97 protein-coding genes and 1 tRNA gene (1 of these 98 only partly in view) are annotated in these 101,875 nt (G+C 37.4%); 62 read left to right on the plus strand and 36 right to left on the minus strand.

The features are described from left to right. Nucleotides 1-1,842, plus strand: partial view of a tetratricopeptide repeat protein gene (locus tag ACM46_RS21610; protein ID WP_048508744.1) — the 3' portion only. Its footprint begins 639 nt before the window's first position; only the last 1,842 of its 2,481 coding nucleotides appear in the window; its start codon lies beyond the left edge, outside the window; its stop codon occupies nucleotides 1,840-1,842. Nucleotides 1,843-2,160: 318 nt separating this feature from the next. Next, the gene (locus ACM46_RS21615; protein WP_131707647.1) at nucleotides 2,161-3,300 is read left to right on the plus strand and encodes a hypothetical protein; all 1,140 of its coding nucleotides are present in this window, start codon (nucleotides 2,161-2,163) and stop codon (nucleotides 3,298-3,300) included. A gap of 14 nt (nucleotides 3,301-3,314) precedes the next feature. On the opposite strand, the gene ACM46_RS21620 is transcribed toward ACM46_RS21615, so the two are convergent. The 4 genes from ACM46_RS21620 to mce form a co-directional block, all read right to left on the minus strand. Next, nucleotides 3,315-4,796: a hypothetical protein gene (locus ACM46_RS21620; protein ID WP_048508746.1), complete on the minus strand. Its 1,482-nt coding sequence runs from the start codon at nucleotides 4,794-4,796 to the stop codon at nucleotides 3,315-3,317. A 25-nt stretch (nucleotides 4,797-4,821) separates the two neighbouring features. After that, on the minus strand, nucleotides 4,822-4,947 hold the full coding sequence (locus ACM46_RS23815; protein WP_117614459.1) for a DUF3871 family protein: 126 nt from the start codon (nucleotides 4,945-4,947) through the stop codon (nucleotides 4,822-4,824). A gap of 118 nt (nucleotides 4,948-5,065) precedes the next feature. Then, nucleotides 5,066-5,139 (minus strand) — tRNA-Ile (locus ACM46_RS21625). Between the two features lie 62 nt (nucleotides 5,140-5,201). Then, the gene (mce, locus tag ACM46_RS21630) at nucleotides 5,202-5,600 is read right to left on the minus strand and encodes a methylmalonyl-CoA epimerase (protein ID WP_048508747.1); all 399 of its coding nucleotides are present in this window, start codon (nucleotides 5,598-5,600) and stop codon (nucleotides 5,202-5,204) included. A gap of 93 nt (nucleotides 5,601-5,693) precedes the next feature. Here mce and rbfA point away from each other — a divergent pair, with 93 nt between their 5' ends. From rbfA to ACM46_RS21675, 9 genes are all read left to right on the plus strand, one after another. Continuing rightward, a complete protein-coding gene (gene rbfA, locus ACM46_RS21635; protein ID WP_048508748.1) occupies nucleotides 5,694-6,053 on the plus strand; it encodes a 30S ribosome-binding factor RbfA in 360 nt (119 codons plus the stop codon). Between the two features lie 4 nt (nucleotides 6,054-6,057). Beyond that, nucleotides 6,058-7,263: an ABC transporter permease gene (locus ACM46_RS21640; protein WP_048508749.1), complete on the plus strand. Its 1,206-nt coding sequence runs from the start codon at nucleotides 6,058-6,060 to the stop codon at nucleotides 7,261-7,263. Nucleotides 7,264-7,333: 70 nt separating this feature from the next. After that, complete coding sequence (locus tag ACM46_RS21645; RefSeq protein ID WP_048508750.1) at nucleotides 7,334-9,124, plus strand: endonuclease; 1,791 nt, start codon at nucleotides 7,334-7,336, stop codon at nucleotides 9,122-9,124. Nucleotides 9,125-9,185: 61 nt separating this feature from the next. Further along, a complete protein-coding gene (locus ACM46_RS21650) occupies nucleotides 9,186-9,923 on the plus strand; it encodes a shikimate dehydrogenase family protein (RefSeq protein ID WP_048508751.1) in 738 nt (245 codons plus the stop codon). Between the two features lie 75 nt (nucleotides 9,924-9,998). After that, nucleotides 9,999-11,804 (plus strand): DUF349 domain-containing protein, encoded by a 1,806-nt coding sequence (locus ACM46_RS21655; RefSeq protein WP_048508752.1) that lies wholly within the window; start codon nucleotides 9,999-10,001, stop codon nucleotides 11,802-11,804. Nucleotides 11,805-11,867: 63 nt separating this feature from the next. Further along, nucleotides 11,868-12,923 (plus strand): bifunctional diaminohydroxyphosphoribosylaminopyrimidine deaminase/5-amino-6-(5-phosphoribosylamino)uracil reductase RibD, encoded by a 1,056-nt coding sequence (gene ribD / locus ACM46_RS21660; protein WP_048508753.1) that lies wholly within the window; start codon nucleotides 11,868-11,870, stop codon nucleotides 12,921-12,923. 30 nt (nucleotides 12,924-12,953) lie between these two features. Next, complete coding sequence (locus ACM46_RS21665; RefSeq protein WP_048508754.1) at nucleotides 12,954-13,136, plus strand: bacteriocin-like protein; 183 nt, start codon at nucleotides 12,954-12,956, stop codon at nucleotides 13,134-13,136. A gap of 155 nt (nucleotides 13,137-13,291) precedes the next feature. After that, the gene (locus ACM46_RS21670) at nucleotides 13,292-14,212 is read left to right on the plus strand and encodes a hypothetical protein (RefSeq protein WP_048508755.1); all 921 of its coding nucleotides are present in this window, start codon (nucleotides 13,292-13,294) and stop codon (nucleotides 14,210-14,212) included. Nucleotides 14,213-14,224: 12 nt separating this feature from the next. Beyond that, nucleotides 14,225-14,827 carry an IMPACT family protein gene (locus ACM46_RS21675; RefSeq protein WP_048508756.1) on the plus strand — a complete coding sequence of 201 codons (603 nt, stop codon included), beginning with the start codon at nucleotides 14,225-14,227 and terminating at the stop codon, nucleotides 14,825-14,827. Here the strand turns inward: ACM46_RS21675 and ACM46_RS21680 are convergent. Further along, on the minus strand, nucleotides 14,824-15,534 hold the full coding sequence (locus ACM46_RS21680) for a zinc metallopeptidase (RefSeq protein WP_048508757.1): 711 nt from the start codon (nucleotides 15,532-15,534) through the stop codon (nucleotides 14,824-14,826). The genes ACM46_RS21675 and ACM46_RS21680 overlap by 4 nt on opposite strands. Before the next feature lie 105 nt (nucleotides 15,535-15,639). Between ACM46_RS21680 and ACM46_RS21685 the strand changes: the two genes are divergently transcribed. The 20 genes from ACM46_RS21685 (at nucleotide 15,640) to ACM46_RS21775 (ending at nucleotide 35,601) form a co-directional block, all read left to right on the plus strand. Next, nucleotides 15,640-16,773 carry a GNAT family N-acetyltransferase gene (locus tag ACM46_RS21685; RefSeq protein WP_048508758.1) on the plus strand — a complete coding sequence of 378 codons (1,134 nt, stop codon included), beginning with the start codon at nucleotides 15,640-15,642 and terminating at the stop codon, nucleotides 16,771-16,773. Between the two features lie 136 nt (nucleotides 16,774-16,909). Further along, nucleotides 16,910-17,086: a hypothetical protein gene (locus ACM46_RS23540; protein WP_173426511.1), complete on the plus strand. Its 177-nt coding sequence runs from the start codon at nucleotides 16,910-16,912 to the stop codon at nucleotides 17,084-17,086. Nucleotides 17,087-17,207: 121 nt separating this feature from the next. Next, complete coding sequence (locus ACM46_RS21690) at nucleotides 17,208-17,579, plus strand: NADH-quinone oxidoreductase subunit A (RefSeq protein WP_048508759.1); 372 nt, start codon at nucleotides 17,208-17,210, stop codon at nucleotides 17,577-17,579. A gap of 102 nt (nucleotides 17,580-17,681) precedes the next feature. Beyond that, a complete protein-coding gene (locus ACM46_RS21695; RefSeq protein WP_002983540.1) occupies nucleotides 17,682-18,242 on the plus strand; it encodes an NADH-quinone oxidoreductase subunit B in 561 nt (186 codons plus the stop codon). Between the two features lie 6 nt (nucleotides 18,243-18,248). Next, on the plus strand, nucleotides 18,249-18,743 hold the full coding sequence (locus ACM46_RS21700; protein ID WP_048508760.1) for an NADH-quinone oxidoreductase subunit C: 495 nt from the start codon (nucleotides 18,249-18,251) through the stop codon (nucleotides 18,741-18,743). A 74-nt stretch (nucleotides 18,744-18,817) separates the two neighbouring features. Next, a complete protein-coding gene (locus tag ACM46_RS21705) occupies nucleotides 18,818-20,041 on the plus strand; it encodes an NADH-quinone oxidoreductase subunit D (RefSeq protein WP_048508761.1) in 1,224 nt (407 codons plus the stop codon). 128 nt (nucleotides 20,042-20,169) lie between these two features. Beyond that, nucleotides 20,170-20,679 (plus strand): NADH-quinone oxidoreductase subunit NuoE family protein, encoded by a 510-nt coding sequence (locus ACM46_RS21710; protein WP_048508762.1) that lies wholly within the window; start codon nucleotides 20,170-20,172, stop codon nucleotides 20,677-20,679. 79 nt (nucleotides 20,680-20,758) lie between these two features. Then, nucleotides 20,759-22,117 (plus strand): NADH-quinone oxidoreductase subunit NuoF, encoded by a 1,359-nt coding sequence (gene nuoF / locus ACM46_RS21715; RefSeq protein WP_048508763.1) that lies wholly within the window; start codon nucleotides 20,759-20,761, stop codon nucleotides 22,115-22,117. Nucleotides 22,118-22,125: 8 nt separating this feature from the next. Beyond that, entirely contained in the window at nucleotides 22,126-23,022 is an 897-nt protein-coding gene (locus tag ACM46_RS21720) for a hypothetical protein (protein WP_048508764.1), read from the plus strand. 43 nt (nucleotides 23,023-23,065) lie between these two features. Next, nucleotides 23,066-24,064 carry an NADH-quinone oxidoreductase subunit G gene (locus ACM46_RS21725; protein WP_048508765.1) on the plus strand — a complete coding sequence of 333 codons (999 nt, stop codon included), beginning with the start codon at nucleotides 23,066-23,068 and terminating at the stop codon, nucleotides 24,062-24,064. Between the two features lie 95 nt (nucleotides 24,065-24,159). Next, nucleotides 24,160-25,224 (plus strand): NADH-quinone oxidoreductase subunit NuoH, encoded by a 1,065-nt coding sequence (gene nuoH, locus ACM46_RS21730; RefSeq protein ID WP_048508766.1) that lies wholly within the window; start codon nucleotides 24,160-24,162, stop codon nucleotides 25,222-25,224. Nucleotides 25,225-25,343: 119 nt separating this feature from the next. Then, a complete protein-coding gene (locus ACM46_RS21735; protein WP_034703566.1) occupies nucleotides 25,344-25,901 on the plus strand; it encodes a NuoI/complex I 23 kDa subunit family protein in 558 nt (185 codons plus the stop codon). Continuing rightward, nucleotides 25,901-26,398, plus strand: coding sequence for an NADH-quinone oxidoreductase subunit J family protein (locus ACM46_RS21740; protein ID WP_034703568.1), 498 nt, complete (start codon nucleotides 25,901-25,903; stop codon nucleotides 26,396-26,398). The genes ACM46_RS21735 and ACM46_RS21740 overlap by 1 nt, the downstream gene beginning before the upstream one ends. A gap of 4 nt (nucleotides 26,399-26,402) precedes the next feature. Then, a complete protein-coding gene (nuoK, locus tag ACM46_RS21745; RefSeq protein WP_034703571.1) occupies nucleotides 26,403-26,732 on the plus strand; it encodes an NADH-quinone oxidoreductase subunit NuoK in 330 nt (109 codons plus the stop codon). Between the two features lie 2 nt (nucleotides 26,733-26,734). Next, nucleotides 26,735-28,648 carry an NADH-quinone oxidoreductase subunit L gene (gene nuoL, locus ACM46_RS21750; RefSeq protein ID WP_048508767.1) on the plus strand — a complete coding sequence of 638 codons (1,914 nt, stop codon included), beginning with the start codon at nucleotides 26,735-26,737 and terminating at the stop codon, nucleotides 28,646-28,648. Next, complete coding sequence (locus ACM46_RS21755; RefSeq protein ID WP_048508768.1) at nucleotides 28,648-30,141, plus strand: complex I subunit 4 family protein; 1,494 nt, start codon at nucleotides 28,648-28,650, stop codon at nucleotides 30,139-30,141. The genes nuoL and ACM46_RS21755 overlap by 1 nt, the downstream gene beginning before the upstream one ends. A 99-nt stretch (nucleotides 30,142-30,240) precedes the next feature. Then, nucleotides 30,241-31,620: an NADH-quinone oxidoreductase subunit N gene (locus ACM46_RS21760; protein WP_048508769.1), complete on the plus strand. Its 1,380-nt coding sequence runs from the start codon at nucleotides 30,241-30,243 to the stop codon at nucleotides 31,618-31,620. A 338-nt stretch (nucleotides 31,621-31,958) separates the two neighbouring features. Next, nucleotides 31,959-32,210, plus strand: coding sequence for a hypothetical protein (locus tag ACM46_RS21765; protein ID WP_048508770.1), 252 nt, complete (start codon nucleotides 31,959-31,961; stop codon nucleotides 32,208-32,210). Nucleotides 32,211-32,337: 127 nt separating this feature from the next. After that, nucleotides 32,338-34,638, plus strand: coding sequence for a GAF domain-containing protein (locus tag ACM46_RS21770; RefSeq protein WP_048508771.1), 2,301 nt, complete (start codon nucleotides 32,338-32,340; stop codon nucleotides 34,636-34,638). Between the two features lie 162 nt (nucleotides 34,639-34,800). Then, nucleotides 34,801-35,601: a sulfite exporter TauE/SafE family protein gene (locus ACM46_RS21775; RefSeq protein ID WP_048508772.1), complete on the plus strand. Its 801-nt coding sequence runs from the start codon at nucleotides 34,801-34,803 to the stop codon at nucleotides 35,599-35,601. A 35-nt stretch (nucleotides 35,602-35,636) separates the two neighbouring features. On the opposite strand, the gene ACM46_RS21780 is transcribed toward ACM46_RS21775, so the two are convergent. Together ACM46_RS21780 and ACM46_RS21785 are read right to left on the minus strand one after the other, a co-directional pair. Beyond that, nucleotides 35,637-36,560, minus strand: coding sequence for a bestrophin family protein (locus ACM46_RS21780; RefSeq protein WP_083997498.1), 924 nt, complete (start codon nucleotides 36,558-36,560; stop codon nucleotides 35,637-35,639). Between the two features lie 17 nt (nucleotides 36,561-36,577). Beyond that, nucleotides 36,578-37,759: a Pycsar system effector family protein gene (locus ACM46_RS21785; protein ID WP_048508773.1), complete on the minus strand. Its 1,182-nt coding sequence runs from the start codon at nucleotides 37,757-37,759 to the stop codon at nucleotides 36,578-36,580. A gap of 26 nt (nucleotides 37,760-37,785) precedes the next feature. Between ACM46_RS21785 and ACM46_RS21790 the strand changes: the two genes are divergently transcribed. Both ACM46_RS21790 and ACM46_RS21795 read left to right on the plus strand, forming a co-directional pair. Beyond that, nucleotides 37,786-41,502: a bifunctional metallophosphoesterase/BamA family protein gene (locus ACM46_RS21790; RefSeq protein ID WP_048508774.1), complete on the plus strand. Its 3,717-nt coding sequence runs from the start codon at nucleotides 37,786-37,788 to the stop codon at nucleotides 41,500-41,502. 287 nt (nucleotides 41,503-41,789) lie between these two features. Beyond that, nucleotides 41,790-42,509, plus strand: a complete 720-nt coding sequence (locus ACM46_RS21795; protein WP_048508775.1) for a hypothetical protein — start codon at nucleotides 41,790-41,792, stop codon at nucleotides 42,507-42,509. Nucleotides 42,510-42,538: 29 nt separating this feature from the next. Here ACM46_RS21795 and ACM46_RS21800 read toward each other — a convergent pair whose 3' ends face one another. The 6 genes from ACM46_RS21800 to ruvX form a co-directional block, all read right to left on the minus strand. Beyond that, nucleotides 42,539-43,423, minus strand: coding sequence for a hypothetical protein (locus ACM46_RS21800; RefSeq protein WP_048508776.1), 885 nt, complete (start codon nucleotides 43,421-43,423; stop codon nucleotides 42,539-42,541). 2 nt (nucleotides 43,424-43,425) lie between these two features. Continuing rightward, entirely contained in the window at nucleotides 43,426-44,508 is a 1,083-nt protein-coding gene (locus ACM46_RS21805; RefSeq protein WP_048508777.1) for an FUSC family protein, read from the minus strand. Continuing rightward, nucleotides 44,509-45,276: a nucleoside triphosphate pyrophosphohydrolase gene (mazG, locus tag ACM46_RS21810; protein ID WP_048508778.1), complete on the minus strand. Its 768-nt coding sequence runs from the start codon at nucleotides 45,274-45,276 to the stop codon at nucleotides 44,509-44,511. A gap of 242 nt (nucleotides 45,277-45,518) precedes the next feature. Beyond that, on the minus strand, nucleotides 45,519-46,076 hold the full coding sequence (locus ACM46_RS21815) for a DUF5606 family protein (protein WP_048508779.1): 558 nt from the start codon (nucleotides 46,074-46,076) through the stop codon (nucleotides 45,519-45,521). A gap of 78 nt (nucleotides 46,077-46,154) precedes the next feature. Next, nucleotides 46,155-46,727: a peptide deformylase gene (def, locus tag ACM46_RS21820; RefSeq protein ID WP_048508780.1), complete on the minus strand. Its 573-nt coding sequence runs from the start codon at nucleotides 46,725-46,727 to the stop codon at nucleotides 46,155-46,157. Further along, nucleotides 46,724-47,140: a Holliday junction resolvase RuvX gene (ruvX, locus tag ACM46_RS21825; RefSeq protein WP_048508781.1), complete on the minus strand. Its 417-nt coding sequence runs from the start codon at nucleotides 47,138-47,140 to the stop codon at nucleotides 46,724-46,726. Before ruvX ends, def begins: the two co-directional genes overlap by 4 nt. A gap of 115 nt (nucleotides 47,141-47,255) precedes the next feature. Between ruvX and ACM46_RS21830 the strand changes: the two genes are divergently transcribed. The 3 genes from ACM46_RS21830 to ACM46_RS21840 all read left to right on the plus strand — a co-directional run bounded on the left by ACM46_RS21830 (nucleotide 47,256) and on the right by ACM46_RS21840 (nucleotide 49,851). Next, on the plus strand, nucleotides 47,256-47,732 hold the full coding sequence (locus ACM46_RS21830) for a SixA phosphatase family protein (RefSeq protein WP_048508840.1): 477 nt from the start codon (nucleotides 47,256-47,258) through the stop codon (nucleotides 47,730-47,732). Then, nucleotides 47,713-48,597 carry an archaemetzincin gene (locus tag ACM46_RS21835; protein ID WP_048508782.1) on the plus strand — a complete coding sequence of 295 codons (885 nt, stop codon included), beginning with the start codon at nucleotides 47,713-47,715 and terminating at the stop codon, nucleotides 48,595-48,597. The genes ACM46_RS21830 and ACM46_RS21835 overlap by 20 nt, the downstream gene beginning before the upstream one ends. 201 nt (nucleotides 48,598-48,798) lie before the next feature. Further along, nucleotides 48,799-49,851 carry a T9SS type A sorting domain-containing protein gene (locus tag ACM46_RS21840; RefSeq protein WP_048508783.1) on the plus strand — a complete coding sequence of 351 codons (1,053 nt, stop codon included), beginning with the start codon at nucleotides 48,799-48,801 and terminating at the stop codon, nucleotides 49,849-49,851. 109 nt (nucleotides 49,852-49,960) lie between these two features. On the opposite strand, the gene ACM46_RS21845 is transcribed toward ACM46_RS21840, so the two are convergent. Beyond that, a complete protein-coding gene (locus ACM46_RS21845) occupies nucleotides 49,961-51,505 on the minus strand; it encodes a serine hydrolase (RefSeq protein ID WP_048508784.1) in 1,545 nt (514 codons plus the stop codon). 96 nt (nucleotides 51,506-51,601) lie between these two features. Here ACM46_RS21845 and ACM46_RS21850 point away from each other — a divergent pair, with 96 nt between their 5' ends. The 5 genes from ACM46_RS21850 (at nucleotide 51,602) to ACM46_RS21870 (ending at nucleotide 54,493) form a co-directional block, all read left to right on the plus strand. Then, nucleotides 51,602-52,024 (plus strand): hypothetical protein, encoded by a 423-nt coding sequence (locus tag ACM46_RS21850; protein ID WP_048508785.1) that lies wholly within the window; start codon nucleotides 51,602-51,604, stop codon nucleotides 52,022-52,024. A 34-nt stretch (nucleotides 52,025-52,058) separates the two neighbouring features. Beyond that, a complete protein-coding gene (locus tag ACM46_RS21855; RefSeq protein WP_048508786.1) occupies nucleotides 52,059-52,556 on the plus strand; it encodes a metallophosphoesterase family protein in 498 nt (165 codons plus the stop codon). Nucleotides 52,557-52,606: 50 nt separating this feature from the next. Further along, entirely contained in the window at nucleotides 52,607-53,101 is a 495-nt protein-coding gene (locus ACM46_RS21860) for a Smr/MutS family protein (protein WP_048508787.1), read from the plus strand. Nucleotides 53,102-53,119: 18 nt separating this feature from the next. Continuing rightward, the gene (locus ACM46_RS21865; RefSeq protein WP_048508788.1) at nucleotides 53,120-53,836 is read left to right on the plus strand and encodes a DUF3822 family protein; all 717 of its coding nucleotides are present in this window, start codon (nucleotides 53,120-53,122) and stop codon (nucleotides 53,834-53,836) included. An 84-nt stretch (nucleotides 53,837-53,920) separates the two neighbouring features. Continuing rightward, on the plus strand, nucleotides 53,921-54,493 hold the full coding sequence (locus ACM46_RS21870; protein WP_048508789.1) for an RsmD family RNA methyltransferase: 573 nt from the start codon (nucleotides 53,921-53,923) through the stop codon (nucleotides 54,491-54,493). Here ACM46_RS21870 and ACM46_RS21875 read toward each other — a convergent pair. After that, nucleotides 54,490-54,840 (minus strand): winged helix-turn-helix transcriptional regulator, encoded by a 351-nt coding sequence (locus ACM46_RS21875; RefSeq protein ID WP_048508790.1) that lies wholly within the window; start codon nucleotides 54,838-54,840, stop codon nucleotides 54,490-54,492. The genes ACM46_RS21870 and ACM46_RS21875 overlap by 4 nt on opposite strands. 85 nt (nucleotides 54,841-54,925) lie before the next feature. Between ACM46_RS21875 and ACM46_RS21880 the strand changes: the two genes are divergently transcribed. Continuing rightward, on the plus strand, nucleotides 54,926-55,525 hold the full coding sequence (locus ACM46_RS21880; RefSeq protein ID WP_048508791.1) for a nitroreductase family protein: 600 nt from the start codon (nucleotides 54,926-54,928) through the stop codon (nucleotides 55,523-55,525). A 58-nt stretch (nucleotides 55,526-55,583) separates the two neighbouring features. Here the strand turns inward: ACM46_RS21880 and murI are convergent, their stop codons facing one another. From murI to ACM46_RS21910, 6 genes are all read right to left on the minus strand, one after another. Beyond that, on the minus strand, nucleotides 55,584-56,414 hold the full coding sequence (gene murI, locus ACM46_RS21885) for a glutamate racemase (RefSeq protein ID WP_048502928.1): 831 nt from the start codon (nucleotides 56,412-56,414) through the stop codon (nucleotides 55,584-55,586). Between the two features lie 42 nt (nucleotides 56,415-56,456). Beyond that, nucleotides 56,457-58,046 carry a DUF4139 domain-containing protein gene (locus ACM46_RS21890; RefSeq protein WP_048508792.1) on the minus strand — a complete coding sequence of 530 codons (1,590 nt, stop codon included), beginning with the start codon at nucleotides 58,044-58,046 and terminating at the stop codon, nucleotides 56,457-56,459. A gap of 50 nt (nucleotides 58,047-58,096) precedes the next feature. After that, a complete protein-coding gene (hemW, locus tag ACM46_RS21895) occupies nucleotides 58,097-59,221 on the minus strand; it encodes a radical SAM family heme chaperone HemW (RefSeq protein WP_083997499.1) in 1,125 nt (374 codons plus the stop codon). Nucleotides 59,222-59,272: 51 nt separating this feature from the next. After that, entirely contained in the window at nucleotides 59,273-60,223 is a 951-nt protein-coding gene (locus ACM46_RS21900) for a PorP/SprF family type IX secretion system membrane protein (RefSeq protein ID WP_048508793.1), read from the minus strand. Between the two features lie 51 nt (nucleotides 60,224-60,274). Further along, a complete protein-coding gene (locus ACM46_RS21905; RefSeq protein ID WP_048508794.1) occupies nucleotides 60,275-61,348 on the minus strand; it encodes an RluA family pseudouridine synthase in 1,074 nt (357 codons plus the stop codon). A gap of 73 nt (nucleotides 61,349-61,421) precedes the next feature. Continuing rightward, the gene (locus tag ACM46_RS21910; RefSeq protein WP_048508795.1) at nucleotides 61,422-62,519 is read right to left on the minus strand and encodes a PASTA domain-containing protein; all 1,098 of its coding nucleotides are present in this window, start codon (nucleotides 62,517-62,519) and stop codon (nucleotides 61,422-61,424) included. Nucleotides 62,520-62,673: 154 nt separating this feature from the next. On the opposite strand from ACM46_RS21910, the gene ACM46_RS21915 reads away from it, so the two are divergent. The 4 genes from ACM46_RS21915 to ACM46_RS21930 all read left to right on the plus strand — a co-directional run bounded on the left by ACM46_RS21915 (nucleotide 62,674) and on the right by ACM46_RS21930 (nucleotide 65,367). Beyond that, nucleotides 62,674-63,657, plus strand: a complete 984-nt coding sequence (locus ACM46_RS21915) for a D-alanine--D-alanine ligase (RefSeq protein ID WP_048508842.1) — start codon at nucleotides 62,674-62,676, stop codon at nucleotides 63,655-63,657. 171 nt (nucleotides 63,658-63,828) lie between these two features. Then, nucleotides 63,829-64,293: a pantetheine-phosphate adenylyltransferase gene (gene coaD, locus ACM46_RS21920; RefSeq protein ID WP_048508796.1), complete on the plus strand. Its 465-nt coding sequence runs from the start codon at nucleotides 63,829-63,831 to the stop codon at nucleotides 64,291-64,293. Between the two features lie 35 nt (nucleotides 64,294-64,328). Further along, entirely contained in the window at nucleotides 64,329-64,682 is a 354-nt protein-coding gene (locus ACM46_RS21925) for a four helix bundle protein (RefSeq protein ID WP_048508797.1), read from the plus strand. Between the two features lie 52 nt (nucleotides 64,683-64,734). Continuing rightward, nucleotides 64,735-65,367 (plus strand): trimeric intracellular cation channel family protein, encoded by a 633-nt coding sequence (locus tag ACM46_RS21930; RefSeq protein ID WP_048508798.1) that lies wholly within the window; start codon nucleotides 64,735-64,737, stop codon nucleotides 65,365-65,367. 223 nt (nucleotides 65,368-65,590) lie between these two features. Here ACM46_RS21930 and ACM46_RS21935 read toward each other — a convergent pair whose 3' ends face one another. Together ACM46_RS21935 and ACM46_RS21940 are read right to left on the minus strand one after the other, a co-directional pair. Further along, nucleotides 65,591-66,160 (minus strand): hypothetical protein, encoded by a 570-nt coding sequence (locus ACM46_RS21935; protein ID WP_048508799.1) that lies wholly within the window; start codon nucleotides 66,158-66,160, stop codon nucleotides 65,591-65,593. A gap of 75 nt (nucleotides 66,161-66,235) precedes the next feature. Then, nucleotides 66,236-66,730, minus strand: a complete 495-nt coding sequence (locus tag ACM46_RS21940) for a dihydrofolate reductase (protein WP_048508800.1) — start codon at nucleotides 66,728-66,730, stop codon at nucleotides 66,236-66,238. Between the two features lie 73 nt (nucleotides 66,731-66,803). Between ACM46_RS21940 and ACM46_RS21945 the strand changes: the two genes are divergently transcribed. From ACM46_RS21945 to ACM46_RS21965, 5 genes are all read left to right on the plus strand, one after another. Continuing rightward, nucleotides 66,804-67,409 (plus strand): LemA family protein, encoded by a 606-nt coding sequence (locus ACM46_RS21945; protein ID WP_048508801.1) that lies wholly within the window; start codon nucleotides 66,804-66,806, stop codon nucleotides 67,407-67,409. Then, nucleotides 67,409-67,837 (plus strand): TPM domain-containing protein, encoded by a 429-nt coding sequence (locus ACM46_RS21950; RefSeq protein WP_173426512.1) that lies wholly within the window; start codon nucleotides 67,409-67,411, stop codon nucleotides 67,835-67,837. Before ACM46_RS21945 ends, ACM46_RS21950 begins: the two co-directional genes overlap by 1 nt. Then, nucleotides 67,818-68,633, plus strand: coding sequence for a TPM domain-containing protein (locus tag ACM46_RS21955; protein WP_048508803.1), 816 nt, complete (start codon nucleotides 67,818-67,820; stop codon nucleotides 68,631-68,633). Before ACM46_RS21950 ends, ACM46_RS21955 begins: the two co-directional genes overlap by 20 nt. A 187-nt stretch (nucleotides 68,634-68,820) precedes the next feature. After that, the gene (locus ACM46_RS21960) at nucleotides 68,821-69,342 is read left to right on the plus strand and encodes an NAD(P)H-dependent oxidoreductase (RefSeq protein ID WP_048508804.1); all 522 of its coding nucleotides are present in this window, start codon (nucleotides 68,821-68,823) and stop codon (nucleotides 69,340-69,342) included. Nucleotides 69,343-69,345: 3 nt separating this feature from the next. Beyond that, complete coding sequence (locus ACM46_RS21965; RefSeq protein WP_048508805.1) at nucleotides 69,346-71,235, plus strand: monovalent cation:proton antiporter-2 (CPA2) family protein; 1,890 nt, start codon at nucleotides 69,346-69,348, stop codon at nucleotides 71,233-71,235. Between the two features lies 1 nt (nucleotide 71,236). Here the strand turns inward: ACM46_RS21965 and ACM46_RS21970 are convergent, their stop codons facing one another. After that, on the minus strand, nucleotides 71,237-72,079 hold the full coding sequence (locus tag ACM46_RS21970; RefSeq protein ID WP_048508806.1) for a head GIN domain-containing protein: 843 nt from the start codon (nucleotides 72,077-72,079) through the stop codon (nucleotides 71,237-71,239). Nucleotides 72,080-72,138: 59 nt separating this feature from the next. Between ACM46_RS21970 and ACM46_RS21975 the strand changes: the two genes are divergently transcribed. Together ACM46_RS21975 and ACM46_RS21980 are read left to right on the plus strand one after the other, a co-directional pair. Then, a complete protein-coding gene (locus ACM46_RS21975) occupies nucleotides 72,139-74,280 on the plus strand; it encodes a M3 family metallopeptidase (protein WP_048508807.1) in 2,142 nt (713 codons plus the stop codon). 254 nt (nucleotides 74,281-74,534) lie between these two features. Then, nucleotides 74,535-74,912 (plus strand): YchJ family protein, encoded by a 378-nt coding sequence (locus ACM46_RS21980; protein WP_048508808.1) that lies wholly within the window; start codon nucleotides 74,535-74,537, stop codon nucleotides 74,910-74,912. 35 nt (nucleotides 74,913-74,947) lie between these two features. On the opposite strand, the gene ACM46_RS21985 is transcribed toward ACM46_RS21980, so the two are convergent. Next, nucleotides 74,948-75,448 (minus strand): FKBP-type peptidyl-prolyl cis-trans isomerase, encoded by a 501-nt coding sequence (locus tag ACM46_RS21985; protein ID WP_048508809.1) that lies wholly within the window; start codon nucleotides 75,446-75,448, stop codon nucleotides 74,948-74,950. A gap of 115 nt (nucleotides 75,449-75,563) precedes the next feature. Continuing rightward, complete coding sequence (locus ACM46_RS21990) at nucleotides 75,564-75,815, minus strand: VF530 family protein (protein ID WP_048508810.1); 252 nt, start codon at nucleotides 75,813-75,815, stop codon at nucleotides 75,564-75,566. Nucleotides 75,816-75,935: 120 nt separating this feature from the next. Here ACM46_RS21990 and ACM46_RS23545 point away from each other — a divergent pair, with 120 nt between their 5' ends. Beyond that, the gene (locus ACM46_RS23545) at nucleotides 75,936-76,088 is read left to right on the plus strand and encodes a hypothetical protein (RefSeq protein WP_173426513.1); all 153 of its coding nucleotides are present in this window, start codon (nucleotides 75,936-75,938) and stop codon (nucleotides 76,086-76,088) included. 156 nt (nucleotides 76,089-76,244) lie between these two features. Here the strand turns inward: ACM46_RS23545 and ACM46_RS21995 are convergent, their stop codons facing one another. Both ACM46_RS21995 and ACM46_RS22000 read right to left on the minus strand, forming a co-directional pair. Next, nucleotides 76,245-77,270 carry an LLM class flavin-dependent oxidoreductase gene (locus ACM46_RS21995; RefSeq protein WP_048508811.1) on the minus strand — a complete coding sequence of 342 codons (1,026 nt, stop codon included), beginning with the start codon at nucleotides 77,268-77,270 and terminating at the stop codon, nucleotides 76,245-76,247. A 145-nt stretch (nucleotides 77,271-77,415) separates the two neighbouring features. Continuing rightward, a complete protein-coding gene (locus ACM46_RS22000; protein ID WP_048508812.1) occupies nucleotides 77,416-79,557 on the minus strand; it encodes a S9 family peptidase in 2,142 nt (713 codons plus the stop codon). Nucleotides 79,558-80,363: 806 nt separating this feature from the next. Between ACM46_RS22000 and ACM46_RS22005 the strand changes: the two genes are divergently transcribed. The 3 genes from ACM46_RS22005 (at nucleotide 80,364) to ACM46_RS22015 (ending at nucleotide 83,098) form a co-directional block, all read left to right on the plus strand. Next, entirely contained in the window at nucleotides 80,364-80,876 is a 513-nt protein-coding gene (locus ACM46_RS22005; protein ID WP_048508813.1) for a YceI family protein, read from the plus strand. Nucleotides 80,877-81,043: 167 nt separating this feature from the next. Continuing rightward, nucleotides 81,044-81,871: a 4,5-DOPA-extradiol-dioxygenase gene (gene ygiD / locus ACM46_RS22010; RefSeq protein WP_048508814.1), complete on the plus strand. Its 828-nt coding sequence runs from the start codon at nucleotides 81,044-81,046 to the stop codon at nucleotides 81,869-81,871. A gap of 57 nt (nucleotides 81,872-81,928) precedes the next feature. Continuing rightward, nucleotides 81,929-83,098: a carboxypeptidase-like regulatory domain-containing protein gene (locus ACM46_RS22015; protein ID WP_048508815.1), complete on the plus strand. Its 1,170-nt coding sequence runs from the start codon at nucleotides 81,929-81,931 to the stop codon at nucleotides 83,096-83,098. A 175-nt stretch (nucleotides 83,099-83,273) separates the two neighbouring features. Here ACM46_RS22015 and ACM46_RS22020 read toward each other — a convergent pair whose 3' ends face one another. The 4 genes from ACM46_RS22020 to hutH form a co-directional block, all read right to left on the minus strand. Then, nucleotides 83,274-84,770 carry a S8 family peptidase gene (locus tag ACM46_RS22020; protein ID WP_048508816.1) on the minus strand — a complete coding sequence of 499 codons (1,497 nt, stop codon included), beginning with the start codon at nucleotides 84,768-84,770 and terminating at the stop codon, nucleotides 83,274-83,276. Between the two features lie 117 nt (nucleotides 84,771-84,887). After that, nucleotides 84,888-85,334, minus strand: coding sequence for a GNAT family N-acetyltransferase (locus tag ACM46_RS22025; RefSeq protein ID WP_048508817.1), 447 nt, complete (start codon nucleotides 85,332-85,334; stop codon nucleotides 84,888-84,890). Nucleotides 85,335-85,422: 88 nt separating this feature from the next. Then, complete coding sequence (locus ACM46_RS22030; RefSeq protein WP_048508818.1) at nucleotides 85,423-85,884, minus strand: DUF2059 domain-containing protein; 462 nt, start codon at nucleotides 85,882-85,884, stop codon at nucleotides 85,423-85,425. Nucleotides 85,885-85,895: 11 nt separating this feature from the next. Next, entirely contained in the window at nucleotides 85,896-87,386 is a 1,491-nt protein-coding gene (gene hutH, locus ACM46_RS22035; RefSeq protein ID WP_048508819.1) for a histidine ammonia-lyase, read from the minus strand. Between the two features lie 137 nt (nucleotides 87,387-87,523). Between hutH and ACM46_RS22040 the strand changes: the two genes are divergently transcribed. Together ACM46_RS22040 and uvrC are read left to right on the plus strand one after the other, a co-directional pair. After that, nucleotides 87,524-88,285: a hypothetical protein gene (locus ACM46_RS22040; protein WP_048508820.1), complete on the plus strand. Its 762-nt coding sequence runs from the start codon at nucleotides 87,524-87,526 to the stop codon at nucleotides 88,283-88,285. Nucleotides 88,286-88,568: 283 nt separating this feature from the next. Continuing rightward, nucleotides 88,569-90,362: an excinuclease ABC subunit UvrC gene (gene uvrC, locus ACM46_RS22045; protein WP_048508821.1), complete on the plus strand. Its 1,794-nt coding sequence runs from the start codon at nucleotides 88,569-88,571 to the stop codon at nucleotides 90,360-90,362. Nucleotides 90,363-90,408: 46 nt separating this feature from the next. Here uvrC and ACM46_RS22050 read toward each other — a convergent pair whose 3' ends face one another. The 4 genes from ACM46_RS22050 to ACM46_RS22065 form a co-directional block, all read right to left on the minus strand. Next, nucleotides 90,409-93,288, minus strand: a complete 2,880-nt coding sequence (locus ACM46_RS22050) for a T9SS type A sorting domain-containing protein (protein WP_048508822.1) — start codon at nucleotides 93,286-93,288, stop codon at nucleotides 90,409-90,411. A 76-nt stretch (nucleotides 93,289-93,364) separates the two neighbouring features. Further along, a complete protein-coding gene (locus ACM46_RS22055) occupies nucleotides 93,365-94,120 on the minus strand; it encodes a hypothetical protein (protein WP_048508823.1) in 756 nt (251 codons plus the stop codon). A 24-nt stretch (nucleotides 94,121-94,144) separates the two neighbouring features. Further along, nucleotides 94,145-95,227: a putative type IX sorting system protein PorV2 gene (locus tag ACM46_RS22060; RefSeq protein WP_048508824.1), complete on the minus strand. Its 1,083-nt coding sequence runs from the start codon at nucleotides 95,225-95,227 to the stop codon at nucleotides 94,145-94,147. 12 nt (nucleotides 95,228-95,239) lie between these two features. After that, on the minus strand, nucleotides 95,240-96,127 hold the full coding sequence (locus ACM46_RS22065; RefSeq protein WP_048508825.1) for a DMT family transporter: 888 nt from the start codon (nucleotides 96,125-96,127) through the stop codon (nucleotides 95,240-95,242). A 393-nt stretch (nucleotides 96,128-96,520) separates the two neighbouring features. Between ACM46_RS22065 and ACM46_RS22070 the strand changes: the two genes are divergently transcribed. From ACM46_RS22070 to ACM46_RS22080, 3 genes are all read left to right on the plus strand, one after another. Continuing rightward, entirely contained in the window at nucleotides 96,521-98,149 is a 1,629-nt protein-coding gene (locus ACM46_RS22070) for an acyl-CoA carboxylase subunit beta (RefSeq protein WP_048508826.1), read from the plus strand. 127 nt (nucleotides 98,150-98,276) lie between these two features. Continuing rightward, the gene (locus ACM46_RS22075; RefSeq protein ID WP_048508827.1) at nucleotides 98,277-101,270 is read left to right on the plus strand and encodes a zinc-dependent metalloprotease; all 2,994 of its coding nucleotides are present in this window, start codon (nucleotides 98,277-98,279) and stop codon (nucleotides 101,268-101,270) included. 91 nt (nucleotides 101,271-101,361) lie between these two features. Beyond that, nucleotides 101,362-101,781, plus strand: coding sequence for a hypothetical protein (locus ACM46_RS22080; protein ID WP_048508828.1), 420 nt, complete (start codon nucleotides 101,362-101,364; stop codon nucleotides 101,779-101,781). The last annotated feature ends 94 nt before the right edge of the window (nucleotides 101,782-101,875 follow it).

Raw genomic sequence — 101,875 nt, forward strand, 5'->3', positions numbered from 1 at the left:
ATTGCTTTAAAAAATTACAAAGAAGATTCCCACTTTGTGTTAATTGGTTTAAATTATAGTTTGGGGAAAGTATATTATAGAAAAAAAGAATGGCTATCTGCCTACATTTTTTTTAAGAAATCTTTTGATATAATTATTGATAATAACCTAAACTCAGAATATAAAAACTATAATTTATGGGTCTGTGCCTTTGGAATTATTGCAAGTTTGGGACAATTAAAAAGAAATTCAGAAATAATTGATTTTATTAATTCTCTCCCATTTCTTCCAGAAAATCTGGATTATTTTGAATTTGAAATTGTATTTCGATTAAATAACACTTACACAGACACAACAGTTGAACTATATGAAAGAAAAAATATCTCTTTATTGACACAATTAAAAAATAAAAGTAAAGATTTAGAGTTCAAAACAAAAGTTTTATGGTTGCAATACATCCTATACTTTTGGGAACAAAAAAATCATAATCAACACAATACACTTCGTGAAATTCTTTCTAATGAAAATTACAACTATGACACCTTATATGAAAAATTAAGTGAAACATATAGCGAGCAAATTCAAATTAATAGTGATAACATTCAATTACTTTTGCATGACCTTGAAGAATATCCATATTTCAAAAGTAATTTCAATCCATATTCTTTAGCAACTATTATTGATACAATTTTTGAAAATAAAAAATATTCACAAATAATTAATTTAAAAAAAAATTTCAGTCAAATACAACTTGAAGAAGCTGATAAATGGTTTGAAATAGGTTTCTCTTATGATGAAATGGGGAAATTAAAAGATGCTGAAAAAGTCTATGAATATATTATTTCTCGAAATAAAAAGTCTGGTGCTACATTAAATAACCTCGCAAATATTTACAGCAAAAAAAGAGATATTACATATCTTGAAAAAGCAATTGATCTTTATGAACAGGCAATTAAAATAGGAGGAAGTAAAGACCTTTATGAAAGAAATCTAAAAAATACAAGAGATACTTTTGAAAATCTTTTAAGAGAAAAGAATGAAAAAGATTACATTGAAAACTCATTTAAGAAATCACTATTATTAATTAAAAATGAAGACTATTTTAGTTTAGAGTCATTACAGAGTTTTTTAAATAACATCAAAAAAGAAGAAGATTTTAAAGATGGTGAAATTCCTATTCAAAATGAATATTTTCCATCATTAATAAAGACTAATATTGGAAAAGCTTTAAAGTTAAAAGACATATGGATTTCTAAAAATTATATTTTATTAACTAACAAGTTTGATAATTATAATATTCCCTTTTACAAAATAAATCCTTATATAGAGGAAGAATTAATTAAACAAAAACAATTGATTTTTGAAAGTGAAATACCTATAAAGTGGATAGATGGGTTTAACAAATTAAATATATTAAGATTAGAAGAGATTGAATATTTCATTCTAAAAGAGAAGATTTCAAAATTTAATAAAAAGTACAAAGAGTTAATTAATCGAGATTTTGATGAATTAGTATTAAATTATTTAATAGGAAATATAAAATCTACTGTAGTACTTTCTGGCTCCTTTGTAGAACTAATACTAACATTCTATTTAGAGAGAAAGAAGATTAGAAATATTTCATATTTACAAAGTGGCAGAACCATAAATAGGAATATATATGATTCAACTCTCAATGACTTAATTTCATATATAGAACAGAACAACCATTTTGGAAAAGATTTTTTTCACTTAACAAATTTATCAAGGGTTTATAGAAATTTTATTCATCCAGGTTTAGAACTAAAAGAAAAAGATGAACTGAACAAAGGAAAATCAGATATATGTTTTATTAGTGCCTTGGAGATTTTAAAGAAAATCTAAACTATATTATGCAAAAGAAAGAAAGAAAGAAAGAAAGGAATTTTCTCGCAAAGTAGCTGTTACTTATATTTAGTATCTCTTCGGGGTAATTGCAATAATAACTATAAACAATAGATTTGCCGAACAATATAAATTTGTCGATTTCAACAAATTTGACAAAAAACAACATATTCAATCAACTAAGATGGCTTATGTTGGATTTTCTAGACCTACTCATCTATTATGTATTGCTGTTCAAAGAGATAGATATGAAAGTCACTTATCCGATATAGACACAAATAAATGGGGGATTATACATATAACATAAATAATAAATACATGTTTTCAGGAAGAATAGATGATAAATTAATTAATGAGTATAGATTACTGTTTTATCCGGTTAATATAGGAAACAGAAATTCTATTGTACCCAGTCACTTGGAGCATCAATATCTGATGTCAACGTTTAACATATCTAGAACTATAAAAGAATACTATTGTTCTCCTTGTATAGAAATGATTTCTGAACAAGAATATTTAGATTTTCAGAATCAAAATATTGTAGGTCATAGGAAGACATTTTTAAAACCATATATGTTTAATTTTAAAGGTGCCTATATCTTTAGAAATCAGTTTCATTTTTGGTTATTTCAAATCACTAAAATGGCACGAACATATAAAAATAAGAGTGTTGAAAATTTTGAAGATTTATTTCCAATTTTAGAAGAGTACAAAGTAGGTTTCGAAGAAGGATACAACAATTTTGAAAAGGATTGTATCGAGCGTTTTTTCACAATGTTTCCTGATAAAAATGATTTTATTCAAAAAACATTTGAATACGTAACCAAAAACATTCCTTTTACTAATAATTGGACTGATGGTTACCCCGGATTCACAATCAATATTCATGGCGAAATAACGAATATTAAAAGCTATGGTATCAAACAAGGCTACTTTTATAAAGCTTGGTCTATAATATTATCGAATGCTATTTTGTATGAAAAACTATTTGAAAATCTAATTGATACCGAGTTTAAGCAATTAACAAATGATGAAAAAAATAAATTAGATAATAATATTGAAAATATTGAATTGAAGATCAGAGAATTAATTGTATTAAAAATTGATGATAAAGTATATAAAGAAACTGTTTCCCAACATTTAAGAGATAAAGTTTCTGAAAGAATAATATCATATTTAAAAAAATATCCAGAACATGACGCATCTGAATATACAACAGTGTCTAAAAGACTTCACTTCTTCGATTTAATGGAATTGTGCGAATTAATAATTAATAAAAAAAACTGGACTGTATTTGAAGATACTTTTTTTATCAAAGATAACTTAACAGACAAGTTTAAAAAACTAGGAGAATTACGGAATTGCATTCGTCATTCAAGAGAAATAAATGAAGTCCTCTATTTAGAAGGAAAAGCTTCAATTATTTGGTTTCAAAAAATATTAGGGATAAAAAAATAGTGATTTTTTTCTATTTACTCCTGTAGTTCTGAAGGAGTTGGAAATGCATCCGAAAGTGTCTTATTTTCTGTTTCAAGATAAGATAGATTTGCTTTTGCATTACCATATTGTTTTAGTAATCCTAAAAACCATTTATGCTTTTCTATTCTATTATTATTAACTATATCATTTAATAAGTTTGGCAAGGTAACTTTCTTTTCCTTAAGATATTCAACTATTATATCCCAGTTATTAATACTAATTACAAATACATTTTCTAAAGGTAGAGGGTTATCTTTCCAATTATTCTTCTCACAAATAGACTTTATATCATCTGCTAATATACCAGCATAATCATCTAATGATGATAAATAAAAATCTTTATAACAAATAATAATACCATAAATAGGTTTATTTAAATTTTGGACCAACTTGGTGATGTTAAGCATTTGCTGCAAATAAGCTTTGAAAATTGAATCTTTGAAAGCACTGTACACTATTTCATTTTCTGGAATTATAGAAGATAATGGCTTTGGTTCTATCCCTTTACACTCAATCAACACCTGATTATCTACAATATAATCAACTATTTTTTCTCCCTTGCCATAAGTTTTTATCAAATCTTTTTCGGTAATATATTCTACATTACATTCTTTCAATCCCAATTCAACATATTTTTCAAATCTCTTTCCAAACTCTTCTGTAAATTTCTCATCATTAATTTTCAAATAATCGTATATAAAATAATTACAACAATAGTTGAATATACTTCTATGGACTATTTCGTATTTGTTTTCACTATTTATTATGAAAGGAAGCTGAGTAAAAAACGACATTTCAAATGATTGTAACGCTGTATGTTTTATTCCTGTTTTAAATTGATTAATTGATTTTTTAATATTTAATTTATTCAAGGTTAATAACATAAGGAAGTTACTGAACTCTTTTTGATAATTGAAAATATCCTTCATCATTTCAAAAATTTCTTCACCTATATATCCTGTATAAATAGTCCCTTTATTCATTCTGTTTGCTTGAGTAAACATCCAGACAATCTGCATGAAGAATATAAAATCGAAGAGTTTTAGCTCTGTTTTTTCATTGAAAGACTTTTCTATATCATACTTACTTTTCAGGGATGAACCAAATAATTTTAATTGTCTCGCAAAATCACTCCAGTGAACATCTTGCTGTAGATAAAATTGCTGATAACCTATAATTTGAAAAAATTTATCCCATTGATGATTTTTAACATAAGGATCAAGTGATTTTTTTTCAAATTTTTCAACATACTTTAGAAGAGTAATAAATTTCTCTCTTGAAAAAGTTTTTTTCCCGTTCTCATTTCCATGCAAGAATGTCAATTTTATTAATAGAAAATAATGCCATAAAGGATGGTTATGTTCTTCTCTTAAATCAAACTGTTTTAAGGTATAAAATAAATTATTAAGTAAATGTGCTCTATTGTAGCTTTTAATTTTCTTAATAATAAACTCTTGTGTAACAAATGGATTCATGATTTTCAAATTTATGAAAACTGTCTCATATTTCTATGCGAGCTGCATTTTCAACTAAAAACCAATGATAATCAGAATTACCATTAAGTGCTCTTCTAATACCTTTTGAAAACTCAAAAGCATTCAATTTTCTCTTTAGAAAAACATCTATTTAATTGCTCGTGCTTCCTTCTTTAAAAAGATATTACAGACATTTCAAATCAAAATTAATATATCACATCAATAAAACAAAAAAACCACCTACATCTCTGTAAGTGGCTGATTTATCGTGGTCCCACCTGGGCTCGAACCAGGGACCACCTGATTATGAGTCAGGTGCTCTAACCAACTGAGCTATAGGACCTCAAAACTTGGTTAAATTTTGTGATTGCAAAAATAGCAAAATTTCTTTCACTACAAAACTTTTTATTGCTTTTCTTGACAAAGTTCTACCAGCACTCCATTCGTGGATTTCGGGTGCAGGAAGACAACTAATTTGTTATCAGCACCTTCTTTCGGTTCTTCGGAGATAAACTGGAATCCTTCTTTTTTTAATCTTTCTACTTCTTCAAAGATATTTTCTACTCCAAATGCCAGATGATGGATCCCTTCACCCTTTTTATCGATGAATTTGGAGATGGGGCTTTCAGGATTACTGGCTTCCAGCAGCTCAATTTTACTTTCTCCCGTTCCGTAAAAAGAAGTAACGACCCCTTCCCTTTCCACACTTTCTTTTTTATAAGATTCTTTTCCTAATAATTTGGCGAAAAGCTCATCAGAAACACCTAAAGATTTCACGGCAATACCAATATGTTCTAGCTTCATAAATACTAATAAATATAATTAAATCGTAAATTTGATACCGGAGCGAATTTCAAAGGTATCAATTCAAACAAAAGTACTAAATTTGCATAAATTATGGAAAGTAACAGACAAAGAAAAGTAGCACAGATCATTCAGGAGGATTTCGCAGAGCTTTTCCGCAAACAGGCTTCAGAAAGCAAGCAAAGTATTTTGGTATCCGTTTCAGACGTAAAAGTGTCTGCAGATTTGGGTATCGCTAAAATTTATTTAAGCATATTTCCGCAGGAATTCCGTTCTGCGATCATGAAAGAAATTGAGGAAAATAAAGCTCAGTACAGAAATTTCATTGGCCAGAAAATGGCAAAACAGGTACGTATCATTCCGCAGCTTAACTTCTATCTGGACACCGCTCTTGATGACGTTGAAAAACTGGAAAGAGAATTAAGAGGCGAAGGCGACAACCCGGTTTTATAAGATCTTGAAGAATATTGCATTTTACATAGCATCCAGATACCTTTTGGCTAAAAAAGGCAGTACTGCCGTTACGTTTATTACGTGGCTTTCGGTAGGGGCTATGATGGTTGCTGTGACTGCAATGTTCGTCATCATTTCAGTATTTTCGGGACTTGAAGACCTGAATAAGGATCTTATTTCCAATCTTCATGCAGACCTTACCCTGAAAAGTGCTTCAGGAAAAACGGTAAAAGACCTGGACAAGGTAACCCATGTTTTAAACAACAACAAAGCGATCAGTAATTTTTCCCGCGTCATTGAGGAAAAAGTATATGTCAATTATAAAGGTAAAGGCGATATTGCCTATTTAAGAGGTGTAGATTCCGCTTATATCAAAGTAAACCCTATTGATAAGGACGTATTTTACGGAACCTATCCCAGCTTCAAATACTCCAATGAAGTATTGATGGAAACCAATCTGCACAACAGACTTTCCATTCCTATAGATTCCACCAGCAGCTATGCTACCATCTTCATGCCTAAACCAGGAACCGGTATCATCAACAAAGAAGAAGATATATACAATAAAAGAGACTTTCTGGTGACCGGAGTTTTTCCCGGAAAAGAACAGCTGGACAGTTATATCATTGCTCCCATTGAATTAACAGAAGAACTTTTGAATCTTCCAAAGAAATCCGCTTACGAGATTGTCATCAAACTCAAAAATCCGGAAAATGCGGATGCCGTGAAACAGAGCCTTCTTAACTCATTGGGGAAAAACATTGAAATAAAAACCAAAGAAGAAGAAAATGCAGCTTTCTGGAAGATGATCAATACAGAAAAAATGTTCATCTATCTGATCTTTGCACTGGTGATTTTCATTACCACATTCAACCTGGCGGGTGCTATTATTATTCTTCAACTCGACAAAAAAGAACAGTCAAGGTCTCTTATTTCATTAGGCTTCCCGATCAGCCATTTAAGAATGACCTATTTCTATACCGGACTTCTCATTGTGATTTCCGGAGTTATCTCAGGACTCATCCTGGGAACTATTCTCTGCTATTTCCAACTTTATACGGAATTTTTCAAGGCGAATGAAATCCTGCCGTTTCCTGTAAAAATTGTCGGAAAAAATTATCTTATCGTTGCACTCACCGCATCCGTGTTCGGAATCATGATATCATGGTTCTTCTCTAAAATCGGGAAAGACTATATTACTAAAAGTTAACATGCTTGATTTAAAATAAAATATCCTTCACTTTCAATTTTTTGTACCTTTACGGCCCAATTTTTTTGAAATGAAACGAATTTTATCTTTTTTTCTGCTGAGTTTTGCAATTTTTCTTGCATCAGCACAGGCACCTGCCGGTTATTATGACAGCGCTGCAGGGCTAACCCAGGCTCCTCTTAAAACAGCCCTTCGAAATATTATTAAAGAAGGCCACCAGGACAAAGGTTATGATGGTTTATGGACCGGATATGCCACAACAGACCGTGATTATTTTTATGAAAACGACGGAAAGATCTTGGATATCTATTCCGAAAACCCTAACGGACCGGATCCGTATACTTTCAATTTAGGAACCAACCAATGCGGACAATACTCTAATGAAGGAGATTGTTACAATAGAGAGCACATCGTTCCCCAAAGCCTTTTCAATCAAGGATTCCCAATGAAATCAGATATTCACTTCATCCGTCCAACAGACGGAAAAGTAAATGGGATGAGATCTAATTTCCCTTTTGGAAAAGTAGGAAATGCTTCTTATACTTCTGATAACGGATCTAAACTTGGAACCTCTTCCTCTCAGGGATATGGAGGAACTGTATTTGAACCTATTGATGCTTTTAAAGGGGATGTAGCAAGAATGATCTTCTATTTCGTAACAAGATATGAAAATGAACTTTCTTCTTTCAGTACAGGAAATATGCTGGGCGGATCTTCTTTTCCGGGACTTCAGACATGGGAACTGAATCAGCTTTTGGCATGGCACGCAATGGATCCTGTCTCTGCTGAGGAAATTGCCAGAAACAATGCATCTTATACTTATCAGGGAAACAGAAACCCTTTTATTGATAATCCGGCCTATGCTAACCAGATCTGGGGAACACCGGTTGTAGATACACAGGCACCTACAGCTCCTACCAATCTTGTAACTCAAAACCCTACTGCTAATACAGTTTCTTTAAGCTGGACCGCTGCTACAGACAATATCGGTGTTACCGCTTATGATGTATATGCTAACGGTGTATTCAAAATAACAGTTTCCGGAACTACGGCTACCGTTCAGGGACTGGCGCCATCTACAACCTATACTTTCTACGTTATTGCTAAAGATGCCGCAGGAAATTCCTCTCCGCAAAGTAACAGTGCGGATGGAACGACACTTGCCGGGCAACCTGGCGGAACAAGCTGTGGAACTGAGAATTTCCAGAATATTCCGGCTGCTGATTCAGGTTATTTAACAAGAACATGGACCAGTAACAATATCTCGTGGACGGCTACTTCTGCAAGAACGGATGAAACAATTAACGGAAAGGCAATCACCATAAGAAATGGTAACTTAACCAGTTCAACACTGACGGAAGGAATTCAGAATCTGGAAATAAAAACCCAGCTGAAATATGGAAGCTCAGCAGGAACTCTGAACGTATTAATCAATGATGTACAGGTGGGTACAATAGCCTATACGGCAGACAAAGCAGTATCTACACAAACCATTAATAACATCAATGTAAGCGGAAACGTAGTCATTAAAATTGTAAACCCTGTATCTTCCAGCGGAAACAGAGTGGCATTGGATGATCTTACCTGGACATGTTTCGGTTCATTAGGAACTTCAGATGTGAAAAAAGACAAAGCTGAATTCACCATCTACCCTAACCCGGTGAGAAATAACGAATTATTTGTGAAAGGAGAAAACTTAACCAAAATCTTAAAAGCTGAAATCTACGATCTTTCAGGAAAACTGATTGAAGTGATTGCAAATCCTTTCAAAAACTCCAATAAAATTAACCTAAAAGGACTTGTTAAAGGAAACTACATCCTGAAAACAGATAGTTTCTCTACTAAATTCATGGTAGATTAAACCTTAAAAAATATTTGATTACAAAGACCGATTTATTCGGTCTTTTTTTTATTTTTGATCTATGGATTCCAATAAAAAATTAGGCCTGATAGGAAAGAATATTTCCTATTCTTTTTCCAAAAAATTCTTTGAAGACAAGTTTCAGAAGCTTATGCTGAAAGACTTTACTTACGATATTTTTGATCTGAATGAAATAAATGAAGTAGAAAATCTTCTGGCTGATCCACAGCTTTTAGGATTCAATGTGACCATTCCATACAAGGAAAAAATCATTGATTATCTCGACAACCTTAGTGATGAAGCAGAAAAAATAGGTGCTGTAAACTGTGTCCTCATCAGAGACGGTAAAAAAACGGGGTACAATACGGATGCCTTCGGTTTTGAAAAAACGTTGCTTCTTCACAAAAAAAACCATCAGGATAAAGCGCTCATTCTTGGAAACGGAGGTGCTGCAAAAGCCGTAAAATATGTGATGGATAAACACGGAATTCCTTCGATCACCATATCAAGAAACTCTGAAATCAACTTTGAAAACATAGATGCAGAAACGGTTCGTGATCATAAAATTATTATTCAGTGTACACCGGTAGGAACATTCCCGAATGTGGAAGACTGTCTGAAGTTTCCTTTTGAAGGAATCACCCCGGAACACCTGATTATTGATCTTATTTACAACCCCAATTATACCCAGTTTATCATTAAAGCATCCGAAAAAGGAGCCAAAACCGTGAACGGATATTATATGCTTGAACAGCAAGCAGAAAAAGCTTGGGAAATTTGGAATTTTCAAAAAAAATAACCTAAATTAGTACCTTAATTGGCTTTACAGCTATATACAAAAGGATATTAACGCCACTCACATAAAAGATTTGCTATGACTACAGAAAACAATCTTTCTGAAAACGAAGAAAATAAAAATCCTAACGAAGTATCTCAGGAAGAAACCTCACAGGCCGACACTTCCCATCAGGAAATAGCTCATGATGATGAAGCAGAGCACCCGGAAGAGGATCATGCCGATGATATTTCTCTGGCTGACGCATTGAAAGAAATGGAGTCTATCATCAATATGGCCAATGCCGGTGAAAACTTCAAAAGATTCAATCAGCTAAAGGAAAAAGCAAATCATTACATCCATGATGAAGTGGAAGATAAAAAACATGAATATGTAGAAGGCGGAAACCCTCCTGAAAACTTCAGCTACGAACATCCTTTACAATCTAAATTTTCTGCTTTAATCAATATTTTCAGAGAAAAACACGATTCTTACCAGAAATCTCAGGATGAAGAGCAGAAGAAAAACCTGGATCACCGCCAGAATATCATAGAAAGACTTAAAAATCTTTATACCAACTCTGAACCGGGAACTAATCTTTTCAAATCCATCCGTGAAATCAAAGAAGAATGGTCCAAAGCCGGACAGGTGGCCAAATCTGAATTCAAGATCCTTAACAATAATTATTTCCATCACCTGAATCAGTTTTATCAGATGCTGGATCTGAATAAAGAATTTCTTGAGCAGGAATTCAGCCACAATTTAGAGAAAAGACAGCATATCATTGCCCGTGCTAAAGAGCTGGAAAGTGAGCCTGTCATTCAAAAAGCGCTGAACGAGCTTCAATATCTTCATAAACTCTGGAAAGAAGAAGCAGAGCCTGTTGCCGAGGAATTCCGTGAAAAAACATGGGAAGAATTCAAAGAAATTTCCAACAAAATACACGAAAGAAAATCTGAATTGTCTGCAGCTATCGAAGGAGAGCAGAATGATAATCTGGAAAAGAAAAACCAGATCATTGCAGAAATCAAAAAACTGGCTGAACCTTCCGAAACGCCTAACCACGGTTACTGGCAAAACTCAATTAAAAGAGTGGAAGATCTCCGTACCGAGTTTTTAAAAACAGGAAGCGTTCCAAGAAAACTTTCCAACCAAAACTGGAATGATTTCAAAACTACGCTAAGAGCTTTCAACACAACAAAAAACAACTATTATAAGTCACTGAAAGGTTCTCAGCAAGCCAATCTTGAAGAAAAGCTGAAACTGATCCAGACCGCTCAGGATAATATGAACAGTGAAGAATGGGACATTGCCGTTCCTCTGTTCAAAAAGCTTCAGGAAGACTGGAAAAAGATAGGACATGTTCCAAAAAGCATGACCAATAAAATCTGGGACGAATTCCGTGATGCATGTAATACGTTTTTCAACAATTACAGAGAGAAAAACAATGCCTCCAACGATAACTGGAAGGAAAATTACAAGCAGAAAAAAGAAATTCTTGAAGACCTTAAAACGGTTTCCAACGACGAAGGCAGTATTGAAAGAATTGAAGCGATAAAAACCGCTTGGAACAACATCGGAAAAGTGCCTAGAGACAAAATTGCCATCAATACGGAATTCAACAGAACTCTGAGAGAAAAGCTGAAGCTGAACAAAATCAATGAACTTGAATTGAAAGAAGAAGGACTGACAGAAAACCAGCTTACAGATAAAGCAAGAAAAATCAAGAGCCAGATTTCTGATCTTGAGGCTGAAATTGTGAAACTGGAAAACAACCTGGCATTCTTCAAGAACCCGTCAAGAGAAAATCCTCTCCTGAGAGATACTTTCAACACGATCGACGAGAAGAGAGCTCATCTGGAAACTTTAAAACAGAATCTTCACAACATCATTGCCGGAGATTAATTAAGTATAACAACACAAAAAGGCGGAGCAAAGAAATTTGTCTTCGCCTTTTCTTTTTATTTTATGAACAACGACGAACTTTATATCAAAAGATGCATCGAACTCGCCCAAAAAGCATTGGGTAAAACCTACCCCAATCCACTTGTAGGCAGTGTCATTGTGCATAACGGAAAAATTATAGGTGAAGGCTACCACCATAAAGCAGGAGAAAATCATGCAGAAATCAATGCTATTAATTCCGTAGAGAATAAAGATCTGATCCCTGAATCTACTATTTATGTTTCGCTGGAGCCCTGTGCCCATTATGGAAAAACGCCGCCCTGCGCTTTAAAAATTAAAGAACTGGGATTCAAAAAAGTAGTAATCGGAGCTATGGATTCCCACGATAAAGTCAACGGAAAAGGAAAAAAAATCATCCAGGATGCAGGAATAGAAGTGGTTTCCGGAGTATTGGAAGAAGAATGTATTCAGTTAAATAAAAGGTTTTTTACCTACCACGAAAAGAAAAGACCTTATATCATCCTGAAATGGGCAGAATCAGCAGACGGGTTCTTAGATAAGGATTTCAAGCCTACTGCTATTTCAAATTCATTGGCCAATCAGTTTGTCCATCAGTTACGGGCAGATGAACATGCTATTTTAGTAGGAACCCAAACGGCTTTAAATGATAATCCAAGTTTGACCGTAAGAAATGCTGAAGGTGTAAATCCTGTACGAATTCTCATAGATTTTGACTTAAAAGTTCCACAAGACTTTAAAATTTACAATGATGAAGCCAAAACGCTCGTCATCAATTCCATAAAAGAAGGAACGGAAAATAATATAAAATTTATCAGAGTTGGAAAAGAAAACTTCCTGCCCGATTTGATGCCTGCACTTTATAAGGAACAAATACAATCCGTCATTATCGAAGGGGGAAGCTATACCTTACAGCAGTTTATTTCAGCCGGAATCTGGGATGAAGCTATTGTTATTAAAAATGAAAATCTCAAACTTGAAAACGGGACAAAAGCTCCGGTATTCCAACAGAATATCAATGAAACAGAAAATCTTCGTGATAATACCATAAACAGATATGTTAATTTATCCCAAAATGGAGAATTATATTATCTGAAATGATTATATTAGTTTCGTTCAAAAAAAATTAACATGAAAAATCTAAAGAAAATTTCAAGAATCAATTTAAAAAGTATCAGCGGTGGCGCATTAGTATTTGTAAACTGTACGTTACCTACCGGAGAAGCGACCAGATGCAGAGACAAATGCCCTCAGGATTTCTGCGGCCCTACAAGTTACATGTGTCTGCTTCCGCTGGATTATTGCGGATCATAGAAAGAAAAACTTTTATAGAATTATAAAAAAATAGGAAGCTGTCAAATAATTTGGCGGCTTCTTTATTGATCGTTGTGTAACTTATCTCACATTTTATACTTTTGCAAACCATTATCACGTTAATAATCCATAATGATTAAAAACGTACACAAAACATGAAAACATTCCTTTTCTCAATAACAGCCCTTGTATTTTTGATCTCGTGTAGTTCAAAGAAGACCATTACTGGCGAGAATCAGGAAAAAACCGATATTCAGGAGGTCAATTACATTCCTTATTATCTGGAAGTTTATAAAGTTGACAGTTTAATGCTGGTAAAAAAAGACGAGGAAGCTTTTCAGAAACTGGATAGCCTATTCAGAATATATCAACCGAAGAATCAGGTTGCCTCTTCAGAAATCCTGAATTATGTACTGCTCGCTGAAAAACTGAAAAAAAATATAGACACCAAAAAATACATTCAAAGCCTCATAAAAGATTGGGGTATTCCGGTAAAAGAATTAAAAAAAGAAACCGCTTTAACCCAAACTCTGCAGAATATCTTCTCTGATACAGAACTTCTTTCACTTGAACAACAGCATATCAAAAATATCGACTGGGAATACAGGAAAATACTGAAAGAAATGTTCGTTGCAGATCAGAAAAGCAGATCAAAACAGGATGAGCCGCAGGTAGATGAAGACAATATAAAGAAAATGCTCCATCTTATTAAAACCAAGGGCTATCCGGACATTCCAACCGTGGGAAGAATAGATCTTGAAAGAATCATGCTTTCCGTTATGTACCTCCACTTTGCACGGGCGGACGAGTACAAAGAGTTCCGGGCACTTTTGTTTGAAAATTTAAAAAAAGGAAAAGCAACTCCTATTGAAATGAAACAATTCATGCTGGGAAAATACAACCTCGTGTATCAGCAGAACTATTTTGAACAAACAACCAGAGATACCATCCGTTTAAGAGGAATTACGACAAATTACCCAAAAGACACTTTCAATATAAGACGCCGAAATATAGGCCTTCCCTCTCTGGAATATGAAAAATGGAAGAACAACTTTATGAAGCAGCACAACAATTAATGTACCCGGAAAATGTTTGAATACAAGACCATAGAAAAACCCATACAGGATATTTTATTAAAAGAAAAAGGAAGCAAGTTCATTGGATTTGCATTTCCTGTCAATAATGAAAAAGAATTAAAAGAAGCCCTGGAACAAGTCAGAGCAGAGCATCCAAAAGCTACTCACCATTGCTATGCTTTCAGAATGGGGCTGGAAGGAGAAAATTACCGGGCCAATGATGATGGTGAGCCTTCCGGAAGTGCGGGACTTCCTATTTACAATCAGCTTTTAGCTCATGAAGTCACCAATGTTCTCGTTATTTCGGTTCGTTATTACGGAGGAACAAAACTCGGCGTTTCCGGTCTGGTAAAGGCTTATAAGGAATGTGCAAAAATCACCCTTGAAGAAGCCAACATCATTACTAAAGAACTGGAAACAGAAATTGAAATCCAGTTTAATTTCAACCAGCAAAATACCATCTTTACTCTGCTTTCTAAATTCGATGCTAAGGTTTTGAATTTTGATGCGGATGAAAACTGTATTTTGACCGCTTCTTTAAAACTGGCACAAAAAGAAAATATCTCAGATAAACTATCCGAGATGCAGTATGTTTCATTTGAATTTACAGATTAATCCCTTCTTCCGCCAAGAAGCAAGGAACCCCAATAAATAAGCTGAGCCAGCGATCCGAGTGCCGCTACAAGATAGGTTCTTGCCGCCCACTTCAGACTATCCTGTACCCCTACAAATTCTTCCTGAGTAACCGTTCCGGTGTCTTTCAGCCATTTCATAGCACGGTTGCTTGCATCATACTCCACAGGAAGTGTGACAAAAGCAAAAAGTGTAGTCATGGCAAACATTGCCACGCCTATAGCTAGAACAGTAGTATTTCCGTTCGGATCATCAATAGATCTTGTGGCTACCATAATTCCGATACCTGCCAAAAGGACAAACTGCATCAGATTAGAACTTATATTCACCACAGGAACCAGTTTCGAACGCAGGTTCAGCATGGAATATCCTACGGCATGTTGTACTGCGTGCCCGCACTCATGGGCTGCTACAGCTGCAGCGGCTGCATTTCTCTGCATATAAACCCCTTCAGAAAGATTCACTGTTTTATCTGCCGGATTGTAATGGTCAGTCAATTGGCCGGGAACCGAAATCACCTGTACATCATTGATCCCATTATCTCTAAGCATTTTCTCCGCCACTTCTTTTCCTGAAAGACCATTTCTGAGATGTACATTGGAATAGTATTCAAATTTCGACTTCAACCTTGATGAAACCCACCAGCTCACCAGCATTGAAATACCGATAATGATATAATAACCCGTCATTTTATATAGATTTTTGTGTTTGAAATTTAAGCATAATGATGTAAAAACTGTGCCAAAGTATTACATTTTATTATTTATATTTGTTCTCTAATTAGCCCTTACATTATGCCTGAAGTTTCAGTTATTGAAGTAAAAAGCCAAAGCGATTTAAAAAAATTCGTAAGGTTTCCGATGGATCTTTATAAAAACAATCCTTATTATGTCCCTTCCTTTATTAAAGACGAATTTAAAATATGGGATGAAAAAGAGAATCCAGCTTTAAAATATTCACAATCCAGACAGTTTCTGGCATTCAAAAACAATCAGGTAGTAGGGAGAATTGCAGTGATGATCAATCACAAAGAAGAAAAAGAATTGGGAATCAGAAAGGTACGTTTCGGATGGATAGATTTCATCGATGATAAAGAAGTTTCTAAAGCCCTTATTCAGAAAGCAATAGATTACGCCAAAGAAAACAACATAGACAAAATTGAAGGCCCTATGGGATTTACCAATCTCGATAAAGCCGGAATGCTGACTATGGGATTCGACAAACTGGCGACCATGATTGGAATCTATAATCACGCCTATTACCCTGAACACCTGGAAAGCCTGGGCATGATCAAAGAAAAAGAATGGGTAGAATATGAAATGAACTTCCCGAAAGTTCTGCCTGAAAAAGTGGAGAAATTCAGTGGGCTGATCGCTCAGAAATACAAGCTGAAAGTCCTTGATTTTAAGTCGAAGCAGGAAATTCTACCTTTTGTAGAACCAATGTTTAAACTCTTGGACGAAACCTATAAACATCTTTCCACCTACACCCCTATTTCGGACGAACAGATAAAGACCTACAAAGAGAAATATTTCCCTTTTATAGACAAAAATTATGTCATTTGTGTGGTAGACGAAAACAATGAACTGGTATCATTTGCTATCACCATGCCTTCTTACTCAAAGGCGTTGCAGAAGTCGAAAGGAAAACTCTTTCCTTTTGGATGGTGGCATTTTTTACAGGCAGGAAAGAAAAACGACAGAGCTAATTTTTACCTGATCGGAATTCATCCGGAATACCAGAGACGTGGTGTAACCGCTATTATATTCAAAGAAATTTTTGTGCGTTTTACGAGCATGGGAATTGATTTTGCAGAAACCAACCCGGAACTCGAAGAAAATAAAAGCGTCCAGCTTCTGTGGCAGGACTATAACCCTGTCAATCACAAGAGAAGAAGAACATATTCATTAATGATAAGTGATGAATGATGAATGATGAGTTATTAGTGACTTATTTCAAATCCAAAACTGATAACTCATATTTTGCACCCCAAAAACCCGCAACAAAAAAAACTCTTAATCCGAATCTCGCACCCCGCATCTCGTAACCCGTAACCCGAACCCCATGAAACCACATCTCATCGTTTTCGCCATCCTCATCGCAGCATTTATCGCCTACAACTTCTTTTTCAGGATAGAAGACGACAGAATGAATACAGTTGTTAACATAATGCTTGCCAGCATCCTTTTCGGATACATCTCCTTTATGGCCTATTCTCTCCTTAAAAAAATGAAGAAATAAATACTATTTTTATTGATTCTAAATTACCACTTTTCCCTATTTTCATCCCACTTTTAAGCTTATTAATTTCATGCTTTCTTGTTTATTCGCTAAATTTGCAAATTGAGATAATAATGCAAAAATGAATTTACCTGAAAGTTATATTCCGATCCTGATTCAAGCAGGTGTAGCCGTGGCATTCGTAGCCGTTTCCTTGCTTGGAGCGCATTTTCTAGGGCCAAAGCAGAAAAAAGGAAATTCTGTAAAAAATCAGAGCTGGGAATGTGGAGTTCCTGTAGAAGGAAACGCAAGAACACCGTTTTCCATCAAGTACTTCCTGACTGCAGTTCTGTTTGTGCTATTCGATATTGAAATCGTATTTTTTTACCCATACGCAGTTAATTTCAGAGAATTCGGAATTGAAGGATTCCTGGCCGTACTTACGTTCGTAGCCATCTTCTTCATGGCGTTTTTCTATGTCTGGAAACGCGGTGCATTGGATTGGGATAAATAAATTTTAACATTAAAAGATTTAATTTATTTAAATAATTTAAAAATGGGTAATCCTTAAGTTTTTGAATCTTTAAATACTTCAATCTTTAAATATTTACTAAAAATGTCAGATAAAAAACCAGTAATAAGAACAGATGCACCTGCTCCCGAAGGATATGAAGGAGAAGGATTTTTCGCAACGAAACTGAGCAGTGTAATCGGGATGGCCAGAAAATTTTCTCTTTGGCCGCTACCATTTGCTACCTCTTGTTGCGGTATCGAATTTATGGCTACCCTGAACCCTACGTATGATGCTTCCCGATTTGGAATGGAAAGAAACTCTTTCTCTCCGAGACAGGCAGATATGCTGATGGTTTGCGGAACGATATCTAAGAAATTAGGACCCGTTTTGAAAGAAGTTTACACACAGATGGCAGAACCTAAATGGGTAGTTGCTGTTGGTGCCTGTGCTTCCAGCGGTGGTATTTTTGACACCTACTCTGTTTTGCAGGGAATTGATAAAATTATTCCGGTAGACGTGTACGTTCCGGGATGCCCTCCAAGACCGGAGCAGATTATTGAAGGCGTAATGCAGGTTCAGGCTCTTGCGGAAAGCGAAAGCATCAGAAGAAGAGATATGCCTGAATATCAGAAATTATTAGATTCTTACAACATAAGCAACTAAGGGAAAATGACAAACGAATTTGTACTAGAAGCCATCACAAGAGAATTTCCGGATTCCGTTATTTCGAGTTCAGAGCCTTATGGAATGTTGACGGTTGAAGTAAAGAAAGACGATATCAAAAAGATTATTCACTATCTGAGAGATTCATCATTGGAGTTTAATTTCCTTACTGATATCTGCGGTATTCATTACCCTGAATTTCCGGAAAAGGAAATTGGAGTAGTATACCACCTGCACAATATGATGGCTAATTTCAGATTGCGTCTGAAAATTTTCATGTCCAGAGAAAATATTGAAGTAGATTCTTTGGTGGAATTATTTGCCGGAGCCAACTGGATGGAAAGAGAAACTTTTGATTTCTATGGAATTAAATTCAAAGGACATCCTGATCTGAGACCTATCCTGAATATGGAAGACCTCGGATACCACCCGATGCTGAAGGAATACCGTTTGGAAGATGGAACAAGAACAGATAAGGACGATAATATGTTCGGAAGATAAAAATAATGCAATAAGCAGTAAGCAATAAGCGGTAAGCTTAAAGCCTAAAGCCTATAGCCTAAAGCATTTAAATTATGAAAGATAACTCATTATCTAATATACTTAACCAATACGAAAGTAAGGAACAGATTGACGGGCAACTGTATACCCTCAATTTAGGACCTACCCACCCTGCTACCCACGGGATCTTCCAGAATATCTTAACGATGGACGGAGAGAGAATCCTTCACGCAGAGCAGACGGTAGGATATATCCACAGAGCATTTGAAAAAATCTCCGAAAGAAGAAATTATGCTCAGATCACTACCCTTACGGACCGTATGAACTACTGTTCTGCACCCATCAACAATTTGGGATGGCATATGACAGTAGAAAAGCTGATTGGCGTTGAAGTTCCAAAACGTGTAGATTATATGCGTGTTATATTGATGGAGCTGGCAAGAATCGGTGACCACCTGATCTGTAACGGAGTAACCGGGATGGACTCAGGAGCTATTACAGGACTTACCTATATGTTCATCGAAAGAGAACGTATTTATGATATGTATGAACAGATCTGCGGAGCGAGAATGACAACCAATATGGGAAGAATCGGAGGTTTTGAAAGAGATTTCACTCCTAAATTCCATGAGTTATTAAAAGACTTCTTAAAAACATTCCCGCCAAGATTTAAAGAGTTCTGTACCCTTTTGGAAAGAAACAGAATTTTCATGGACAGAACCATTGGTGCAGGAGCTATTTCCGCAGAAAGAGCTTTAAGCTATGGGTTTACAGGTCCGAATTTACGTGCAGCCGGAGTAGATTATGATGTAAGAGTGGCACAGCCTTATTCTTCTTACGAGGATTTCGACTTTATCATTCCGGTAGGAACTGCAGGAGATACGTACGACCGTTTCATGGTTCGTCAGCAGGAAATCTGGGAATCCCTTAAAATCATTAACCAGGCATACGACAACCTTCCTGAAGGGCCATTCCACGCGGATGTTCCTGATTTCTATCTTCCTGAAAAGGCAGATGTTTACAAGAAAATGGAAGCTTTGATCTACCATTTCAAAATCGTTATGGGAGAAACAGATGTGCCTAAAGGAGAAGTTTACCATGCTGTAGAAGGTGGAAACGGAGAACTAGGGTTCTACCTGGTGAGCGACGGAGGAAGAAGCCCTTACAGACTTCACTTCAGAAGACCATGTTTCATCTATTATCAGGCTTATCCTGAAATGATCACAGGTTCTGTAATTTCAGACGCCATTGTGACCATGTGTAGTATGAATATCATTGCGGGGGAATTAGACGCATAATATATTAGACAAAAAGATAAAAGAAGAAAGATAAAAGACTTTCTTCAACCCAATATAAATATGAATTTAGAATAACGGACTTCAGAATCTTTTTTCTTTGTTCTTTACTCTTTAATCTTAGATAAAAAATGAGCGAAACAATAGCTTTTAAACCGGAAAGTTTAGCACAGGTGCACAAGATTATCGCAAGATATCCTGAAGGAAGACAAAAGTCTGCCCTTCTTCCTGTACTTCACTTAGCACAGAAAGAATTCGGAGGATGGTTAGACGTTCCTGTGATGGATTATGTTGCTGAATTATTAAGTATCAAGCCAATTGAAGTATATGAAGTAGCTACTTTTTATACCATGTTCAATATGAAGCCGGTTGGTAAATATGTTTTGGAAGTATGCAGAACCGGACCTTGTATGGTTTGCGGAAGCGAAAAAATTCTTGATCATATCAGAACCAAACTGAACATTAAGGACGGAGAAACTACAGAAGACGGAATGTTCACATTAAAGCCTGCAGAATGCCTGGGAGCTTGTGGATACGCACCAATGCTTCAGTTAGGAAAATTCTTTCATGAAAATTTAACGATAGAAAAAGTAGACGAAATCCTTGATCTTTGCAGACAGGGACAGCTTGCTTTAGACTAAAATAAATTTTAACAAACTTAAAATAGCCATAAGCTAGAAGCCAAAAGCCAATAGCCTACAGCTAAAAGCATAATAAACAATGAGTAAAAAACTTTTACTTAAAGACGCCCATATAGAAGGCATCCGCTACTTTGAAACATACCGTAAACAGGGAGGTTACACCGCAGCTGAAAAAGCCTTGAAAATGACTACCGATGAAGTACTTGAAGAAGTAAAAGCTTCCGGACTTCGTGGACGTGGTGGAGCAGGATTCCCTACAGGGATGAAATGGAGCTTTCTGGCAAAACCGGAAGGAGTACCAAGACACTTGGTGGTAAATGCCGATGAATCTGAACCAGGAACTTTCAAAGACAGATATCTTATGGAATTCCTTCCTCATTTATTGATTGAAGGAATGCTTATATCCTCATACTGTTTAGGTTCAAATGTTTCCTATATCTACATCCGTGGAGAATATTCCTGGATTCCGGATATCCTGGAAGAAGCTATTGAAGAAGCAAAAGCAGCAGGATTTTTAGGTAAAAATATTCTGGGAACAGGGTACGATTTGGAAATCTATGTTCAGAGAGGAGGTGGAGCTTATATCTGTGGAGAAGAAACTGCATTGCTTGAATCCCTTGAAGGTAAAAGAGGAAATCCAAGACTAAAACCGCCATTCCCGGCTGTAAAAGGACTTTGGGAAAGACCAACCGTAGTAAACAACGTAGAATCTATCGCAGCTATCGTTCCGATTATTGATATAACAGGTGCTGAATATGCTAAAATAGGAGTAGGTAGATCTACAGGAACGAAATTGATTTCGGCTTGTGGAAACATCAACAAACCTGGAGTTTACGAAATTGATATGACCATCACTGTTGAAGAATTCATCTATTCTGATGAGTACTGCGGCGGTATTAAAGACGGAAAAAGATTAAAGGCCTGTATTCCCGGAGGAAGCTCAGTTCCAATCGTTCCGGCTAACCTATTGCTGAGAACAGTGAACGGAGAACCAAGATATATGAACTATGAATCATTGGCAGACGGTGGTTTCGCTACCGGAACCATGATGGGTTCAGGAGGTTTCATTGTTTTAGATGAAGACCAGTGTATCGTAGATCATACCATGACTTTAGCGAGATTTTATCATCACGAAAGTTGCGGGCAGTGCACGCCTTGCCGTGAAGGAACGGGATGGATGCACAAGATTCTGAAGAAGATAGAAAAAGGAGAAGGAAAAATGGAAGACATCGACCTTCTTTGGGATATACAGAGAAAAATTGAAGGAAATACCATTTGTCCATTAGGAGATGCAGCGGCCTGGCCTGTTGCAGCAGCAATCCGTCACTTTAGAGACGAATTCGAATGGCATGTGAAAAACCCTGAGTTATCTCAAACACAAAATTATGGATTGGCACATTATGCAGATCCTATTCCTGCTGTTGAAAAAAATGCATAGCTAAAAAGATGAAGAAGTTATTGGTTGTCGGATTAATGATGTCGAATTTTGTTTTTGGACAAAATGCTAAAAGTGACACATTAAAATATCCTTATGAAGATGGAAACGGTCCTACACTAGGCCCGGCTCCGGTTCAGAAAAAACAAAAGCCTGCCCCTTTAAGCAAGAAAGGACAAGTCTTTGTTTTCTTTGGTTGGAACAGAGGTGCTTTTAGCAACTCTGATATCCATTTTACAGGAAATGGTTATGATTTTCAACTGAATAATGTACAGGCAAGAGATAAGCCTACCAAGTTTGGAATCGTTTATTTCGATCCAAGCTGGTTTACCGTAACGCAGTACAACTTCAGGATTGGATATTTTATAAAAGATAATTTAGCCCTTGTTTTAGGGATAGATCATATGAAATATGTGATGAAACAGGACCAGACAGTTGATTTTTCAGGAACTATTTCAGATCCTAAATATGCAGGAATGGTACAGAACGGGCAGGTGAATTTAGCCGACACTCAGTTTCTTACTTTTGAGCATACGGACGGACTTAATTATGAAAACCTAGGTATTGAGAAATATAAAAATCTTATTCATAAGAAAAATATAGATTTAGTATGGTCTTACGGAGCAGGAATCGGGGTGATGTTTCCGAAAAGTAATATCAAGCTTTTCGGGAATGAAAGAAGCGACCGTTTTCATGTAGCAGGAATGGGAACCGATCTTAGAACCAGTCTTAACATGGTTTTCTGGAAAAACTGGATGATCAGAGCCGAGGCTAAAGCAGGATATATCAATATGTGGGATATTAAAACCACATTAAACAATAAACCTGATAAGGCCACACAGGATTTTGTTTTCGGGCAGGTTCTAGCAGGGATAGGATATACATTTAACACGAAGAAGTATAATTAAAATATAGCTTAACGCCCTAAAAGCATAAGCGAAAGCATAGAATATGAGCGAAGAGGTTAAAAAATTCAAAATAACTATAGACGGACAAACTACTGAAGTTTTGCCCGGAACTTCTATTCTGGAAGCTGCCAGACAAATTGGTGGAAAATCTGTACCTCCTGCAATGTGCTATTACAGCAAATTGGAAACCAGTGGAGGAAGATGCAGAACCTGTTTAGTGGAAGTTTCCAAAGGATCTGAAGCAGATCCGCGTCCTATGCCTAAATTAGTTGCTAGTTGCAGAACTAACGTAATGGACGGTATGGAAGTGAAAAACCTTTCTTCTGAAAAAGCTCAGGAAGGGAGAAAAGCCGTTACCGAATTCTTATTGGTAAACCACCCGCTGGATTGCCCTGTGTGCGACCAGGCCGGTGAATGTCACCTTCAGGATCTTGGATACGAGCACGGAAACCTTGAGACCAGAACAGAATTTGAAAGAAACACTTACGAAGCAGACGATCTTGGTCCGAATATCAAGCTGAATATGAACCGTTGCATCCTTTGCGCAAGATGTGTATTGGCAGCCAATCAGTTAACAGGTGAAAGAGAACATGGTATTCTTTTCAGAGGAGATCACGCAGAAATTTCTACTTATTTAAATAAAGCCTTAGATAATGACTTTATCGGAAATGTAATCGACGTTTGTCCGGTAGGAGCATTAACAGACAGAACTTCCCGTTTCGCAAGCAGAGTTTGGTTTACAAAACCGATGAACGCTTCTTGTAAATGTGATAAATGTTCAGGAAAAGCAGTTGTTTGGATGAAAGGTGACGAAATTGTAAGAGTTACTGCCAGAAAAGATCAGTGGGGTGAAGTAGAAGAATTCATCTGTGATACCTGTCGTTTCGAAAGAAAAGAGCTTTCTGACTGGAATATTGAAGGTCCTAGACATATCGACAGACACTCGGTAATTTCATTGAACCACTACGAAAAACCTAAGGACGAGCTAAGAGTATTAGACAATCCTATGGCGAAAGAAATCAGTGAAAAAGACGAAAAATAATTGATAATGAGTTGATGTGATGATGGGACGATACGGTGATTAATCTCCATCCTCTAACATCTAACTTCTAATATCTAACATCTATAAAAATAAAAATGGATTTATTAACATTTAAACTTATACTTGTACTAGCGCTTTTCCTGCTATCTCTTACGATAGCGGCCTACTCTACCTGGGCAGAAAGAAAAGTTGCCTCTATCATGCAGGATAGAATTGGTCCCAACAGAGCCGGACCTTTCGGATTACTGCAGCCACTGGCTGACGGTGGAAAGTTTTTCTTTAAGGAAGATTTTACGCCTGCCAATGCTGAAAAGTTTCTTTTCGTATTGGGACCGGCTTTGGTGATGTTTATTTCATTGATCACAGGAGCGGTGATTCCCTGGGGTAAAAGTTTAAATATTGCAGGTACTTCTTTTGATTTACAGGTTGCCAACATCGACGTTGGGGTACTTTTCATCATCGGAATGGCTTCAATTGGTGTATACGGAATCATGATCGGAGGTTGGGCTTCGAATAACAAATATTCATTATTAGGTGCTATCCGTGCTTCTTCACAGATGATCTCTTACGAACTGGCAATGGGATTAGCATTACTTTCTATCATTATGATGACGGGAAGTTTAGATTTAAAAGAAATTACAGAAAGCCAGACCGGTGGAAAACTATGGGGAATTATTCCCTGGGGTTCCGGAATGAACTGGAATATTTTCTACCAGCCGATTGCCTTCCTTGTATTCTTCGTAGCTGCTTTGGCTGAAACCAACAGACACCCTTTCGATTTACCTGAGTGTGAATCTGAACTGGTAACAGGATATTCTACAGAATATTCTTCAATGAAATTAGGATTGTATATGTTCGGGGAATATGTGAACATGTTTATCTCCAATGCTTTCATGGTCGTTCTTTTCTTCGGTGGATACAACTATCCTGGAATTGAATGGGTTACTCAGAACTGGGGAGAAAACGTTGCAGGAATCCTGAGTATCGTAGCGTTTTTAACGAAAACGGTAATCGGAATTCTGATCTTTATGTGGATCAGATGGACGCTTCCAAGATTTAGATATGATCAACTGATGCACTTAGGATGGAAAACTCTGATCCCAATGGCATTAGTAAACCTATTGATTACAGGTGCTGTAATTTTAGCATTTGCCAACTAGAATAATTTGAAAATGAGATGATGTGATGATGTGATAATATGGTGATCCGGAAATACTTTTTTATTTTTCTGCTTCCATCTTCTAACATCTAACGTCTAACATCTAACATCTATAATTAAATGAAACTTACAAACAGATCAAAAGTTGTTTCCAATAAAGAAATGACCCTTGCTGAAAAAATCTATCTTCCTGCTATTTTTACCGGGATGGGGATTACATTTAAGCATGCTGTAAGAACCGTGATAAAAGGTGCTCCGGCAGTATATTCATATCCGGAAGTACAGAAACCAAGAACCACCATCTGGAGAGGTCAGCACGTTCTGAAAAGAGACGAAGAAGGAAGAGAAAGATGTACCGCATGTGGACTTTGTGCCGTGGCCTGCCCTGCAGAAGCCATTACAATGACTGCATCGGAAAGAACAAAAGAGGAAAAAGGACTTTACAGAGAAGAAAAATATGCATCCGTATACGAAATCAATATGCTGAGATGTATTTTCTGCGGAATGTGTGAAGAAGCCTGTCCTAAATCTGCCATTTATCTTACAGACAGATTGGTGGATGTAGAAACCAACAGAGGATCTTTCATCTATGGAAAAGATAAATTGGTTGAAAAAATAAATGAAAGGATTGATATTACAACAAGACAATCCGAGAAACAAAAAAATGCGGTAAAATAATGGATCAGTTTTTATTTTTCTTGGTGGCGTTTTTAGCAGTGGCTAGTGCAGTGTATTTTGTTTTTGCAAGAAACCCGCTCTATGCTATTTTGTCATTAATTGTTACGATGTTTTCAATTGCCGGAATGTACATTCTTCTGAATGCCCAATTTCTGGCAATCATTCAGATTATAGTGTACGCAGGAGCCATCATGGTATTATTCCTTTATATCCTGATGATGCTTAACCTTAATAAACAAGACGAAAGTAAGAAGAACAATACTTTAAAATTTGTTGGAGTTTTTACAGCCGGTCTTTTATTAATTGGGGTTTTAGGCGTATTCAGAGGCGTTCAGGACAATCACATTGTTGTTGAAAATGTAGACAAAGGGGTTGGACTTACAAAAAATCTGGGCAGACTTTTGTTTAATCAATATGTTTTACCGTTTGAGCTTGCATCCATCCTTATTTTGGCAGGTATTGTAGGTGCGGTATTAATCGGTAAAAAAGATTTATAAAATTATGGGAGAAGTAAATACATTTATACAAAGCGTCCCTCTGAATTATTTCATCATTCTTTCTTCAGTATTGTTCTGTTTGGGAGTGTTGGGAGTATTGCTGAGAAAAAACGCTATTGTTATTTTGGGCTGTGTAGAGCTTATGCTGAATTCTGTAAACCTTTTATTAGCTGCTTTTTCAGCCTATAAAGGAAACGGAGACGGACAGCTTTTAGTTTTCTTCATTATGGTGGTGGCTGCTGCAGAAGTAGCAGTAGGTCTGGCAATTATTGCTATGCTATATAGAAATACCCGTTCTGTGGATGTAAGTATATTTAATAAATTAAGAGGATAAGAATGGAAAATTTAATATACGCAATTGTACTTTTACCACTTTTAGGTTTTCTTATTAACGGTTTATTCGGGAAAAACCTTCCAAAAATTGTTGTTGGAAGCTTGGCTACAGCAATGGTTTTTGCCTCTTTCTGTATCGCAGTAAGCCTTTTCATGAAATTCGATTCCGAAAGCCAGCCTGTCATTGTAAAGGCTTTTGAATGGTTCAGAGTAAACGGAGTTCAGATCAATTTCGGATTCCAGATCGATCAGCTTTCATTAATGATGGTGATGATCATTACAGGTATCGGATCATTGATTCATTTATATTCTATCGGATACATGAGCCACGACAAAGGTTTCTATAAGTTCTTTACTTATCTGAATCTTTTCATCTTCTCTATGTTATTGTTAGTAATGGGAAGCAACTACCTGATCCTGTTCATCGGATGGGAAGGTGTAGGACTTTGTTCTTACCTGTTGATCGGATTCTGGTATACCAATGAAGAATACGGTAAAGCAGCAAGAAAAGCTTTCATTATGAACAGAATTGGTGACCTTGCCCTACTGATCGGTATCTTTATGATTGCCTCTCAGACCAATGCAGTGGATTACCTTACTGTAGCACAGAACTCTTCAAAATTTGAATTAGACGGAACCGTAATTATATTTATTACAGCCAGTTTATTTATCGGAGCTACCGGTAAATCTGCTCAGGTTCCTTTATATACATGGTTACCGGATGCAATGGCGGGACCAACTCCTGTATCAGCGTTGATCCACGCGGCAACGATGGTAACGGCTGGTATCTATTTGGTGGTAAGATCAAATTTCTTATTCACTTTGGCACCAACCGTTCAGGGAGGAATTTTATTCATCGGATTCTTAACCGCTGCTTTGGCTGGATTCTATGCACTTCGTCAGAACGACATCAAAAAAGTATTGGCCTACTCTACCGTTTCACAGCTTGGATTTATGTTCATTGCTTTAGGATTGGGAGCTTATACTACAGCGATGTTCCACGTAATGACGCACGCATTCTTCAAAGCATTATTATTCTTGGGAGCAGGTTCTGTAATCCACGCGATGAGCAACGAACAGGACATGCGTTTCATGGGAGGTCTGAAAAAATACATTCCAATTACTCACGCTACTTTCCTTATCGGAACATTAGCCATCTCAGGTTTCCCTCTATTATCAGGGATGATCTCTAAAGACGAAATTTTAGTAGCTGCTTTCGCTAAAAATCCAATCTACTGGGTGATCTTATTTGTTTTAGCAGCTATGACGGCCACTTATATGTTCAGACTGTATTACCTGACTTTCCACGGAGAATTCAGAGGTACGGAAGACCAGAAACACCACTTACACGAAAGCCCGTCTAATATGACCCTTCCGTTGATCGTACTGGCTATCCTTTCTGTACTTGGAGGTTTCATTAACCTTCCTCACTTCATCGGACATGGTCATTATGCAAAATTAATGGAATGGCTGAAACCTGTTCTTACCGAGCAAAGCTACAGCCAGATGGAAGCTACTCTTTCGGGAGTTCCGTTTGGTACTGAAATGATATTATTAGGAGCTACCGTATTAATGTTCTTCTCCGTATGGTTCATCGTAAAAAATACCTACGTGAAAAAGAAAAAGATGGCTCTTGCAGAAGAAAACTATACCGGATGGGAAAAGCTTTCTGCTAAAAAACTATATGTAGACGAACTTTACAATGCATTAATTGTAAAAACTGTTGAAGGATTAGGACGAGGAGGAAAGATGTTTGATAAAGGAATCTTAGACCGTTTTGTAGACTTTGTAGGCGAAGGTGCTGAAGACAGCGGAAAAGCTATGAAGCGTATCCAAAACGGAAATGTAGAGACTTATATTCTTATCATGTCTTTAGCTGTGGGAATTATACTGATTGTTAACTTTATATTACAATAATGTCTGGTTTATTATTAACATTATTACTATTACCTCTAGTAGGTTCGGGATTAGTTTTTGTCTGGAAAGATAAGTCCAGCAAATATTTGGCGCTGGGAATTGCATTGATTCAAATGCTTATCACGTTCTACATCGTAGCGGATTTTGATTTTAATCCAACGGTAGACAGTGTATTGCAGCACGAGATCAATTACCCTTGGTCACAGTTTATTAAAAGCTCACTTCATTTCGGAATAGACGGAATGAGCCTGCTGCTTTTGGTACTGACCAATATTTTAACGCCAATTATCATTTTATCTTCTTTTAACGAAAACGTAAGCTACAGAAATACGTTCTATGGTCTGATTCTGCTGATGCAGTTCGGTCTTGTAGGGGTGTTTACCTCTTTAGACGGACTGTTGTTCTACATTTTCTGGGAAGTAACCCTGATTCCGATCTGGTTTATTGCCGGACTTTGGGGCCAGGAAAACAAAAGATTTGAATTCACTACGAAATTCTTCGTTTATACATTCGTTGGGTCACTGTTTATGTTAGCCGGACTGATCTATGTGTACAACCACTCTGCATCATTCGCTTTAACAGATTTATACAACGCTCAGCTTAACGAAGTACAGCAGACGGTGGTATTCTGGTTTATTTTCTTTGCTTTTGCAGTGAAATTACCGGTATTCCCTTTCCATACATGGCAGCCGGATACGTATACCTACTCTCCTACTCAGGGATCTATGCTTTTATCAGGGATCATGCTGAAAATGGCAGTGTACGGGGTAATGCGTTATCTTCTTCCAATCACTCCGCTTCCTATTGCAGGAATTTCAGGACAGATCGTTATTATTCTGGCTATTGTAGGAATTGTTCACGGAGCATTAATTGCAATCATCCAGACCGATATGAAGAGAATCATTGCTTATTCTTCTTTCTCTCACGTAGGATTAATGGTAGCGGGGATCTTCGCTTCTGCCGTGATCACGTTAAGAGGAACCTTCAATGTGGAAGGAGCTGAAGGAGCATTGGTACAGACATTTGCACACGGTATCAACGTGGTGGGACTATTCTACTGCTGCGATATTTTATACAAGAGATTTAAATCAAGAGATATCAGACAAATGGGAGGTTTGGCAAAAGTAGCCCCTAAATTTGCGGTATTGTTCCTGATCATTATATTAGGTTCAATGGGAGTTCCATTGACGAACGGTTTCATCGGGGAATTTATTCTGCTAAAATCTGTTTATGATTTTAACGGATTGGCAGCAGTAATTGCCGGTCTTACAGTAATTCTTTGTGCAGTGTATTTATTGAGATTCTACGGAAAAGCAATGTTCGGTGAAGGAGACGAAGCCGTTTTAAGTACAGCAAAAGATTTATCCGCTGTGGAATTTTCTGTATTGGCGAGTTTAGCTGTATTTGTTATCCTGTTGGGTATATTCCCGCAGCCGGTAATTGATATGGTAGGCAGTTCAGTGAAGTTTATCTACACGTCAATGGCTAATTAGAAGATTAAAAGATTTAAAAATTAAAAAATTAAGAGATTAAGAAATGAGTCATCAGAAATCTTGCCTCATCTCTCAAGTCTCACATCTCAAATATAAATTATGAGTGTTTTAATTATTGTTTTCCTAACGGCAGTTGTTGCGTTATTTTCAGGAGTTTTTGAACAGGGAAAATTCGCAAGATACATTGGGATTTTAGGATTGATTATCGCTTTATACGTAAGCTTCTTACCGGAATGTGCTTTCTTCGAAAAGTACAGACATATGTATGAGTATACCGCAAATACTGCGCTTTTCACCAAAATATCTATTGTAACAACATTATTGTTATTCTTTTTGGGAGGTTTTGCATTCAGCAACCACAGAAGCCACCAGTCAGAATTATATGCATTGATGCTTTTTGCACTATGCGGAGGGATCGTTCTTTTCGGATTCCAGAATTTAGTTACTCTTTTCTTAGGAGTAGAAATTCTTTCCATTCCTTTATATGTAATGGCCGGAGCCAACAAAACTGATTTAAGATCAAACGAAGCTTCGATTAAATATTTCCTGATGGGTGCTTTTGCAACAGGTTTCTTACTGTTCGGAATTGCATTTATCTACGGAAGTGCGGGAAGCTTTGATCTCTATAAAATCCACGATTTCGGAATGGCCCACGCTACAGACGTCATGTTCATCTTAGGAGTCTTACTGATTCTTTGTGCATTGGCATTCAAAGTAGCTTTAGCCCCTTTCCATATGTGGAGCCCGGATGTGTACGCAGGTTCTCCTTCATTGATCACGGCATTTATGGCGAGTGTGGTAAAGATCTCAGGATTCTTTGCTTTATTCAGATTAATGACGATTGGTTTTGCAGGCGTTACCCACGAATGGATCAATGTATTGGGAGTATTCCTTATTATTACTCTTCTTCTGGCAAACGTTATGGGTCTTGCCCAGACCAATGCTAAAAGAATGCTGGCTTACTCTTCCGTATCTCACGCAGGATACATCGGATTGGTTTTCTTCGGAATGACGAGCCTTTCGACCTACAACCTGGCATTTTATCTGTTCGCTTATTCATTATCAACCGTGGGAGTTTTCATGTGTCTGATCTGGGTAGAGAAATTGAAAAGAGAAACTTCTTTCGGAGCTTTCAAAGGATTGGCTAAAACAGAGCCTTTATTGGCAACTGCTGCGGCAATCTCTATGCTTTCAATGGCTGGAGTTCCGTTAACAGCAGGTTTCATGGGTAAATTTGCTCTATTCTCCCAGGCGATGAATGGTGCCGCTTTCCTTGTACTGGTTGCTGTTTTAGGTTCTGCACTTTCTATTGCATTCTATTTAAGACTGATTATTGCGATGTTCTTCTTCAAAGAATCTACATTCAAATCTTCAGAAAAAGTAACCCTTACGTACAATATTGTTGCGGTATTTGTTATCGTATCCATTATTCTTCTGGGTGTTTTCCCTGACTTATTTGCAAGACAGTTCGGATTATAAAATCCGTTTCTACGATATTAAAAAAGCACAACTTTCCGGTTGTGCTTTTTTTGTGACCTCTCATAAAACCAGATGCACTGAATTTATGTAGAAAAAAGGTTGAAACTTACCTGAAATCCTTGTCAAGATTCAGAGCCTTGACAAGGATACTTAGCCCATTACAATCGTATTATTGAGAGTTTTTTCGTTGAGCTTATGAAAAAAATTTCACAATACTCATTCCAGCGAGAAAATCAATGCTAAAAAATCACTTTTACAATAAAATAAAAAGACATCCCAATTCAATTTCTATTTTAAATCTGCGGGAAAACAGCTACATTTGAATAACATTAATCACTATGAAAAAAATCTTTATCACCCTACTTACCGCTCTGCTCATCGCAACCCTGGTATTTTTCATCAATAAAGACCAAAAAGATACTCCGAACTACAGAATGTTCGTTCTCCCTTTCGCCCTTATATTCTCTATCCCTTTAATGAAATTTCTCTTTCCTGTAACCAGAGAATTAAAGATCGGAACTTCAGAATTTTATCCTAATCTTTTCCGCAAAACTGCAGAATTTTTTAGAAACAAAAGAAGTAGCCATTAATATTTTATTTATTTCTACTTATTGTTTAAGAAAAATAAACATAGTAATTATAACAGATTATTTTCACCAATTTCAGACCCATTTGGAAGTTCTGTTTTTTTCATAACTTTACTATAAATTTCAGCTCTTGACCGATTTTTACAAAAATGACTCCCCTTTTCAGGTATATATTTCATTCAAAAAATATTTGGATGTTTTAGAACATATCCGGTACAACGACCGTTTGGAATATCGTGTCAACTATGCTGAATCATTACTCGAAAGAACAAAAAATTTTCAGGAACTGAAAGAAGGTTTTCAGGATATTTCATTTATTGAAAAACATGAAGACCTCATCAGGCTGCTCCTTTCGGATCTCTTTCCTACCGGTCTTACTCACAATGAAATAAAAGCAGCGAGTATTCCGATGTCTAATGTTACTTTTAATTATACCCAGAGATTTACGGATATTCTTGAAGATGCCGGAAAAGATTTTGAAATAGAGCTGAGAAATATAGATGATGAAGAATTTTACGTATTCTGCTGTTGTATCATTATTCAGATTCACTTCAAAAAAGATATTAAAACCACAATTCCTCTGTATTATGATATCCCGAACCGGCAGGGAATCATGAAACACTACAAAATTACAATCAATTCAGATTTTACAGATATTTATCCTACTGAAGAGGCAAAAATCCCGTCTGAAGAGGTGGTTGATATGCTCCTTGAAAATCTGGACGACTTCAAGCTCTGGAAGAAATATTTCCCTTCAAAATCATGGATATTGAAGGGTTTTACCATTATTTCGCTGGTAGACTGTACATCCGAAGTTGCTTTATCTGACCTGAAATCCAGTATGATCGAGATCGACCCGGAAGATCTGAGTCCCAACGAAAATCTGGTTGAAATTTTCAAATCTTATTTTGATGTCCCGGAACTTAATTTCGGGCTGATGTTGTTTGATAAAAAAGATCAGAAGCTGGGAAGACTGCCTATTTACGAAAACGTTTTCACCCATCATGTACTCGACTTTTGGATCAATGCATTTGATGAAGAAACCCGAAAAAATACATTCACTAATATCAATCACAATTCCAAACCTATTGTGATCTCGAATGTAAACAACCTGGATGATAATATCAAAGCACTTCCTTCTTTCAGTATTTTAAAGGATAACCATATCAACAGTTTTATGGTCATTCCTATTATGAAGGATAATGAACTTTTGGCCATCATGGAATTTACGTCTCCTCAAGCCAATAGCTTCAATGGACTGAAGCTAAAAAAAATGGAGTTTTTCACCGATATGATCCTTTTCTCACTGAACAGATTCAGTTTTGAAAAAAATTATCAGATTGAAGCCATCATTCAAAGAGAATATACTTCCATCCATAATAGTGTGGTATGGAAATTCAGAAATGAGGCAGAGAAGTATTTCAATGCATGGCTGGGGAAAAAAATGTATACGCTGAAACAGATCTCTTTTAAAAATCTGACTCCGCTCTTCGGATTTTCCGATATCCGCTCTTCTTCCGACAAACGTTTCAATCTGATGCTGGAGGACCTCAACCAACAGCTGGAAAGTCTTCACGATATTTTCACCATGATCAATTCCGATTCAGAAAAATATCTGCTGGCCCTGGAACTTTTCGAAAATGAACTGAACAACGAGATCAAAGCTGATACAGAACAACGTCTTCAAAGATTTTTGAGAGAAGAAGTTCATCTGTATCTTCAGGGAAAGCTTGAGCTGAAAACAGATCCCGAAATAAAGGAAAAAATTAAAGACTATTTCTTGCAGGTCTTTGTTCAAACCGATTTATTTTATGCGAACAGAAAAAGTCTGGACGATTCCATCACTCTGGTCAACAGAAAACTGGCAGATATGCTGGATGAAGGTCAGGTAAAAGCCCAGCAGATTTTCCCTCACTACTATGAAAGATTCAAATCCGATGGTGTAGAGCATAATCTCTATATCGGACCTAATATCGCCCCGGATCTTAGCTACACACCAAAAGTAGTACATCAGTTAAGATACTGGCAGCTGAAAACGACCTGCCATATGGAACGGGAATTTCAGAATTTCAAGCGTGATCTTCCCATTCAGCTGGATATTGCTTCGCTGATCTTTGTTTATAATGAAAAAATTGACATCCGTTTCAGAATGGATGAGAAACGCTTTGATGTAGATGGTGCTTATAATTCTTATTATGAAATTGTAAAAAAACGTCTCGACAAAGCCCATATCAAAGATTCATCGGAAAGAATAACCTGTCCCGGGAAAGTGACCATTGTGTATTTCGGTATGGAAAACCAAAAGGAATACCTGGAATACATCAGTAAGCTTCAGAAAAAAGGAATTCTTCAGAATGATGTAGAATTTTTGAAAGTTGAGGATCTTCAGGGCATCACAGGACTGCTGGCATTGAGAATTTCATTGATGTAAATGATTACTTACACGTAGTTTTTTTATCAGTTCCGTCATTTCAAATGATTATATTTTTATTGGTTTATTTTAATCTCAATCATGCATCCGGAGGAGAAACTATTGTCTATCTTTGAACGTGAAATATAAACCAGATATTCATTCTCAAACTATTCCTTCTCTATGGATCTCCATTCGTTTTTTGCTGAGTATTCCCTTCTTTTTTTGATTTCTTTATCTTTAATTGCTTTTGTTTCCGGCTTTATTGATGCCGTGGTTGGTGGTGGCGGACTGATACAGATTCCTGCATTACTTATTGCTTTCCCCAATCTTCAGGTGGCTACTATTTTCGGAACCAACAAAATTGCGGCTTTATCAGGAACAACGGTTGCGGCCAGTCAATATACCAGGAAAATACGTTTTAATTATTCTTTGCTGCTTGTGGTTTCCATCTTTGCATTCATTGCTTCTTTATTAGGAGCTCAGGTGGTCAGCATTATCAGGACAGAAATTTTAAAGCCTGTTATTTTGGTGATTCTGATCGTAATGATGGTCTATATTTATAAAAAAAAGCAGTTGGGAACCGTTCAGACTAAAACATTAACGCCATTAAAACAAATGATTTTGGGATCCGTTATTGGTGCTGTAGTAGGTTTCTATGACGGAATATTCGGTCCCGGAACCGGAAGTTTTTTCATCTTAGGCTTTGTTTTTCTACTGGGTTTCGAATTTGTAATGGCATCAGCTTATGCCAAAGTGATTAACTGCCTGACCAACATATCTGCACTTACCGTTTTCATCAGACAGGGGCATTATATATTAGGAATTGGATTGATGATGGCTTTTTTTAATGTGGCAGGAAGTTTCATCGGAAGCCGTCTGGCACTAAAAAAAGGAAATGGTTTTGTCCGGAAGATCTTCCTTGTCGTAGTTTCTCTGATGATCGCCAGATATGGGTACGATGTTTTCACGGAATATTTCTAAATTTTCCGTTCACTCTTGCGATGTTTTTTGAAAATTTAATCTATAAAATAAGAATCCGGCTTTTTAAGCTCGCCCTGGGGAATTCCTGCCTGCTCGAAAATAGAGTATTCAATGGTTCTGCACATGCTGTTTAGCGCAAGATCATTTTCTTCTTCCCCAAACGGCTCTCCAATTTCCTGGATAATGGCATCCAGAGCGATAAACGTGTAGCTGATCAAAAGAACAATCAGAGGCATCATCCATCCCAGACTGTCTACCAGCCCGAAAGGCAGCCAGAAGCAGTACAGATATACCGTACGGTGAAGCAAAACGCTGTAGGCAAAAGGTAACGGTGTATTATAGATTCTCTCACATCCTCCGGAAATACCGGAAAACTGATTCAGTTGATGATCCATAGAAGTCATAACGATAGTATCCATATTTCCTTTTCGCTGTTGCTCATTCAGCCAGTCTGCGATGAAGCCCAGGATAATGCTTGGAATAAATTTTTTATCCTTCAGCTGCTCTGCCTGTTCCGGAGAAAGAAGCCTCGTTAAATGTTCCGTTCCCGTTTTATCTCTCAACTGATAATTCAGCGCCCAGCAGAATGCTGATATCATTTTGATGATCTTTTCCTTTTCTTCCTTAGCTTCCGGTGACGGATCATTAACTAACGATAAAATCTGTCTGGTAAAAGATCTGGTCTCAATCACCAGAGCTCCCCAGAGTTTCCGGCCTTCCCAAAAACGGTCATAGCTCGCGGAATTGCAGAATCCCATGAAAATAGCCAATGCAAGGCCAATCAGCGTAAAAATGGTAGGATTAAGATGAACTTTATAATCAAATATCTTTCCTTTAAAATAATAAATGGAAAGTGAAAACAGTAAAATAACACTCAGCTGCACCACAATTTTCTTCAGCACAGATCCTCTCCATATAAACAACATTTTCAGCCAATTGGTACGCTGTCTGACAATCATCTGTATCTATTTTTTAATTAAAGGGTAAGAAAAGCATACCCGAAAGAAAGCACGGAAAGAATAATTCCGGCCATAAATATTTTATACGTTACCGATAAGAGTTTATACTTTCTGTCCAGAACTTTTCCCAGGAAATACAGGTCTTTCACCATAGAATCGTAGATGTAATCCCTGTCTTTGATAAGGTCTTTCATGGCATCATGATAATCGTTGAAAAGCATCTGATGAAAGTTTCCAAAAAAGAGAAGGTTTACTTTCCTTTCCTGAATATCCTGTGCCGTAAAACTGGTTTTCGTGACATTCGGTTTTGTGGAGAGGATAGCAAAAATAATCGTCAGAACACTTGAAAGCAGCAATACAAAACTCGGAATGATCAGGTGCGCATTTTTAGGCGTATCCAGCTTGGGAACCAATACGGAAAGACAGACTGAAATAATGATTGCATTAACGGAAAGAAGAATATTCGCTTTACTGTCTGCAATATCGCTCAGGCGGGTATGATTATTCAGTGTTACTCTAAATAAAGTATCTACGCTTCGGTCAGATTTCGGATCCTTAGGCTCCTTTTTAATATCCTGGCTTTCTTTTTTATCTTCCTTTTTATCCTCTTCCTTCTCAAGCTTCTTTTCTATTTTTTTGATATTTTTCTTTTTCAGAGGTTCCCAGTTTTCCTTTGCGTAATCCGTATAATAATGGTGTTTGTTTTTGAGCATATCCAGATTTCCGGCATTCCATTCTTCATTGGAAAAACATCTCACATTGGTAAGCTCCCATTCTTTTCTGAGGGCATCCGAAATATCATTATAATCGTGGCTGGCAAAATGGCTGCAATCTGCATCTTTTACTATTTTCTCCAAAAGATTCTGGGGCTCGTACGTTATTTTGGTAGCCAAGATGAGCTTAGAAACATCTTCAATGTAATTTTCAGGGTAATTTTCCTGCTTCAGAAAGTCGCTCAGAATAGTCACTCCTTTTTCTTCATGGTTCTGGGCACATTCTATATAGCCGATATCATGGAACCACAGCGCAAGCAGAACCTTTTCCTGATCTTCCGGGGAAACAGGTGTATTCCGCATAATCTCTTCGGCCTTGTTTACCGTATAGGTCGTGTGAATAAAATTATGGTAAAAGTATACAGAAGATAACTTATCTTTGAATAAGATTTCGACATAATCTTTAGCTTTGTGTAAAATGCTCATCCCTGAATTTTTGTTAATGTAAATTTATGAATTTATCCTTTAAAACTCATTTAAAAAATACTTCTATTGCCTTTAGAGCTGTATTATCTGCAGGAGTTCTTTATTCCTGCGCAACATATAACGTAAAAAAGGGTAAAAACTTATTTGAAGTTAAAAATTCTGACATCAAGTCGGAGAATGATTTTAAAATTTTCCTGATCGGAGATGCGGGAAATTCAGAGGAACCCCAGGCACAGAGCACATTAAATTTACTGAAAAATAAACTGGATTCTGCAGACAGCAATTCTATGCTGATCTTCCTCGGGGACAATATTTATCCCAACGGATTACCGAAAGAATCAGACAAGGAGTACGCAGCAGCCAAACAGAAACTGGAAAACCAGCTCGCCATTACCAAAAACTTCAAAGGGAAAACACTTGTTATTCCTGGAAATCACGACTGGAATAATGGTCTGGACGGGCTAAAACTACAGGAAGATTTTGTAAAAAACTACCTCAACGACAAAAAAGCATTTCTTCCTAAAAACTCCTGCGGTATAGATGATATCAATTTATCGAAAGATATCAAACTTATCGTCATAGATTCCGAATGGGCTTTGGTTAACTGGGATCAATATCCGGGAGTAAATAAAAACTGCACCATCAAAACCCGCGAAGATTTCTTCACGGAGTTTAAAGATCTTGTGACTAAAAATCAGGATAAAAAAATCATTGTTGCCCTGCATCATCCTGTGATCAGCAGTGGAACCCATGCAGGATTTAATTCTGCAAAAGCTCACCTTTATCCGTTGAAAAGCAAAATTCCGGTTCCTATTGCGGCAAGCGTTATCAATGTACTGAGAAGTTCTTCCGGAGCCAGTCTCGAAGATATCAATAATCAACATTATGCTGATCTGGCCAACCGTCTGAAAAGCATCGTTCAGGATAAAGAAAACATTATTTTCGTATCAGGGCATGATCATAATCTTCAGTATCACGAAGATCGGAATATCAGACAGATCGTCAGTGGTGCAGGTTCAAAAATTGATCCGGCTACCATCGCAGAAAAAACAGATTTTTCCTACGGAGGAAGCGGTTTTGCTGTTCTGAATATAAGAAAAGACCAAAGTACAGATGTAGAATATTTCTCTACTCAGGATAATCAGCTGAAAAAGCTTTCCCACATTTCCGTCATTTCAAAACCTGATGTATTTGTGAATAACTATCCGAAGTCTTTTCCGGGAACTGTTACCTCAAGCGTTTATCCCGTGGAACTTACTAAAAAAGGAAGAGTTTACCGTTGGCTTTGGGGCGAACATTACAGAAAATATTATGGAATTCCTGTGGAAGCTCCTACCGCAGATCTTGCTTCCCTGAACGGAGGATTTACTCCCTTCAGAGAAGGCGGCGGAAACCAATCGAACAGTTTAAGACTGAAGGCCGCAGATGGTCAGGAATTCGTCATGCGCGGAGTAAAAAAGAGCGCCGTACGTTTTCTTAACAATATGGCTTTCAAAAAAAATACATTCGGAAACGAGCTGAACAATACATTTCCTGAAAAGTTTCTGCTTGATTTCTATACTACCAATCATCCGTTTACTCCTTTTACAGTGGGAAATATGGCTGATAAACTGAATATCTTCCATAGCAATCCCAAACTGTATTATATTCCGAGGCAATATGCTTTGGGAGAATACAATGAAAATTACGGGGACGAAATGTATATGATTGAAGAGCGTTTTTCTTCGGATCCAAAAACTCTGGCTTCACTTGATAACGCAAAAGATATTGTTTCAACAGATGACGTTCTGAAAAATTTCTCTAAAAACTATAAATATTCCGTAGACCGGGAGTCGTATATCAGAGCAAGGATTTTTGATATGCTGATCGGTGACTGGGACAGGCATTCAGACCAATGGAAATGGGCTGAATATCAGGACGGAGATAAAACTGTTTATAAACCGATTCCTAAAGACAGGGATCAGGCTTTCAGTAAATACGATGGAGCTGCCTTCAGGATTATTATGAATGTTCCTGCCATCCGCCACATGAAAACCTTCAAGGAAGAGATCAAGAATGTGAAGTGGATGAATATGGAACCGTATCCTCTGGATCTTGTCTTTTTAAAAGGAGCTACGCAGGAAGAATGGACTGCACAGGCGCAATATATCCAGGAACATCTCACCGATGCAGATATTGATGATGCATTTACAGACCTTCCCAAAGAAGTAAAGGATGAAACAATTGCAGATATTCAGAGAAAATTAAAAGCCAGAAAAACAAAACTTCAGGAATATGCTGCGCAGTATTATGATGTATTGCAGAAAAAGGTTCCTCTTGCCGGAACTGTGAATCCGGACAAATTTGTGATTACAAAAAACGGGCATTCCGTGAATGTAAAACAATATAAATTAGACAAGAACAAAGAAAATCCGGAGCTTGTTTTCGAGAAAACCTATGAGGATTCCAAAACGGAGGAGCTTTGGATTTATGGTCTTGAAGATGATGATATTTATGAAGTTTCCGGGGAAGGAAGACCTAAGATGAACATCAGACTGATTGGTGGCTACAATCATGACACCTACAATATTGCAGACGGAAAAAGTGTAAAAATTTATGATTTCAAGTCTCAGAAAAATACCTACAAGGGCCGTACTGCCACAAAAAATATTTCTGATGACTACGATATCAACACTTATAATTACAAACATCCGAAATATAATTTTTTTGCAGGTTACCCGAATATAGATTACAATCCGGATGATGGAGTGATCATAGGTTTCCTGGCTAATTACACGGTCAATAATTTCATCCGTGATCCTTATACGCAAAAGCATAGTCTTAAAGCTAATTTTTATACGGCAACCGGAGGGTTTAATGTTGCCTACAAAGGAATTTTCAAAAAGGCAATTTCCGGATGGGATTTCAATATTGATGCAGCTTATACCACACCACGGTTTGCAAAAAATTTCTTCGGATTGTCCAACGAAAGTGATTACGACAAAGAAGATACTGAAAGAGAATACAACAGGGCCAGAATCTCAAAATTCAATTTTGCTCCGTCTATCTCCAAAAAAAGCTGGCTGAATCTTCAGCATCAGTTCCAACTGACTTTTGAGGACAATAAGGTACAGCGCAAAGGAGACCGCTTTATAGATCAGTCTCCGGATGTAAGGCCTGAAGTGTTCAAAAGCCAGCAGTTTGCAGGAGCCAATTATACCTTCAGCTTCAAAAATTTAGATAACAACGCCTTCCCTACTCTGGGTCTTGAGTTATTATTAAATGCAGACTGGAAAGCTAATCTTGCCAATACGGAAAGAAATTTCTTCACTCTGAACGGAACTCTGACCATAGACCACAGAATTGACAAGAGAGGAAATTTTGTACTGGCTAATTCCAGTAACGCCATGTGGATCAGTAATAATAATTTTGAATTCTATCAGGCCGCGGCCATAGGAGGAAATAATGGAATGAGGGCGTTCAGAAATGACAGATTCTCCGGAAAATCATATTTCACCAACAATTCTGAAATCCGATGGGATTTCGGCAGGGTAAGAAATAATATTGTTCCTGCCAATATGGGAGTTCTTGTAGGTTATGATATCGGGCGTGTATGGAATGACAACGAAGACTCCAGGAAATGGCACCAGTCCGTAGGCGCAGGCTTCTGGATGAGTGTGGTGGAGACCTTCTCTGCCAGGCTGAATTATTTCTACGGCTCAGATGGAGGCAGAATTTCTGCAGGTGTGGGAATGACCTTTTAAACAGATTTATCCTTTTTATTATATCCATTAAATTCTACCTATCAACAGGTTGAAAATATCCTTTTATTCATTATCTTTAAGATAAAGTAAATTTAAAAATAAGGCCTATCTATTTGTAAATCAGCATAAATAAACAAAATACAATTAAAAAAATCAATTCATATTTTTCATTGCTTCCATCGAAAGCATTCATACACCAATATGTTTGTATATCTTTTAAAAATTTGATGTTTTAAAAAGGATTTATATTTGTTTTTTAAATTATTTCAACAAAAACAAACTATTGGATGAAAAAAACGCTATTATACATGGCATTCATTGCCATGTCCTCAAATGTCATTGCGCAAGTTGGGGTTGAAACACCAACACCACAAAGTACCTTACATGTCAATGGAAGTCTTCAGGTAGTCAAAGATTTTAATGTGGGCGGTAATGCCAAAACAAGAGGCAACTCGGGTAACCGGGGTGAAGTCTTAATGTCAAACGGAGCGGGAGCTGCACCAACCTGGGGTACTATCGAATCCCAAAACTTCTTAAAAGTTGTATTTGTCGGCAATAAAACCGATATCAATCCCAGCTCCGGCAGCTATACAGGAACCGGAAGTAACCCGGTAAGCACTCATGATAGTTATACACAGAACTATGTTTATAATGTGAGCAACAAAATAGACAATACCTATCTGAAGTACAATTCCACTACGGGATTATTTACTGTAATAAAACCAGGATACTACAATATTGTTCCTTATATCACCTACGATTTGAGCCTAAACGGAAACGGATACACAGCAGGAACAGCAAAATCTACTATTCAGAAGGTTTCACCGGCTACAACTACATTGGCTTCAATGTCTACAGGACATGGAGAACGTACACTGGCCGTGTATCATAATCTTTCTTCCATATCGTATTTTAATACTGATGATACTTTCAGAATACGCTGCGTGTATACTCAGAATTTCAGATTATCAGCAGGAAACATCCATATTTCCTATCTTACTCCGTAAGAATTTTATTGGTTTTAACCCTTTTACCATTATTTGGTTTGAGGGTTAAATTCAAATCTATATACATTTCCTCCTGTATCCTTATCTTTTTCATCAGCAATCAGTAAGGTTTTATCATCAAGGAAAACAACAGCTTCTTTTTGAGAATTGTGATTGAAAGGAATCTTTTCAATTCCTGCAGCATTGAAATTGTCCGCCGTAAACCCGGAAAGAATGTGAATATTTTTGTGGGTAAGCAGAACAATCTTATCCTGACTGCTGTTAATAGCTGCAGAAGTGATGGCTGCATCGCTGTACTTCCCTTCCAGCTTCAGTTTTCCTATTAATTTAGCTTCAAAATCTCCTTCTTTGTTAGGAACCTGAAATACCAGGAAAGTTCCGTCAAAGCCCTTGCTTCTGTTCTTGGTAAAAAGATAGAAATTACCATTCATCTCTACAAAAGCTTCACAGTCATACAACCAGTCTGACTTTTTAGGAGGAAATTCGGTTTGTCCTTCGTAATGAAACTTTGTTGTCTGGATAGCTTTGGTCGTTTTTTGAGCAGTATCTTTTAAATCCAGCTTTAAAATAGCCAGATTCTGTCTCATGTTGTCGTTATTTCCAAAATCTCCGAGATAAATGTTTCCCTGAGCATCTTTTGTAATATCTTCCCAGTCATTATTCTCAGCATTTTCCACCTGAACATCTGCTATGAGCTTGCCCTGCAGATCCAGACCATACACTACATTTTTATTTCCCTGATCTTCTATGGCCCAGATTGTCTTTTGATCCTGAGACAAGGCAATTCCTGAAACTTCCTTGAGCTTTTTAGGCAACGGGAATTCTACTTTCAGATCATCTGTTTTAGGAGAATCCTGAGCTTTTGGGTTACAGCTCCATAGTAAAAAAGCGGATATAGTAAGAATACGCAGCATAGCTATTTTTTTAATTTTTTAAACTGAACATACGAGTACCGTATATTTTTCTCTAAGTTATTAATAATCTGCTGATGATTGAGAAAAAAACCAGCCGAAAGACCTATCAAACTTCCAATAATTGTATCCAGAAGTCTTGCATGCATCAGGTTTTCCACTTGATGATGAACCAGGCTTCCGGTTTCCGTCAGAAGAATCGTGAGCGGTGTTATGAAGATCACGGCAAAGCCATAATTTCTTACAATAAGCAGCTCTATGATAAACTGAAGTACCGTAATGATGATGATCATCTCTATTTTCGCAGGATCAAACAACAGGATGAGCCATGCAAAACCTATTCCAATAAAGGTTCCAAGAATTCTGTGCATATTCCGCTGGCGGACATGTTCAAAATTGCGGCCTTGTATAATGGCTACAGCCGCGATGGAGATCCAGTAGGTATTTTCAAATTTCAGAAGATGACCGACAATCAGCGTCAACATCATAAAAAAACCAATGATGGTGCTTTCTACAAATTTGGTATATCTTCTTTTGTTAAATTGTCTTCTCCTCGGGATAGAAAACACCTCTCCTTTTTCTATGAAAACAGAATACAGAAAAGCAAATGTACAGGATAAGATGGCTCCCATAGCTACCAGTCCCACTCTTGTAGGAATCATTTCCAAATCAAACTGGTAGGTACTTGCCATAGCCGCCAGCATAATGAAGAAAAAATTTCCGGGCGGCGGAATTTTAAAGTAAGACGTAATAAAGTGAGCCAGAAAAGAAACAATTCCCAGAGACAGGCCCGCTGCATAAGCATTAAAACTGAAAAACAGACTTATGGTAAAGGAAAAAACCATTCCGAATGCACACACCGCAAGATGAACCATCCTCTGGGTAATGGGCGCTGATGTAAAATACAAAATCGTTAAAGCACCCAAACTGGATAAGCTTCCATAGTTGGGCTTTCCTAAAAAATAACCAATGAAGAGGCAACTTCCGATGCAAAGCGCCGCAAGAAAAGGAAAATGCCATTTTCGTTCTGTTTTTTTGAATTCCAGCAGATACTGAAATCTATGATGTACCGGTTTCTGTACTTTCATCTAGGACATTTGTTTTGCTTTCTCCCACAATACGTCCATTTCTTCCAAAGACATTTCAGCCAGTTTCAGCTCTGATTGTTCTGCAAGCTTTTCCATTTTCTGAAATCTGGAAATAAATTTCAGGTTGGTTCTTTCTAACGCAGAATCAGGATTTAGTCCGGATATCCTGGCATAATTGATCAGTGAAAAAAATACATCGCCCAGCTCCAGTTCTTTTTTATCAGGATCCGTTTCTGCATGAAATTCCTGAATCTCTTCATCTACTTTTTTCCAGGCATCTTCAGCATCATGGAATTCAAAACCGATTCCTTTTACTTTATCCTGAATTCTGTATGCTTTTACCAGGCTCGGAAGGCTTTTCGGAACTCCTCCTAAAATGGATTTATTTCCTTCTTTCAGTTTTAATTTCTCCCAGTTCTGCTTCACTTCTTCTTCATCTTTCACTTCCGTATCTCCGTAAATATGCGGATGGCGGAAAATCAGCTTCTCATTTAAAGAATTGATGACATCCGCAATATCGAAACTTTCTTTCTCCGAACCTATTTTGGCGTAAAAAACCAAATGAAGCAGCACATCCCCCAGCTCTTTTTTGATTTCCTGTAAATCTTCCTGCAGGATGGCATCCGAAAGTTCATAAGTTTCTTCAAGAGTCAGATGACGGAGCGACTGCAGGTTCTGTTTCTGATCCCACGGACATTTCTCACGCAGGTCGTCCATAATATCCAATAATCTTCCGAAAGCTTCTAATTTTTCCTGTTTGGTATTCATAATCTGAGAATTCAAAGTAGTGCAAATTTAGGGTAAATCTTTATTAATCCGGTTTTGATTTCACAGGCATTGTGTATTTGGTCTTTATTCTGTTTGTTTTTAGAAATCATCCTTGGAAGGTTTAAAACCCTTCCAAGGATATCAGCGCTAATTTCCAGGCTTTCCGGGTCATTTTAAATCAGCTATAAAAAAATCCCTGTCAGAAGTCTCTGACAGGGATTTATATTTTAAAGTCCGGAAAATTATCCTTTCTTAGTGTGTGTACTCTTTGGAGCTGCTTTCGCTGCAGAAGTAGCTTTTACTTTTGGAGCGGCAGGTTTTTCTGCTTTTGGAGCTGCTTTTTTAGGAGCCTCTTTCTCAATGCTTACTTCTTCCTGTGCAGGATCTAATGTTTCAGGTTCTGCTTTTACGAAGCTTTCAGGAGTAACGTATCCTGCTTTCTGAAGGATGTTGTACCACTGGGCCAGTTTCTTGATATCAGAAGCATATACTCTTTCAGTATCATAATTAGGAAGAGAAGCCGTCATAAAGTCTTTCAGCGTATCATCTGAAGATTTGTGAGAAATAGCTTCCTTATAATCATAATTTTTAGCAATATTTTCAAAAACTTCAAACAAAGGAACTTCTTTATCGAACGTGAACATGGCAATATTATCCAGTAAACTCACCTGGCTGGAGTTTCCGATACTAACTTTCTTTTTGCTAGTAACATCTTCAATGATAAAACCGTTTCTTAATTGAGAAACTAATTTAAAAAGTCCTGGTTTTCCAGAAATTGAAATTATTTTTTCTAACAGCATAATTTTATTTTTTGTAAATTCTGCAATCGGCACGGGGCTTTTTGCTTTGTATTATTTTGTTTTTTAATCCTTACTTAATTATTTTGGAAATCTCATTTTGTAATTGATGCTTACCTCACCCTGGGAGATCTTCGTCAGTTTACCTTTTACGAGTTTTTTCTTCAACACGCTCAGGTGGTCTGTAAACAGAACGCCTTCTATGTGATCGTACTCATGCTGAATTACGCGGGCTCTAATATCGGAAAAAGTTTCTGTATGTTTTACAAAATTTTCGTCATAATATTCAATAAGAATAGTTCCCTTTCTTTTTACATCTTCTCTTACATCCGGAATAGAAAGACATCCTTCATTGAATTTCCATTCTTCCCCTGATTCTTCAAGAATTCTGGCATTAATGAATACCTTTCTGAAGTCAGCCAGTTCGTCTTTGATATCCTCATAATCTTCGTCATCCGCAAGAGGGGTTACGTCAATTACAAACAGGCGAATGTCCAGCCCGATCTGCGGTGCAGCCAGCCCGATACCGTTTGCACTGTACATGGTTTCGAACATATTATCTATAAGTTCCTGTAAACCGGGATAATCTTTATCTATATCTTTCCCTACTTTTCTCAAAACAGGATCCCCAAAAGCTCTTATCGGTAAAATCATCTTATTCTTTGTTCTAAAAAATTCTGCAGTATGATAGTTGCACTTACTTTATCTATTAACCCCTTTTCCTGTCTCTTTTTCTTGCTTTTTCCGCTTTGGGAAATAAAAAAAGAAGCCATTTTGGAGGTAAATCTCTCGTCTAAACGGTGGACGGTGATATCTGCAAATTCTTTTTGAAATTCTTCAATAAATTTTAAAATATCGGTCTCCACTTCGGAAATATTTCCTTTCAAATCTATAGGAAGGCCTACTACCACATCATTAACCTTATTTTCGGTGAAATATTTCTTCAAAAATTCCATCAAAAAACGGGTTTCAACGGTATCCAACCCGCTGGCAATAATCTGCATATCGTCTGTTACAGCGATACCACATCGTGCCTTTCCATAATCTATTGCAAGGATCTGTCCCATAAGTGTGCAAATTTAGTAAAATTTAATGATTTTATTCATAACGCAGTTTTTTTATAAAAATCATGTTTTAATCCATTATTTTTTTTATAATTTTAATCTTCCAAAAAACGAAAATATGAAGAAACTCATCCTCGTAAGACATGCGAAAAGCGACTGGCCGGAAGAAACGGAGGATTTTGACAGACCTTTGGCAGACAAAGGATTGAAAGATGCTATGAACATGTCCCGATTTATGAAAAGCAATGATATTTCCATTGATTATTTTGTTTCCAGCCCGGCGGTACGTGCCCTGAATACATGCAAGATTTTTAATCAGGCCTATCAGCTTACTATATCAACGGAAGACAAACTCTACAATCCCTCAGAAAGAAATTTCGAATCTGTTATCTATGATCTGGATGACAGTGTAAGCTCTGTTGCTTTTTTTTCCCATAACAACGGAATTTCCAATTTTGCGAATTCTATCTCGGAAGATATTTTTCATTTTCCTACCTGCGGAGTGGCCGGTTTTGAAATAGACTGCAACTCGTGGTCCGAATTTGACGGAGCCAAAAAGAAACTTCTTTTCTTTTATGAACCCGGGAAAATTTAATTCCTCTATTTTTTATCTGTTTATTCTTCTACTCTTTTTTTCTTGTCATAAAAAGGAGAAATCCTATATTGAAACCATTTCCTTAAATGATGTTCAGCTTTCTAAAGCCCGTCCCGGCGACTGGAGATATGCCCACGATGAAAAAATCCAGACTTTTGAAGATTTTCAAAAACTGAAGAAGATAAAACCTGAACCCGGAAAGAATACGATCTATCTTCAGCCTGTCGGAGAATTCAATACACTTCAGAAAAAGGAAATAGAACTTACCAGGGAATATCTGAGCAAGTATTTCCAGCTGGAAGTGAAAATACTTCCGGTTTTACCTAATTCTGTATTCCCAAAATCAGCAAGAAGAATCTCTAAGTACGGCCAGGAACAGATTCTGGCAGGCTATGTTCTGGACAGCCTTCTGATTAAAAGAAAACCTGAAGACGCCCTTGTTCTCATGGGAATCACAGAAAAAGATCTTTTCCCAAAACCTGAATGGAATTATGTGTTCGGAATGGCATCTTATGAAACCGGTACGGGCGTAACTTCCTTATACCGTTTTTCCGATGGCAATCTTTCTGCATCTAATTTTAATGAAAGTCTGGAAAGACTGATTAAAATAAGTTCTCACGAAATCGGGCACATGTTCGGAATCAGCCACTGTCTGAATGCCAACTGCGTCATGAACGGAACCAATACCCTTCCCGAAACAGATTTTCATTTTGCAAGAGCATGCTCTCTTTGTCAACTGAAACTAAACGCCAGTCTGCGATATGATCACCAAAAACGTTTAACGGATCTGAAGCAGTTTTTTGAAAAACAGCATCTCAATTCTGAGCTCTCACGTGCCCAGCAGGATTTTAATCTGTTTAAATAGCTCGAAAAATATTCCCAATTCAATTTCATCAATTCATTTCAATAAAAGCTCCTAAAATACGAAGCTAAGCAGTATCTATTTCAACAGCTCTCTTTGGATATTTCACCAATTCTTTGTTTATGATTTTTATCAGAACCTGAATGATTTTATTTTTAATAAAGTACTTTTGTCAAACTTTTAATTATTCTAAATAAAAATAAAATGAAAAGACAACTTTATTTCTTTCTTTTTGTTTTTCTGTTAGCAGGAAACAAAATGTATTCGCAGGCAACAGCCAATGTATTGATTGATAATCTGAATACCCCAAATCCAATGGTGATAGACGGCAGCAACATGTACATTGGTGTTTATTATCTTGATAAAGTCATCAAAGTGAATATTGATGATCCAAGTATTCCTCCGGTGGATGTGGTAACAGGCGTAAACCGTCCTTATGGTCTGGCACTGAAAGATAATATCCTTTACATCTCAGAATTTGGAGGAGACCGACTTTCAAAGGTGGATCTTAGTGCTCCTCACCAAACCGCGGAAGTGGTTTTAACCGGAATAAGCAGCCCGCTAGGTCTTGAATTTCTCGGAAACGACTTGTATATGGCACTTGAAGGGGATAACAAAATCGCTAAAATAGATGTAACCCAGCCTACTCCTCAACTGATTGATGTAACACCTGCCCAATCTCCTTTCGAAATAGAGATTATCGGGAATGAAATCTTTTATACGGAACGATTTGCAAGCCAGATTTCAAAATTTGAGCTAAATACGTTCAACTCACCTACAGTAGTGGCGCAGGGATTAAGTTATCCATCGGGGCTTACGCATTATGGAAAAGAACTCTTTGTTTGTGAAGCCGGAGCTTCCAAAGTATCCAAAATTAATTATGCACAAGCTAACCCTACAGTATCAACAGGGCTTGTTTCAACCGGGTTTGACTATCCTTCAGGATTAACGGTAAAAGGCAGTATCATTTATGTGACAGACTTTTTCGCAGGTACACTTTTAAAAGCAGATTTATCCGCTTTATCCGTTTCAGATCACAAGAAGCGTGAAAATACCATGTCTCTTTATCCTAATCCGGCAAAAGAAACAATAACGGTTAAGAATGCTCCTGCAAAAGATTATAAGATATTCGGAATGATTGGAAACCTTGTGCTTTCAGGAAAAATGGAAAGAGACTCTATTAACGTAAGCCAGCTTACAAAAGGCGTTTACATCATCCAGATTGGTGATGTTATCCAGAAATTCATCAAAGAGTAACACCAAATTTTATATAAAAACAAAGAGCTTCAGCATGTGTTGAAGCTCTTTGTTTTAACTCTTAACTAAAGTATTATGGAAAGCAATTTTGCTTTTTTGCCATTTAGCCTTATATTTTTTTCAAGTTCAGATCATCAAAATCAAAGCTGAAATCGGTGACATCTGAAATCGGTTTTAATTCGGCGGACTCTGCTTTTCCGTTTTCATCATACTTAAAAATAATGTAGGCATCTGCATCATAGCTTCTGTCATCCCATTTCACAATAAACGAATTGTTGGAATAAGGAAGCAGCTCCCCTTTCAATCTTGGAGAGTTTTTACAGACAATTCTGTAGGTATTCCCCTGTTGTGAGATTTCAACATCTCCAAACCACTGGTCGTTATATTTCCCTGTGAATTGCTCAGCTTTTGGCTGAAGATTTTTATCTTTTTTAAATGCTTCAGATTTTGCGAAAGCCTCTTTTTTCTGTTTATCGAAATCGGCATTTACTTTGGACATTCTTTCTCCGTAGGTTTTCAGCCAGTTTCTATCCGCAACACCTAAATAAGAATCTTTTACCGTATTGGTTATTGTATTAAAAGCAGCTCCGGACTGCTGGTTGGTAAGTACTACAATGCCCAGCTTCAGATCCGGAATCAAAGTAAATTGCGTAACCGTTCCGATAAGACCTCCTGTGTGCTGAATCTGTTTATGTCCTTTCACATCGCTCAGGAACCATCCTAAACCATACCCGTAAAAGCTGGTGTCATAAGGATTCTTTAAAGCAACTCTATCCGGAATCTGCAAGCTCCATAACTGTTGTACATTTTTATCTGAAACGAGTTTCTTACCGTCTTTAGTGGTGAAATTATTTAAAAGACAGTCTGCCCATGCAGTCATATCTTTAATATTACTCATAATTCCTCCGGCAGCATTTCCTGTTTCATTCCAATCGTGAGGAACGGCAATGGCTTTTCCGTCTACAGGAGCATGAGCATCAATTTTATTGGCTACCACTTTAGCTCTGTTGTAGCTTCCAAAACTGGAAGTCATTCCTACAGGTTTCATAATTCTCTGCTCGATAAACTCGGCCCAGCTTAATCCTGAAATTCTGTGGATCACTTCTCCGGCTACGATAAACATGATATTGTTGTAATCCAGTTTTGTTCTGAAAGGATTTTCCGGCTTCAGATATCTTACATTGTGAACGATATCATTCACCGTCAGATTTCCGCCTTCAGGAAAAAACATCAGATCTCCCTGCCCTAACCCTAATCCGGCTCTGTGCGTCACAAGGTCTTTGATTGTAACATTTTGGGAAACATATGGATCGTACATCTGAAATTCAGGGATATATTTTGAAACTTTATCGTCCCAGTTCAGTTTTCCTTCGTCTGCTAAAATGGCCAAAGCAGTACAGGTGAATCCTTTGGAGTTGGAAGCAATTCCTACCAATGTATTGTCGTCCATCGGCTGTTTGGTGGTTAGAGAACGTTGTCCGAAACCTTTGGAATAGATCACTTTTCCATCTTTAATAATCCCAACGGACATTCCCGGAACATCAAAAGTTTTTAAAGTATTCTGGATAAGCTCATCCAATTTCTTTTCTTCAACCTGAGCATTGAAAAGCCCTACTGCTGCAAGAAAAAGTAAAAGAGAAAATTTCTGCTTCATTTTTTTTTAATTTTCTCAAATTTAGTAAATATTCGGTGACTCAAATTTTGCAGCTGAAAAAAATTATCTATTTTCCCAACATTCAATTTTATCTGAATGAAAAAATCAGCTTATCTATTTCTATTCATATTTTTTACAGCTACCCTTTTTAAAAGTCAGACTAAGGTTGATTCTTCATTTCTTATTAACACATGGAAACTGGTGAAAATAGACCAATTAACTTATATCTTTAAAAGTCAGGAAAATTTTGATCAAAAATGGGGTGGAATAAGGTTTAAGAAGAATGGAAAATTTGTATCCTCCAATGCTAAACCAGCATGTGGTACAACTATAATAGAGAAGCTTCAGTCTAATCAATTAAAGCTGTATCGTAATCGTGGAACATGGAAAATAGATTCTGACACTACCATTATCATAACAAGTCCTAAACTCCTAGCGCTCAAAGGTAAATTCATTATATCACAGCTTCCCGATAAAAGTCTGTCGTTAAAAAGATTCATTAAAATAGTCAAGAAATAAATCTTTCCTAACTTTGCACAAATTTCAGATCTTCATGACAAAAATCCTCCTTCTTTCCGATTCCCATTCTTATATAGATGACCGTATTTTGGAATATGCGCGTCAGGCTGATGAAATCTGGCACTGTGGAGATTTTGGAAGTATGGAAGTTATTGAAGAACTGGAAAAAATAAAACCGTTAAAAGGAGTTTACGGAAATATCGACAATGCAAAGATCCGGGCTGAATTTCCTGAAGTAAACCGTTTTTTCTGTGAGGATCTTGAAGTTTTAATGATCCATATCGGCGGGTATCCCGGAAAATATACACCGCTTACTCATAAGGAAATTTCTGAAAAAGCTCCGAAATTATTTATTTCAGGGCATTCCCACATTTTAAAAGCGATGTTTGATCAGAAAAACAATCTTCTGCACTTAAATCCGGGAGCCTGCGGAAAACAGGGCTGGCATAAAACAAGAACGATGATGCGCTTTGTGGTGGAAGGAGAGGAAATCAAGGATCTGGAAATCATTGAACTTGGACCGAAAAATTAATTTTAACAATCAATCTGAACAGATTCAATCATAAAAAAGGGAGACATTACATGAAAATCGGGGACAAAGTTTCTGTAGTAGATGAGGATTTAAGCGGAAGCATTACTTCTGTGAACGGTAATATTGTTGTTTTTAAAGATGAGTATGGATTTACCTACAAGTATCCGAAAGAGAAACTTGTTCCAAAAAATGCCGATCTTTATGAAAATATGAGGGTCGAGAGAAAAGCAGAGCCTAAAAAAGTGGTTTCCAAAAAACACCAGAAAAATCATATGGTTCTGGATCTTCACTTTCATCATTTGGTTAAAAATCCCAATGATTATGATAGTTTTGAAAGACTTTTCATTCAGAAAGCAAAACTGACAGAGGTTCTTGAGTTCTGTAGAAAGCATCATCTGAAAAGGCTTGAAATTGTACACGGAATCGGTGACGGGACGCTGCAGAAAATGGTTATGGATGTTTTAGAAAGCCAGACGGATATTGATTTTTACAATAAGGAAATACTTCACCATCAATCAGGTGCCGTTATGATAGAATTTCACTAAATTTGCATCAATTGAAATATGAACGTACTTAATTTACTTTTTACCAAAGACGGATTAATCTGCCAGATTGCAAAAAACAAAAGCATTCTGGAGGAAAAGTCTTATTTCGTTACCGAAGAAACACCGGAAAATTTAATTGAAGACAAACTGGATGAGATTCTTCTCAAGCAAAGGTTTGAAGAGATCCATGTGATTTCGGCACTGAATCATTTTACGCTGATGCCGGAAGGATTTTCAGAGCATGAGGCAGGATTTGAACTCATTGCTTTCAATGCTCCGGCTGATCGGGAAAAAGAGGAACTGATGCTTTCCGTGAACAAAAGATTCGGAGTTCAGTTTTATTATACATTTCCTAAAAATCTGTATAAGAAAATAAAAGAGCTGGCGGTTCCTGTTCATTTTAATTTTTCTGGAGAAAAGTTTTTGAACTCTATCAACAATAAGAACAGTAAGGAAATTCATATCAATCTGTATCACAACCAGTGTGAGTTTTTTGCTATTGATAACAAGAAAGTCATTTTATACAACAATCTGGATGTGAATTCTGAAGTAGATTTTCTTTATTTCGTGATGTTTACGCTGAGCAAAATAGGTTTTGGAATCAATGAAACCAATTTCTATGCGTATGGAGAAACAACGGAAAATGAAACGTTTATTTCCGAGCTTCAGAAGTTCGTTAAGAATATGAGAATTGTCTTTGACAATGTTCCCAATAAAAATTTTATACTTAATTAAAAGGGACTAGGAATCAGGAATGAGGGCTTAGCCTTAATGCGTTTCCCTACTTCCTAAAACCTATTACCTAAATCTTAAACAAATATGTTCAGAATAATCTCAGGCAAATGGAAAGCTAAAAAAATAGCCGCACCCAAGAATTTTGATGTAAGGCCTACTACGGATTTCGCAAAAGAAGCGCTTTTCAGTATCCTGGAAAACAAATATGACATGCAGTCTATTGCCGTACTTGATCTTTTTGCAGGTATCGGCTCCATTACTTTTGAATTTGCTTCCCGCGGATGCCAGGATGTTACTTCAGTTGAGCTGAATCCGAAACACACCAGCTTTATCAATTCTACGGCTTCGGAACTCGATATGTCTTTGCAGATCAATGTTCAGAGAGGTGATGTTTTCGACTGGCTTAAAAAATTCAGAAACAAGAAGAGCTTCGAGATTGTATTTTCTGATGCTCCTTTCGAAATGGAAGAAAAGAAATATTACGAGCTGCTGTCTTTAGTGCTTAACAATAAATTTGTAAAGCCCAACGGTATTCTGATCGTAGAGCATCAAAGCAGAATGAAACTTGAACATCCCAATTTAATAGACACGCGAAAATACGGAAATGTAAGTTTCAGTTTTTTCGAAGCGAATAAAGATGATAATCAGGAAATTTAATTCCTGATTATTTTTTTTACGGAAAGTTCCGGTGCAGCAATTCCCCAATTGGTAATGGCTTCAATAACCGGAAGCAGCGTTTTTCCGAAATCTGTCAGTGTATATTCTACCATCAACGGAGGTTTTTCCGTATATACCTTTCTGTTGACGATATGATCTTCCTCGAGCTGTTTCAATTGCAGACTCAGTGTTCTTTCCGTAATGGTGGGAATTAATTTTCTTAATTCATTATATCTTTTGGCTCCGTCTGTCAGATGGAACAAAATCACAGCCTTCCACTTTCCTCCGATAAACTTCATGGTTACGCTGGTACAGCAGGGATATTCTTTATTATCTATCGTATACATTTTATACTATCATTTTTTACCGTTATTGCAAAGGTAATAAACTTAAATTACTTTTGTAACTATAAAAATGATAGTACAATAATTTATGAACTTTTTAGAACAAATGAAAAGAAGGTATACGGTAAAAAAGTATAACCCTCAGGTAAAAATCAGTGCAGAAAAGATTTCAGAACTGAAAGAAATTCTTAATTTAAGTCCTTCCTACATCAACAGCCAGCCATGGAATTTTATTTTCGTGAATATGCCTGAACTTAAAACGCAACTGGCGGAAGTCTCTTATTTTAACAAAGAAAAAGTATTGGAAAGCAGCCATATTATTGTTTTCCAGATGATGAAAAATCCGGAAGACTTTGAAAGACAAATTGAAGAAAATCTTCCTGAAGGATCTGTCAACTATTACAGAACCATGGTAAAACCGCATGGTGAAGCTGCAGTTCGTGCATGGATGGGACATCAGGTTTATCTTTCTCTCGGCGTTCTTCTGTCTGCATGTGCCGCTATGGGAATAGATTCCACTCCTATGGAAGGAATTGAAACTGAAAAATACGACGGAATTCTGAAAAATGATTCTTATGAAACTCTATTCGCAGTAGCCATAGGAAAAAGAGATGACAGTGACAGCAATCATCCGGAAACCACTCCAAAAAGAAGACTGAACCGTGAAATGGTAATTTTAGAGTCTTAATAAATGGACGATTTCTTAGTAAAAATAAAAGCTGCTTCTTTCGAAACAGCTTTTTGTATTATAAAACCTTCAGTTCTAAATCTATGGTCTTTCCAAAGAATTTCTTGGAGATTTTCTCAAAGTTTTTCGTAAGATCCGAAAGATAGAAATGATAATTGGGTTTGGGATTATTATCATTCAGAAGGTGGTATTTATCCAGAATGATCTTCAGATGGTTGGCCACAATATTAGGTGAATCTATCACTCGGACTCTGTTTCCGTAGTACTGTTTGATCTCATCTATTAATAGAGGATAATGGGTACAGCCCAGGATAAGGGTCTCAATATTCTTCAGCTTATTGTTGCTTAAATAGTTATAAATAATAGCATGTGTAATCGGATGGTTTTTGAAACCTTCTTCGATCGCCGGAACCAGCAATGGTGTGGCCAGCTCGTCTACTTTAATCCATTTATTCTGCTTTCTGATGCTTTTTTTGTACAATCCGGAGTTCACAGTCGCTTTTGTAGCAATAACTCCCACATTATTATGGATTTCATAGGCTACTTTTTCTGCCACAGGATTAATAACATCTATGACAGGAACTTTTCCGTTCACAGACTGCATCACTTCATTCAAAGCATTGGCTGTAGCCGTATTACAGGCAATAACAATAGCTTTACAGTTTTGCTGAAGCAGGAAATTGGTGATCTTGGTAGAGTATTCTATAATGGCATCTTTCGATTTTTCACCATACGGAAGGTGTTTGGTATCTCCGAAATAGATCAGGTCTTCATGAGGAAGAAGTCTTTTGATCTCTTTGGCTACGGTAAGTCCTCCCACTCCGCTATCGAAAATACCGATGGGCTGGCTTGGTGAAAGATGTGAATAATCTTGTTTTTTAGTTTTCAAGTGAGCTGAAATTTTATACAAAAATAGTGAATAATCGGATATTTAATTAAGATTACCTATTGAAAAATCTTTCGGATACCTTACTTTATAACTTACCCTGATCTTTTTTGTTTCTGATGAAGAAATTTTAACGTTCCACAATAAGAAGCCTTTCTCTTTATCAAATTCTGCATTATCATTTTGAAGAAGCTCGATCTTTACACTGTCATCTTTACTTAAGGGGATCTGATCCCTTATTTCCATATTGATTGCTTCTTTTTTATTATTCCGGACTACAAGGTCATAAGTAATGGTTTTTTCCTGATAAGAAGAAAATAATTTTTCGCTGGCTTTATCATTTATCATTTCTTTACGAACACTGATTTTCTTATCATCCCCAAGCGTAATACTTATTTTATCATTCGTCTGATTGGGGCTTATCTTTGTTTCACCAACATACATATCTTCAAAAATCACACTGGCAGAGCCTGAAATGAGATTATATTTATTAAAATCTTTAATATCCGCGACCAGATATGCCGTAGGATTGTATTTTGGAACGGTATAATATTTATATTCAGCCGGAAGTTTAATCTGTTTTAAGTTGATAAAATGGTCTTCATCATTTGAAAGAATATCATAAGGAATATCTGTGTCAAAACTTACATTCAACTGATTTTCGTTAATTCTCATTCCATATCCAGTGACAACCACTTCCTCAATTTGCTTAGAAGATACAGTATCTCTATTTCCTGAATAACCCAGGTTTACTCTTTCCTCATTTTTATATGAATTCAAAAACCAAGGATTCATTACCGGGGCTTCGTTATTTCTTGAAGATCTTGCATTCACCAAAGAAAGCTTTACCCCCTTCCAGTCGAGCCCGGTATTCTGTCTTACCTTTGCTTTAAAAGTAATATCCAAAGGCTCTGTAAGTTTATTACCTTTCACTTCATAAAACGGTTCCCAAAAAACATTCTCAGCCAGATAGCCCAGATCCATTTTTGTATTTCCTCCTTTACTGCTTACCATTTTAAGAATAAGAACCCCATCAGAAAAAGTTTCTTCAGCTTCAGTATTCGCTTTAAGACGGTTTCTTAACCTTTCCAGCTGCTGTACAGTCTGTGTATATTTTTTATTGATATCAAGCTGCGCTATACTTATTTCATTTCTTTTGGTCTTATAATATTCTGTTAGCTGCATCAATTGTGCTACACTCGAAGTATTACTTCCCACTAAAAGACCTTGATTTTTATCTAAAAGTTCCAAGGTTTTCTCATTGGTCTGCCGCTCAATATTGATTTTCGTACTGAGATTTTCCAAAACGGCAATACTGTCTTTAATTCTTTTACCGTTAGGATTATTATTCTCATAATAGTTCGAGTTATAGCTGCTACTGTATTGTGCCGAAAGAATTGAAAAATCCTTATTATTCGTATTTATCTGTATTGATTTCTCCACAATTTCATCTGAAATATTGGTCACCACAATTTCAGAAGTTCCTGCAGGAAACGAAACATTCACAGAGTTTTGGAGTTCGGCAGAAGTCCTGTAAACATTTACAGTATTAACTTTTGCTTTGGTAAAAATTGGTTTTTGAGAAAAATGTAAGGCACTTAAAAACAGAAAAAGTAACAGTAAGTTTTTCTTCATGGTTGATTGTTTTTATTTAAAGTATAATTTCAAATATACATTAATAAATGCTATACCAAAAATAAATCCGAAGCAATTCCATCTGCCATAAACCAATGTTTTTCCGGGATTTTCAAATGATTTTCCTCGGTGATTAAAATTCCTTCTTCCAGTTTGGATTTTATTTCCTGGTGAAAATGATCAAGGATCTTATCATTGAATTTACTTTTCAGACTCTCCATATCCACTCCCCAAATGGTTCTGAGGCCGATCATAATCATTTCATTGAACTGATCTTCCTGCGACAGAATTTCTTCTTCCTTAGCCAAAGTTCCTGCATGAAGCTTTTTAATATACTGCTGATTGTTGGCTACATTCCAGCTTCTGACATCAAATCCGTTGTAAGAATGGGCAGAAGGACCAATTCCAAGATATTCCTTGTATTTCCAATAGGACGAATTGTGTCTTGAATAAAAACCGGGTTTCGCAAAATTGGAAACTTCATAATGTTCAAAACCGTTATCTTTTAAGAAATCAGACAGGTAGTAAAACTCTTTATTCTGCTCTTCTTCTCTCGGACTCATAATTTTACCTTTTGAAATCCAGTTTTCCAAAGCTGTTTTCGGTTCAACAGTTAAGGCGTAGGATGAAATATGGGGAACTTCTAAAGCAATTGTCTTGTTTAAATTTTCTTTCCAGATCTCAAGATTCGAAGTGGGAGAACCATAAATCAGATCTATACTTAAATTTTCAAATCCAAAATCCTGCGCTCTTTTAATGGAGTCTTCTGCTTCAGAGGCATTGTGTGCCCTGTTCATTAATTTCAGATCTTCCTCAAAAAAACTCTGTGTCCCGATAGAAAGTCTGTTCACCGGAGATTGAGCCAGCTGTTTTAAGAAATTTTTATCCAGATCATCCGGGTTGGCTTCTAAAGTGACCTCAATATCCTGATCAAAACTGAAATATTTCAAAACTTCATCAATAAGAGCATTGATTTCATCTGCCGAAAGGATAGATGGTGTTCCACCTCCAAAATACAGGGATTTCAGATTTTTATTCTGCAGTTCATCTTTTCTGAGGCGGATTTCATTCTTCATGGCACTCATCATTTCATCTTTAAAGGTTAAAGAAGTAGAAAAGTGAAAGTTGCAGTAACTGCACTTCTGTTTGCAGAAAGGGATGTGAATATATATCATAAAAAAAGCTCTGAAAATTTCAGAGCTCAAATTTATTTAAATTAAATCATATTAGTATCTATATCCTCTATGATTAATAAAGTTATCAAAGTTGTAACCTAAGCTGATCATGAAGCTGTTTCCACCATAGGTCTGAATATCAGACATTCCGATGTTGTAGGTAGCTCCGATCATGAATTTGTTGAATCTTACTTTAACAACCGGTGCTACCTGTAGCTGCTGGCTGTCGAATCTGTTCTGTACCGTTCTGTAGCTTACTCCGGCAGAGAATGAGTTGATATCATTAAAGAATGTTGCCATTAGGTTATAATCAATCATTCTTGTTGAATTCGTATTCAGGTTGATTAATGCTGAAGGCGTTACAAAGATATTGTCTGCAAAATGCCAGTTGTAACCTAAGTTTAAGAAGAATTTAATTGGTGAAGGCTCAATTCCGTTTACAATAGCTTTATCGTTGCTTAGTGCGATATCATTTACGGATACTCCTGCAAAGATATTTCTATAGGTAGCTGCCGCACCAAAGTTGGCATAAGCCATAAAAATATTCCCTTCTTTACCAATCAACAATGGATCGTAACCATCTTCAACATTCACTGAAGTATAGTCGAAGTTCATATTATAAAATGAAACACTTGTACCGAAAGAGAATTGATCTTTTCTTTCTCCTTCACTACTTAGTGGAATAAAGTATGAAGCTCCCGCTGTAATACCGCCTGCGGAAATAGGACCGTTACTATCTCTGAAAATAGAAAGCCCTGCTCCTACTCTGTCGAAAATGTTCCCATTGATTCCTATAGACTGCGTATTTGGAGAATCGCTGAACTTGTCAAATTGTTTGTGGTAATTAGCATTAAGCTGCACGTAATCGGTCTTTCCGTACTGAGCTGGGTTGAACAGGAATTCACCATCCAAAAGATATTGCTGATAGTATGGTAGTGATTCTTGTGCTTTGTATGCATTTGACAAAAGAGCTAAACATACGATAGCATATAGTTTTCTCATAACAAATCTTGATTTCAATTCAACAAATATAAAAAAATTCTCAATATATTTTTAGTTTTCTAAATAATTTCTCCATTTTTTTACGGCATCCGCCATATCTTTCGGCATTGGGCTCTCAAAATACAATTCCTTTCTTGTGGTAGGGTGGATAAACCCTAATGTATGAGCATGAAGTGCATGCCTCGGAAGAATCTCAAAAACATTTTTTATAAACTGCTTATACTTAGGAAGATTCACTCCTCTGAGAGGGATATTTCCTTCATATCTTTCGTCATTAAATAAAGTATGCCCAATATGTTTGAAATGAGCCCGGATCTGGTGCGTTCTTCCCGTTTCGAGCTTACATTCTACCCAGGTCATGTATTTAAAACGTTCCAATACCTTATAATGAGTCACGGCATGCTTTCCATGACTTCCGTCTTCATATACGGACATCTGCATTCTGTTTTTTGGATGCCTTCCGATATGTCCTCTGATGGTTCCTTCCTCTTCCTGAGGATTTCCCCAGACAAAAGCCCAATATAATCTTTTGGTGGTTCTGTTGAAAAACTGTTTGGCCAGGAAGCTCAATGCGTATTCATTCTTTGCAATCACCAGAAGTCCCGAAGTATCTTTATCAATCCTGTGAACAAGCCCTACTCTGTCCAGATCAGATTTCTGACCGTTCTTTTCAAAGTGGAAAGCCAGTGCATTCACCAGCGTTTTATCCCAGTTTCCATGTCCAGGATGTACTACCATTCCCGGTTCTTTATCTACCACCACAAGATCATCATCTTCATACACAATATTGATAGGAATATCCTGAGGAACAATTACATTTTGTCTTGGCGGATGAGCAAGAAGCACGGAAATCTGATCGCCAGGTTTCACACGGTAATTCTGTTTCACCGCAACTCCGTTTACCACCACATTTCCCGCCCTGCAGGTCTGTGAAATTTTATTTCTTGAAGAATTCTGTCTGTATATTTGCAGGAACTTGTCTATCCTTAGAGTCTCCTGATTTCTGTCCACCGTGATATTAAGATGCTCGTACAAACCTTTATTTTCCTCATCCATATCAATATTCTCGATACTATCGGACTCTAATAATTCTTCATCTAAAAAATCGTCGTTATCTTCTGCCATTGTTTTATCTTTTTTACACAAAAGGCCCCAACATTTTGCAGTTGAAGCCTATATATTATATAATAACGTGTTGTTATTCTACTACTACTTTTTTAGCCTTTGGTTTTTGGGCCGGCTGCTGTTGAGCCGTATTTCCGGTCGTCGCTGGTTTATTTCCTGAACCCTGGCTGCTTAATGCAGTAGATTTAGGCTTTTCTGCTCCCGCTCCTGCAGGTTTAACTCCGGTAGACGTAGTGGTCTTCGGCTGTTCCGGTTTGAATACTTCCGGTTTAGGAACTTCTTTTTTAGGTACCGGTGCTGCTGCAGGCGGATCAAAGCTTGGTTCCGGACGGCTTACTTCGTCGTAATGTACCGGCGGCAGTGAAGTATCTACTTTCATTCGGTAGATAGAGTTCAGCTGTTCTACTTTAGCCCGAAGCTCGGCAGGAGTTCTCTTACTTGCCCAAAGGTCGATCTGCATTCCCTGATCTCTTACATCTCCTGAAGCGGGATCCTGATAATAAATAATATCAGATTCATCCTTACTTCCGTCTTCATGCTCTACAAGACCTACCTCAAACATACTTTTAGCGATAACTGCTCTCGCTTCTTTTACCGAAAGTCCTACCACACTTGGAATAGAGATATTTCTCATAGGTCCTGAACCTACCACCACATCAATCACAGAGAATCTTGGAAGACGTGATCCCGGATTCACCGCATTACCTTTATATAATACTCTTAAAAGAGCATCTTTCTGAATACTTGGTTCGTAAATGGTATCTCCGATTTTAAGACCCACCTGATCCAGTCTCTGGAAAGCCAGTCCTGAATATTTATTGATTACATCCGGAACAGTAATAGGAGCCCATGTTCTTGGGTTCACTACAATTCTCACCAATGATCCCGGTTTTACACGGGAACTGGATAACGGGTGCATCTTTAAAACCTGAAAAGGCTTAAACTTAGGATTATATTCTGCACTGTCTACTTCATATTCCAATCCCGTATCTTCCAATATTTTTACGGCATCATAAACCGATTTGTTGATAACATTAGGTACAGGAATTTCCTGACCGTGATTGGTATGGTATTCCAGCCAACGGAAAGTAAGCCACACCAACCCCACAAAAACACCGATGGCGACTACTAAATTCAGTAAAACTTTCCAGTTGAAAAGTGATTTAAGCATACTTAAAAATACTTTAATTATAACGGCAAATATAGCTAATAATTTTAAATGTACTTTTATTTAACACAATTCATTTCAATTTTAAAATTTCTGAAATTCCCTTATTGCATTACATAAAATGATTAAATTTGCCTTAATTGATACTATAATGGTTATGAGCAAAAAAAGAGTTGCCGTTGTCATGGGAGGCTATTCAGATGAATATGTGGTTTCCTTAAAAAGCGGACAGTTGATCTACGATTCTCTGGACAGAAATTTATATGACGTTTATAAAGTGGTGATCCTTAAAAACGAATGGTATTTTTTAGGGGAAAACGACAGGAAATATGAAATCAACCGCGGAGATTTTTCAGTAACATTAGATAATAATGAACCGCTGAAATTCGATGTTTGTTTCAACATTATCCACGGAACACCCGGTGAAAATGGAATTCTTCAGGCCTATTGGGATGCCATAGGACAAAAATATACAGGATGTGACTTCTATCAGAGTGCATTAACCTTCAATAAAAAAGACACCTTAGCCGTATTGTCGAAATATGGAATTCCTTCTGCCAAGAGCATTTATTTAAGAAAAGGAGAAGATATCAATACGGATGAGATCGTTGAAAGCTTAGGTCTTCCGGTTTTCGTTAAGCCTAATCAGTCCGGATCCTCTCTGGGCATCTCAAAAGTAAAGGAAAAATCAGAATTGATGGCCGCTACAGAAATAGCGTTCAAAGAGGATGATGAAATTCTGATCGAAAGCTTCCTGGACGGAATGGAAGTGTCTGTAGGCGTGATCGATTTCAAAGGAGAAACCATTGTTTTAGGAATTACAGAAATTGTCCCGACCAATGAATTCTTTGATTATGAGGCTAAATACGAAGGAGCTTCAGAGGAAATTACCCCTGCAAGAATAGATGATGCCACAAGAATCCGCGTAGAGGAAATTTCAAAAAGAGCCTACAACTCTCTTGGCATGAGCGGTTTTTCAAGAAGTGAATTCATCCTTATGGACGGCATTCCTTATATGCTTGAAATGAATACCAATCCGGGATTCTCCCCTGCCAGTATTCTTCCTCAGCAGGCAACCCATTATGGGATCTCCATCACAGACCTGTGTGGAAACGAAGTAGAAAAAGCATTGAATAAATAATAATAGAAGTTAGAAATTAGAGGTTAGAAGTGAGTTGTGGCAGGAAAACGGAGGTTTGAAGATGGGAGAAAATCCAGTGAGCAGTATCACCAGATCCCAAAACCTCGAAACCCGTAACACGCTCCGCAAAACAACTCCACCCATAACCCGCAACACGAAACTCATCATCATATGAAAATTGCTGTTTTTCCAGGATCCTTTGATCCTATTACACTGGGACATTACGATATTATTGAAAGAGCGGCTCCGCTTTTTGACAAACTGATTATTGCCATCGGGCAAAATTCTCAGAAAAAATACATGTTCCCTCTGGAAAAAAGAATGGAGTTCATCCAAAATTCTGTAGCCGAATTTCCCAATGTGGAAGTAGATTATTTTGAAGGCCTAACGGTAGATTACTGTTTCGAAAAAAATGCACAGTATATCATCAGAGGATTAAGAAATCCCGCAGATTTTGAATTTGAGAAAGCCATCGCTCATACCAACAGAACATTAGCCCACAAAAAGCTGGAAACCGTATTTCTATTAACCTCATCCGGGAAATCTTTCATCAGCAGCAGCATTGTAAGAGAGATCATCAATCACGGCGGAGAATATGAACTGCTAGTCCCGGACTCCGTAAGAGTACAACGATAAATAATGAGTAATAGGTAATGAGTAATTAGACAGATATGGATTACAATCAGGTTTTCAGAGAAAGAACTAAAAATTTTTCCGTTCTTGTGATCAAATCACTGTCATCATTACCTTATTCGGATGATGTTTCTATCATAAGAAAGCAAATCATAAGATCTTCCACTTCAGTGGCAGCCAACTACAGAGCTGTTTCAAGAGCAAGATCTGAAAAAGAAAAGTTTGCTAAACTCTGCATAGTTGTGGAAGAAATTGATGAAACCCAGCTTTGGCTTGAAATCATTGAAGAACTGGAATATCTAAGTCCTGAAAAAATGATACACTTAAAATCAGAATGCGAAGAACTTGTAAAGGTTATGACTAAGTATAAGTATAAATTATCCCAAGTTTAAATGGCATAATTTTTATTATTCATTGCCCATTACCTATTACTTATAATAATATATGCACGAACAGTTCAATTTTGCCATAGAAGTCCTCGGAACCATTTCCTTCGCCATGTCGGGGAGTTTTGCAGCGATGCAGAAACGCCTTGATCCGTTCGGCGTATTGATTATTGCATTCGTGACTTCTGTAGGCGGAGGAACTGTAAGAGACCTTTTACTGGACATTCCCGTTTTCTGGATGCACGACCTTCTTACCTGTGCATTGATTCTGGGAACCAGCATATTTGCTATGGTTTTCAAATCTATTGAAAAGAATTTCAAAGTAACCTTGTTTATTTTTGACAGCTTCGGGCTAGGATTATTTACCATTATTGGGGTTCAAAAGGGGCTCAATGCCAACATTCATCCTCTGATCTGTATTGCATTGGGAACCATCACCGGATGTTTCGGAGGGATTATCCGGGACATTCTGCTGAACAGGATTCCACTCATCTTCAGAAAAGAAATCTATGCTACGGCATGTATTGTCGGAGGATCTGTATTTCTTCTGATGACGCGGTTTATTCCGCTTTCGTATACATTTATACAGATTTTCACCATTTTACTGATTGTGGCTATCAGAACCCTTGCTGTAAAATACCAGTGGCAGATGCCTAAATTTTATGGCTATGATCAGAATTCAGAAATGTGATGTATAATGAGTTTAACCCAAAGTTACGCGGTACGGGTTTGAGCAGGTTATAAGTTTTAATTATTTTTTTCAGGGATAAGAGTAAAAAGCTCAGATGAGAACAATTAACCATGTCAAGGTTTTGAACCTTGACATGGTTAACACAGCCATTTCAAACTTTCTGACCGCTATTAAACTAAAAAAGCACCTGATTTAGGTGCTCTTGTCTTTTTGTATATTTTTCCTAGAAGAATTTTCCTCTCTGCCTCATATTCGGGTTGTGCATGTGCTTCTGCATAGAAGGCATTTTCAACTGATCTTTCATCATTTTGATTTGATCTGTCATCATACCTGCCGTATCTAATCTTTTAGCCTCTTCCAGAAGCTTTTGTCCTTCTTGTTTTCTGCCTTTAGAAATCGCTGCTGCTGCAAGGTTTAATGTAGCCATAGCTCTGTCATGCTTCATATTCAAACCGTATTCCAATGCTTTTTTCATTAGAGGTTCTACTTTTGCAGGATGTTCCTGAGCCTGTGTAAGTCCCTGTAAATAGTGAAAATATCCATATTGGGATTTATGAAGTTGCGCCTGGTAATTGGTGATTCCGTTCAGCCATTTTGCTGCTTTTTCCATATTCTGTTTTCTCAGCTGCCAGAAGGCAAGAAGGATATATTCATTTTTGATGAAAAGTAAAATAGGCAGCGCTGCAAGAAGGAATATCACAATTCCCCAGCCCAGACTTCTCGTGAAAATCATCATATAAAGTCCTAAAAGGATAAGAACTGCTGCAATTACAATTTTTATGTACTTATTCATTATTCAATTTTAAGAGTGCAAAGATAGAAAATTTAGAGGTTAGAAGCTAGAGGTTGGAAGTTAGAATTTTCATAACTATTCGCTCTTGATTCTTTCGTAGGTCTGAAAGAAGAAATCATATTCATTCTTTTCATCTTTTTCGTGAAAAATTTCTTCCGTCTTTTTCCATATTTTCGGACTTATTTTTGGAAAAAAAGTGTCTGCTTCAAGATCAGCTTTCACTAAAGTCACTTCCAGTTTATCAACAATTTCTATCGTTTGTTCATAAATATTTCCGCCTCCGATGATGAATACATGTTCATCAATCTTTTTAGCAAATTTTACAGCTTCTTTAATGCTTCCTACAATCAGGATTCCTTCTTCAAACCAGTCCTTTTTTCTGGAAATAACAATATTGGTACGGTTGGGAAGTGGTTTCCCAATACTCTCATAAGTCTTTCTTCCCATAATAATAGGATGTCCGGAAGTAATATCTTTAAAGTGTTTCAGATCTTTGGGAAGATGCCACAGCAGTTTATTTTCAAAACCGATCTCGTTTTTCTCTCCCATTGCCACCACTATTGTTGTCATTCTAATAATTTTTTACAAAATTAGCACATAATTTGTATATTTGATTAGCACAAAAAATTAAAAAAAATAAACTATGAAAAATAAAGGCTGCCTGAGCGCAGGAACTATCGGTATTGCTCTGCTAATCATTGTAGGTGTAATATTCTTCTGGGGGAAAAACGGGTATAACAATTTCGTTTCCAAAGAGCAGAATGTAAATTCTAAATGGTCTAACATAGAAACGGTATATCAGAAAAGAGCCAATCTTATCCCCAATCTGGAAAATACAGTTAAATCTTATTCAAAATTTGAACAGGAAACTTTAACTAAAGTTGTGGAAGCACGTTCTAAAGCTACTTCTATCAACATTGACCCTACGAATATGACGGAAGCAGATCTAGCTAAATTCCAGGCTGCACAGGGAGAATTATCCGGAGCATTAAGCAGATTAATGGCTGTGGTAGAATCTTATCCGAATTTAAAAGCAGATCAGCAGTACATCAACTTCCAGAGAGAATATACGGCTATCGAGAACAGCATCAGAACCGAAACGGTTTATTACAACGATGCTGCCAAAGATTACAACACAACCATTAAAACGTTCCCGAATAATATTCTGGCCAATTTCACCAACTTTAAAGAAAAACCATTCTTCAAGGCTGAAGCCGGTGCAGAAAAAGCACCAGAAGTATTTAAATAATGAACCGTTTTCTGACAAATCAGCAAATCACATCCCTTGTGGATGCGATACAGTCGGCAGAAGAACATTCTACAGGCGAAATCCGTATACATATCGATTCGAATACCGAGTCCCAAAATGCGGAGACAGCATTTGAAGTTTTCAAAGAACTCTGTATGAACAAAACTGCCGACAGAAATGCTGTGCTTTTCCATGTGAATTTCGAACAGAAATACCTTACCATCATTGGGGATATCGGCATTCACGACAAAGTACACCAGTCGTATTGGGATCATCTCCATGACTACATTACCGCTGAATTTGCCAAAGGAAATTATTATAAAGCTTTAAAAAGCGGCATCCTGGAGACCGGTCTTGAATTAAAAAAATATTTTCCTGTTCAGGGAAAAAATCCCAATCAGCTCTCTAATGAAATTACGTTCTCTTAAACTTGTATTTTCATTTATATTATTCTGCTTTTACACCCTTGTATCAGCACAATATACGATTCCGCAAAAACCGGCGGTTCTGTATCCTGTGTTTGATGAAGCAGGGTTGCTTACCCAGCAGCAAAAAGATGAACTGAACAACAAGCTGATCAAATTTGCAGATTCCACTTCCACTGAAATTGAAGTGATCATTATTCCTTCTACCAAAGGGGAAGATGTCAACTTTCTGGCGACCATGTTTGGCCAGCAATGGAAAATCGGAAAAAAAGGTGTAGACAACGGTGTTGTTTTCCTGATCGCGACTGAAGACAGAACCATGTCTATCCAACAGGGAAGAGCCGTGGAACAATACCTTACCGCTTCCGTAGCAGGGCAGATTCTGGATTATATTGTCACTCCTAATTTCAGGCAGGGACAATGGTATGAAGGGATCAACCGCGGTACCTCAGCGATTATGGAGGCCGTTCAGGGCAAATTCAAGCCTACGGAAACCTCAGCGCCTTCAGGCAATGGAAGTGCATTTAAGATTCTTATTATTGCGTTTGTCATTTTTATCCTGCTCGCCATTATCTTTGGCAACAGAGGCGGAGGACGTGGCGGCGGCAATAATGATGACGATGACGTGATCATTACCCGAAGAGGACGCAGAAATTATCCCGGCGGATTCTTCCCTTTCCCGGGCAGCTTCGGAGGAGGAGGTTTTGGAGGAGGCAGTTCCGGCGGCGGCGGTGGTGGATTCGGCGGCTTTGGCGGCGGAGGAAGCTTTGGTGGCGGTGGTGCTTCGGGCGGATGGTAATATACATAACAACATTCAATATAATCGGGCTTATTGCCCGATTTTTTATTTAATATCTTAAAAACAGGCGATTTCTTTATGTTATCCTAATATTAAATTCACCTTTCCATATTAAAAAATTAATAAAACACTAAAAAACCTGTTTTTAATTCAATATTTTTTCTTTATATTTACTGAAAACAGGTTTATGAAGAAGACGCTGGTAGTTTTTGCACATCCCTATTTAGAGCACTCCAATTCCAATGTGGAGCTTATCAATTTCTATGTTCGTCACCAGCATTATACCTTACGGGACCTTTATGAAGAGTACCCGGATTTTCATATTGCGGCTTTCAGGGAAAGGAAGCGTCTTAAAAATTACGACCGTTTTGTGTTTCAGTTTCCATTAATCTGGTTTGGAATGCCGCCGCTTCTGAGGCTTTGGATAGATGAAGTTTTTGACAGGGACTGGCTGAAAGAAGGAGAACACAATCCGCTGGAAGGAAAAGAAGTATACATCCTCGTCACAACCGGAGGAAAAGAAAGGTCTTTCAGTAAAACAGGAACCTACCAATATACTGTGGAAGAACTCATAAGCGGGCTGATTGTCTCACTAAAGGTTTTCAAAGCTGATATCAGACATATCAAAATCGTTTACGAAGCCAATAAACTGAGTAAAAAAGATATTATTATACATAAAAAAGAATTTACAGAACTTCTCAATCAATAATCTATGGAATCCAGCTTAGCCATGAATACATTAATTTTCCTCGGTGTAGCCATTATTATGGTTCCGCTGGCAAGAAAATTTGGACTAAGTTCTGTGATCGGTTATATTTTAGGTGGTATTATCATTGGGCCGTATGTTCTGAGGCTCACAGGAAATGATGTGAATGATATTATGCATGCCAGCGAATTCGGAGTGATCATGCTTCTTTTTCTGGTAGGGCTGGAACTGGAGCCCCGCAAATTCTGGGAAATGCGGAAGAAAATTATGGGTCTCGGGCTTACTCAGATGCTGCTTTCCATCTCTCTTCTTTTTTTAGTCTTTATGAGTGCCGGATGGAGGATAGATAAGGCCATTGCCATAGCGATGTGTTTTGCTCTTTCTTCTACGGCCATTGTTCTTCAGACCCTTCAGGAAAAAAACAATCTGAAAACCACAGCAGGAGAAGCCTCCTTCTCTACCCTTCTGTTTCAGGATATTGCCGTAATTCCTATTCTGGCGATCCTTCCCATTATTGCGAATTACAAAGCCAGTCATCACGATAACGAAATTCAGATTATCATTCAGAAGCTTCCTGAGTGGCTTCAGGCAGGAACTGTGATTTTAGGCGTTGCTATTCTTATTCTTTTGGGAAGATATGTATTTGTTCCTTTTTTAAGATATGTTTCAAAATCGGGAATGACGGAACTCCTCACGGCCTCTTCATTATTCCTGGTAATCGGTGTTTCTGAATTGATGGCCGCTATAGGTCTCTCGCCTGCACTTGGAGCTTTCCTTGCCGGAGTAATGCTGGCCAACAGTGAGTTCCGGCACGAACTGGAGGCGCAGATTGATCCATTCAAAGGACTTCTACTGGCCGTATTCTTTGTGAGTGTAGGCTCTACCATCAATTTTAATATTATCCAACAGGACCCTCTGTTTATTTTTTCTACTGTTTTTGCAGTATTGGCTGTAAAATTTGTAGTGCTGTATGCCATAGGAAAGTTTTTCAGAATAGATACTCCGCAAAGTCTGTTTTATGCATTCGCTCTTTCCCAGGTGGGAGAATTTGCTTTTGTCCTTATTAATTATGCTTCAGACCTTTATCTTTTAAGTACTGAACTCAATGCGCAGATGATGGCTGTCACCGCCATTACGATGTGTATTACCCCTATTCTGCTGATTATTAATGATCGTTTTATTACCCCTAAATTTATCCGGGAAATTCCTGATAAAGACAACGATTTCAATATTCTGGATAATAATGTAAGCCAAAAGAAGATCATCATTGTGGGGTTCGGGCATTTTGGAAGTACGGTAGGCCGTCTTTTAAAGGCCAATAAAATATCAGCAACGGTTCTGGACAGGGATTCTGACCGTGTGAAACTGCTGAGAAGTTATGGTTTTAAAGTCTATTATGGAGATGCCACCAGAATTCCTATTTTAAGAGCTGCAGGTATTGAGGACGCTGAAATTTTGGTTCTCTGCCTTGATGATCCTGATGATAATAAATTCATTGCAGACTTGGTGCGGGAACATTATCCTAACGTTAAAATCTTTGTAAGGGCCAAAAACAGAATTGATGCCTATGAATACCTCAACAACGGTATTGAAAATATTTACCGAGAAACATTGGGAACTGCTGTAGATATGGCTGTAGACGTTCTTCACGAAACCGGCATGAGGAAATATGCAGCCAGACGTCTTGGACAACGGTTTATGGCTATAGACAAAGCCTCCATCAGAAGACTGGCTAAAGCAAAGGATGACGACGACGAAATTCTACTGTTTACCACAAAAGAAATCCTCCAGCGTGAGGAGGAATTACTGGCTTATGACAACCTTAATTTTGATACTAAAAATTGGGAAGGCTCCTCATCAGTTGATGAAGAAAATGACGAGGAACCTCTCCATTGATTTATTGAATATTGATGCTTCCGCCGCTACTTTCCTGCTTGGTCACATTTTTAAGTTCTCCTTTTTTAGAAACATCTACACTTCCTCCTGAAGAAGCTTCCGCGTCCACAGAAGAAACCGCACTGATATCAATACTGGCCCCACTGGAGGCATCTACTTTTAAATGATCTACAATAACGCTCTTAGCAGAAATACTGCTTCCCGATGAAGAGCTGATATCTGCATTTTTACTTTTTCCCGAAAGATCAAGGCTTGCTGCTGAAGAAGCTTCAATATCAAGGTCTACTGCCCATATTTTCCCGCTGTAGCTACTGCTGCTTCCTGCCGAGATATTGAATTTATTGGCTTCAAGATCTCCGGTAAGACTGGCTGCACTGGATAGATCAATATCTACTTTATCCTGGGTAAATTTATCTTTAAAAGTAATGCTGGCTGCAGAATTGGCTACAAGCTTTGAAAAATCTTTGGTATAGATCTTTGCTTTCACGTTGTGGGTGTTCATTACTCTGATCCCTTTCTTGTAATGAATGTGCAGCTGTCCGCTATTATTGTCCACAAGAATTTCATTGATGATATTTTCAGGAGCGGAAATAACAACTTTTTCGACGTCTGCTTTGATAATTTCCGCATCAATAGCCTGGGAAACTTCAATCTCATCAAAATCGCCGTCGAAGGTTTTTTCTTTTACCGGACCTCTTTCTTTATCAATTACTTTGTCTACCCAACCGCTGCTATTATCATTGTTGTTATTGTTATCATTGTCTCTGTTTCTACGGTCATGTCTTTCATTACAAGAAGTCATCAGCAAGAACGCTGAGAATGCAAAAAGAGTTGTTGATTTCATGTTTACTGCTTTTATAAATTAAGTTTTTAATATCTTTATACTTTAATAACAACTAATTTATGAAAAATATTTCATCGGTATTGTTAATTTCTGCTCTGGCACTTAACCAATCTTGTACTACAATGAAGAAAACCGATACTCAACAGGAGACTCCTGTTACCGATCCATCCTTATCTTCAAACCCTTTTATGAAGAAAAGCAAGCTTCAATATGAAGCTCCGGAATTCGATAAAATTAAAAACGAACATTTCAAACCTGCTTTCGATTTCGGACTGAAACAGCATGATGCTGAGATTCTGAAAATAGCCAATAACCCGGAAGCACCTACTTTTGAAAACACCATAGTAGCTCTGGAAAAAAGCGGAGAAGTTTTAAAAAGAGCTTTAATTGTATTTTCCAATCTTACCAGTGCGAATACCAACCCTACCCTTCAGGCTTTAGATGAAGAATATGCACCAATTTTTGCTGCTCATTCCGATAAAATGTTTCTGAATGAAAATTTATATAAAAGAATCAAGTCCATTAAGGAAGACGGTTTAGATTCTGAAGGAAAAAGACTTGTACAGTATTACAAGCAGAATTTTGAAATTGCAGGAGCGAATCTTTCTGCGGCGGATAAAGAAAAATTAAAGCAGATCAATCAGGAACTGGCTTCTCTTTCCACTCAGTATTCTAATAAATTATTGGAAGCAAGAAAACAGGGAGGTGTATTTTTCTCCGATGCTAAGGAACTGGATGGCCTTTCTGCCGATGAAATTGAAGCGGCAGCCAGCGATGCGAAAACAGCAGGACAACCGGGTAAATATCTTCTTGCCCTTCAAAATACAACCCAGCAGCCTCTTCTTCAGAATCTGAAAAACAGGGCAACGAGAGAAAAATTATTCAAAGCATCCTGGTCCAGAGCTGAAAAAGGCGACGGAAATGATACCCGTGAAACTATTGAAAAACTGGCTAAGCAGAGGCTTAAAAAAGCACAGACTTTAGGTAAAAAAAGCTTCGCTGAATGGAAACTTCAGGACCAGATGGCTAAAACTCCTGAAGCAGCGACCAAACTTATGAACCAGATTGCTACACCCGCTGTGGAAACGGCAAGACGTGAAGCAAAAGATATTCAGGACCTGATTGACCAGCAAAAAGGAGGTTTCAAAGTGGAACCGTGGGACTGGAATTTCTACGCTGAGCAGGTGAGAAAAGCAAAATACGATTTGGATGAAAACCAGATCAAGCCTTATTTTGAAGTGACTACTGTCTTGGAGAAAGGAGTTTTCTATGCCGCTGAAAAGTTCTACGGCCTTACATTTAAAAAGAGAACCGATCTTCCGGTTTATCACCCGGATGTAGTAACGTACGAAGTTTTTGACCACGACGGAAAATCTATCGCAATCTATTATCTTGATTTCTATACCAGAGATTCTAAAAATGGCGGTGCCTGGATGAGCAACTTCGTAGAGCAGTCTTATCTTCTGGGAACAAAACCAGTGATTGTAAACTGCTACAATTATCAGAAACCGGCTCCGGGAAAACCTTCTCTGATCAGCTATGATGATGTTTCTACGATGTTCCATGAGTTTGGACACTCTATCCACGGAATGTTTGCAAGCCAGAAATACCCATCGCTTTCCGGAACAAGTGTGCCGAGAGACTTTGTGGAATTCCCTTCGCAGATTAATGAACACTGGGCTCTAGATCCTGTGGTTCTTAAAAATTACGCTATTCATTATGAAACCAAGCAGCCGATTCCTCAGGATTTAGTTGAAAAAATTAAAAAAGCTGCTACCTTCAATCAGGGATATATGACGACTGAACTTGTTTCTGCCGCAGCTCTTGATATGGACTGGCATACGGTAACCAATGAAAGCCAGCTTATTCCTGTTTTGGATTTTGAAAAGCAATCATTGGCCAGCCACGGATTTACTTTAGCAACAGTACCTCCAAGATATCACACGCCTTATTTTGCTCATATCTGGGGCGGAGGATACTCTGCAGGATATTACGCTTATTTATGGTCTGAAACCCTTGATAATGATGCCTGGGAATGGATTAAAAATAATGGCGGACTCACCAGAGAAAACGGTGACCGTTTCAGAAAATATATTCTTTCTGTAGGAAATTCTGTAGATCTTAATCAGGCATTCAGAGATTTCACGGGACATGATCCGGATATCAAGCCTTTATTGAGAAACAGAGGTTTTATAAAATAATTTGTACAGAGAAGCATTCGATTGGATGCTTCTTTTTTTTATAGGTTTTGGCTAAAGCCAAGGAAAGTGGTGTTTTGTTTGAATGGGCTAAAGCCCATTCCTATTGATTAGATGTTTGATGTGTTTTTTTTATGTCACGGGCTAAAGCCCGTTCCTCTTCCAATCAACTGCAAAATATTACGAATTATTTCTCTAAAAAACACCAACTATTTTTGACCACATTATCTATTTTTGTGATTCAAAAAAATTGAAATATGAATTGTCCCTGCTGTTCCGGAAAAGCGTATGAAGAATGTTGCAAGCCTTACCACACTGGAGAGAAGCATGCTCCTACGGCAGAAGCTTTGATGCGTTCCCGCTTTTCTGCATTTGCTGTTCCGAATGGAAAATACCTGATGGAGACCACGTTTCCTTCAAAAAGAAAGTATCACAATATAGATGATCTTCAGGAATGGGGAGAAATTAACGAGTGGACAAAACTGGAAATTATAGATAAGCCTTCTTTAAGTAAGGTTGAATTTAAGGCTTTTTATACGGATGAAGAAGGCCAAAAGCAAGTCCATCACGAATTATCAAAATTCAAAATGATTCAAAACCGTTGGTTTTATGTAAGCGGAGAATTTCTGGAATAAAAAATGTCCGGAAAAAACCGGACATTAATTATAGTTTAGTGAGCGTCTGTTCCGTCAATTCCATGAGCGTGGCCATGTGACAACTCTTCTTCTGTAGCAGGACGTGTATTTACAATTTCCACCTGGAAATCTAAAACTTTCCCAGCCATTGGATGGTTAAGGTCAGCGATTACTGCTTCCGGTGTTACCTCTACTACAAATGCCTGGAAATTATTTCCCTGACCATCGGATAAAGGTAAAATAGCTCCTATTGGAGGAACTCCTGATTCTTTAAACATATCAATAGGCAACTGCGTGATAGAGTTCGGATCCTGTTCTCCGTAAGCTTCTTCCGGCTGAATTACAAAAGCTGCTTTATCTCCAGCTTTAAGGCCAAGGATATTTTGTTCAAATTTTGGAATCATCATTCCTACACCATATAAAAATGTAAGTGGGTTTTCTGCTGTTGTTTCTTCTACAAGAATCTTACTTCCATCTGCTTCGATTGTGTGAAGTATGTAGCTTACTGCTACAACATGGTTGTTTTCAATTGTCATATCTTATCTTTTTTTCGTGATACTTTTTCACGATTAACATCACAAATATACTATTTTTGAAATGATTGACTATGGAAATTTCATGAAAACAAAAATCTCAGAATAATATCCTTTTTTAGTTTTTACCGTTTTTTTCATCTCTCTTTTTCTGTCTCAGGACAAACAGATAAAGGCTTTCCACTTTGGTTCTGGCCCAGGGTGTTTTTCTGAGAAACTTCAAAGACGAACTGATGCTGGGATTATCCGTAAAACATTTAATATTGATCTGTTCGCCAAGCTTCTCAAAGCCCTGATAATATTCTACCAGCTCTTCAAGAATAGCATCGAGTCTTTTTCCGTGTAACGGATCTTTTGATTTTTCTTCCATAACGCAGTAAAATTAAAATATTTTATCCGACTTAGCGACTAAAATTGTTTAAACTCGCAATCTTTAGTATTTTTGATGAGTGTATTTTTCACCTAAAAACTATTCATTCCGAAAATAGATATGAGCAAAAATAACGAGGAAAACCGTAAAAAACATAAAAAGAAAATTGATCAGAAAAAACGTAGAATACAAAATGCTGAAATAGAAAGAAAAGCACGTTTGAAACAAATTCGAGAAGATTTTAACGCAAGAGAGGCCAATAATAAACTTTAATAATCATTACTATTTTAAAATCTTAGATTATATATCCCTGTTTGCTGATTGGTATGAAATATCTTTTGAACTAGGAAAAGGTATAGGTAAATGGATTTGAACATTGGTAAGCACTAAATAAAAAACCTCCGCCAAAAAATCAGCGGAGGTCTTTTTTTATAAATTCTGAATCTCAGGTTTTACTTTTTCACCAAATAATTCAATAGATTTCATCATGACATCGTGATCCGGATCACCCATATCCATATGCCCGATGAATCTCGTGATGCCGAAAATCTCTTTCATGTAGGCTATTTTATCCGCCACCTCTGCCGGACTTCCGATAAACAAGGCCCCATCTTTGCTTCTTCCTCCGTCATACTGCATTTTTGTGTAAGGAGCCCAGCCTCTTGAAGCCCCCACTCTGTCTGCCTGAGATTTATATTTATGAAAATATGCTTCTATTACTGACTGATCATCACTTACAAGGGTGTGTGAATGAATGGCAATCTGCATTTTGGATACATCATGTCCTCCTTTTTGGTATTCCTGTTTGTAGAATTCTATCAGATTTTTAAACTGTATCGGCATTCCACCTATAATAGCTACCACTAAAGGCATTCCTAGTTTTGCAGCACTTAAAACAGATTGCGGAGTTCCTCCTACCGCTCTCCATATTGAAAGCTTTCCATCATTTTTAGCTCTCGGATAAACGGTCTGGTTCTGCATCGGTGCGCGAAGTTTTCCTGACCAGGTTACATTTTCTTCTGAGTTGATTTTTAAAAGCAGTTCCAGTTTTTCATCAAAAAGTTCTTCATAATCATTTAATGAATAGCCATACAGCGGAAATGATTCTATAAAGCTTCCTCTTCCAACGAATATTTCAGCTCTTCCGTCTGAGATCAGATCTAAAGTTGAAAAATCTTCATATACTTTCACGGGTTCCGAAGAACTCAGAACCGTAACGCCGCTTGCCAGTTTTATATTTTTGGTGATGCTTGCCGCCGCTGCCAGTACTATTTCCGGTGATGAAACAGCATAATCCGGACGGTGATGCTCTCCCATCGCAAAAACATCTATTCCTACCTCATCCATCAATTTTACCTGATCCAGTATTTCACGGATCTTTACGCCTGCATCTCTATATTTTCCGGTAGCCTGATCAAAAGCCAGGTCACCAAACATTCCTATTCCTAATTCCATATTTTTTAGATTTTAGATACACAAAATTACGGATGAAAAAGCGCAAAAACATTGATGTTTGTTAAGAATGGATTTTGTCTGCATTTGACTTTCTCCCAGCATCGACGCACAATAAAAAATCCAGCCTGTCGGCTGGATTTTTCTATTATTTCTTTAAATATTGATCAAAGTAATCTGTCACTTTCTGCATCAGGTGAACTCTGTCTTTCCCGATCACATTATGCGGATGTCCCGGATACGCAAAGTAATCCAGCTGAACACCGTTGTCTACCGCAGACTTGATAAATTTAATGGAATGCTGCCATACCACCACATCATCCTGAGCTCCGTGAATCATCAGTAGTTTACCTTTCAGGTTCTGAACTTTATCCAAAAGATTGGCGGCTGCATATCCCTGAGGGTTTTCCTGCGGCGTATCCATATATCTTTCGCCATACATGATTTCGTACATTTTCCAGTCGATTACCGGACCTCCTGCAACACCCACTTTGAATACATCCGGCTTGCGAAGCATAAAGCTTGTCGTCATAAATCCACCAAAGCTCCATCCGTGAATTCCCATTCTTTGGGCATCTACGTAAGGAAGGGATTTTAAGTAATCTACCCCTTTCATCTGATCGTTCATTTCCGTTGTTCCCAGATTTCTGAAAACAGCCTGCTCAAATTTCATTCCGCGGTTGGCAGAACCTCTTCCGTCCATTGTGAAAATAATGTATCCGTTTTGAGCCATGTATTCGTACCAAAGGTTTCCGGATGCAGGGAATGTATTGGTTATCAGCTGAAGGTGCGGACCGTTGTACAGATACACAATAACCGGATATTTTTTGTTCGCATCAAAATCCGTAGGAAGAATAATCTTTCCGTAAAGCGGTGTTCCGTCATCGGCTTTTAATTCTACATTTTTAATTTCAGGTCTTTGATAATTTTTCAATGGATTTTCTGCCGTAAGGATATTCGTTGATTTCGCTGTATTGGTATTGATGATATTGGCAGATCTCGGAGTTCCCGCATTGCTGTAAACATCATACAGATAATTTCCGTCGTTGCTTAAAACACCTGTGTGAACCCCTGCCGCATCGTCTAAACGCTGCATTTTAAAGTTCGCCCAGTTAATTTTATACAAATGCTTTTCCATAGGAGTTTCTTTCGTAGAAATGAAATAGATCTCCTTTTTCTTTTCGTTAAAACCTAAGATATCCGTTACCAGCCAATCTCCTTTTGTAATCTGAGCAACCAGTCCTTTTTCAAGACTGTAGTGAAACAGATGGTTATATCCGGTTCTCTGACTCTGCCAGATGAAGTCTGTATTGGAATTCGGGAAGAACGTAAGCGGATGCTGTGGTTCTACATATTTATCGCTGGTTTCTTCAAATAATGTTTTTATAAAATTTCCTGTAGTGGCATCGTACTGATTCATTTTTACATGATTCTGTCCGCGGTTCAGAACGCCTACAAAGATATATTTTGAATCTGGGCTCCAGGTTACAGCTGTCAGATACTGATCTTTTTCCCCTTCAATTTTCAGGAATGTGGTTGACTGATTTTTGATATTGTAAACACCCAAAGTAACTTCATGAGACTTCTGCCCCGCCATCGGATATTTGATGTTGTGGTTTACAGCAGGCGTTACAGACCAGTCAATGATCGGATAATCGGCTACCATCGTCTGATCCATTCTGTAGAAAGCTACAGCCTCTGAATTGGGAGCAGGAAAAATTCCGGTATCAATTCCGAATTCGTTTCTGTGAACCGTTGCGCCTCCGTTGATGATATTTTCATTAGAATCATTGGTTACAGCAACTGTTTTTCCGTTTTTGTTTACGTATAAATTATTCTTTACGGTAAATGCAAAAGTTTCATTATCGCCAAATACTTTCACATTGGCAGCATCTCCATCTACCGCAGCGGTGGTCTTCACTTTCCAGTCGTTTCCGGATTTTTCAATCCAGACCATCTTATCATTCGCATTGAAATACCCATTGGAGCCACTGATAAATTTAATCTGTGGAACCGCTTTCAGTTTAGCATCAGAAAATGATCTGTTCAATTGAGTTAAAGATACCAATGTATCCTGCTTATTGGTTTTAAGATCGGTCATCAGATAACCGCCTTTTACAGCCTGAATATAGGATTTCCCGTCCGCAGACCATGAAAATTGGGAAATATTTTTAACGGCAAGATTTGTTCTCAGTCCATTTACTGCCTCCGCCATTGTAAATTTTTGAGTCTGTGCCCATGCGGAACTGCCCAAAACCAGCATCAATAAAGAAAATCTATGTAATTTCATTGTATAAAATTGAATCCTCCAAAAATAAGAAATAAAAACCACCCGTTAATAAATGTTAAAATAAAACATTCATAAAATAGGATTAATGGATGGATAAAAATAAATTCTTAACTTAATAGTAGTTTTTTTAAAGGGGATTGAGCGTTTTTGACAGACTTATAAAGGTGAGTTGTGAATCGTCAATGGTGAATTTTAACAGCACCGATAATTCATTATTGACTTGCGAAGCAAAATTGACCATTAACAGAAAATCTAGAGACAATCGTGAATAGTCAATGGTGAATTCTTATCCACATCAATAATTCACCTTTCACTTGCGAAGTAAAATTGTCCTTTCACAGAAAATGTAGAGGCAACTGTGAATAATCAATGGTGAATTTTAACAGCACCGATAATTCACTATTGACTTGCGAAGCAAAATTGACCATTAACAGAAAATATAGAGACAATCGTGGATAGTCAATGGTGAATTCTTATCCACATCAATAATTCACCTTTCACTTGCGAAGCAAAATTGACCATTAACAGAAAATCTAGAGACAATCGTGAATAGTCAATGGTGAATTTTTATCAACTCCAATAATTCACTATTGACTTGCAAAGCAAAATTGACCATTAACAGAAAATCTAGAGACAATCGTGAATAGCTAATTGTGAATTTTTATCAACTCCAATAATTCACTATTGACTTGCGAAGCAAAATTGACCTTTCACATCAAAAATCATTTCTTATCCTAAATCAATGTCCCGTATACGTTCTCTGTCCTAGATTTGCAGTATCATTAACAACAAAAAAATACAATACAATGGCAACAAAATGGAACCTAGACCCAACACATAGTGAAATTACTTTCAAAGTAAAACACATGATGATTTCTAATATCAAAGGGAATTTCAGAACATTCAATGCTGAAATTGAAGCTGAAGACGATACTTTTAGCAATGCTAAAACTTCTGCAACCATCCAGACTGATTCTGTTTTCACCAACAATACAGACAGAGACAATCACCTGAAATCCGGTGAGTTTTTCAATGCAGAAGAATTTCCATCCATTACCTTCGAATCTCAGGCTTTAAACGATAAAGTAACAGGAAACCTTACGGTAAACGGAATTACAAAACCTATCACTTTAGATGTAGATTTCGGTGGTATCAATGTAGATCCATGGGGAAATACAAAAGCAGGTTTTTCTTTTGAAGGAAAAATCAACAGAAAAGATTTCGGACTGAACTGGAACGCAGCTCTTGAAGCAGGAGGAGTAATGGTAAGCGACGAAGTAAAAGTAGCCGGAGAATTACAATTCGTAAAACAGGCTTAATAAAAAAACGGATTTTTTGGTGTAAAAAAAGAGGAGCCACGAAGTGGCGACTTAGCGAAGAATAGGATGTAATCTTATTACAGCCACAAAACATCCACCATTTAAAACATAAAAAGGTTCAGGGATTTTTCTAAAAGCCTTGAACCTTTTCTAATTCTTTATTATTTATGAACCTCAACGATCTGCAGAACATCAGTGAACATTTTGGAAATACCCAAAGAATGCCCGTTTTATTTCTCGGACACGGTTCACCGATGAATGCTATAGAAGAAAATCAGTTTGTGCAGGGATTCCGAAAAGCAGCTCAGGAAATTCCGAAACCTAATGCTATTCTATGTATTTCCGCACACTGGTATACGCAGGGCACATTTGTAACTGCGATGGATATGCCGCGAACCATTCATGATTTCGGCGGTTTTCCAAAGGCATTGTTTGATGTACAGTATCCGGCCCCGGGAAATCCTGAACTGGCAAGAGAAACAGCTGAGCTTTTGGCTCCTGTCATGGTGGAAGAGAATCACAACTGGGGACTTGATCACGGAGCGTGGTCTGTAATCAAACATATGTATCCCAATGCTGACATTCCGGTAATCCAGCTGAGTATAGATTATACAAAACCTCCGCAGTATCATTTTGATCTGGCTAAAAGGCTTAATAAACTCCGTGAGAAAGGGATCCTGATTATCGGAAGTGGAAATATTGTTCATAATCTCCGCCTGATCGACTGGAAAAATATAGATACCGTAGGTGCGGGATGGGACTGGGCTGTGGAAGCCAGAGAAAAGACCAACAACTGGCTTTTAGGCGGAAATTTCCAGCATATCATAGACTATCAGAAACAGGGAACATTCCTGCAGTATGCCGTTCCTACTCCGGATCATTACCTGCCGCTCATCTATACTTTAGGACTGAAAGATCAGGCCGAAAACCTTTCTTTATTCAACGATGAGCTGATTGGCGGATCTTTAAGTATGACAAGTGTAAGGATAGGATAGGCTAATCTTACTTCACGGTCTTTTTTTATCACTATAAATTTAGTAATATTGTTTACCATGAAAAAAACGATATTACTTTTTTTATTGATGCTTCCTTTTAGTATACTGTCTGCTCAGATCGTTAAAGGTCACGTGACCAATGATGCAGGGAAATTGATTTCCGGTGTTAGCATCTATATTGACGGAACCAAAATGGGAACAGTTTCCAAAGAGGACGGAAGTTTCAGCCTCTCCCTTTCTTCAGACAATCCGGGAAATATAGTTTTCCAGAAGGATGATTATGATACTTTTACAACATCCGTCTCGGGGGTCATCAATAAAACACTGAAAGTTGTTTTGACCCAAACGAATGCCATTGAAGAAATCAGACTGGTTCCTTACACTTCAGAAGCATACAAAAACTACATCAATTATTTTCTGGATACTTTTATTGGAGCAGATCGTGATAACGTAAGAATCAAAAACCAGAAATCCCTGAAATTCTCCTATGATAAAAAGAATAAATTCCTGAAAGTAAAAGCTCCCAATACATTAATCATTGAAAATAAAAATCTTGGCTATGAAATTCAGTACAATCTGATCAGCTATTCCCTGGATTTAAATAACAATATGATTAATTATACCGGAACCAGTTTTTTTAAAGAAACTAAAAATACAGATAAAATAAAGCTTAACCGGATGAATGCCTATGACGGAAGTTTGCTGCATTTTTTCAGAAGTATCTATGAGAATAAAATCACAGAAGAAAAATTCATCGTCAATCATGTGGTAAGAATTCCTAATCCTAAATATCCTTCAGAAGAAGAGCTAAAGATACTGGAAGACTTCAGACAGATCACAAAAAGTTCAGGGATCATAAAAATACCGGAAAACATCCGCGATATTTCCCAAAGAAAAACCAGCCAGAAACCTTACTCACTCGCCATTGTTAAAACGCAGATCCCCGACTCTGCTTATGTAGAAAGAACAGATAAAAAAGTGTTTCTCACTTTTAAGGATATCCTTCAGGTCAATTACCAGAAATATTTTTACGAAATGGACGGAAAGAACTTTATTAAAAGTCAATTTCCTGTCACATTATCCTCTTTTCTGCATCCCGACGGAGAAGCATTTGAGGTTTCAAAAGAGGGGAATATCTCCAATCCGGACCAGCTCATCACTGAAGGCGATTTTTCAAAAAATAAGATTGAAAATATGCTTCCTTTAGATTACAAGCTGGGAGACTGAGATATTCCCTTAAAGAAAGGAAGTCAGATGTGGGAAGAAGGAAGTTTTTGAGTACAGAAATTTAATCTTATTAAACCCTGTTCTGTTAAGTCGCAGCTGCAACTATCAGAAATTAACATACGACAAATAACTCCCTACCTCCATCTTCCATCTTCCATCTTCCATAAAAATCATTTTACTGTACTGCTTTCAGAACATTGATGTTTCCATAACCGTAGCTTGAATTAACGGTAGGATAATAGGTAGCAGACTGTCTCATTTTGTTCAGAACCTGCTCTCTCGTCCATGAAGGATTTTTAGACCATACCAAAGCCGCAATTCCTGCTGTAGCAGCTGTAGCAACTGATGAACCTCCAACATAATCAGCCTGATTGTTGTAATAACTTAAAACAGGAACTGTATTTCCGTTTGATCTTTCCATCTGAAATGTAAAATCAATCTGGCTTCCGGAATGGCACACATCACATTTCTGGTTGGAAGTTCCTTCTTTCACTCCTGTTACAGCCTGTGTCTCAGACATACTTGCCGGGAAGATAACGCCTACAAAAGTGGTAAAGCTGGTGGAAGTGCCTCCTGCACAAAAGATCAGTTTTCCTTTGGAGTACGCATATTTCACCCCATCTTCAATCTTTCCGACAGAGAAAATATGCCCCATAGACATGGAGATAATTTTTACACTGGTATTATTGGCCAGATCTGTAAAGGCAGTTTTTACCCCGTTTTGCTCACTGGAAGTCTCCAAAACAACATTGGCAGCGGCACGGTAAGTAATCAGATTGGCATTATAAGCAACACCTACCGGAAGTCCCGCATTATTTTTAGGGGCTGCCATTACTGCTGCCATTTTGGTTCCGTGACCGCACTGATCTGCCGGACCGTCTGTAGTAGATCCGTTCACATATGATCCAAACTTGCTGATGGTTCTTCCCGAAGAAGCTCCCGTATTAAAGTTGCTTCCCAGTAAAGTCTGCTCCGGGGAAACGCCTGTATCAATAAGTCCAATGGTCACTCCTGCTCCTGTACTGTGGCTCCAGGCATTAGGAATATTATGTTGTGTGAACGCCCATGGAACTCTGGCATTGGGCGTTGTGGTGGTATAGTCTGCAGCATTTAACGCTGTAGATTCAAATCCGCATCCGGAAGAGGAACCGCTGGATTTTGCATTAGGATTCAGACCGTTTTCGATTTCGAAATAATGATAGTCTCCCGGCTCTACGTAGCGGATGGTTTTCATCTTTCTCAGCGCTGTAATGGTTTCCGGTTTTTCGATGATGACATCGATCTGGTTAAGATACTGGTCCGAAGCAAGCAAAAATCTTTCCTGTCCTGCGTTCTCATACTTTTTGATTACCTCTAAAACTTCAGCTTCCATAGCTTTGCTGTCTGCGGAAAGACTTCTGTCAAAATCATTGGCTGAAGATCCGAAACCTATGGATACCATTCTGTTTCCTCTGAAAACAGCGCTCCAAAGCAGGTGATCTGAGGCGTTTTTCCAATTAAAAGAACCGGTATTTTTGATGGTGCTGTTAATTTCCCCGTTGATCTGCTTTCCTGTCAAAGGATCTTTTTGAACAGTTTCGGTCTTAGGGCCTTCGTTTTGAAGTTCATCGCTGTTATTACACGAATTCAGCACAAAGAATAGTGCTAATAAGTAAAATACACTTTTTTTCATAGTTTTAATTATATGGTTTGGAGTTCCAATATAACACTTTAACGTGAGTTAAAAGCTTAAAAAAAGTGAATTTAGTATTACAAGAATATGAATAGTTGTGACTACCCTATGATAAGTTTACACTATTTTCTCAAAACAGACGCTATTATCAACACCTATATACTGTCCATAGTTAGGAATTCTGTAATATCCATTTTTCTCATACAAACGAATCGCATCCGGCTGTTTGACTCCTGTTTCCAGAACACACTTGTTATACCCTTCTTCTTTCGCCCAAATTTCCAATTCACCCAATATTTTTGAAGCGTAACCTTTTCCTCTGTTTTCAGGATGGGTATACATTCTTTTTATTTCCGCGGTATTATCAGAAAAAGGTTTGAAAGCCCCACAGCCAACCGCGGTACCTTCCGAATAAATTACCATGCAGTTTTTAAGCAGATCAATTGAATTAAACTGGTGATAAAATGCATGATCTTCTCCATCGCTCACTGCCAGATCAGCATCCAGGAATTTGACTAAATTCTGAAAATCTATATCGGAGGAATCGGTTCTTTTTATAGTCATTGCTTATTGATTTAAAAATTTAATACAATTTAAAAATTTAAAGATTAGGAATAATACAAAAGCTTCCCGGTGAGAGGAAGCTTTCAATTTATTTACTTTTTTCAGGCATAGGTGGTGGCGGATTTTGATATTCTGCTTTTTTATCAAGTTTTTCTTTCACTCTCATTGCAATTTCTTTTCCCATTTTACCTCCTGCCTCTACACTTTCCGTCATAATGGCCGGTAAAACCGAAATGGTCTTTTGCCCTACGGGAGACTTATAAAACCTGATAAGCTCATCAATATCTGATTCCGTATAATATTTGGCATATATCGGAATATAGAGTTCAGTTATTCTCTCCGTTGTCACTTCCGCAATAAATTCATTAAAAAACTCATCGGAAATACTGGGAGAATTATTTTTGATCTCCTGCATCTGCTGACGCATCGCCGTGATTGCCATTTTATCCGCGTTCATCACTTTAATAAGTTCCCGAACCTTAGCTTCTGAAGCTTGTGAGAAAGCAAACGTTCCTACTAAAATACTTGCAAGGGTTATTAGTTTTTTCATATTTGCTTATGTTAAATCTCTACTTTTAATTTTCTTTCATTGATCAGTTCTGCAATGGCCAGCATATCCTGCCCGATTAACCTGTCGTCTTCCAGTTTTTTAACTTTAGAACGGATGATTGCAAAATTTTCTTCAATGATTTTTGAACATTTGGAAGGTCTTCTGAATTCCAGTCCCTGTGCTGCAAACATCAATTCTACAGATAAAATATTTACCAGATTTCCTAAAACCTGATTGAATTTTCTTCCGGAAATACTTCCCATAGAAACGTGATCTTCCTGCCCTAAACTTGTAGGAATAGAATCTGCCGATGCCGGGAAACACAGTGTTTTATTTTCTGTAACCAAAGCCGCAGAAGTATACTGAGGAATCATAAATCCTGAATTCAGTCCGGAGCTTTCCGTTAATAATCTAGGAAGTCCGTATTTTCCTTCCAGCAATAAATAGCTTCTTCTGTCTGAAATATTTCCTAATTCGGCAGCGGCCAATGTAGCATAATCCAGTGGAAGGGCCATCAGCTGTCCGTGGAAGTTTCCTCCGGAAATAGATTCTTCAGCACTTAAAACAATCGGGTTATCCGTTACGGAATTCAGCTCTGTTTCAGCCATCATTTTAAGATGTTCAAAAGCATTTCTGCTGGCGCCATGCACCTGAGGAACACATCTCATGGAGTAAGGATCCTGAACTCTTTCGCAGTCTTCATGCGCCTTCATATTTTCGGAACCTTTTAAGAATTTAACCATTCTTGCCGCCACTTTTTTACTTCCTTCGAAAGGTCGGATCTCGTGAAGTTCTTTTTTGAACGGACTTTCAGAACCTCTGTAAGCTTCAATACTCATTGCAGCTGTCATATCTGCCAGATTCAGCAAATATTCAAATTTTTCTAAACCTTTGATAGCATGAGCCAGAATAAACTGAGTTCCGTTGATCAGCCCTAAACCTTCTTTCGGACTCAAAACCAATGGCTCAAGACCATGTTTATCTAAAACTTCTATAGTTTCAAAGATCTGATCACCTTCCCAAACCTGCCCTAATCCAAGCAATGGAAGTACAAGGTGGGCAAGAGGAGCCAAATCTCCGGACGCTCCTACAGAGCCCTGCTCCGGAACTACAGGAATAATATCTTTTTCAAGCATTACAATCAGTCTTTCGATCACATCAAGAGAAACTCCCGAGAATCCTTTTGATAATGCATGAACCTTCGCAATCATCATAATTTTGGAAAATTCCTTGTTGATAGGTTTTCCAACACCTACAGCGTGCGAAATAATAAGGTTATATTGCAGCTGAGCAGTTTCGTCAGCTGATATTTTAGTATCACAAAGCGGCCCGAAACCGGTATTGATCCCATAGACACATCTATCGGATTCTACTATTTTCTGAACATTTTTTTGAGATTTTAAGATCTGTTCTTTGGCTGCTTTATTAAGTTTAGCTTTACCTGGTTTTTTACAGATTTCCAGAACATCATGGAAAGTGAAAACATCTACACCGTATATCATTTCTAAAAATTTCCTTAAAATTACACATTTAACGATAATTGTAAAAGCTAAATTTCACGGTATATTATTTTTATAACAATAAGCAATTTAATTTGCTATTTTTACAGCCAAAATAAAAGAACAATTACTAATAACTTATGAAACTTAAAACTTTATTGCTTACTCTATGTATGGTAAGCACTGCTGTATTGGCACAAAAAGTAAAATACTCCAAAGAAGAAAGAAAAGAGATGAATCAGTATTTATTTAACGAAGGTTTCAATACTGCATCGGACAAGAAAGTTTCCACCATCATTTTAAAGGATAATACAGAGCATCAGGGCTACAGCAAGTCGTGGGAAAAGCAGAAAGGGCAGATCCTTTCCATCACAATTCAAGATATTGATACCAAAAAATCTGTAAAATTTGCAGCGGCAGATATCGCTGAAATGTATTTATACGCAACGGAGACTGAAAAATCTGTGAAGGCGGCTCAATTCATTTCAAACATGAGGAATTACAGTACTAAAAAATACAGTAAATCTACAACGGATGAAGCTATCTTATTTGAAAACCAAACCGTTTCTTTAAAAAACAAGAAGGAAAGTAAAGCCTTTTTAATGCAGGTCATCAATCCTGAATTTAATGAGCTGATCTCTGTTTATTACGATCCGTTTGCAAGTACTACTGCTACAACAGGTTTCGCAGGAGCTCCTGCATTCGGCGGCGGTGTTATCAAATCTTATTATGTAAAAAAAGGAGATAAGGTCATGTGGCTTCACAAAGATGATTTTGAAGACAACTATGATTTCTTATTCGGTGATAATCCTGAATTCATGAAAAAATATCCTAAGAATTCCGTAGAGTGGAATTATTTCAGCTTCCTGGTGTATCAGTACACAGATATGAGCCACGGATAAAATTCAATTTTTTGAGTTCGGGAAGAGTAAACTAAGAGTCAATTTCAGATTAATCACCAGATTCAATGATGAATTTTTGCTTCGCAAGTGAATGGTGAATTTTTAGGTAGATATAAGATTTCAGATATTATGAGACCTGAAACATTTATGTCAAAACATTCAAACCCTAAAACGCTCCGACTCTCAAACCCGGATCTCATTTTAACATACATCATAAAACTGTAGAAAATTCTACAGTTTTTTTGTTCTTTTAAATCCCGGATGGATTCCGTAATTTTGTTATATGAATCCTTCTTTAGAATTACAGCTCAAAACTTTACCATCAGAACCTGGCGTTTATCGTTATTATGATAAAAACGATCAATTGCTGTATGTAGGAAAGGCCAAACACCTGAAGAAAAGGGTTCTCTCCTATTTCAACAAAAACCTTCCGGGCTACCGTATCAAAATAATGGTCGGAAAGATTGTACGTCTGGAAACTACCATTGTTAACAGTGAATACGATGCCCTTTTACTGGAAAACAATCTGATCAAGGAGCATCGCCCTTTCTATAATGTTTTATTGAAGGATGATAAAACCTATCCGTGGATCTGCATTAAAAATGAAGATTTCCCAAGAATATTCCTCACCCGAAATGTCATCAAAGATGGTTCTGAATATTACGGGCCTTATGCTAAGGTACGTCCTGCGAAGATTTTACTGGATACCATCAAACATATTTACAAGCTCAGAACCTGTAATCTGAATCTTTCACCTAATAAAATTGCGGAAGGAAAATATAAAGTCTGTCTGGAATATCATATTAAAAACTGTGAAGGGCCCTGCGAGGATCTGGAGAGTAAGGAAGATTATGATGAAAAGATTGATGCCATCCGTGGAATTATCAAAGGGGATTTCCGCAAGGCAAAGGAGTATCTGGTGAATCAGATGATGAAGCAGGCTGCCAATTTAAGATTTGAAGAAGCTCAGATCATCAAAGAAAGATTAGACATTCTGGAAGATTATCAGGCTAAAAATACAGTCGTGAATCCGAATATCGATGATGTGGATGTCTTCGGAATGACGAGCGATGAGACGGCTGCTTACGTGAATTTCTTTAAGATCAGAAACGGAAATATCATCCAGAGTTTTACTACAGAGATCAAAAAAATCCTGGAGGAAACGGATGAAGATATTATGGAGGAGGCATTAATTGAGATCCGGCAGAAGTTCGGATCGGACTCTAAAGAAGTGCTGCTTCCGTTCCATCTCTCCGTTGAAATCCCGAATGTAAAACTGATTGTTCCAAAGGTAGGAGACAAAAAAAGAATCGTAGAACTTTCGGAAAAAAATGCCAAAGAATACCGTTTAGAAAAGCTGAAACAGGTACAGATTGTAGATCCGGAAAGACATACGAACAGAATCATGGCTGAAATGCAGAAACTGCTGAGAATGCCCGTGGAACCAAGACATATTGAAGGTTTCGATAACTCGAATATTCAGGGAACGAATCCTGTTTCTGCCTGTGTAGTCTTTAAAGATGGTAAACCCAGCAAAGCGGATTACAGAATTTTCCACCCGAAAACAGTGGAAGGCGCCAATGATTTTGCCACAATGGAAGAAGTTATTTACCGCCGCTATAAAAGAATGCTGGACGAAGGGGAAAACCTGCCGCAGCTGATTCTGATAGACGGTGGAAAAGGACAGCTCTCTTCTGCCGTAAAAAGTTTGAGATTACTGGGACTTTACGGTAAAATCACGATTGTAGGGATCGCCAAAAGACTTGAGGAAATTTTCTTTCCTGAAGATTCTATTCCGCTGTATCTGGACAAAAAATCGGAGACCCTGAAAATCCTTCAGAGGGTACGGGACGAGGCTCACCGTTTCGGGGTAAAACATCACAGAACAAGAAGAAAAAATTCCACCATAAAGTCTGAGCTGGAAGAAATTCCGGGTGTAGGAGAAAAAACCATTGAACTCCTGCTTTCCAAACTGAAATCGGTGAAACGCATCAAAGAATCCAGTATGGAAACTTTGGAAGAAATTCTGGGGAAAAGTAAAGCGAAAGTTATTTACGATTATTTCAACAATAATTAATCCCGCATAAAATAAAAAAAGGCTCTTTTTCAAGAGCCTTTTTTTATTATTTCTTGATGATTTTACCAAGATGTTCACCTTTGTCAGTTTTTATTCTGATAAAGTAAATTCCTGAAGACATATCCGAAACATTAATCTTATCCGTCGGAGATGCCAGATTTTTAATCAGTTTTCCTGAAGCATCAAAAATTTTCACTGTTTCAATTTTATAATCCCCTTTGGTTTTTACAGAAAAATAGTCTGTAACAGGATTAGGATAAATCTGAATATCCGGACGGGTATTTTTTCCGTCTGTGTTACGGATATCATCAGTAGCCAAATATACCGGCAGAGTATCCGTAATCTCATACAGCTCACTACCATGCTCTTTGGTTGCAATGGATAGATATAGCCGCTCTCCGTCTGTTGCCAGCTTTTCTATATTTTCATTGGCCAGCAGCTGATTGTCATCATTGGTTACAAAAATATCCATTGCCATTGTATTGGAAGCCGAGCCATTCGTTTTCCATACCTTTTGGGAATCTCCGTTCAGAAAGTACAGATAATTATTCACGCAGACCATATCTTTTACAGAAGACAGGTTGGAGGATAAACTGAATGTGCCGCCAGCTGTTCCATCCGTTCTCCAAAGCTGACTGCTATTGTTATTGGTGAAAAACAACTGATTTCCACATTTTTTAAATTGAGTTTCACTAAAGAAATTACTGCTTAATATCTCTGTAGTTCCTGCCACAGTTCCATCTGTTGAGTGAAGACCTGCGAAATACCCTGTCGTAACATACACCAGTTTATTATTCAGAACTTCAGTTTCTCTGGAAATGTTACCATCACCAAAAGGTATCGTATGATCTTTTAATAAAACCGCAGAAGCCTGATCTCCATCTGAAGCCCAAAGTTCATTTTGTGAGAAGCTTGTGCTGCCTTCCTTTCTTTTTGTGAAGAAAAGTTTGTTATTAAAACTTTTTAATACCTTGATATCTCCATCTCCTCCATTCTGATAAGTAAACTGAATGGCCTTTGAAGTTCCGGCAGAAGTACCGTCGGATTTCCAGATTCCCAGCTTTCCGTTTTCTTTGGCTACAAAATAGGCAAAACTATTCAGGACTGCTGTTCGAGAGTCTGTGTTGTACATGCTTCCCATATCATCCGTCGAAATATCTTTTACCAGAACCGCAGTATCGGAAGTGTTATCAATTTTCCAGAGTTCTGTTCCCAGTACATTGTTGTATCCGGAAAACAAAAGAGTATTGTCATTCAGGTTTATGTAAAAAGAATTATCATAGGTTACGGTACCCGGAGAGGTAGATAACACCGTTGAATTAGCCGCAGTCCCGTCTGTCCTGTATAATCCGCTCATTGGATTAGGCGTTCCATTTTTGGTATAAAGATAGTTTCCTACTTTAAAAAAGGTGTCTTTAGCATTAGAAAACATGCCTACAAAGGAAGAATTTCCAAAGTTGGAAAGTCTTTCAAACTGATGGGTGTTTTTATTTCTTTTATAGAATTGATCATTATACTGACGGTCTCCGGAAACAAAGATGAGTTCGTTGTTCAGGACATCGAAAGAATGGGGTTCAGCGCTTTCAAATTTGCTGATATCAGTTGCCAAAGAAGATGTCTGGGAAACCGGATCCGTATAGAAAAGCTCGGTCCCGTTTTTGGGTGTAGTTCCGGTGAGATAAATCTTAGAATTCAGATCAATAAAACTGTTATTGTAAGGCATTCCAATATCAGTAATTTCAAATGTTTGAGAAAAATTTCCGTTTGTGATCCAGTATCTGTTCCAATAATTGGGTTTCGTAAGAATCAGATGTTTTCCCTCTGAACTTTTTCCATACAATACAGTTTCAGGCGGAGTATTGAATAAAACAGTCCCCGCTTCGGTACCGTCTGTTTCCCAGACATAGTTGCCATAAGCCGTACTTACTCCATTGGTATTGCTGTCAAAGTATATTTTATTATTGACTTTTATAAATTTACTGTTAGCCATGGAACTTGTATTTCCCGGCCTTAGATTTTTAAGCATCTTCGTTCCTGCAGCTGTTCCGTCGGAAACCCACGGTTCCATTCCTCCTGCATCGGGATCAAATCCTTCAAATACGAAATAATTATCTGCAGAAATTCCATTCAGGCTGGGTGCACGTAAGGGTTTTACCGAAACAGTTCCGGCTTCGGTTCCGTCACTTTCATAAAGTGCATATCCGGAGGCTCCCAGATTAGCGATGAAATAGAATTTATTATGAAGCTGTATTATATTAAAATCTCCGGAAGCACTTCCTCCGGCATTGGGAACAATATCTTTCAGAAGAACTGTTCCTGCTAAAGTTCCATCTGATTTCCAGATTTCTTTTCCATAAACTCCGTCATCGGCAGCTAAAAACAGTTCATTATTAAACGCATACATTTTCACATCTCCTGAATACACAAAAGTTTTCACTTTCAGCAGCTCTTTCGAAATGGTATCATAGGACCATAATTCATTTTGAACGTAATAGAATATCTTATTTCCTGCAACTACGAGGTTATTAATAGCATAATTTGTCCCGAGATCTTTCTCTTTCACCGTTCCGGCAACAGTTCCATCCGTTGCCCAGATCTGATATCCTGAAAAATTTTCCTGAGCCACAAAATATATTTTTCCGTTTACTTTTACAAAAGATGGTGTACCGGACAAGCCACTGTTGTGCCCCGGAAAAATATCTTTCAGCAATGAAGATTTCTGAGTTACGGAATTAAAACACCACAATTCTCTTCCTTCATCGTTGAATCTCGTGGCGGGGAAAATGATGAGATCATTAAGTTTGGCTAAATTACCCGGCTCACTGGAAGAACCGAAATTCATTTCATGCAATTTGGCATTGAAAACATTTTGTGCACTGGAATATATGGACAGCGCTACCAGTACAGAAACATAAATCTTTTTCATAGGTAGTAAAAATTAATCCTTAACTCATTCTTACGTTTGAATTAAGGATCATATATTGTTTTTTTTAATCTATATTTTATTTCGATGAAAATACTTCTTTAGTAAGATCTCCGTTAGACTGAGGCATATCGATCACAATATTTCCATGTTCAAAATATCCTATCGTATAGCTTCCGTCTGCCAGTTTTACTCTGAAAACATCTTTTTTTGAAGAGGTTTTGAATACAGCAAATGGCACAGAACTCCCGCTGTCTGCTAAAATAAACTGACCGGCATCTACCTGGATTTTCTGAAGGTTCAGTTTACCATTTGAATATTTTCCGGATTTATTTTCCGAAACAGGCTCGGCTAAAGGTTCTTCAGTCTTTTTTACAGGTTGTACATTCGGACTTTCCGCTTTTGTAACCTGAAGATTTTCTACAGGTTTTGAAACGGGAACTGAAGCGAGAGACAGCTTCAAGGCATCCTGATAGCCTTCTTTATATTCTTTAAGATTTGAATTTCCTGTTGAAGAAAATATCACTTTTTTGTTACAGTCTCTGAACTCAAGCTCTACCTTATTTCTCAAAAAGCTGCTTTTATTCAATATGTTGGCTACGATATAACCGCAGGATCTTTGATCAACCTCAGACGGCCACGGATCTTTTCCTTCCTGAAAAACGGTATATCCCTTAGATTTCAGAGCCTTTATTAATGATCTGTCCATTTCGTAAGAGTTTTTTACAAAATCGTTAAAAGTCTCAGGAACCAAAATATATTTATAGTCGGAAATCTTCTGCCCGAAAACAGCAGTTGCCAAAAAAATAGCTGCTAATACGGAAATCTTTTTCATTGCTTCTTTAATTACATTTTAAAATTAATCATTTCTGAATGCTCCCATATCCAGTTTCAAAGAGAAGAAATTGGAATAGAAATTAGATCCTCCAATCCCTGAATTGGTAATGGCATAATCTAAAGTAAGCCCTCTGTATCTGATTCCGATACCGGCACTCGGCTGGAAAGAAACTTTTCTTTTAAGGTCTTCAATATCTGTAATAGACTGGAACCTGTTCACCCCAAGTCTTACAAAAATCATTTTCTGGTAGCCTAGTTCCGCACCGGCATAGGGTGTGATACTGGCAAAATCTGTAGATACCAAAGCCGCTGTTTTAGCAAAATCTACATTGATTCCTGCTTCCGGTAAAACATATACGCTGCTGTTGATGTTGAATATTTTACTCGCCCCAACATTCAGTTTAGGCATGGTAAGTTCCATTTTATCTTTTGGTGCAGGGTTGAATTCTTCACCGTTTACGACGGTTGAAAGCTCGCCCTGATTAACGCTCCAGAAGTTGACAGTGGTAGTTGCATCGCGAAGCATACCTCCGAATTTCCACCCGTTGTCTGCTTTATAAATAGCCCCAATATCAAAACCGAAACCGTATCCGTTGGCAAATTTACCTACATTTCGGTATACAATCTTCGCATTGACCCCAACATCCAGTTTAGGATTTCCTCCGGGATTAAAGGCGTAAGAAAGGATGGCAGCATAATCAGACTGTGAGAATTTGGTGATTTTATCATAATCTATGTTTCCTTCCGTATCAATCAATTGTGTAGTGTTCAGGATATTATCTACTCCCAGTCTTACAATCGAAACTCCGAATACCCCTTCTTCCAATACTTTCGCATAGGCGAGATAATCATATTTTGCAATAGATTCAAAATATTCCGCATGCATTGCTGCTCCCTGCCAGTCTCTTTCAATAGCCATTAAACCAGCCGGGTTCCACATCGGTGAATACACATCATCCTGATTGGATACCACAGCTCCTCCCATGGCAAGACCTCTTGCTCCGGCCCCGATATTTAAAAATTCATTGGAGTATTTTCTGATGATCTGAGACTGAGAAAGCCCAAAAAGCAGTGAGAATGCAAGTAAAAAATATTTTTTCATCATATAAATTTGATGCTAGTTAAAGTTTTTTTGTTTTTTAGTTTTTCTGGCTTTCATTAATCCGTTCGCAATGATAGCCAGTATCATAACGCCTGAAGCCACATAAAATATCGGGCTCATTTCTTCCGATTCCCCAAAGATAAAAAAAGCTAGTATAATTCCGTAAACTGGTTCTAAATTAACTGTTAAAATTAGAGTAAAAGGCGAAATATATTTCATCAGCTTTACTGATTCCAGCATTGGAAAAGCGGTAAAAACACTTGCCAACAAGCATATTAACGCCAGATCTCTGTAGTTTATTTCATTCATCTGAAAAATCTGTTCGGTGAACAGATAAAATACAGCCAGAATAAACCATCCACAGAAAATCTCATAAAAAATAATATTTCCGGAACTCGTCTTTCCGAACATCTTCCCATTGAAAACAGAAAAAATAGTCCCGAACACGGCACAGAGAATACCATATATAATACCTTCCTTATAATTAAATTCCGTTTTAAAAATCAATAAGATGCAGGCCACAATCACTACTCCCATGATTACTTCGGATATATCTATTTTCCGCTTAAAAATAATGGGTTCTAATATGGAGGCAAACAAAGTAGAAAGGGACAGACAGCTTAATGCTATTGAAACATTCGATACTTTAATGGAATAAAAAAAGCAATACCAGTGAAGCGCCATGGCAAAGCCAATTCCGGCCAGCTGAAAAAATATTTTCCTGGAAACCTTTATACTCTCTTTTTTATAGATTCTGATGAAAACAAATAGGAATATAGCAGCAAACAGCATTCTGTAAAATACAAGAATCTGTGCGTTGGCATGAATCAGTTTTCCCAAAATTGCAGTAAACCCCCACAAAAAAACAATCAAATGCAACCTGAAAAGTGCTAATTTTTGCATATCCTAACTTCTATAAATTTTTAACAGGCAAATTTACAAATAGCTTTTAGAAATATTGATAAAAAGATAAGTTTAGTATGAGAAAAATTAGAAAATATATAATATAGTTTACATATTGGGTAAATAGCATAAAAAACCCTGAAAATTTGTTCAACGTTCAGGGCCTTCAAATAATAAACTATTAAAAAAATAAACTAGGAACTTAGAGTATTTAGCAGGGAATATGATCCCTTTTACTCTGTAGTAAAGTTAGAAAAAATATCAGTAATTTAAAAATCTTTTTTTGTTAAAAATTTCACAAATTTCTGAGAACCAATCTATTAAACGTTTGTTTTACTTCAGCTTGTATTCATTGCAAAAATAGTATCTTTAGGCGTAAAAAATTGAAATTTTATGGACATCGAATTCAACAAACGGGAAGATCAAAACAGGTTAAAATTATCCGATCTCAATCAATTGCTCGCTGAAATAAAAAAAGGAGGCGGTGAGAAGAGGCTTCAGAAGCTTCGTGATGAAGGAAAAATGACGGCAAGAGAAAGAATTGAATATCTTCTCGACAAAGGTTCAGATTCCATAGAAATTGGTGCATTTGCCGGATATGAAATGTATGAAGAACATGGTGGATGCCCTAGCGGAGGGGTTGTGATCGTAATGGGCTATGTTTCCGGGAGACAGTGTATTGTTGTTGCCAATGATGCCTCTGTAAAAGCGGGAGCCTGGTTTCCTATTACCGGAAAGAAAAACCTTAGAGCACAGGAAATCGCAATGGAGAACAGACTTCCCATTATTTATCTTGTAGATTCTGCAGGGGTTTATCTTCCTATGCAGGACGAGATTTTCCCTGATAAAGAGCATTTCGGACGAATTTTTAGAAATAATGCTAAAATGAGTTCCATGGGAATTGTTCAGATTTCTGCCGTAATGGGCAGTTGTGTAGCCGGAGGTGCTTATCTTCCTATTATGAGCGATGAAGCCATGATTGTTGATAAAACAGGTTCTATTTTCCTTGCGGGAAGCTACCTTGTAAAAGCGGCCATCGGAGAAAGTATTGATAATGAAACGCTGGGCGGAGCTACTACTCACTGCTCAATTTCCGGGGTTACAGATTATAAAGCTAAAGATGATCAGGATGCTTTAAACAGAATCAAAACCATTATGAAATCTCTCGGAAGTACTGAGAAAGCAGGTTTTGACAGAATAGAAAGTTTTCCGCCAAAGGAAAATCCTGAGAATATTTTCGGAATTGTTCCTGTGTCCAGAGCAGAGCAGTATGACACATACGAGATCATTAAATGTCTGGTTGACAATTCAGAATATGATGAGTATAAGCCTGACTACGGGAAAAGCATTATCTGTGCAACTGCCAGAATTGATGGTTGGTCTGTAGGTATTGTAGCCAACCAAAGAAAGCTTGTAAAAAGCGGAAAGGGGGAAATGCAGTTCGGAGGTGTAATTTACTCAGATTCTGCTGATAAAGCCACAAGATTTATAGCGAACTGCAACCAGAGAAAGATTCCGTTGATTTTCCTTCAGGACGTTACCGGATTCATGGTAGGTTCAAAATCGGAACATGGAGGTATTATTAAAGATGGTGCTAAAATGGTGAATGCTGTTTCGAATTCAGTAGTCCCGAAATTCACCATCATTACAGGAAATTCTTACGGAGCAGGAAACTATGCTATGTGTGGTAAAGCTTATGATCCCCGATTAATTGTAGCGTGGCCATGGGCAGATCTGGCTGTAATGGGAGGCGCTCAGGCTGCAAAAGTTTTGGCCCAGATCCAGGAATCTACTTTAAAAAAGCAGGGCAAAGAAATTTCCGAAGAAGAGCACAATGAAATTTTGGATACCATCACCAAAAAATATCAGAAGCAAACGGCAGCCACTTACGCTGCAGCAAGGCTTTGGACGGATGCCATCATCAATCCTACGGATACAAGAAAATGGATTTCAATGGGAATTGAAGCAGCCAACCATGCTCCTATTACTGAAAAATTCAACTTAGGAGTCATTCAGGTGTGAAAATATCCATAATACATTAATAATATACTTATTTTTTCAATAAACATAAAGACAATGGAAATATGATAAACAATTCATATTATCGTTGTCTTTTTTTATTAACTTTATAAAACAAAATCACTACATTATGAAAAGTAAATTAACTTTTATCCTGCTTATAGTTTTCAGCTATTTCTGGGGCCAGGATATTTCGAAGGATGCATCATTGCCCGGCAGTGTTTTTCCTTTTGATTTTCAGAAATTTGAAAATCAGTTCAGAGAAAGCCGTCTGAAAAAAGAAAAAATTTCCAAGACCTGGATCATTCTTCCGACGGAAAATGGAAAAACCGTCAAATTTTTCTTAAAAGAAAATGACCTTACGGAGAAAAGACTCGGCTCTATTCTTACTTTTGACGGGGTAAGTTCTGACCAAACATCTTCCATCAAACTTTCTGTCTTCGACGATCATCTTAATGCCATTATTAAAAATGATGAAGGCTATTTTATAGTAGAACCTTACAAAACAACTTCCGGTCAATATAGAATTTATAATGCTTTTTCAAAATTTGATGAAAGATTTACCTGCGGCGTGGAGGAAAGCGATGTCATTAAAGAGCTTGCAACCGTTAAGCAATCTATAATGTCAAAATCTGTAACCAATTTTCCGTTTGGAAACCAAATCCGAAAATTCAGACTGGCAGTAGCTACTACAGGGGAATTTACGCAGGCATTCAGTGGAAATACAGACAATGCTTTAGCAGAAGCAGTAAATATGGTTAATTTGATCAATAAGATTTATGAATCTGAAGTTTCCGTAACCTTCAGCCTTATTGCTGAAACAACTGATAAAACCCTGATATTTACAGATCCTAATACAGATCCTTTCACAGTAGATCCTTCTTTTGCAAGTGCGGCTAATTCCCAAACGGGGTTCAATACCTTAAACACGAACGCTACATTGGTTTATAATAAATATGATATAGGCCATACATTTAATATTCTGAGCAGCGGAGGAGCACAGGGACAAGCAGGCCCTCAGCCATGTAACAATACTTCGAAATCAAGAGCATGGAGCCAGTGGGCTTTAACTATGCCTAAAGGAATTGTTGCAGGTTTAATTGCTCATGAAATGGGACATCAGTTTTCTGCCGGACACACCTATAATGCGGTTGGAGGAAGCAGCGGAAGCCCGACATTCTGTACAAGCGGATGGAACGCAGCAGCAGCTGTTGAACCGGGAGGAGGATCAACTCTCATGGGATATTCCAATAACTGTACAACTCCGAACAATCAGACCAATACAGGAAATAATAATCTTAGCTATTTTAATGCAAAAAGCTTAGATCAGATTCTGGCTTATCTACAGACTCCAGCCAATTGCTATACGATTGTAGCAAGTACGAATCTGGCTCCATCTGCCAACGCAGGAGTAGATATCACAATCCCAAAAAATACACCTTTCAAGCTAAAAGGGATAGCCAGTGATCCTAATGACAGCAATTTGTCTTATACCTGGGAACAGGCAGATGTGGCATCAGCTAATGATAAAGGAGCATTCGGATCCACGATCACCGGTACAGGTGGTTATACAGCGGTAAACAGTACTACTGCACCTCTTTTCCGTTCTGAACAGACCAGTTCAACTACAGAAAGATATTTTCCAAAAATGCAGTTTGTGCTTAATAATCAAAACAACCCTCCTACCAACGATGCTGAAGCCCTGCCATTGGTGGCAAGAAGCATGAAGTTCCGCTTTACGGTAAGAGATAACAATGTAACCAACGGAGGTCTTGATTCTGATGATATTATTGTAACAGTTGCTAACAGCGGACCGCTGGCTGTTACCTATCCTAATGCAACGGGAATTTCTGTAGCTTCAAACACCGCAGCTACTATCACATGGGATGTAAACAGTACGAATACAATTAAAAGTAATGTAGATATTCTATTGTCTATTGATGGTGGCTTATCTTTCCCTTATACTTTAGGATCTAATGTCCCAAATAATGGCAGCTACAATGCCACTATCCCTTATATCCCTTCTACCGATAAAGCAAGGGTGAAAGTAGTAGGCATTATCAATGCTTATGCAGAGTTCTTTGATGTATCGGATAATAACTTCACCATTACATCAGATTGTGCAGCTTATTCTTCCTATATTACACCGAAATCTCCTGTTTCAGCAATTTCCGGAAGCCCTTCTGCTAACCTTAATATGACAGCACCTCCGGCGGAAAACGGAGCCTATACGTCCAAAACATTTGTCTATAATGTAGGTTCAGCTAATAATAATGTGATTGTGTATAGTGATGCTTCAATGACCTCTCCTGTTTCGGCAGTCAGTAATTATGTTTCCAATACATTTAAATTCAGAGTTACTGAAACCGGAACCTACACGTTCTCCAAATCATCAGGATTCTTAATTACATCTGTACACTCCGGAAATCCTGCATCATTGGGTAACTTTTTAACTTCAAATGCCTATTATAACGGCTCTAATTACACGTCCAATACTTCTGCAAAAGCAGTTGTACTGAATGAAGGTGTTGATTATTACCTTGTCACATCAAACTTTAGCAGCCCAGCCAATACTACTTCATATACCATTACAGTAAGCGGTGCCGGAAGCCTTTACGAAACTTCTACACCTCCTGCCGGATATAGCTATACATTTGCAGCTGTTAATAATTCTACAGGGAAAATTCAGGCAGTCAGCCCTACGGCAAACTTCACCTCTATTCCTGCAGGAACATACACAGTGAAAGGTATTTCTTACAGCAGTACTGCAAACGTATCTAATTTTGTAGGAAAAAGTATCAGTGAGCTTGTCGCTTTGAATATCTGTTTAAATGAAAGTAAAAATGACAGAATACTGACGGTTACTTCCAGCTTAAATACAATGGAGCTCCAGAATAATGATGGTATTAAAATTGTACCTAATCCGGTGAAAGATGTACTTTCAGTAATTACTCAAAAAAATATTACTCATTATGAGTTGTATGATATGTCCGGAAGAAATATAACCGGCAGACAAAAGTATTCCGGAAGTATTAACTTCACTCCATATTCATCAGGTTCTTATGTGATAAGACTTTTTGATAAAGAAGAACTAATCCATCAGGCTACTGTTATTAAAAAATAAATAATTTATTTCATAAATATAAAGAGATGGTTGAAAAACTGTCTCTTTTCTTTTTAATATATTAGTTTCATAATTGTTAAAACGATTAATAATGAAAAAAACGGCTGCATTATTACTTATCCTGATTTTCGGAATCTTATCTGCACAAAGTAAAGAGCATCAATTCAGATTTGATGTAAAAAAGTTTCGTAAAGAATGGACAAAAAGCAAGCATGAAAAATCCTCTTTGCAGCTTAAGATATTTGATCCGAACGGCAGCCCGCTAATATTTAATATTATGGAAAGCAGTATCTCTGAACAACCAATACAAAATATAAATACATTTAAAGGAAGCAGTATGGATGGCACCAAACGAATATCCTTTACGTTGACTAAAAAAACTATATCCGGGTCTTACTCTGATCAGGGAGTTGAAGTATATTTTGACCCTGTTATTAATAAAAAATCTCTGTATAAAGTCTACATTCCGAATTCTGTTCAAACAGGTCAGGAAAAAGATTTCGTCCCGTAAATTAAATTATAAATGATGAATAATAAGAGATTATGGAAGGATGTAAGCAGTCTTTTTAAAATAACCGCAAGGATAGACAAAGAATAGATTACAG

Source organism: Chryseobacterium angstadtii (assembly GCF_001045465.1).
Lineage (GTDB): Bacteria > Bacteroidota > Bacteroidia > Flavobacteriales > Weeksellaceae > Chryseobacterium > Chryseobacterium angstadtii.

Bases quoted from the DNA above. Each gene is read 5' to 3' on its own strand.
- ACM46_RS21615 (WP_131707647.1), top strand. From the start codon at position 2,161: ATGTTTTCAGGAAGAATAGATGATAAATTAATTAATGAGTATAGATTA.
- ACM46_RS21620 (WP_048508746.1), bottom strand. From the start codon at position 4,796: ATGAATCCATTTGTTACACAAGAGTTTATTATTAAGAAAATTAAAAGC.
- mce (WP_048508747.1), bottom strand. From the start codon at position 5,600: ATGAAGCTAGAACATATTGGTATTGCCGTGAAATCTTTAGGTGTTTCT.
- rbfA (WP_048508748.1), top strand. From the start codon at position 5,694: ATGGAAAGTAACAGACAAAGAAAAGTAGCACAGATCATTCAGGAGGAT.
- ACM46_RS21645 (WP_048508750.1), top strand. From the start codon at position 7,334: ATGAAACGAATTTTATCTTTTTTTCTGCTGAGTTTTGCAATTTTTCTT.
- ACM46_RS21650 (WP_048508751.1), top strand. From the start codon at position 9,186: ATGGATTCCAATAAAAAATTAGGCCTGATAGGAAAGAATATTTCCTAT.
- ACM46_RS21655 (WP_048508752.1), top strand. From the start codon at position 9,999: ATGACTACAGAAAACAATCTTTCTGAAAACGAAGAAAATAAAAATCCT.
- ribD (WP_048508753.1), top strand. From the start codon at position 11,868: ATGAACAACGACGAACTTTATATCAAAAGATGCATCGAACTCGCCCAA.
- ACM46_RS21665 (WP_048508754.1), top strand. From the start codon at position 12,954: ATGAAAAATCTAAAGAAAATTTCAAGAATCAATTTAAAAAGTATCAGC.
- ACM46_RS21670 (WP_048508755.1), top strand. From the start codon at position 13,292: ATGAAAACATTCCTTTTCTCAATAACAGCCCTTGTATTTTTGATCTCG.
- ACM46_RS21675 (WP_048508756.1), top strand. From the start codon at position 14,225: ATGTTTGAATACAAGACCATAGAAAAACCCATACAGGATATTTTATTA.
- ACM46_RS21680 (WP_048508757.1), bottom strand. From the start codon at position 15,534: ATGACGGGTTATTATATCATTATCGGTATTTCAATGCTGGTGAGCTGG.
- ACM46_RS21685 (WP_048508758.1), top strand. From the start codon at position 15,640: ATGCCTGAAGTTTCAGTTATTGAAGTAAAAAGCCAAAGCGATTTAAAA.
- ACM46_RS23540 (WP_173426511.1), top strand. From the start codon at position 16,910: ATGAAACCACATCTCATCGTTTTCGCCATCCTCATCGCAGCATTTATC.
- ACM46_RS21690 (WP_048508759.1), top strand. From the start codon at position 17,208: ATGAATTTACCTGAAAGTTATATTCCGATCCTGATTCAAGCAGGTGTA.
- ACM46_RS21695 (WP_002983540.1), top strand. From the start codon at position 17,682: ATGTCAGATAAAAAACCAGTAATAAGAACAGATGCACCTGCTCCCGAA.
- ACM46_RS21700 (WP_048508760.1), top strand. From the start codon at position 18,249: ATGACAAACGAATTTGTACTAGAAGCCATCACAAGAGAATTTCCGGAT.
- ACM46_RS21705 (WP_048508761.1), top strand. From the start codon at position 18,818: ATGAAAGATAACTCATTATCTAATATACTTAACCAATACGAAAGTAAG.
- ACM46_RS21710 (WP_048508762.1), top strand. From the start codon at position 20,170: ATGAGCGAAACAATAGCTTTTAAACCGGAAAGTTTAGCACAGGTGCAC.
- nuoF (WP_048508763.1), top strand. From the start codon at position 20,759: ATGAGTAAAAAACTTTTACTTAAAGACGCCCATATAGAAGGCATCCGC.
- ACM46_RS21720 (WP_048508764.1), top strand. From the start codon at position 22,126: ATGAAGAAGTTATTGGTTGTCGGATTAATGATGTCGAATTTTGTTTTT.
- ACM46_RS21725 (WP_048508765.1), top strand. From the start codon at position 23,066: ATGAGCGAAGAGGTTAAAAAATTCAAAATAACTATAGACGGACAAACT.
- nuoH (WP_048508766.1), top strand. From the start codon at position 24,160: ATGGATTTATTAACATTTAAACTTATACTTGTACTAGCGCTTTTCCTG.
- ACM46_RS21735 (WP_034703566.1), top strand. From the start codon at position 25,344: ATGAAACTTACAAACAGATCAAAAGTTGTTTCCAATAAAGAAATGACC.
- ACM46_RS21740 (WP_034703568.1), top strand. From the start codon at position 25,901: ATGGATCAGTTTTTATTTTTCTTGGTGGCGTTTTTAGCAGTGGCTAGT.
- nuoK (WP_034703571.1), top strand. From the start codon at position 26,403: ATGGGAGAAGTAAATACATTTATACAAAGCGTCCCTCTGAATTATTTC.
- nuoL (WP_048508767.1), top strand. From the start codon at position 26,735: ATGGAAAATTTAATATACGCAATTGTACTTTTACCACTTTTAGGTTTT.
- ACM46_RS21755 (WP_048508768.1), top strand. From the start codon at position 28,648: ATGTCTGGTTTATTATTAACATTATTACTATTACCTCTAGTAGGTTCG.
- ACM46_RS21760 (WP_048508769.1), top strand. From the start codon at position 30,241: ATGAGTGTTTTAATTATTGTTTTCCTAACGGCAGTTGTTGCGTTATTT.
- ACM46_RS21765 (WP_048508770.1), top strand. From the start codon at position 31,959: ATGAAAAAAATCTTTATCACCCTACTTACCGCTCTGCTCATCGCAACC.
- ACM46_RS21775 (WP_048508772.1), top strand. From the start codon at position 34,801: ATGGATCTCCATTCGTTTTTTGCTGAGTATTCCCTTCTTTTTTTGATT.
- ACM46_RS21780 (WP_083997498.1), bottom strand. From the start codon at position 36,560: ATGATTGTCAGACAGCGTACCAATTGGCTGAAAATGTTGTTTATATGG.
- ACM46_RS21785 (WP_048508773.1), bottom strand. From the start codon at position 37,759: ATGAGCATTTTACACAAAGCTAAAGATTATGTCGAAATCTTATTCAAA.
- ACM46_RS21790 (WP_048508774.1), top strand. From the start codon at position 37,786: ATGAATTTATCCTTTAAAACTCATTTAAAAAATACTTCTATTGCCTTT.
- ACM46_RS21795 (WP_048508775.1), top strand. From the start codon at position 41,790: ATGAAAAAAACGCTATTATACATGGCATTCATTGCCATGTCCTCAAAT.
- ACM46_RS21800 (WP_048508776.1), bottom strand. From the start codon at position 43,423: ATGCTGCGTATTCTTACTATATCCGCTTTTTTACTATGGAGCTGTAAC.
- ACM46_RS21805 (WP_048508777.1), bottom strand. From the start codon at position 44,508: ATGAAAGTACAGAAACCGGTACATCATAGATTTCAGTATCTGCTGGAA.
- mazG (WP_048508778.1), bottom strand. From the start codon at position 45,276: ATGAATACCAAACAGGAAAAATTAGAAGCTTTCGGAAGATTATTGGAT.
- ACM46_RS21815 (WP_048508779.1), bottom strand. From the start codon at position 46,076: ATGCTGTTAGAAAAAATAATTTCAATTTCTGGAAAACCAGGACTTTTT.
- def (WP_048508780.1), bottom strand. From the start codon at position 46,727: ATGATTTTACCGATAAGAGCTTTTGGGGATCCTGTTTTGAGAAAAGTA.
- ruvX (WP_048508781.1), bottom strand. From the start codon at position 47,140: ATGGGACAGATCCTTGCAATAGATTATGGAAAGGCACGATGTGGTATC.
- ACM46_RS21830 (WP_048508840.1), top strand. From the start codon at position 47,256: ATGAAGAAACTCATCCTCGTAAGACATGCGAAAAGCGACTGGCCGGAA.
- ACM46_RS21835 (WP_048508782.1), top strand. From the start codon at position 47,713: ATGAACCCGGGAAAATTTAATTCCTCTATTTTTTATCTGTTTATTCTT.
- ACM46_RS21840 (WP_048508783.1), top strand. From the start codon at position 48,799: ATGAAAAGACAACTTTATTTCTTTCTTTTTGTTTTTCTGTTAGCAGGA.
- ACM46_RS21845 (WP_048508784.1), bottom strand. From the start codon at position 51,505: ATGAAGCAGAAATTTTCTCTTTTACTTTTTCTTGCAGCAGTAGGGCTT.
- ACM46_RS21850 (WP_048508785.1), top strand. From the start codon at position 51,602: ATGAAAAAATCAGCTTATCTATTTCTATTCATATTTTTTACAGCTACC.
- ACM46_RS21855 (WP_048508786.1), top strand. From the start codon at position 52,059: ATGACAAAAATCCTCCTTCTTTCCGATTCCCATTCTTATATAGATGAC.
- ACM46_RS21860 (WP_048508787.1), top strand. From the start codon at position 52,607: ATGAAAATCGGGGACAAAGTTTCTGTAGTAGATGAGGATTTAAGCGGA.
- ACM46_RS21865 (WP_048508788.1), top strand. From the start codon at position 53,120: ATGAACGTACTTAATTTACTTTTTACCAAAGACGGATTAATCTGCCAG.
- ACM46_RS21870 (WP_048508789.1), top strand. From the start codon at position 53,921: ATGTTCAGAATAATCTCAGGCAAATGGAAAGCTAAAAAAATAGCCGCA.
- ACM46_RS21875 (WP_048508790.1), bottom strand. From the start codon at position 54,840: ATGTATACGATAGATAATAAAGAATATCCCTGCTGTACCAGCGTAACC.
- ACM46_RS21880 (WP_048508791.1), top strand. From the start codon at position 54,926: ATGAACTTTTTAGAACAAATGAAAAGAAGGTATACGGTAAAAAAGTAT.
- ACM46_RS21890 (WP_048508792.1), bottom strand. From the start codon at position 58,046: ATGAAGAAAAACTTACTGTTACTTTTTCTGTTTTTAAGTGCCTTACAT.
- hemW (WP_083997499.1), bottom strand. From the start codon at position 59,221: ATGATATATATTCACATCCCTTTCTGCAAACAGAAGTGCAGTTACTGC.
- ACM46_RS21900 (WP_048508793.1), bottom strand. From the start codon at position 60,223: ATGAGAAAACTATATGCTATCGTATGTTTAGCTCTTTTGTCAAATGCA.
- ACM46_RS21905 (WP_048508794.1), bottom strand. From the start codon at position 61,348: ATGGCAGAAGATAACGACGATTTTTTAGATGAAGAATTATTAGAGTCC.
- ACM46_RS21910 (WP_048508795.1), bottom strand. From the start codon at position 62,519: ATGCTTAAATCACTTTTCAACTGGAAAGTTTTACTGAATTTAGTAGTC.
- ACM46_RS21915 (WP_048508842.1), top strand. From the start codon at position 62,674: ATGAGCAAAAAAAGAGTTGCCGTTGTCATGGGAGGCTATTCAGATGAA.
- coaD (WP_048508796.1), top strand. From the start codon at position 63,829: ATGAAAATTGCTGTTTTTCCAGGATCCTTTGATCCTATTACACTGGGA.
- ACM46_RS21925 (WP_048508797.1), top strand. From the start codon at position 64,329: ATGGATTACAATCAGGTTTTCAGAGAAAGAACTAAAAATTTTTCCGTT.
- ACM46_RS21930 (WP_048508798.1), top strand. From the start codon at position 64,735: ATGCACGAACAGTTCAATTTTGCCATAGAAGTCCTCGGAACCATTTCC.
- ACM46_RS21935 (WP_048508799.1), bottom strand. From the start codon at position 66,160: ATGAATAAGTACATAAAAATTGTAATTGCAGCAGTTCTTATCCTTTTA.
- ACM46_RS21940 (WP_048508800.1), bottom strand. From the start codon at position 66,730: ATGACAACAATAGTGGTGGCAATGGGAGAGAAAAACGAGATCGGTTTT.
- ACM46_RS21945 (WP_048508801.1), top strand. From the start codon at position 66,804: ATGAAAAATAAAGGCTGCCTGAGCGCAGGAACTATCGGTATTGCTCTG.
- ACM46_RS21950 (WP_173426512.1), top strand. From the start codon at position 67,409: ATGAACCGTTTTCTGACAAATCAGCAAATCACATCCCTTGTGGATGCG.
- ACM46_RS21955 (WP_048508803.1), top strand. From the start codon at position 67,818: ATGAAATTACGTTCTCTTAAACTTGTATTTTCATTTATATTATTCTGC.
- ACM46_RS21960 (WP_048508804.1), top strand. From the start codon at position 68,821: ATGAAGAAGACGCTGGTAGTTTTTGCACATCCCTATTTAGAGCACTCC.
- ACM46_RS21965 (WP_048508805.1), top strand. From the start codon at position 69,346: ATGGAATCCAGCTTAGCCATGAATACATTAATTTTCCTCGGTGTAGCC.
- ACM46_RS21970 (WP_048508806.1), bottom strand. From the start codon at position 72,079: ATGAAATCAACAACTCTTTTTGCATTCTCAGCGTTCTTGCTGATGACT.
- ACM46_RS21975 (WP_048508807.1), top strand. From the start codon at position 72,139: ATGAAAAATATTTCATCGGTATTGTTAATTTCTGCTCTGGCACTTAAC.
- ACM46_RS21980 (WP_048508808.1), top strand. From the start codon at position 74,535: ATGAATTGTCCCTGCTGTTCCGGAAAAGCGTATGAAGAATGTTGCAAG.
- ACM46_RS21985 (WP_048508809.1), bottom strand. From the start codon at position 75,448: ATGACAATTGAAAACAACCATGTTGTAGCAGTAAGCTACATACTTCAC.
- ACM46_RS21990 (WP_048508810.1), bottom strand. From the start codon at position 75,815: ATGGAAGAAAAATCAAAAGATCCGTTACACGGAAAAAGACTCGATGCT.
- ACM46_RS23545 (WP_173426513.1), top strand. From the start codon at position 75,936: ATGAGCAAAAATAACGAGGAAAACCGTAAAAAACATAAAAAGAAAATT.
- ACM46_RS21995 (WP_048508811.1), bottom strand. From the start codon at position 77,270: ATGGAATTAGGAATAGGAATGTTTGGTGACCTGGCTTTTGATCAGGCT.
- ACM46_RS22000 (WP_048508812.1), bottom strand. From the start codon at position 79,557: ATGAAATTACATAGATTTTCTTTATTGATGCTGGTTTTGGGCAGTTCC.
- ACM46_RS22005 (WP_048508813.1), top strand. From the start codon at position 80,364: ATGGCAACAAAATGGAACCTAGACCCAACACATAGTGAAATTACTTTC.
- ygiD (WP_048508814.1), top strand. From the start codon at position 81,044: ATGAACCTCAACGATCTGCAGAACATCAGTGAACATTTTGGAAATACC.
- ACM46_RS22015 (WP_048508815.1), top strand. From the start codon at position 81,929: ATGAAAAAAACGATATTACTTTTTTTATTGATGCTTCCTTTTAGTATA.
- ACM46_RS22020 (WP_048508816.1), bottom strand. From the start codon at position 84,770: ATGAAAAAAAGTGTATTTTACTTATTAGCACTATTCTTTGTGCTGAAT.
- ACM46_RS22025 (WP_048508817.1), bottom strand. From the start codon at position 85,334: ATGACTATAAAAAGAACCGATTCCTCCGATATAGATTTTCAGAATTTA.
- ACM46_RS22030 (WP_048508818.1), bottom strand. From the start codon at position 85,884: ATGAAAAAACTAATAACCCTTGCAAGTATTTTAGTAGGAACGTTTGCT.
- hutH (WP_048508819.1), bottom strand. From the start codon at position 87,386: ATGATATACGGTGTAGATGTTTTCACTTTCCATGATGTTCTGGAAATC.
- ACM46_RS22040 (WP_048508820.1), top strand. From the start codon at position 87,524: ATGAAACTTAAAACTTTATTGCTTACTCTATGTATGGTAAGCACTGCT.
- uvrC (WP_048508821.1), top strand. From the start codon at position 88,569: ATGAATCCTTCTTTAGAATTACAGCTCAAAACTTTACCATCAGAACCT.
- ACM46_RS22050 (WP_048508822.1), bottom strand. From the start codon at position 93,288: ATGAAAAAGATTTATGTTTCTGTACTGGTAGCGCTGTCCATATATTCC.
- ACM46_RS22055 (WP_048508823.1), bottom strand. From the start codon at position 94,120: ATGAAAAAGATTTCCGTATTAGCAGCTATTTTTTTGGCAACTGCTGTT.
- ACM46_RS22060 (WP_048508824.1), bottom strand. From the start codon at position 95,227: ATGATGAAAAAATATTTTTTACTTGCATTCTCACTGCTTTTTGGGCTT.
- ACM46_RS22065 (WP_048508825.1), bottom strand. From the start codon at position 96,127: ATGCAAAAATTAGCACTTTTCAGGTTGCATTTGATTGTTTTTTTGTGG.
- ACM46_RS22070 (WP_048508826.1), top strand. From the start codon at position 96,521: ATGGACATCGAATTCAACAAACGGGAAGATCAAAACAGGTTAAAATTA.
- ACM46_RS22075 (WP_048508827.1), top strand. From the start codon at position 98,277: ATGAAAAGTAAATTAACTTTTATCCTGCTTATAGTTTTCAGCTATTTC.
- ACM46_RS22080 (WP_048508828.1), top strand. From the start codon at position 101,362: ATGAAAAAAACGGCTGCATTATTACTTATCCTGATTTTCGGAATCTTA.